This window comes from Phaeovulum molybdatiresistens (genome assembly GCF_023544865.1).
Taxonomy (GTDB): Bacteria; Pseudomonadota; Alphaproteobacteria; order Rhodobacterales; family Rhodobacteraceae; genus Pontitalea.
On sequence record NZ_JAMJFX010000002.1, the window covers coordinates 1 to 111,960 of the forward strand.

The following is a 111,960-nucleotide window of genomic DNA, read 5'->3' on the forward strand; positions in this document are numbered from 1 at the left end:
TCGACACCTATCGGCCGGCACTCATTGAGGTGACGGCGCATACGCAATTGTCTTCGTATCTGATGTTGCGCAGCGGGTTGGATACGATCTGCGTGGACCAGCAGGTCGGGGAAATTTTCGCGCAGCCCTACGTCAGCGGAATTGGTGGGCGCATTCCTCTTGGCGTGGGCGTCTCGGGCGTGGTTCTTCTGGCGATGATGGAAAATCGAAGCCGTGACCGCGCCTGCGATATGCTGACCGGGAAATGGGCCGAATGGGGTATAACGCGCGACAGTATCGAGGCCGAGATCGTGAACTTTCGCGCCACGGGATTCCTGTGTGGCATCCGGCGCAGCCACGGCATAGAAAGCCTGACGCTGACATTGCCCATACTCAACAACAAGTGGAGCGGGCTCGCCGGCGCCCTATCCGTTCTGGCGCCGCTCAACCTTCTGGACGACAAGGCGCAGGCCGAGACGCTTGAGATCATGAAGCAGGCGCTCGCTAACGCGCAGGCTGCAGACGAAAAAATGAAACGTATCTGACAGGTTCGGTGTCGAGCGTACGCATGAATTAAGTCTAAAGGTTTGTCGTGACGGCGTTAAGGTTCTTCTGTCCGACGCTGACCCTTTAGCGCTGATCTCTGCAGTTAGGTCGATGGTAGATCAATTGGCCCCCTGATCATTGGGACCGTGGTGCAGAGCACCCCGCTGGCTGTGATTTGGGCGGCTTTAGGCCGCTAGCTCGGCAAGCTACGTTTGCCGATGGTACTTAGGAGCAACGATGCGTCCAGTGTCGCTTTCCGTGTCAGTGTACTGGAGAAGGTTCGCTGCCAGACCCATCCCCTCCGCCAGAATCCCTCGCAAGAATCTGTTTATGCTCCGGAAGTAGGCCCTCCCTTTCACAAAACCATCATAGATACCAACATCATTTCGGTGGTAGTGTCCCCGTCTGACAGCGCTCAGACTGCTTCGTGTGTTTTTCTGGACACCGACTTCGGGATCGGCGTGGGCAGCTACGGTTGCCAGCAGCCCATCGGTCTCGGCTTCGGTCACATGTAGGACAACGGCGTCGTCCTGATCGGCTCGGTCGCACACGGCGCGCATGGCAAAACCGTAGCCCGGGCAAGCGTCTCCTAGACTCGGTAAATTGAGGGACACCGAGGTGGCGTCACAGCGCTGCCTAAGAGCAAACTGATTTCTGAATGGAGCTGCAAGGATACGGTAAAGCAATGCAACGGCGTTGTTAAATCAGTGGAGCTTGCGGCGCAGATCCTTCGCCCGCCGCGCGCCGTTCCCCTTGCCGCCCCGCCCGCCGCGCCCTAGTCTCCCGCCCAGCAAGGAGTCCGCCATGAGCCAGAAACGCAGCATCTTCGAGGACGTCGAAACCAGCGCCCGCACCGCCCCGCAAGGCGGCATGATCGACGCGCGCCCGCGGGGCGCTCGCCGGGCGATCCGGGCCTGGCTTATGGTGCTGTTCGCGCTGGTCGTGGTGATGATCGCCGTGGGCGGGGCCACGCGGCTGACCGATTCCGGCCTGTCGATCACCGAATGGCGCCCCGTCACCGGCGCGCTGCCCCCGCTGTCACAGGCCGACTGGCAGGTGGAATTCGACAAATACCGCCAGATCCCGCAGTATGAACTGGTCAACAAGGGCATGACGCTGGATGACTTCAAGTTCATCTACTGGTGGGAATGGGGCCACCGTCAGCTGGGCCGGCTGATCGGTCTGGTCTGGGCGGCGGGTTTTGTGGGCTTCTGGGCCAGCGGGCGGATACCGGCGGGCTGGCGCGGTCGGCTTCTGGGCCTTGGCGCGCTTGGCGGGCTGCAGGGCGCGATCGGCTGGTGGATGGTCTCCTCGGGGCTGGACGGGCAGATGACCTCGGTCGCCTCCTACCGGCTGGCCACGCATCTGGGCCTTGCCTTCGTGATCCTGGGGTTGATCGCCTGGTATGCCTTCCAACTGTCACGCCCCGAGGCCGATTTGCTGCAGGCCCGCCGCCTGGCGGAGCCGCGCCTGTTCCGCCTGTCGACCGGGCTGATGCATTTCGCCTTCCTGCAGATCCTGCTGGGCGCGCTGGTCGCGGGTATTGACGCGGGGCGCGACTATATCGGCTGGCCCACGATGGGCGGCGAATGGATCCCCGATGCGATCTGGGACGCGGAACTGGGCTGGCGCAATTTCTTTGAAAACCCCGCGCTGGTGCAGTTCATCCACCGCATGGCGGGCTATCTTCTGCTGATCTTCGGTGTCATCGCCTGGGCGCGCGGTCGCCGCTCGGCCCATGCCGCGACGCGGGTGGCGTTCGGCTGGATGGGGGCGATGCTGCTGGGCCAGGTGGTGCTGGGCATCGTTACGGTGATCCACGCCGCCCCCCTGGAACTGGGCCTGGCCCATCAGCTGGGGGCGGTGATCCTGTTCGTGCTGATCCTGCGGGCGCGCCATCTGGCACGCTATCCGATCGTGCAATCCATCCGGGGGAAAAACTGATGTCCGCCTATGATGATCTGATGGCCTTTCAGCGCGAAACCGAGGCGCTGTCGATGATCGCCGAGCGTCTGGGCTGGGATCAGGAAACCATGATGCCGCGGGGCGCTGCCGCCCAACGGGCCGAGGAAACGGCTGCGCTGGAATCGGTTCTGCACGCGCGGCGCACCGATCCGCGCATCGGGGACTGGCTGGCCCGGGCCGAGGCCCCTGATGCGGTCGGCGCCCGCGCGCTTGACCTGATCGGCCGGTCGTATAACCGCAACGCCCGCATTCCCGCCCGGCTGGCCGCGGAACTCGCGCGGCTGACCTCGCTGGCCCAAGGCATCTGGGCCGAGGCGCGCGCCGCCGAGAAACCGGCCGATTTCCTGCCCACCCTGGCTGATGTGGTGCGGCTGAAACGCGAAGAGGCGGCGGCGCTGTCGGACGGCGGCGATCCCTATGACGCGCTGCTGGATGATTACGAACCCGGCGCCACCGGGCAGGGCATCGCGGCCATGTTCGACCGGATGCGCCCGCGTCTGGTGGCGCTGCGCGCGGCCGTGCTGGGCGCCGATCGCCAGCCCCCCGCGCTGGACCACGTGTTTCCCGAAAACGCCCAGCTGCGTCTGGCGCGGATCTGCGCCACAGCCTTCGGCTATGACTGGACCCGCGGGCGGATGGATATTGCGGTCCATCCGTTCTCCTCGGGCGCGGGGCAGGATGTGCGCATCACCACCCGGATCAGCGAGACCGATCCCTTCAACTGTCTCTATTCGACGATCCATGAGGTGGGCCACGCCTGCTATGAACTGGGCATCGACCCCGACTACCATCTAACGCCGCTGGGGCGCGGGGTGTCGATGGGCGTGCATGAAAGCCAAAGCCGGATCTATGAAAACCAGCTGGGCCGGTCGGCCCCCTTCACCGGCTGGCTTTTTCAGCGCATGACCGAGGCCTTCGGCGATTTCGGCGTGGCCGATGCGGGGCAATTCCATGCGATCGTCAACCGCGTCACCCCGGGCTTCATCCGCACCGAGGCCGATGAGTTGCATTACAACCTGCATATCATGATGCGCTTCGATCTGGAACGCGACCTGATCAACGGCCGCCTCGACGTGGCCGACCTGGAAGAGGCCTGGAACAGCCGCTTCCAGACCGATTTCGGCGTCACCGTCACGCGCCCCTCACAGGGGTTCTTGCAAGATGTGCACTGGTCGGTGGGGCTGTTTGGCTATTTCCCCACCTATACGCTGGGCAACGTCTATGCCGGTTGCCTGAACAAGGCGATGCGCGCGGCGGTGCAGGATATCGACACGCGCCTGGCCCAGGGCGATGCGGCCCCCGCGACCGGCTGGCTGCGCGAAGCGCTGCAACGCCACGGTGGCCTGCGCCCGCCAGCCGAAACCATCACCCAGGCCTGCGGCTTTGCCCCCACCGAGGCCCCTTTGCTGGACTATCTCGAAGACAAGTTCCGCGCGATCTACGGGCTCTGACCGCGCGGGGGCTCTGCCCCCGTCCTGCGGACTCCCCCGAGGTATTTCGGGCAAGATGAAGCCGCATTGTTTCATCTTGCCGAAAATACCTCGGGGGTGAGGCCGTCAGGCCGAGGGGGCAGCGCCCCCTTGTCTCGGCTCCAGCCGCAGCCAGATCCCGGCCTTGGCGCGCACCGTCAGATGCGCGACCGGGATGGCAGGGCGTTCGGGCAGGGCCTGAAGGCGGAAGGCGCGCGCGATCATCGCCAGCAGCAGCGGGCCTTCGACCATCGCAAATCCTGCGCCGGGGCAGATGCGGGGGCCGGCCGAAAAGGGGATGAAGGCGCCGCGTGGGCAGCTGGTCGCGTCCTCCCAGCGGGCGGGGTCAAAGGCGTCGGGCGCGGGCCAGAGCCGTTCATGGCGGTGCAAATGCCAGGGGCTGATCACGATCTGGGCGCCGGGGGCGATGTCCCGGCCGCGGAATGTCTCGGGCCGGGTCGTTTCGCGCAGATACATCGGCACCGGCGGATAAAGCCGCAGCGTTTCGCGAAAGACCGCGCGCGCGATTGGCAGGCGGTTCAGATCGGCCAGGCTGGGGGCGGTGGTGTCGGGCAGGGTGGCGGCCTCGGCGGCGACGCGGTCCTGCCAGTCGGGGTAAAGGGCCAGCATGTAAAGCGCCCAGGCCAGGGCCGAGGCCGAGGTTTCGTGCCCCGCCAGAAAAAAGATCGCGACCTGATCCACCATCTCGGCGGTGTCGAAGGGGATGCCGGTTTCGGGGTCCGGCGTGGTCATGATCTTGGTCGCCAGGTCGTCGGGGGCGGTGCCTTGGGCGATGCTTGCGGCGCGTTCGGCGGTCAGGCGCGTCAGCAGCGCCCGGATGCGCGCCGCACTTTGGCGCGTGGCGCGGTTGTGCAGGCGCGGCATCCAGCGCGGCAGCGGCAGGAAGGCGGCCAGGTTGAGCATCGGCTGGGCGCGCTGATGGGCGCGGAATTCGTGAAAAACTGCGTTCGCCGTGCCATCGGTGATCGGGATCGAGAACAGCGTGCGAAAGATGACATCGGCCGCGACATGGGAGGTTTCGGTTTCGATCTCAACGGGTTGTGGGCCGGTCTTCGTGTGCAGGCGGGCAAGGCTGTCTTGGCCGGCAGCCCAGATCAGCGGTAGCGTGTCGCGCAGGCGGCCGCCCTCGAAGGCGGGGTCGATGATGCGTCTTTGCCGCGCCCAGGTGGCGCCATTGGTCACAAAGATCGACTGGCCCAGCAGCGGCGCCAGCCCTTCGCGCAGGCGGTTCGATTTCGGGAAATCGGGGGGGCGGCGTTTCAGCACCAGATCGACCAGATCGGGGTCGTTGCACAGGTAGGATCGGAAGAAGGGGGTGCGGAATTCCGCCATCCAGGCGCGATAAAGCCGCGCGGGCTGGGCCGAGAGGATATCGGCGCGAAACAGCCGCAGATAGCGCCAGAGGCTGACGCGGTCGGGCCGGGCGGGCGGTTTCGGGGGCAGCGGCGCGGTCATGCAGTGTCGCGGTAGCGGTTGACGGGGGTCTCGATCCGGCTGTGCGAGGGGGCGCGCCCGGCAAAGCGGGCGGCAAGCGTCGTCGGGCCGGCCGTGATGCGGAAATAATCATAGGCGCCCGGTGTGGCGGGCAGGTTGTCGAAGGCGCAGAGATATTGGAAATGCAGCCGGAAGAAGCGCCAGCGCAGCGCCTTCCAGCGCGCGGGCGACAGCGTCTGGCTGAAGGCGGCCGAGATCACCAGCGGCCAGCGCTTGTCCGCAGGCGCCACGCCCGTGACCGCGACCGGATCGCATAGCGCAAAGGCGCAGCCATCGCCCGGGGCGGTGACATCGATCCAGGTCAGCACGGGGCTGGCGGACAAAAGCCGCAGATCGGCGCGCAGCGCCTGTGCGCGGGGCAGGAAGCTGACCATCGGCACCACCTGGCCCAGCGACAGGAAGGACAGCACCGGCGGGGGCTCTGCCCCCGCGCCCCCGGGATATTTGGGCAAAGCCGAAGGGGGCAGCCGGTTTTCGCGGATCAGCCGGGCCAGCACCGAGACGGCCAGATGCGCGCCCGAGGAATGGCCGACGACCAGAACCTCATCCCAGGGGCCGTGCAATGCCGCGTCGATCTCGGTGGCGAACTGGTCAAGGCGCGCGTGCAGCGCGGGCGGGGTGGCGCCGCGATCGCGGGCGGTGAAGGCATAGTCATGCATCAGGTAATAGGCCATAAGCCGGCCATCGAGGCTGCGGAACCAGCGCAGCAGGGCCAGGGATATGGCCAGGGCCGTGGCCAGGCCGAGCGCCAGGCCTGCGGGGCCTGCGATGGGGCCAGCACCGGGCCAGAGGCGTATGACCAGCGCGCCCGCCGCAAGGCCCGCCGTCAGTGCGAGCCCCGCCTGGGCCAGCAGCATCGCAACAGGGTAGAGCGCCGCGATCACCGGCCCCTTGCGCAGCCGCATCAGCCGCATCAACGCGCCCGAGGTCGCATAGATCCATGCGGTGCGGATCAGTTGGCCATAGGTCGCCGCGATCGATTGGCCCATGCTGGCGCGCACGATATCGGACCAGGGCAGGACGGTGATTTCGGCTTCGGTGCTCTGCCCGTCCTGGCTGGACCACACGCGCCAGCCAAATCCCGGCGCGGTGCCGGGGCCCAGGGTCAGATCATAGCCCGACAGGGCCGCCTGCGCCGCCCCCTCGCGGCGGTAAAGTTCGCGGTAGCGGCGGGGGGGAATCGGGTCATAGCCGGGGATGTAGAACACCCGGCGGCGGTTCACCCTGCGCGTCACATCTGCGGCCATCGTACCTCACACCGGGGCGAGGCTAACGGCAAAGCGGGGCAAAGGGTAGGGGGTGTGGCATCAGGCGCGGTTCAGGCCCCAGCGCGTCTCATTCGCCTCGATCGCGGCGATGCGTTCGGCCGATTTCGGATGCGTCAGAAGCCAGGCCGGGATGCCTTCGCCCGCGTTGCGCGTCAGCGCGTCAAGCTTGGCGAACAGCGATTTCTGCGGCCCGGTGCCGATGCCTGCCTTGACCAGCAGCGCCGAGGCATATTCGTCAGCCTCGAATTCGTCGCGCCGCGAAAGGCGCGCGGCCAGCGCGGTGGTCAGCAGATTGGCGATCCAGATGCCGATGAAGGGCAGGAACCGGCCCAGCAGCGTCATCAGCAGCACCCGCAGCGCGTTCTGGCCGGTGAAATCGATCATCCGCCGCCGCGCATGGCCCAACGCGACATGCCCCAGTTCATGGGCCACGACGGCGGCCAGTTCCTCGGGCAGGATCTGGCCTGCGCGGTATTTCTGCACGAAGCCGCGGGTCAGGAACACGCGCCCATCGGGGGCGGCCAGGCCGTTGACCGGATCGACATCGAAGATGAAGACCGGCACCCGCGGCAGGCCCAGCGCCAGTGCAAGGCGTGCCAGCACCGGGCGCAGGCCGGGATCGTCCAGCGGGCGGGATTGGGCATCCAGCTGCCGGCCCAGTTGCCAGGCCGAGAATTTCCACAGCGCAAGGCCGTAGAGGATCAGAAGCAGCAGGGGCAGGAACTTTATCATGGCGTTGATGTGGGGCGGATCGGGGGCCAGGTCAATGGTGGGCGCGGGGCCTTGCGCGCGCGCCGCTGCGCGCGGCACGCCGCAGGCGCGCGCCCAGATAGGCGGCCACGGCCGCCGCGCTCAGGACGCCGATCGCATCGCCCGCCAGCGCGGTCGCGGCCTGCATATTGGCGCCGAAGGCAAGCCCCAGGCCCACATAAAGGCCGACCCAGACCGCCTCACCTGCCGCGGCGGCCAGGCCAAAGCGGGGCGCGTCATAGCCCGCGGCGCCCGCCGCCAGGTTCACCCAGGGGCCCAGCGGCGAAAACAGCCAGCGCGTCAGGAACACCGTTGCGGTGCCGCGTGCCTTCAGCCGGGCAGCCGCCTCGCGCATCAGGCGGCCCTTGCGGCTGGTGGGGGCGGGCAGCCAGCGCCCGGCGCGCCGGCCCAGCCGATAGCCCAGCTGATCGCCCGCGATCGCCCCGCCCCAGGCCGCGCCCGCAACCGTGCCCAGCGCCAGATCGCCCGCGCCGACAAAGGCGCCCGCCGCGATCATCAGGACCGAGGCCGGAACCGGCAGCGCCAGGCACGACAGGAAGGTTGTCAGCCCCACCAGCCAGGGGCCCCACTGCGGCAAAAGCGCAAGCGCGGTTTCGGTCAGGCCGCTGGTCAGGCCCGCGATCATGGCGCCTTGACCAGATCGGGCAGGGCGGCGGCCAGATCGGCCAGCAGCCGGTCTTCGGGAATGGCGCGGGCGCGGGCCAGCTCGGCCAGCGTCAGGCCGCGCGCGCTGCCCGGTTCAAGCCCCAGATGCGCCGCCAGTTCGGCCGGGTCCAGCTGCCAGCTGCGCGCCAGATAGCCCATCGTCATCCAGCCCTCGGGCGGGATGCGGCGATGCGCGGGATCGGACCAGTAGAAGGCCGCCACCGTCAGCCGCACCGCAAAGACCACCACCAGCGCCAGCGCCAGACCAAAGCCCAGGATCGCCAGCCGGTGGCGCCGCCACAGCTGTGCGCCACGCCTCATCCCAGGGCCTTCATCGCGCCGGTGATGCCCTGCAGCGTCAGCGGAAACATCCGGTCATCAAACAGCTGGCGGATGATCGCGGTGGATTGCGCATGGCCCCAACCGCGTTCGGGCACCGGGTTCAGCCAGACATTGTCGGGCCATTGTTCGCGCGCCCGCGTCAGCCACAGCGCGCCCGGTTCCTCGTTCCAGTGTTCATTGGCGCCGCCCGCATGGGTTACCTCATAAGGCGACATGGCAGCATCGCCCACGAAGATGCATTTGTAATCGGGGCCATAGCGGTTCAGCACCTCCCAGGTCGGGATCTGTTCGTCCCAGCGGCGGCGGTTGTCGCGCCAGACGGCCTCATAAAGGCAGTTGTGGAAGTAGTAGTGTTCCAGATGCTTGAATTCGGCCTTGGCGGCGGAAAACAATTCCTCGACCAGCCGGATGTGGCTGTCCATCGACCCGCCGACATCCAGAAACAGCACGACCTTGACGGCATTGTGCCGTTCGGGCCGGGTTTTCACGTCGATAAAGCCCGCATCGGCGCTGGCGCGGATCGTGGCGGGCAGGTCCAGTTCCTCTTGCGCGCCGTGCCGCGCCCATTGGCGCAGCCGCTTCAGCGCGACCTTGATGTTGCGCGTGCCCAGTTCCACGCTGTCGTCGAAATCGCGGAATTCGCGCTTGTCCCAGACCTTGACGGCGCGTTGGTGGCGGCTTTCGGCCTGACCGATGCGCACGCCTTCGGGGTTGTAGCCATAGGCCCCGAAGGGCGAGGTGCCGGCGGTGCCCACCCATTTGTTGCCGCCCTGATGGCGGCCCTTTTGTTCTTCCAGCCGCTGGCGCAGGGTTTCCATCAGCTTGTCAAAGCCGCCCAGCGCCTCGATCTGGGCCTTTTCGGCCTCACTCAGGTGCTTTTCGGCCAGCTTGCGCAGCCAGTCCTCGGGCAGGTCCAGCGCGTCAAGAACGGCCTCGGGGGGGATGGATTCCAATCCGCGGAAGGATTCGGCAAAGGCGCGGTCAAAGCGGTCCAGGTGGCGTTCGTCCTTAACCATCGTGGCGCGGGCGAAATAATAAAACCCGTCCAGATCGTAGGTGCACAGCCCCGCCGCCAGACCTTCCAGAAAGCCAAGGTATTCCCGCAGGCTGACCGGGACGCCGCCGCGGCGCAGGGTGTCGAAGAAGGGCAGGAACATCGCCGCCGCCCCCTACCAGGCGCGGTCGATCATCAGCGTCACGAACAGGCCCGCAAGGCCGAAGGCAATTGCGTGAACGGCGGCATATTGCGCGCGGTCAAAGCCGTTGCCGCCGCGCTTGACCGCGCGGCGATAGCCGATGATGGCGCCCACAAGTGCTGCGATGGTGTAAATCATGCCTGCCCCTTTTGTTAACCCGGCCGGACAGGTCCGCGCGGCCCGGTCCCGGCGCCAAAGCCATAGCGCGCCAGACTGGCCGAGTCGAGCCGCGCCTGACGCGCGGCCTCGGGCGCGCCCAGCCGGTCATGCGCGGTCGCGCGGATCAGATGCAGCGATGCCATCAGCGCCGCGTTCCGCGCGGCCGCAGCGCCCGGCAGGGCCCGATCGGCCAGCCGCAGCGCCGCGCCCGCATCGCCCGCGCGCAGGGCCAGGGCGGCCAGTTGCAGATCGACATGCGCCAGCGCCGCCTGCCCGCCGGGCAGGGCGGCATAGATCCGGCCCGCGGTGACAAAGGCCGCGACGGCGGCGGCGGGGTCACTCTCGGCCAGAAGCCTTCCATGGGCGAAATGCGCAAAGCCTGCGCGCCCGTCGGCCCAGCCCTGCGCCTGTGCCATCGCCACGGCGCGGCGCGCGGCGGCCAGCCTTGCGCCCGTGGCCGCGCGGGGGCTGTTGCCCATTGCCTGGGCGATCGCCTGGGAAAATTCGGGCGGCGTGCCGGGGCGGGCGGCGGCGCGCACCGTCCCCACCGTGCCGCCGCGCGGGTTGATCCGGGCCAGAATGGCGGGCAGGCGCGCCGCCACCGCATCCGCGCCCATCCCCGAGGCCAGTTCGGGCGCGTGGGTGATGCGCAGGATCGCCATGTCAAAGGCGCTGAGAACCCCGGTGAAATTGTCGTCGTTGAAGACCGACCCGGGCAGGTGGAACAGATCGTTCAGCGGGCCCAGCGCCTGGCCGATCTCTTCATGCAGGCAGTCGCGGATTTCCTGCGGCGGGGCATCGGCGGGAATGAACACCGAGGCGCTGCGCCGGACCTGCAGCGCGGTCCAGTCGGTGCGCGGGCTGCCCCGGTGGCGGGTGTAATCGGCCCAGCCGGTGACACCGGGCACCACGAAGCAGGCGGCATTGGGCACCAGCGCCTGCATCCGCGCCTTGGGCAGGAAATCCACGGTGATGCGGTTGGTGGCACTGGCGGTGACGGCGATGTCCAGCCCGGCCTCGGCGCGCAGGCGCGCGATCAGGCGCGACAGCTCGGCCGGGGCGCCGGGGGGCACGGCGCCGGTCAGGACGACGCCCACCGGCCCCTCAAACCGGGTGAGGCGCGGCAGCGGGCGGCCGGTTTCCAGAAAGAAGGTCAGTTCCATGAAATCCGCGGCCAGCTGGCGGTTTGACGCCAGCGTGCCGCCCCGCGCCGCATCTGCCTGCGGGACAAGACCCATCCCCGGCGCGGGAATTTCGTCCGCGGGGCTTTCGGCGCGCGTTATCGCAGGCCCGGGCCCCGGGGCGCAGGCCGCAAGCGCCAGCATGGCTGCGGCCAGAACGCCCACCAATGGCCCAGATCCGTGCCGTCCGTGCGCACGGGCCCGGCGCAGGGCGTGCAAGCAGGTCATGACGGGTGGCGGCAGGGGCATTGGCAATCCAGGGCGGCGGGCAGGGGGGCTAACCCCAGCCTAGACCGCCCCGCGCCTGCGTGCCAGCGCCAAGCGCGCCAGCCCCTTAGCCGCGCGCGCGCCGCCGCCCCGCGCGCCCCGCCCCCGCAGCGGCGGCAGCGGCCTCGGCAAAGTCCGCGCCTTGCTTCATCGCCTCCAGGATGCGGGCGAAGCGGATCCAGTCGCCGCCATTGGGATCATGATCCATCAGCAGATTTGCGGCGCGGATCGCCGCCATCTCGGGCGCGCGCACCGGGTTCATGATGGCACTTGTCATGCCCGCCCCGATCGCCATCGGCAGGAAGGCCGCGTTGACCCCATGCCGATGCGGCAAGCCGAAGCTGATGTTCGACGCACCGCAGGTCGTGTTCACCCCCAGTTCCGCCCGCAGCCGCCCGATCAGCGTGAACACCTGCCGACCCGCGCTGGCCATCGCACCCACCGGCATCACCAGCGGATCCACCACGATGTCATGCGCGGGGATGCCGTAATCGGCGGCGCGCTGCACGATCTTTTTCGCCACGGCAAAGCGCACATCGGGGTCTTCGGAAATCCCGCTGTCATCGTTGGAAATGGCCACCACCGGCACGTTGTATTTGCGCACCAGCGGCAGGACCAGTTCCAGCCGCTCTTCCTCGCCGGTGACGGAATTCAGCAAGGGCCGGCCCTCGCAGGTTTCCAGGCCCACCTTCAGCGCCTCAGGGACGGAACTGTCGATGCACAAGGGCACATCGACCAGCGCCTGCACGCGCGCACACAGATCGCGCATCAGTGGTGGTTCGACAAAGTTGTTGTCGGCATAGCGCGGGTCCTGGGCCATCCTGTTCGAAAAGACCGCCCCCGAATTCACATCCAGCACCATCGCCCCGCAGGCCACCTGTTCCAGCGCATCGCGTTCTACGGTGCTGAAATCGCCCGCCTCCAGCTCGGCGGCCAGCTTCTTGCGGCCCGTGGGGTTGATGCGTTCGCCGATCACGCAAAACGGCTCCTCAAATCCGATCACCACGGTTTTCGTTTTTGATTCCAGAACGGTGCGGGTCATGATCAGCCTTTCGTGTGATCCGCCAACCAGGCGGCCGTGGGCGCGATCCCCCCAAGGGGGAACAGATGGACCGAGCCGATGCCGAAGGCGGGGGTGGCGGCCTTGTGCGCGGCCAGGGTGGTCAGAAAGGCGGTCGGCTCAAAGGGCAGCACCAGCCGCGTCACATCGCGCGCGCGGCGTTGCAGAACGCGGATGCTGGGCCCCACGCCACAGGCCACGGCGAATTTCACCAGCGTCTGCAGCCGCGCGGGCCCCGCCACGCCGATATGGATCGGCAGGTCGATGCCATCGGCCGCCAGCCGATCCGCCCAGGCAATCACCGGGGCGGGGTCAAAGCAGAACTGGGTGATAATCGCCATGCGCGCATCGCTGCGCGCGGCAAAGGCCTGTTTCAGGCGCAGCGCCTCCATCACCATCCGGTCCGAGCCATCGGGGTCGATGTCGCGGTTGCCCTCGGGGTGGCCGGCCACATGCAGCCGGGCAAAGCCGTCAAACAGGCCCGTGTCCAGCAGCTGCATGGCATTGTCGAAATCCCCCACCGGCTGCGCCCGCCCGCCGCCCAGCACCAGCGCCCCGGACACGCCCGCCTCGGTCCGGTAGCGCGCGATCCAGTCGGCCAGTGTCGCCCGGTCGCGGATCAGGCGCGCGGGCAGATGGGGCATCGGCGCAAAGCCTTCGTCGCGCAGCCGCCGCGCGGTGGCGACCATGTCCTGGATCGGGGTGCCGTCGATATGGGCGATATAGACCCGCGCGCCGGCTGGCAGAAGCGGGCGGAAATCCGCGATCCCGGCCGCGGTGCGCGGGGTCACCTCGATCGAGGCGCCGCGCAGGAAGTCCGCCAGGATATCGGGCAGGATATCGGGCACCGCTCCCTCTGACACGGCCGCGCGGCGAAAGTTCAGCAGTGTCATAAGGTGTCCCCCGTATCGGCGCCGCGCAGGTCCCAGCCATCCTGCGCAATCAGCCGCGCCAGCCGCGCCGCGTCGTATTCGGCAACAATCTGCGCCACCTCGGCCGCCGCCGCCGCCGCATCCCCACCGGGCCGGGTGCCCGCGGGCCGCTTGCGCCACTGGGCCAGATAGGCATCGGCGTCGCGCGCCCCCACCTTCATCGCGCAGCGGTCGATCGCTTGTTCGAACCGTTCGGGCAGCGCGATCTTGACCGCGCCCCGCCCCTGGCCCGCGATGACCTGGGCGGGAATGTCGCGCCAGCAGACAATGGTAATTCTGGTGGTAATCCTGGTGGTGCTTTCGGCCATGGTGATTCCCCTCTCCCCACAGATACGCCCGCAAGCGACAGGTCCGATGACGGTTTTCGACATGTTGCGCGGGCTTGGCGACCTTTGGCGCGGACCTGCTTTCGGCTTTGCGAAAATATCTCGGGGGGTGAGCGGCCCCGCCGCGAGGGGGGCAGCGCCCCCCGCCGCCGCCCGCCATGATCGCGCCCGCCGATTTCCCGCCAAGCCCCTCGCATCCCGCCCGCCCGCTCTTGCATCGGCGGGGCGCTGCCACTACCTTGGGGACAACTTGAAATCGGAGGGCGTGCAAGATGGCGCCCAGGCGTCCCCGGTCCGCGGGCGCGTTCCCGAAACCGGTAGAGCGTCCCGCGACCCAACCCGCCGAGTCGGGCGAGCTTTATGCTGCGCTTGATCTTGGCACCAACAGTTGCCGCATGCTGATCGCCCGTCCGAAGGGCAATCAGTTCCATGTGGTCGACAGCTTTTCCAAGGCTGTCCAGCTGGGCCAGGGGCTTGAAGCCTCGGGGCGGCTGTCGCGTGCCTCGATGGCGCGCACGGTGCAGGCGCTGCAGATCTGCCGGCGCAAGATCGAATCCCACGGCGTCAAGCGCATGCGCCTGGTCGCGACCGAGGCCTGCCGCCGCGCCAGCAACGCGCGCGATTTCCTGCGCTTCGTGCGCCGCGAAACCGGCTTGCCGTTAGAAATCATCAAACCCGAGGAAGAGGCGCGGCTGGCCGTGATCTCTTGCGCCTCGCTGGTCAATCCGCGCACCGAACAGCTGCTGGTCGTCGATATCGGCGGCGGGTCGACCGAACTGGTCTGGATCGACCTGTCCGATGTGCCCGCCCCCGAACGCGCCCGCGCGATCATGCGGCTGTCCTCGGGGCTGGATGCCGCGCGCGAAGATCCCGGCTCGGCCCGGGTGGTCGACTGGATTTCGGTGCCGCTGGGGGTGGCCACGCTCAAGGACCAGTTCGCCGATGTCGAGGATGACGCGGCACGCTTCGCGTTGATGAGCTGGTTTTTTGAAGAAAAACTGGCCGATTTCTCGCCCTACAGCGCCGGATCGCCGCGCGAGGGGTTCCAGATCATCGGCACCTCGGGCACGGTCACCACGGTGGCGGCCTGCCACCTGGGCCTGCGTCGCTATGACCGCAACCGCGTCGACGGGCTGCGCATGTCCAGCCTGCAGATCGACGCGGTGATCCGCGATTTTCTGTCGCTGGGCCCTGAAGGCCGGCGCACCGACCCGCGCATCGGGCGCGATCGGCACACGCTTATCATGTCGGGCGCGGCGATCCTGCAGGCCTTGATGCGGGTCTGGCCCACCGACCGGCTGTCGGTCGCCGACCGCGGCCTGCGCGAGGGGCTTTTATATGCACTGATGGCCGCCGATGGCGTGCTGGAAGAACCGGGGACGATCTGATGACCAAGACACCGACGGGTAAAGGCGGGGCCGGCAAGGGCGGGACGGGCGCGCCCAAGAACACCTCGGGCAGGGGGCAGCGCGATCTGCGGGTGCGGGTCAAGACCGCCAAGGGGCGCAAGCTGTCCTCGACGCTGTGGCTGGAACGCCAGCTGAACGACCCCTATGTGCAGCGCGCCCGCAAAGAGGGATACCGCGGCCGCGCAGCCTACAAGATTCTGGAACTGGACGACAAATACCGCTTCCTGGTGCCCGGCGCGCGGGTCGTGGACCTGGGCTGCGCGCCCGGGGGCTGGTGCCAGGTGGCGGTCGCGCGGGTCAATGCGCTTGGCGAGAAATCGGGCAAGAAGGTGGGCACCGTGCTGGGCGTCGACCTGCAAGAGGTGGCCCCGATCGCGGGTGCCGAAATCCACCAGCTCGACTTCCTGGCTGATGGCGCGGATGAACAGGTCAAGCAATGGCTGGGCGGCAAGGCCGATGTGGTGATGTCGGACATGGCCGCAGCCTCGTCCGGCCATCAGGGCACGGATCACCTGCGCATCATCGCGCTGTGCGAAGCCGCCGCCGAATTCGCCTTTGACGTTCTGGAAGAAGGCGGAACCTTCGTGGCCAAGGTGCTGGCGGGTGGCGCCGAGAATGAGCTGCAGGCGATCCTGAAGAAGAACTTCACCAAGGTCGCCAATGTCAAACCCCCGGCCAGCCGGTCCGACAGTTCCGAGAAATTCGTGGTGGCCCAGGGCTTCCGCGGTCGTCGGCACGAAGCCGCGGGCGCAGAACCCGAGGCCTGATAGCGGCCGCGTCAGGCCGGGTCAGGGGGCGCTGCCCCCTCTTTGGCTGCGCCAAATTCACCCCCGAGGTATTTAGGGCAAGATGAATGGGCTTTCGGCTTTGTCGAAATATCCTCCGGGGGTCCGGGGGTGGAAAACCCCCGGGCGGCGCCGTTTAGCCCGCGCGGCGGAAGTCCGAAGGCGTTTTGCCGGTTTTCGCATGGAAGGCGCGGGTGAAATAGGCGGCGCTGGCAAATCCCAGGGTGCGCGCGATATCCTGCACCGGGGCGCGGGTTTCTGTCAGCAGGCGGCGCGCCTCATAAAGCCGGCGGTCCTGCAGCAGATCCGAGGCCGGCCGCCCGCAGGTTTCGCGGCAGACGCGCGACAGATGGGTGGGCGTCACGCCCAGTTCGGCGGCAAAATCCGCCACGCCAAGCCCGGACCGGAAATCGCGTTCCAGCAGGGCCGCATAGCGCGCCACCAGCCGACGGGCGGCATTGGGCCGGGGGGCAGGGGTTTCGGCTTGGGCCAGCGCCACCTGGCGTTCCAGCCAGACACCGAGCAGGCCCAGATGGTGGCGCGCGGCACGGTCCGCGCCGGGGCGGTGGCCATCCAGTTCACGCGTGATCGCATCGATGATCGCCGACAGCTCGGCCTGTGGCCCGGCCTCGCGGATGCGCAGGTGCTGGGCAGAGGGGGGCAGGATCATGTCGCTGCCCCGCCCGAAGAACACCGCCTGGCCATGTGTCTGCGTGCCCGGATCGAAGCCGTGCATCACCCCGGCGGGAATGAAGATCGCATTATGCGCCCCATAGCCGCGCGTGACACCGCCCAGCGTGATTCGGCCCTGGCCGCGGGTGAACCACAGAAGGCACGGCTCGGACAGGGCGCGCATCGCCTCGACCCGCCAGCGTCCGCCCTGGGCCAGCCGCGGGATCGCCACCACGCGCGGCTGCGAGGGGGGCTCGGGCAGAAGCAGCGTCGCGCGACGTTCGGCGGGCGTTGCGGCTCCTTGCGATCCGCCGGGGGCAATGCCGGGGCCGGTTTTGGGGCCGATTTCCGGTCCGCCCGCCTGCGCGGGGGGGGCGGATAGATGCGACAGCGGCGGAGCGGTGAACAGTTTCACGCAGGTAGCCCTTGCAAGCGGTGTTTTCCGCGCGAAGATTAGTCTCGAAGTCCTTTTATTCCAAAGGAAATCTTTGGCCTCGGCGGAAATGGGCCGGCGCGCGGTCAGGGCCGCAGGATCTTGTGCCAGGCGCCCATTCGGCTACGAAACCATGTGCGCTGACGCTTGGCGTATTGGCGCGATGCGGCCTGGGCTGCGAACCGCGCTGCCTCCGGCGACAGCGCGCCATGCAGATGCGCGACCAGTTCGGGCGCCCCGATCGCCTTGGCCCAGGGTGCTGCGGGATCCCACAGGGGCAGCATCGCGCGGACCTCCTCCAGCGCGCCTTCCGCCAGCATGCGGTCGAAGCGGCGGTCGATGCGATCGGCCAGCCAGTCGCGGTCGGCCTCGATCAGCAGCGCGGCGCAGGCCGTCAGGGGCAGCAGGGGCGGCGGGGTCTGCGCCTGCCAACTGGCCAGGCCCTGTCCGGTGGCGGCCAGCACCTCCCAGGCGCGCTGGATGCGGGCGGGGTTCAGCGGATCGATCCGGGTGCGCGTCGCGGGGTCCAGTTCCGCCAACAGTGCCGCGGGGCCTTCGGCAGCCATCCGCCGGTCGGCCAGCGTGCGCAGATCCGCTGGGATGGCGGGGATATTTGCCAGACCTTCCGTCAGCGCCGACAGGTAAAGTCCCGTGCCCCCCACGATGATCGGCCGGATGCCGCCGGTCAAAAGCGCCGCCACCTCGCGCAGCCAGTGGCCCACCGAATAGGCCTGCCCGGGATGCACATGGCCATAAAGCGCATGCGGCGCCGCCGCCTCATCCGCGGCCGAGGGGCGCGCGGTCAAAACCCGCCAGCAGGACCAGACCTGCAGCGCATCGGCATTGATCACCACCCCCCCTTGCGCCCGCGCGATTGCCAGCGCCAGATCGGATTTGCCGCTGGCGGTGGGCCCGGCAATCAGCACCGGGCGGCCCGGGTCGATGTCTTCAAGGATGTCCGTCATCTCGCCCCTGCAAACGCGTGGTTGAACCCGCGCCCCATTTGCGACATTTTGCGCCCCGAAGACAACCACATGACATGAGGGCCAGATGCGCGCAGAAACCGATGGAAAAGTGAAATACAAACGGGTTCTGCTGAAAATCTCGGGCGAGGCCCTGATGGGCGATCAGGGCTTCGGGCTGCACCCGCCGACCGTGGCCCGCATCGCACAAGAGGTGAAATCGGTCCATGACATGGGGGTCGAGATCTGCATGGTGATCGGCGGCGGCAACATCTTCCGCGGCCTGTCCGGCGCCGCCCAGGGGATGGAACGCACCACCGCCGATTACATGGGGATGCTGGCCACCGTGATGAACGCGCTTGGCATGCAGGCCGCGCTGGAAGCGCTTGGCATCCATACCCGCGTGATCAGCGCGATCCCGATGGATCAGGTCTGTGAACCCTACATCCGCCGCCGCGCCGTGCGCCATCTGGAAAAGAAGCGCGTCTGCATCTTCGCGGCCGGCACCGGCAACCCCTATTTCACCACCGACACCGCCGCCACGCTGCGCGCCAATGAAATGGGCTGCGAGGCGATCTTCAAGGGCACCAAGGTGGACGGGGTCTATGACAAGGATCCCAAGAAACACGCCGATGCCAAACGCTATGACATCGTCAGCTATGATGAGGTGCTGCAAAAGCACCTGGGCGTGATGGATGCCTCGGCCATCGCGCTGGCGCGCGACAACAACCTGCCGATCATCGTCTTCAGCCTGGATGAGCCCGGCGGCTTCCGCGGCATCCTGGCGGGTGAAGGCACCTATACCCGCGTCCAGGGCTGACCGGGCGCGCCGCGTCCCGGCCCTGCGCGGGCGGGGCGGTCGGCATGAGTATTTTTGCCAAGAAGAAACCAACAGCTCTTCTTCTTGGCGGAAATACTCCGGGGGTCCGGGGGCAGCGCCCCCGTTTTCCCTACACATGGGCGCAAATCGCCGCTAAACACGTGGAAACGAACTACCGGGGGACCAGATGTCCGACGATCTCGAGATTGACACCGATGGCCTGCAGCGCCGGATGGAAGGCGCGATGACGGCGCTGAAACAGGAATTCGCCTCGCTGCGCACGGGGCGCGCCTCGGCTTCGATGGTCGAGCCGATCATGGTGGATGCCTATGGCTCGATGACGCCGATCAACCAGGTCGGGACCGTCAACGTGCCCGAGCCGCGGATGGTGACCATCAACGTCTGGGACAAGGGCCTGATCGGCAAGGTCGAAAAGGCGATCCGCGAATCCGGCCTGGGGATCAATCCGCAGACCAACGGCCCGATCATCATGCTGCCGATCCCCGAACTGAACGAGGAACGCCGGCGCGAGCTGACCAAGGTCGCCGCGCAATATGCCGAACATGCGCGCGTGGCGATCCGCAATGTGCGCCGCGACGGCATGGATCAGATCAAGAAGGCCAAGGGCAATGGCATGTCCGAGGACGACCAGAAGATGTGGTCCGACGAGGTGCAGGAGCTGACCGACAAGTTCATCGCCCAGGTCGACAAGGCGCTTGAGGGCAAGCAAGCCGAGATCATGCAGGTTTGACCTGCGTCCCAGCGCGAAAGGCGGGCCGATGGCCATGACCGACCCCATGTCCGATCCGGTCAATACCCCGGCGACCGCCTTTGATGCGGCGGCGGGCGGGGGTGTTGATCATGGGGTCGACCATGTCGCCATCATCATGGATGGCAATGGCCGCTGGGCCAAGAACCGCGGCTGGCCGCGGCTTGTCGGCCATCGCCGCGGCGCCGAGCGGGTCAAGCAGATCGTGCGAGCCTGCCCCGATCTGGGGGTGCGCTGGCTGACGGTCTATGCGTTTTCCACCGAGAACTGGAAGCGCTCGACCGAAGAGGTGCTGGGCCTGATGGGCATTTTCGCCCGTTACATCGAGCGCGAGGCTGACGGGCTGTCGGCCGAAGGCGTGCGGATGCGCTTCATCGGCGGGCGTGAGCGTCTGGACCCGCGGCTTCAAAAGCTGATGGCCGGGATCGAGGCGCGCACGGCGGTCAACAGCCGGCTGAACCTGACGGTGGCGATCAATTACGGTGGCCGGGATGAGCTGGCGCGCGCCGCGGCGCGGCTGGCGCGCGATCATGCCGCGGGGCTGATCGGCGCCGATCAGCTGGATGAGGCGGCGCTTGCCGCGCGTCTGGACACCGCCGGCATCCCCGATCCCGATCTGGTGATCCGCACCAGCGGTGAGACGCGGGTGTCGAATTTCCTGCCCTGGCAGGCCGCCTATGCGGAATATGAATTCACCCCCACGCTCTGGCCCGATTTCACGCCCGAGGAACTGGGCGCGATTCTGGCGCGCTTTTGCGGGCGCGATCGTCGCTTTGGCGGGGTCAAGGCATGAGCCGGGCCGCGGCGTCGGATCGCTGGAACGATCTGCCCAAGCGGCTGATCTCGGCGCTGGCGATGCTGGCGGTTGGGGGGGCTGCGATCTGGTGGGGCGGTCTGGTCTTTGCCGAGGTCGCGGTGTTGGTGACGGGGCTGATGATCTGGGAACTGGCGCGGATGACGGCGCCGGACCGGCCGGGCGATGCGCTTGGGCTGGGGCTGCTGGCGGGCACTGTGCTGGCGGTTGTGCTGTGGCTGCATTCGCCCTTTGCGCTGGCGCTGCTGATCGTGCCGCCGGTGCTGGGCCTTTTGCGCCCGCGCCGCGATGCGGCGGTTTTTCTGGTCTATGCGCTGGCGGTGATGCTGGCGGGTTATGGGCTGGTGGCCCTGCGGGCGGGTCATGGGCTGGGTGCGATCACCTGGATCGTTGCGGTGGTGGTCGTGTCGGACATCCTGGGGTATTTCGCCGGGCGTCTGCTGGCCGGGCCCAAGTTTTGGCCGCGCGTCAGCCCGAAAAAGACCTGGTCGGGGACGGTTGCGGGCTGGATCGGCGCGGCGCTGGTGGGGCTGGCCTTCGTGCAGGTCGGCGGCGGCTGGGGGCTGGTGTGGCTGTCGCCTTTCATCGCCTTTGCCGGCCAGATGGGCGATATTGCCGAAAGCGCGATCAAGCGGCGCGCAGGCGTCAAGGACAGTTCCAACCTGATCCCGGGACATGGCGGCGTGCTTGATCGGTTCGACGCGCTGCTGGGCGCGGTGCTGCTGGTGCTGCTGATCGCGCAGGTCATGCCGCTGCCGTTGACGGAAGGCTAGGCGATGCGGCGCGTTTCGGTCTTCGGGGCGACCGGGTCCATCGGGGAAAGCACCTTTGATCTGTTGATGCGGCAGGGCGGGCCGACGGCGTTCCGCACCGTCGCGCTGACCGGCGGGCGCAATGTGGCGCGGCTGGCCGAACAGGCGCGCGCGCTGCGCGCCGAGATTGCCGTTACCGCGCATGAAGATTGCCTGACCGACCTGCGCGCGGCGCTGGCCGGATCGGGGATCGCGGCGGCGGCGGGGGCGCAGGCGCTGATCGAGGCCGCCGACCGCCCCGCCGACTGGGTCATGAGTGCGATCGTCGGCGCCGCGGGCCTTGCGCCGGGGTTTCGCGCGCTGCGCCACGGCGGCACGCTGGCGCTGGCGAACAAGGAATCGCTGGTGACCGCAGGCCCCTTGCTGATGGCCGAGGCCGCGCGCCACGGCGCGCGCATCCTGCCCGTGGACAGCGAACATTCCGCCGTTTTCCAGGCGCTGGTCGGCGAGGATATGGCCGCGGTGGAACGCATCATCATCACCGCCTCGGGCGGGGCGTTCCGCGATTGGCCGCTGGAACGGCTGGCACATGCGACCGTGGCCGAGGCCTCCAGCCACCCGAACTGGGCGATGGGGCAGCGGATCACGATCGACAGCGCATCCATGTTCAACAAGGCGCTGGAAGTCATCGAAACGAAAGAGTTTTTCGGGATCGACCCGGACCGGATCGAGGTGCTGGTGCATCCCGAAAGCCTGGTCCATGCGCTGGTGGGGTTCCGCGATGGCGCGCTGATGGCGCATCTGGGCGCGCCCGACATGCGCCATGCGATCGGCTATGCGCTGAACTGGCCCGACCGGCGCGACCTGCCGGTGGCGCGGCTGGATCTGGCGGCGATCGGTGCGCTGACCTTCCGCGCCCCCGACCTGACCCGCTTTCCCGCCTTGCGGCTGGCGCGCGCGGTGATGGCCACGGGCGGCACCGCGGGCGCGGCCTTCAACGCCGCGAAAGAAGCCGCACTTGATGCCTTCATCGCCGGGCAGATCGGCTTTCTGGACATGGCGCGGGTGGTGGAAGCGGTGCTGGCGGAAATGTCATCGGCCGGGGGTCTTGGAAATGCCGCGATCAGCCTGGATAACGTGATGGCAACCGATGCCGAGGCCCGCGACCGGGTGCAGGCGCGGGTCAGGACGGGAAGGATCTAAGCGTTGGATTTCATGGGCCTGCTGCCGGATTTCGGCAATCTTCTGTATACGGTCGGCGCCTTCGTGCTGGCGTTGTCGGTGATCGTGGCGGTGCATGAATATGGCCATTACATCGTCGGTCGCTGGTCGGGTATCCGGGCCGAGGTGTTTTCGCTTGGCTTCGGGCCCCGGCTGGTCAGCCGGGTCGATCGGCGCGGCACGCGTTGGCAGATCGCGCTGATCCCGCTTGGCGGCTATGTGAAATTCCTGGGCGATGCCAATGCGGCCTCGGCGGGGGCGGATGATGCGGCGATGGCGGGGCTGTCGGCCGAGGATCGGCGCCACACCATGCACGGCGCGCCGCTCTGGGCGCGGGCGGCGACGGTGGCGGCGGGGCCGGTCTTCAATTTCATCCTGTCGATCCTGATCTTTGCGGGCATGATCTTCTGGTCGGGCCTGCCCACGGAACGCCCCGTGGTGGGCGCGGTGGTGGCGCTGCCGGGCGGCAGCCATGATCTGCGCGCGGGCGATGAGATTCGGGCCGTGGCCGATCTGCCGGTGGCCGATTTCGCCGCGCTTGGTACGGTGATCGCCGATCTGCCCCCGGGCGAGACGCTGCCCTGGCGGGTGGCCCGCGACGGGGTCGAGATCGATCTGACCGGCCCGCAGCTTTACCCCGCGCGGGTGGCGGGTGTTGCGGCGCAATCGGCGGCCCATGCGGCGGGTTTGCGCCCGGGCGATGTGATCGTGGCGGCCGATGGCGCGCCGATGCACCGCTTTGCCGATCTGCAGGCGGCGGTGCGCGCGGCCGAGGGCGCGGCGCTGACCCTTACGGTCTGGACGCCGGAGGGTGCGGCCGGTCCGGGGCAGGGCGCGACCACCCGCGATGTGGTGCTGACGCCCAAGGTCACCGATCTGCCGCTGCCCGGTGGCGGGTTCGAAACCGATTACAAGATCGGCGTGGTGGGCAGCTTTGTCTTTGAACCCCAGACCCGGCCCGCCTCGGTCACCGAGGCCTTTGGCGGCGCCGTGGCCGAAACCTGGGGGGTGATCGTGTCCTCGCTGTCGGGGCTGTGGCACATGATCACGGGCGCGATTTCGTCGTGCAACCTGCGCGGCGCGATCGGCATTGCCGAAACCTCGGCGGCGGCGGCGGAATCGGGGGCGGGCAACTTCATCTGGTTCATCGCGGTGCTGTCGGCGGCGATCGGGCTTTTGAACCTGTTTCCGATCCCGGTGCTGGATGGCGGGCATCTGCTGTTCCACGCCTGGGAGGCGGTGGCGGGCAAGCCGCCGTCGGACAAGGTGCTGAACGCGCTGACGGCGCTGGGGCTGGCACTGGTGCTGACGCTGATGGTCTTTGGCCTGTCGAACGACCTGTTCTGTCCCTGACGGCGGCGGGCCGCGCCCCCCATCCCCGGGCCGCATTTTCGCCACAAAGCGGGTGCAAATATCGGGCAGAACACGCGGAGGGGCCCGATGACGCAGATGATCGCTGACAGCTATCGCGGATTGTCCCGGGCCATCGGCCTTGCGCTTGAGGTGTTGTTGATGCCCGCCGCCATTGCCGTGGCGCTGATCGGCGCCGCGATGATCGGCCTGCAGCTGATCGACATGCTGGCCCCCACGCCGCACCGGCTCTGACCCCCGGCTTTTCGCATCCTGTCACAGGCGCTGCGTGCTGCGTGCAACGCGCCGGCACATAGATGCTGTGGCCGGTCATCGGCTTTTGACAAAATCGTGCTTTCCCGTTACTTCAATGGCATCAAGGCAGTCTGAACGAAACAGAGGGGCAGGGAGAGCGCGATGGGCAATCGGCAGATGGGGGCGCAGTTGGCCCGGGCCGTCCTTAGGGTGGTGTCAGTTTTTGCCGTTCTGGCAATCGTTTGGCTGCAGGGCACAGGCGTTGCGCAGGCGCAAAGCTATCGCTTCGACCAGGTCGTGATCGAGGGGAATGAGCGGATCGAACCCGCCACCATCCTCAACTATGCCGGAATCGGGCGCGGTCAGGTGATTTCGGCCGGTGTGCTGAACGATGCCTATCAGCGGCTGCAGGGTTCGGGCCTGTTCGAAGAGGTCGAGCTGATCCCCGCGGGCAACACGCTGCGCATCCGCGTGCAGGAATACCCCACGATCAACATCATCAACTTTGAAGGCAATGCCCGCCTGAAGGATGAGGTGCTGGCCGAACTGGTGCAATCGCAGCCCCGCCGCGTCTATTCGCCCGCCACCGCCGAAGCCGATGCCAACCGCATCGCCGAGGCCTATGCCGAATCCGGCCGTCTGGCCGCCCGCGTCACCCCCAAGGTGATCCGCCGCGACGGCAACCGCGTCGATCTGGCGTTTGAAATCCGCGAAGGCAGCGTGACCGAGGTGGAGCGCGTGTCCTTCACCGGCAACCGCGCCTTTTCCGATCGTCGCCTGCGTCAGGTGATCGAGACGAAACAGGCCGGCGTCTTCCGCCGCATCATCCAGAGCGATACCTATGTCGCGGGCCGGATCGATTTCGACCGCCAGCTGCTGACCGATTTCTACCGCTCGCGCGGGTATATCGATGCGCAGGTGACGGGCGTCGCCTCGGAAATGGCGCGCGAACGCGATGGGTTTTTCGTGACCTTCAACGTCCGCGAAGGCCAGCAGTTCCGCTTCAACAACGTCACCACCGTGTCCGAGGTGACCGGCGTCGATGTGGCCGATTTCGCGCCGCTGGCCAAGATCCGGTCCGGCACGGTCTATTCGCCCTCGGCGGTGGATCTGGCGATCACCCGGATGGAGGGGCTGGCGCTTCGCAAGGGGCTGAACTTTGTCCGGGTGGAACCGCGCATCACCCGCAACGACCGCAACCAGACGCTGGACCTTGAACTGGCGCTGACCCGCGGCCCGCGCGTCTTTGTCGAACGCATCGACATTGAGGGCAACACGACCACGCTGGACCGCGTGATCCGCCGCCAGTTCCGCACCGTTGAAGGCGACCCCTTCAACCCGCGCGAAATCCGCAACGCCTCGGAACGCATCCGCGCGCTTGGCTTTTTCAGCAATGCCGCCGTCGATGCGCGTCAGGGCAGCAGCGCCGAACAGGTCGTGGTCGATGTCAATGTCGAGGAACAGCCCACCGGGTCGCTGTCCTTCGGGGCCAGCTATGGCGTCAGCTCGGGCTTTGGGGTGAACGTGGCGGTGTCGGAAGCGAACTTCCTGGGCCGTGGCCAGTTCGTCAGCGTGCAGATCGGCACGACCAGCGACAACCAGCAATCGTCCTTTACCTTCGTCGAACCCTTCTTCCTGTCGCGCGACCTGCGCTTCCGGTTTAGTGGCTATTACAACACCTCGGAAAACGATAATTCCGATTATTCGACGCGGCTTGCGGGTATTTCGCCTTCAATCGACTTCCCGGTGTCGGAAAACGGTCGGCTGGAGCTGCGCTACAAGCTGTCCAAGGACAAGCTGTATAACGTGGCGGAAGGATCGTCCGAAGCGCTCAAGGCCGAGGAGGGCGATCTGTGGAGCTCGGCGCTTGGCTATACCTACAGCTATGACACGCGCACCTCGGGGCTGAACCCCAATGCAGGCGTCCTGCTGCGGTTTGGTCAGGACTATGTCGGCGCGGGCGGCGATGTCGAGGCGGTGGTCACCAGCGCGCTTGTGTCAGCGCAGACCAAGGTGTTGCAGGAAGAGGTGACGCTGCGCGCGGAACTGGAAGGCGGTGCGGTGCATTCGCTGGGCGACAGCAGCACCCGGGTGATCGACCGCTTCAGCGGCGCGCGCAAGATCCGCGGCTTTGAATACAACGGCCTTGGCCCGCGCGATCTGGGCGCCGTGAACGAGGATGCGCTGGGGGGCAACTATTTCGCCGTGGCGCGCTTTGAGGCGGAATTCCCGCTGGGCCTGCCCGAGGAATACGGCGTCGCGGGCGGCCTGTTCCTGGATGTCGGCTCGGTCTGGGGGCTGGACGATCTTACCAAGGCCAATGCGGCGGATCTGGGTGGCAGCGACGATCTTAGCTGGCGTTCGGTGATCGGCTTCTCGCTGTTCTGGGATACGGCGATCGGGCCGCTGCGCTTCAACTTCTCGAAGGCGCTGGTCAAGGAAGATTACGACCTTGAACAGAACTTCGACCTGACCATCTCGACCCGGTTCTGAGGTCTGGGATGGTTCGGGGCGCGGGTCTGGCGGCGCTGGTGGGGCTGATCGTGGCCCTGCCCATGGCCTTGTCCGCGCAAGAGCCGGGGTCGGTGGCCCGCCCCGCGGCCGAGCCCCGCGTCATCGTGCCCAGCCCGGTTCTGACGCTGGATTGGGACCGGCTTTACGAAGGCTCACTGTGGGGCAAGCGGGTGCGCGCGGAATTTGCCGTCGCCTCGGCCGAGTTGCAGGCAGAAAACAGCCGCATCGCCGAACAGCTGACCACAGAGGAACGCAGCCTGACCGAACGGCGCGCCACATTGGACGCCGAGGTGTTCCGGCGTGAGGCCGATGCCTTTGACGCCCGCGTCACCGAAATCCGCAATGCGCAGGAAGAAAAGGCCCGCGCCATCGGCCGCAAGCTGGAAGAGGAACGCCAGGCCTTCATCCAGGCCGCCATCCCGCAGATCGATGCCGTGCTTCAGGCGCGCGGCGCTGTGGTGATGCTGGATGCGCGCGCGATCATCCGTGGCCTTGCGGCGATCGATGTCACCGCGGACCTGGCCGCGCGGGTGGATGCGGTCATCGGCGCGGGGGACGATCTTGCCGCCGGGGCGGAAGCGGCCCCCGCAGATGCGCCCGAAGCCGAACCCGCGCCCGACCCCGCGCCCCAACCCGCGCCCGTCCCGCCCGCGCAGGATTAAGCCGGGCTTCTTGCCAAGGGGCGGCCAGGTTGCTAGCAAGTCCGCAACGGCGCTTGCGCCAGGACAGACCGGAAGGACCCCCGATGAGCCAACCCGCCCCCTATACCGAGGCCGATCTGGGCCTGATCAAGCGCATCATCCCGCATCGCTATCCGTTCCTGTTCATCGACAAGGTGCGCGATATCGTCCCCTTCAAGGGCGCGGTCGGGATCAAGAACGTCACCTGCAACGAGCCGCATTTCCAAGGCCATTTCCCGGAAATGCCGATCATGCCGGGCGTCACCATCGTCGAGGCGATGGCGCAGACTTCGGCCGTGGTGGTGGGCATCTCGCTTGACGTGATCGACAAGCCTCTTCTGACCTATTTCATGGGGATTGATGCCTGCAAGTTCCGCCGCAAGGTGGTGCCGGGCGACGTGCTGGAGCTGCATGTTTCGGTCAAGCGCGGTGGCGGCAAGATCTGGAAATTCTACGGCGAGGCGATGGTCGAAGGCCAGCTGGCGGCGCAGGCGGAATTCACCGCGATGATGGACCTGCAGGGGTAAGCCATGAGCATCGACCCCTCGGCGCAGGTCCACCCCTCCTCGGTGATCGAGGCGGGCGCGACGATCGGCCCCGGCTGCCGCATCGGCCCGTTCTGCCTGATCGGCCCCGAGGTGGTGTTGGGCGCGCGCGTCGAGGTGAAATCCCATGCCGTGATCACCGGCGCGACCGAGATCGGCGCGGATACGGTGATCTTTCCCTTCGCCTCGGTCGGGGAAATCCCGCAGGACCTGAAATTCGGGGGCGAACGTACGAGGCTGGTGATCGGCCAGCGCAACCGCATCCGCGAACATGTGACCATCAACACCGGCACGGCGGGCGGCGGCGGGATCACCTCGATCGGGGATGATTGCCTGCTGATGGCGGGGGCGCATGTGGCGCATGACTGCCGTGTCGGCAACCACGTGATTCTGGTGAACAATTCCGCCGTGGCCGGGCATTGCGTGATCGAGGATCAGGTGATCATCGGTGGCCTGTCGGGCGTGCATCAATGGGTGCGCATCGGGCGCGGGGCGATCATTGGCGCGTTGTCGATGGTGACGGCTGACGTGATTCCGCATGCGCTGGTCGCGGGGCCGCGCGCGCAGCTGGAGGGGCTGAACCTTGTCGGGCTGAAGCGCCGCGGCGTGGCGCGCGCCGACATCACCGCGCTGCGCGATCTGTATATGGCGCTGTCCGAAGGCAACTTCCGCGACAGCGCGCGCCGCCTGTCCGAGGATGGCGCCGAAAGCGAGATGGCGCGCGAAGTGCTGGATTTCATTCTGGGGCCGTCGGACCGGTCCTTCCTGACCCCGCGATGAGCGGCACGGCCCTGATCGCCGGCACCGGCGCGCTGCCCCGCCTGTTGGCCGCGGCAGCCCCCGGCATGCTGATCTGCGAGATGGAGGGTTTTCCCGCTGACATCCCCGGCGCCACGCCGCTGCGTTTTCGCGTCGAACGACTGGTGCCGTTTCTGGATGGGCTGGTCGATCAGGGCGTGACCCGCGTGGTCTTTGCCGGGGCCATGCGCCGCCCGCGGCTGGAGCCGGAACTGTTCGATCCCCGCACCGCAAGCCTTGTGCCGCGTCTGGTTGGCGCGATGCAGGCGGGCGATGATGCGACGCTGCGCGCGGTGATCGAGTTGTTCGAGGAATGGGGGCTGGCGGTCGTGGGCGCCGATCAGATCGCCCCTGATCTGGTGCCGGGGCCGGGCGTTCTGGCGGGCAACCCGGGGCCCGGGGATGCCAGCGATGCCGACCGCGCGGCGGCGATCGTCGCGGCCCTTGGCGCGGTCGATGTGGGGCAGGGCGCGGTGGTGGCGCAGGGGTTGTGCCTTGCGGTCGAATCCCTGCCCGGCACCGATGCGATGCTGGATTTCGCAGCCCTTCATCAGGGCCTGCGCCCCGATCCCGCGGGTGGGAAGGGCGTGTTCTACAAGGCGCCCAAGCCCGGGCAGGACCGCCGCATCGACCTGCCCGCGATCGGGCCGGAAACGGTGGCGCGTGCCGCCGCCGCGGGTCTTGCGGGCATTGCCTGGCAGGCGGGCGGGGTTCTGCTTCTGGACCGCGCCGCCACCATCGCCGCGGCCAATGACGCGGGTCTGTTCCTCTGGGCGCGCGAGCCATGAGGCTGTTCCTGATCGCCGGCGAGCCTTCGGGCGACAAGCTGGGCGCGGCCCTGATGGCGGGGCTGAAACAGCTGGCCCCTGGCGTCGAATTCCACGGCATCGGCGGCCCCCTGATGGAGGCCGAGGGCCTGACAAGCCGCTTCCCGATGGAGGAACTGTCGGTCATGGGTCTGTGGGAGGTCTTGCCGAAATACCGCCACCTGAAACGCCGGATCGCCGAAACCGCACAGGCGGTCACCGATTTGGCGCCCGATGCGCTGATCACCATCGACAGCCCCGATTTTACCTTGCGCGTCGCGCGGCTGGCGCGGGCGACGCGGCCCGAATTGCGTACGATCCATTACGTCGCGCCCTCGGTCTGGGCCTGGCGACCGGGGCGTGCGGCGAAGATGGCCGAGGTCATCGACCATGTGTTGGCGTTGCTGCCGTTCGAGCCGCCCTATATGCGGGCCGCCGGGATGAGCTGCGATTTCGTGGGCCACCCGGTCGTGGCCGAGCCGCGCGCCACCAGGGCCGAGGCTGATGCCTTCCGCGAAACCCACATGATCGGCCCTGATCAGCCGCTGGTCCTGTGCCTGCCCGGATCGCGCGCGGGCGAGGTCAAGCGCCTGGGCCCCCGCTTTGATGAGGCGTTGATGCGGCTGCGCGACCGCGAACCGGGGCTGCGCGTGGTGCTGCCCACGGTGCGCGGGGTTGCCCCGATGGTGCGGGCCATGGCCGCACGCTGGCCGGTCGCGCCCATCGTGGTGGAAGAGGCCGCCGACAAGCGCGCGGCCTTTGCCGCCGCCGATCTGGCGCTGGCGGCCTCGGGCACGGTCAGCCTGGAACTCGCGGCGAACCGAACGCCGATGGTCATCGCCTATGACATGGCCCCGCTGAGCCGCTTTCTGATCGGGCGGCTGTTGCGGGTGGATACGGTGACGCTGGTCAATCTTGTGTCTGAAACCCGCGCCATCCCCGAGTTTCTGGGCCGCGCCTGCCGGCCCGGTGCGATTTCCCAGGCGCTTCTGAACCTGTTGGAACGGCCCGAGGCGCGGGCCGCGCAACTGGCCGCGATGGAGGTGACGATGCAGCGGCTGGGCGAGGGGGGAGATCCCCCCGGCCTGCGGGCGGCGCGATCGGTCCTGAACGCGCTCTGACCCCTTCGGCTTTGTCCAAATATCCCGGGGGTCCGGGGGCAGCGCCCCCGGCGCTGGAACAGGCGGAGAGGCGGGGGGGGGGGCCCCCCCCCCCCCCCCCGGTGTTTGCCCCAAAGAAAGGGGAACGGCGGCGGAAGGGACCGCCCCGCCCCCTCTTGGTTTCCAAAACTCGGGGGGGGGGGGGGGCCCCCCCCCCCCCCCCGCTGGAACAGGCGGAGAGGCCGGGGGCGCTGCCCCCGAACCCCCGGAGTATTTCAGCCAAGAAGAAGGATCAGCGGCCTTTCCAGATCCAGCCACCGCCCAGGATGCGGCTGCCGCCGGTTTCGTAGAAGACGCAGGCCTGGCCGGGACTGACCCCTTCCTCGGGCGAGAGGAGTTCCACCTCGGCCTCGGTCGCCGAGATCGGGCGCAGGATCGCCTCGCGCGGGGGGCGGGTGGAGCGGACCTTGACGCTGACATGCCATTCCGGCTGGCTTTCGAAGGGCGCATCACCCAGCCAGTTGATCTCTCGCACCGGGATGATGCGGGTTGACAGCGCCTCTTTCGGGCCGACGATCACGCGGCGCGTTTCGGGGTCGAGTTTCACGACGTAAAGCGGATCCCCCAAGCCCCCGATTCCAAGGCCGCGGCGCTGGCCGATGGTGTAGTGGATCACGCCCCGGTGCTGGCCAAGAACATTTCCTTCCAGATCGACGATCTCGCCGGGGTCGGCCGCGCCGGGGCGCAGTTTTTCGATGACCGCGGCGTAGTTGCCGTTGGGGACAAAGCAGATGTCCTGGCTGTCGGGCTTGTCGGCCACGGCCAGCCCGTATTTCGCGGCCAGCGCCCGGGTTTCGGCCTTGGACGCCAGATGGCCGAGGGGGAAGCGCAGGAAAGCCAGCTGTTCGGGTGTGGTCGAGAACAGGAAATAGCTTTGGTCGCGGTTGGCATCGGCGGCGCAGTGCAGTTCGGGGCCATGCATGCCCATCTTGCGCTGGATGTAATGGCCGGTGGCCATGCAGTCGGCCTCAAGGTCCTTCGCGGTTTCCAGAAGGTCCTTGAACTTGACCCGCTCGTTGCAGCGGATGCAGGGCACGGGCGTGGCACCCGCCAGATAGGCATCTGCGAATTCGTCGATCACCGCCTCGCGGAAGGTGTTTTCGTAATCCAGCACATAATGCGGGAAGCCCATGGCCTCGGCCACGCGGCGGGCATCGTGGATGTCCTGGCCCGCGCAGCAGGCGCCTTTTTTCGCCAGTGCCGCGCCGTGATCATAGAGCTGCAGCGTGACGCCGACCACGTCATAGCCTTCCTCGGCCAGCATCGCGGCCACGACCGAACTGTCGACGCCACCCGACATGGCGACGACGACGCGCGTATCTTGCGGGCGCTTGGGCAGGCCCAGCGAGTTGAGCGGCGAGTCCTTGGGCATTGCTAATGGTCCTTTAACCAGACCCGCAGGAATATAGGAAAATGCGAGGCAGTCTCAACCCCGCGTTTCACCGCGCGTTAAGATGACGCGCGCATCCTTGCCCCATCTAGTCGAAGGGGTGTGCCCATGTATCTGAAGAAAGTTGACGGCCCGCGCGCCGTCACGTTGCCCGATGGCACGATTCTGACCCGCGCCGATCTGCCGCCCGCCGAAACCCGGCGCTGGGTGGCCAGCCGCAAGGCGATTGTGGTGCGTGCGGTTACCTACGGTCTGATTCCCCTCAGCGAAGTGCTGGAACGTTATGCGCTTTCGGAGGAGGAATTCTCGATCTGGTCCGAAGCGGTCGAAAAGCACGGTGTTGCGGGGCTGAAAGTGACGGCAATTCAGAAATACAGACAACTTTAGGTTGAAAGCCGTGAAGAACATGCGACAGTAACGGGTAATTAACCAGTTGATGCAAATCTGGCGCTGACCAGAAGATTAATGCGGAGAACCCGAGATGCGTATTTTGTTGGTAGAGGACGATCCCACGACCTCGCGCAGCATCGAATTGATGCTGACGCATGCCAATCTGAATGTCTATTGCACCGATCTTGGGGAGGAAGGCATCGATCTGGCCAAACTCTATGATTACGATCTGATCCTGCTGGATCTGAATCTGCCGGACATGAACGGGCATGAGGTGCTGCGTCAGCTGCGCCTGGCCAAGGTGGACACGCCGATCCTGATCCTGTCGGGGGCGGATGATACCGACAACAAGATCAAGGGGTTCGGCTTTGGCGCCGATGATTACATGACCAAGCCCTTCCACCGTGAGGAGCTGGTGGCGCGGATCCATGCGATCATCCGCCGGTCCAAGGGCCATGCGCAATCGGTGATCCGGACCGGGAAGGTGTCGGTCAACCTGGACGCCAAGACGGTTGAGGTGGATGGCCGCCCGGTGCATCTGACCGGCAAGGAATATCAGATGCTGGAACTGCTCAGCCTGCGCAAGGGCACGACGCTGACCAAGGAAATGTTCCTTAATCACCTATATGGTGGGATGGATGAACCGGAATTGAAGATCATCGACGTCTTCATCTGCAAGCTGCGCAAGAAGCTGGCCGAGGTGACGGGCGGCGAAAACTACATCGAGACCGTCTGGGGCCGCGGCTATGTGCTGCGCGACCCGAACCCTGACCAGATGGACCGGCGCCTCGCCATTGGTGCCTGAGGCTCTGGACGGCCCTCGCGCCTGCCCCTATCACTTCGGGGCAGCGGAAGGGGGATGTGATGGATCAGATGCGCCCGGTGCAAGATCTGGATGAAGGCGCGGCGGCGGCAGAATTGCCGGGGCTGATTGCCGCGATCGAGGCGGCGAACGCGGCCTATCACACGCTGGACGCGCCAGAGATTTCGGATGCAGATTATGATGCGCTGAAACGTCGGCTGATCGAGATCGAGACGCGTTTCCCGGCGCTTGCGCGGGCCGACAGCCCAAGCCGCAAGGTCGGCGCGGCCGTGGCCGAAGGTTTTGGCAAGGTGACGCATGACGTGCGCATGCTAAGCCTTGAGAACGCCTTTTCCGATGACGACCTTCTGGATTTCGACCAGCGCGTGAAATCCTACCTCGGCCTCGGGCCAGAGACGGTCGTGGACTACACCGCCGAGCCCAAGATCGACGGCCTGTCCCTGTCGCTGCGCTATGAAGGCGGACGGCTGGTGCAGGCGGCGACGCGCGGCGATGGTGAGGTGGGCGAAAATGTCACCGAGAATGCGCGCACCATCGCCGATATTCCACAGATCCTTGCCGGGGCGCCCGACCTGCTGGAGGTTCGCGGCGAAGTTTACATGAGCCATGCCGATTTTTCGGCGCTGAACGCGCGCCAAGCGGCGCGGGGCGAAAAGACCTTTGCCAATCCGCGCAATGCTGCCGCCGGTTCTTTGCGGCAACTGGATGCGCGCGTCACCGCCGGGCGGCCGCTGCGATTTTTCGCCTATGGCTGGGGGGCGCTGTCGCAACCGCTCGCTGACAGCCAGATCGGCGCGATCGAACGGCTGGCGGCGCTTGGGTTTCAGACCAATCCGCTGACCATTGCCTGCGCGGGGCCGGGCGCGGTTCTGGAACACTACCGCCGGATCGAGGCGCAGCGGGCCACGCTGGGCTATGACATTGACGGCGTGGTCTGCAAGGTGAACGATCTGGCGCTGCAGCGCCGGCTTGGGTTCCGCTCGACAACGCCGCGGTGGGCGATCGCGCATAAATTCCCCGCCGAACTGGCCTGGACGCGGCTGGAACGGATCGAGATCCAGGTTGGCCGCACCGGCGCGCTTAGCCCGGTGGCGCGTCTGGCCCCGGTCACCGTTGGCGGGGTGGTGGTGTCGAATGCGACGCTGCACAACGAAGATTACATCGCCGGGCGCGATTCGCGCGGCCAGCAGATCCGCGACGGCAAGGACATCCGCGAAGGTGACTGGGTGCAGGTTTATCGGGCCGGCGACGTCATTCCAAAGGTCGCGGATGTTGATCTTTCACGTCGCAACAATGACGCGCAACCTTATGTTTTCCCGAACAAATGCCCCGAATGCGGCTCCGACGCGATCCGCGAGGAGGGCGATGCCGTCCGCCGCTGCACCGGCGGCCTGATCTGCCCGGCGCAAGCGGTTGAAAAGCTGAAACATTTCGTCTCTCGCGCGGCCTTCGACATCGAGGGCCTGGGCGCCAAGCAGGTCGAGGCGTTTTACCGTGATGGCTGGATCCGGGAACCGGCGGACATCTTCTCGCTGCGCGCGCGGTATGGACAGGGCCTGCAACAGTTGAAGAACCGCGAGGGCTGGGGTGAGAAGTCTGCCCAGAACCTCTTTGAAGCGATTGATCAGAAACGAAAAATACCGTTATCGCGTTTGATCTTCGCGCTTGGCATCCGCCATGTCGGCGAAACCGGCGCGGCGCTTTTGGCCAATCACTACACCAGCTGGGCGGCCTTCGAACAGGCCATGACCCACGCAACCATCGGCACCGGCCCCGAATGGGAAGAATTGATGGCGATCGACGGCGTTGGCGCGACGCTGGCGACATCGGTCGTCAGCACCTTCCATCAGGGGGCCGAACGCGCCTCGATCGACCGGCTGGTGGCCGAACTGGAGGTTCTGGATGCCCAGCGGCGCGTGGCGGCCGACAGCCCGGTGGCGGGGCTGACGGTGGTGTTCACCGGCACGCTGGAACGGATGACCCGGGCCGAGGCCAAGGCCCGGGCCGAGGCGCTGGGGGCGAAGGTCGCGGGCTCGGTTTCCGCGCGCACCGATCTGCTGATCGCGGGGCCCGGGGCCGGGTCCAAGGCGAAGAAGGCCGCGGATCTGGGTGTGCGCGTCATTGACGAAGACGAATGGATGCAGATCGCGGGGGGCGCATGAGCGGCGGCGCCGTAGCGCCGACGGGCCGCCCGCCGGTCCTGTTTCCGCTGTTCGCGGGGCTGGAAACGCTGCCCGGTGTGGGCGAGAAAAGCGCGCGCGCCTTTGCCCAGCTGGGCGCCGAACGTCCGCGTGACTTGTTGTTTTTGCTGCCACATTCGGTCATCGACCGCCAGCCCGTCGCCTCGATCCGCGAGGCGCTGCCCGGTGCGGTGGTGACGGTCGCGGTGACCGTCGGGCCCCATCTGCCCGCCCGGCGCAAGGGCGGTCCGACCCGGGTGATGGTGCGTGATGCGACCAGCGATTTCCAGCTGGTGTTTTTCCACGCCCGGGGCGAGGCGCTGCAAAAGCAGCTGCCCACGGGGGAACAGCGGATCGTGTCGGGCAAGCTGGAAATCTTTGATGGCCTGGCCCAGATCGTGCATCCCGATCACATCCTGCGCCCCGAGGAGGCGGCCAGTCTGCCGCGCTTCGAACCGGTCTATCCGCTTAGCGCAGGGCTGACGCAGCGGGTGGTGGCCAAGGCGGTGGCGGGCGCGCTGACGCGGCTGCCCGATCTGCCCGAATGGATCGACCCCAGCCTGAAGGCGCGCGAGGGCTGGCCCGATTGGGATGCGGCGGTGCGCGCGGTTCATGCCCCCGAAGGCCCCGCCGATCTGGCGCCCACCGCGCCGGCACGCGCGCGGCTGGCCTATGATGAGCTGTTCGCCCATCAGCTGACCCTGGCCCTGGCCCGCCAGACGCTGCGCCGGGGCAAGGGCCGGTCCAGCAAGGCAACTGGAACATTGTCCGGCAAGGTCTTGCAATCACTGCCTTATGAGCCGACCGGCGCGCAGCGCCGCGCGAGTGCCGAGATTGCGGCAGATATGGCGACCGACCGGCGGATGAACCGGCTGTTGCAGGGCGACGTGGGCGCGGGCAAGACGCTGGTGGCCTTTCTGGCGCTGCTGGTCGCGGTTGAGGCGGGCGGTCAGGGCGTGATGATGGCCCCGACCGAGATCCTGGCGCGTCAGCATCTGGACAGTCTGGCCCCGCTGGCGGCGGCGGCGGGCGTGCGGCTGGCGCTTTTGACCGGGCGCGACAAGGGGGCGGAACGGGCGGCGAAACTGGCGGATCTGGCCGCGGGGCGGATACAGGTTCTGGTCGGCACCCATGCGGTGTTCCAGAAGGACGTGCAGTTTCACGACCTGCGCCTTGCGGTGGTGGATGAACAGCACCGTTTTGGCGTGGCGCAGCGGATGGAACTGGGGGCCAAGGGGCAGGCGGCGGATGTGCTGGTGATGACCGCCACGCCCATCCCGCGCTCGCTCAGCCTGGCGCAATATGGCGACATGGATGTCAGCCTGCTGGATGAAAAGCCCCCGGGACGCAAGCCGGTGCGCACCGCGCTGGTATCCGACACGCGGCTGGAGGAGGTGGTGGACCACCTGCGCCGCGCCGTGGCCGAGGGGCGGCAGGCCTATTGGGTCTGCCCGCTGGTCGAGGAAAGCGAGCTGGTCGATCTGATCTCGGCCGAGGATCGTTTCCGCAGCCTGCGCGCGGCCTTGGGCGAAGGGGTCGTGGGGCTGGTGCATGGCCAGATGCCGCCGGCTGACAAGGATGCCGCGATGGCCGATTTCGTCGCGGGCCGGACCCGGGTTCTGGTGGCGACCACGGTGATCGAGGTGGGGGTGAACGTGCCCAATGCCTCGATCATGGTGATTGAACGGGCGGAAACCTTTGGCCTGGCGCAGCTGCATCAGCTGCGCGGCCGGGTGGGGCGCGGGGCGGCAGAGTCGACCTGTCTGCTGATGTACAAGCCCCCGTTAAGCGATACGGGCGAGCGTCGGTTGCAGATCCTGCGCGACACCGAAGACGGATTTCGCATCGCCGAGGAGGATCTGGCGATGCGCGGGGCAGGCGATCTGATCGGCACGGCGCAATCTGGCCTGCCGCGGTTCCGCATCGCCGATCTGGAACGTCAGGCGGGGTTGATGGCCGTGGCGCAAAGCGATGCGCGGGCGCTTTTGGCCGTGGATCCCGGCCTGCAGGGGCCGCGCGGGGCCGCCGTGCGTTGCCTGCTGTGGCTGATGGAGCAGGACCGCGCGATTCGCCTGATCTCGGTCGGTTAACGATTTGTTCTCATAAGTTCTTAAAAAGTTCTTTACAGGCGCGGGAAAAAATGAGAACAAAATAGCAACAACAGATCAGAGGAGACCATGATGGCCACCGAAATCCGTTCCGCCCTGTCGCGCAGTGCCGATACCCTGGTGCTGGATGCGCTTGGCGCGCTGTCGCTGATTGTGATGCTGGTCGTGGGCTTGCACCTGCCCAGCTTTTTCTGACCCGTTCCGACCCGTTTGCCTCGCGCTTTCGGTCCTGCCTGGGCCGCCTGTCCCCCAGAAAGCGCAGACTGTCCGCCGCCATCCTTGCGATGCGCGGCGGCTCTTTTTTTTGGGGGGGAGGTCAGGCCAGCGAGGCCAGTGCCGCAAGCGTGGCGTCGGGCGCCAACAGGATCGAGGCGTGGCGGTTGGCATAGTCGCGCGCGGGGCGCAGCGCCTCATAGCCGTCAAAGGGCGGCTGGGGGGTGGGGCCTGCCTCTTTCAGCATCGTGGCCAATTCATCGCGCAGCCGGGCCACCTGCTCGGGCGTGCAGCCCACGACCGCCGCGCCAAAGATCGCGGCCGAGGCCTGACCCAGCGCGCAGGCCCGCACCTCTTGCGCGTAATCGGCGATGCGGCCGCCCTCCAGCACCAGATCGACGGTCACCACCGACCCGCACAGCGGCGCGCGCTTGGTGGCGCTGTGCGTGGGCGCGGGCAGGCGGCCCAGATGCGGAACATCCGCCGCCAGTGCCAGGATGCGCTGCGAATATAGCTTGATGAGGTCGCCGTCGCTCATGTCTTTTCCCCGGTGCATGCCCGCGTTAGATAATCCCGATGACCGCACAAGGAAAGACGTGATGACCTTTGATCCCGCCACGCTGAAATTCGACGCCCAGGGCCTGATCCCGGCGATCGCGCAGGATGCCGTTTCGGGCGAGGTGCTGATGATGGCCTGGATGAATGCCGAAAGCATCGCGCGCACACTGGCCACGGGCCGCGTCACCTATTGGTCGCGCTCGCGTCAAGCGTTCTGGGCCAAGGGCGAAAGTTCCGGCCATGTGCAGACGCTGCGCGAGATGCGCATCGACTGCGACCGCGATTGCCTGCTGCTGTTGGTGCATCAGGAAGGCCCGGCGTGCCACACCAACCGCCGGTCGTGCTTTTACACCGCCCTGCGCGCCGGCGAAGAGGTCGAGATCCTGAAACCCCTTTAAGGCGCCGTCACCGGCAGGCCGACCATCCGCCGGATGTCTTGCGGCGTGGCGCCTTCGGCGCGATAGGCGGCAATCGCCCGCGCATCGTCGCGCTTGGCCAGTCGCTTGCCATTCTCATCCCGAATAAGCCTGTGGTGGTGGTAGGTTGGCGTTGGAAGGTGAAGTAGCTTCTGAAGCACGACGTGGATCTGTGTCGCCTCGAACAGATCGGCGCCGCGCACCACATGCGTCACCCCCTGCGCGGCATCATCCAGCACCACCGACAGATGATAGGATGTCCCCATGTCACGCCGCGCCAGCACGACATCGCCGACGCGGGTGATCAGCGCCGCGGGCGTCACACGGACAAGCCCCGCGTGATCCGGCCCGGTTTCCAGGAATTCAACCGGTTCCGTGGCGGCCCGGGCCATGTCCAGCCGTAGCGGCGCATCGGGTAGCGGTTGCCCCGGTCGGCGTCGGCCCGTTTGCCGGCAGGTGCCGGGATAGACGATGCCATCGGGACCAAGCGTGACACCTTCCTGCGGGGCGGCGGCGGCGGCCTCTATATCGCGGCGGCTGCAGGAACAGGCATAGATCAGATCGCGTTTCCAAAGATCGTCAAGGGCTTGGCGATAGATGTTCAGGCGATCGGACTGGCGCATCACGGGCTCTTCCCAGCGCAGCCCCAACCAGTGCAGATCGTCATAAATCTGCGCTTCCCACTGCGCGCGGGCGCGGCTTTGGTCGATATCCTCGATCCGCAGCAGAAACCGGCCGCCCGCTGCCCGGGCCATGTCATGGGCCAGCATCGCACTATAGGCATGGCCCAGATGCAGCGGCCCCGTGGGCGAAGGCGCGAACCGCGTGATCACCTTAGCCTTGTTCCGCAAGCCATTGGGAAAAAGACTCTTTCGCACGGTCGGTGTAGGCCTTGTAACGATCCTTCCGGCCCCGGCGTCCGCCCTTGGCATCAATCGGCGGGAACAGGCCGAAGTTCACATTCATCGGCTGGAAGGTCTTGGCCTCGGCGCCGCCGGTGATGTGGTGGACCAGGCTGCCCATCGCGGTTTCGGGCGGCGGCGGCGCCAAATCGCGCCCCTGAATCGCGGCGGCGGCCATGCGGCCCGCCAGCAGGCCCATCGCGGCGCTTTCGACATAGCCTTCCACCCCGGTGATCTGTCCGGCAAAGCGGATGTTGGGCCGTGATTTCAGCCGCGTCCGGTCATCCAGAAGCCGGGGCGAGTTGATGAAGGTGTTGCGATGAATGCCGCCCAGACGCGCGAATGACGCGTTTTCAAGCCCCGGAATCATCCGGAAAACATGGGTTTGCGCGCCATACTTCATCTTGGTCTGGAAGCCTACGATATTATACAGCGTGCCCAATGCATTGTCGCGGCGCAACTGGACCACGGCATAGGGCTTGTTGGCCGGATCATGCGCATTGGTCAGCCCCACCGGCTTCATCGGACCGTGGCGCAGGGTTTCACGCCCGCGTTCGGCCATCACCTCGATCGGCAGGCAACCATCGAAATAGCCAGCAGTCTCACCCTCATGAAACTCGGTCTTTTCGGCGGCCAGAAGCGCATCGATGAACGCCTCATACTGATCGCGCGTCATCGGGCAGTTGATATAGGCGCGCTGTTCTTCCTCGGTCTCGCCCTTGTCATAGCGGCTCTGGCGCCAGGCGATGTCCATGTCGATCGTCTCTGCATAGACGATCGGCGCGATCGCATCGAAAAACGCCAGGCTTTCGGCCCCGGTTTCGGCCCGGATGCTTTCGGCCAACGCCCCCGAGGTCAGCGGCCCGGTTGCAATGATCCAGTGGCCGTCGGCGGGAAGATCCGTAACCTCTTCATGTGAAAAAGAAATCCCGGGATGGGCGCGCAAGGCCGCCGTCACCGCTTCGGAAAAGGCGTCGCGGTCAACGGCCAGCGCGCCACCCGCCGGCAGCCGGTGCGCCTGCGCCATGCGCATCAGCAAGCCATCCGCCGCGCGCATTTCCCAGTGCAAAAGACCCACGGCGTTCCGCTCATCATCGTCCGATCGGAACGAATTCGAGCAGACCATTTCCGCGTAATTTCCCGTGCGATGCGCAAAGGTTTCCACCTTCGGGCGCATCTCGTGCAGAACGACGCGCACGCCCGCCTCGGCCGCCTGCCAGGCAGCCTCGGACCCGGCCATGCCGCCGCCGATGATATGAAGCGTTTCCATGCCGGTTAGATAGCGCCCCGGTCCGATCTGCGCAATCAGATCAGCGCGATCCTTTCACGCCGTTCCGGGTCGGGGAAGGGACGGTATAGCCCCACCTCGGCGCGGGCGATCATGCCGTGCATCTGGTCATAGCGATGGGCCGCCGCATCATCCACCCGCCCGATCGCGGTAAAGGCCGCATCGAGCGCCGTCATGCTGTCCACCTCCAGCTCCAGCAGAAAGTCGGCCTGACCATCCGCCGCCAGCCCCAGCTTGCGCCGCAGCAACCGCCAGCCCCGGATCAACCCGCGATCCTGCAGCAGGCCCATCCAAGCCTCTACCGCCGCGGAAAACGCCAGTGCCTTGGCGTCCGATTTCAGCTCGATCATGCAGTGATACAGGTTCATGGTCACCTCCGCCCGGCAGCAGACCATGCCCGCATTGAAAAAGCCTTAATCCCCTTCGGCTTTGCCCAAATATCCCGGGGGGTGAGGGCGAAGCCCGAGGGGGGCAGCGCCCCCCTCTGCCAGATATGAAGCTGCCGCCCTCAGGCCTCTTCGTCGCCCTGATCGGCGATCCGGGCGACCGAAACCACCTCTTCGCCGGCGCCCGTGTCGAACACCTTCACCCCGCCCGCCGACCGCGAGCGGAAGGAAATCTGATCGACGGGGCAGCGAATCGACTGGCCGGTCGATGTCGCCAGCATCACCTGATCCGACAGCTCGACCGGGAACGAGGCAATCAACGCCCCGCCACGCATCGTCTTTTCAAAGGCGGTCACACCCTGGCCGCCACGCCCGCGCACCGGGTAATCGTGGCTGGACGAAATCTTGCCCTGGCCCTTGACGGTGATGGTCAGGATCAGGTCTTCGGCGGCCGACATCTCGGCATAGCGTTCGGTGGACAGCGCGCCCGCCTCGGCCACGGTTTCCTCGTCATCGGTTTCGACGGGCTCATCCTCGGTCGCGCCCATCACCGCGCGTTTCATCCGGATGAAGGCCACGCGTTCCTCGGGTGTTGCCTCGAAATGGCGGATCACCGACATCGACACGACCGAATCCCCCGATGCCAGCCGCACGCCGCGCACGCCGGTCGAATCGCGGCCCTTGAAGACGCGCACCTCGGTCACGGGGAAGCGGATCGCGCGGCCATTGGCGGTGACCAGCATCACATCGTCATCCTCGGTGCACATGCGGGTGTTCACCAGCGTCACGCCCTCGGGCAGTTTCATCGCGATCTTGCCGTTGCGTTTGACATTGGCGAAATCCGACAGCGCGTTGCGGCGCACATCGCCATCCGAGGTGGCAAAGAACACCTGGTAGTTGTCCCATTCGCTTTCGGGCGCATCCACCGGCATCAGCGCCGCGATCGACACGCCGGTCGGGATCGGCAGGATGTTCACGATCGCCTTGCCCTTGGCGGTGCGCGACCCCAGCGGCAGGCGCCAGCACTTCAGGCTATATACCATGCCGTCGGTGGTGAAGAACAGCAATTGCGTGTGGGTATTGGCCACGAACAGCGTGGTGACGACGTCGTCTTCCTTGGTTGCCATCGAGGACAAGCCCTTGCCGCCGCGGCGCTGCGCGCGGAATTCGGCCAAGGGCGTTCGCTTGATATAGCCGCCCGAGGTGATGGTGACGACCATATCCTCGCGCTCGATCAGGTCTTCGTCGTCCAGATCGCCGGCCCAGTCCACGATTTCGGTGCGCCGCGGCACGGCATAGGCGGCCCGCACCTCGCGCAGCTCATCCGCGATGATCGCCATGATCCGTTCGCGCGAGGCCAGGATCGCCAGATATTCGCGGATCTTCGCGGCCAGTTCCTGCAGTTCGTCGGTGACTTCCTGCACCCCCATCGCGGTCAGGCGCTGCAACCGCAGGTCCAGGATCGCCCGCGCCTGAATTTCCGACAGGTTGTAGGTGCCATCGTCATTGATTGGATGCAGCGGGTCGTCGATCAGGCGGATGTAATCGGCAATCTCATGGGCGGGCCAGCGCCGGGTCATCAGCCGGTCGCGCGCCTCGGCCGGGTCCTTTGAGGACCGGATCGTCGCCACAACCTCGTCCACGTTCGACACCGCGACCGCCAGACCGCACAGGATATGGCTGCGTTCACGCGCCTTGCGCAGTTCATAGGCCGTACGGCGCGCCACAACTTCTTCGCGGAAGGTGATGAAATGATGCAGAAAATCCCGCAGCGTCAGCTGTTCCGGGCGGCCCCCGTTCAGCGCCAGCATGTTGCACCCGAACGAGGTTTGCAGCGGCGTGAAACGATAGAGCTGGTTCAGCACCACATCGGGCGTCGCGTCGCGCTTCAGCTCGATCACCACCCGCACGCCGACCCGGTCGGATTCGTCGGCGATGTTGGAAATGCCTTCCAGCTTCTTGTCGCGGACCAGTTCGGCCATCTTTTCGATCATCGTGGCCTTGTTCACCTGATAGGGGATTTCGTCCACGATGATGGCATAGCGATCCTTGCGGATTTCCTCGACCCGGGTCTTCGCGCGGATGATGACGCTGCCGCGCCCTTCCAGATAGGCCTTGCGCGCGCCGCCGCGCCCCATGATCTGCGCGCCGGTCGGGAAATCGGGGCCGGGGATGTACTCCATCAGCCCTTCCGAGGTCAGATCCGGCGTCTCGATCAGCGCCAGCGTCGCGTCGATCACCTCGCCCAGGTTGTGCGGCGGGATGTTGGTGGCCATACCCACCGCGATGCCGCCCGCGCCATTGACCAGCATGTTGGGGAAGCGCGCGGGCAGAACCGTGGGTTCGCGGTCCTTGCCGTCGTAATTGTCCTGGAAATCGACAGTGTCTTTTTCGATATCGGCCAGCAGCGCCGAGGCGGGCTTGTCCATCCGCACTTCGGTGTAGCGCATCGCGGCCGCGCTATCGCCATCCATCGAGCCGAAGTTGCCCTGGCCGTCCAGCAGCGGCAGGCTCATGGAAAAGCCCTGCGCCATCCGCACCAGCGCGTCATAGATCGCGGCATCGCCGTGCGGGTGATACTTACCCATCACATCGCCCACGGGGCGGGCCGATTTGCGATAGGGCTTTTCATGAGTGTTGCCGGTTTCGTGCATCGCATAGAGGATGCGCCGGTGCACCGGCTTCAGACCGTCGCGCAGATCGGGGATCGCGCGGCTGACGATCACGCTCATGGCGTAATCGAGATAGGCGGTCTTCATCTCTTGCGCGATGGAAACGGTCGGCCCTTCGTAATGCGGGCGCTTGGGCCCGTCTTCCATCAGGTCCGGCGTATCTGGCGTATCGGTCACGGCTGGCTCGCCCTTCTAGATATTGTTGGCCCGATGTATAGCCGATCCATGCCTTGGGGTGCAATGCGCGAACGCGGCCCCGGGGCTTTGCAAGTGGCTCAGGCCCGGCCGCGTGCGCGGACAAAGGCCGCGATCCACAGCGCGGCAAAGGCAAAAGAGGCGATGGCATTCAGATTGGGCATCGTCACGCCCCACATCTGCCAGGCGATTTCATCGCAGCGGATCAGCGGCGCGGCCTGGATCTGCGCCAGCAGATCCTGCGCCGAAAGGGTGCCGATCGGCCCCGAGGTGCAGCTGTCGGGCCCCTCGAACAGGCCCCGTTCCACCCCCGAATGATAAACCCCGATGGCGCCGGTCAGCGCCGCAGCCCCGGCGCCTGCCAGCGCGCCCGCGCGAAAGACCGCGCCCGGCAGCCGCAGCACCATCAGCACCGCGCCCAGCAGGGCCGCAAACAGATGCGGCCAGCGCTGTGTGATGCACAGATCGCAAGGGGCGACGCCGAAATACTGAAACACCAGCGCCGCGATCAGCACCGCGGCCGATCCCGCCGCGGCCAGCCCCGCCATCACGCGCGCGGGCAGGTCGCACAGGCGATCAAAGATGGCGCGCGGCATAGAAACCTCCGATCAGCAGGATGACGAAAAGGGTGAACAACAGGCCCAGACGCCGCTCGATGAAATCGCGGATCGGCGCGCCGAATTTCCACAACAGCCACGCCACCAAAAAGAACCGCAGCGCGCGTGCCACCACCGACACGGCCATAAACAGCGGCAGCGACAGCGCGGTTGCGCCCGAAAAGATGGTGATGACCTTGTAGGGAAAGGGCGTCACACCCGCCACCAGCACCGCCCAGCCGCCATAGGCGTTGAACCGCGCGGCCAGCTCGTCAAAGCTTTGGGCCTTGCCGTAGAAATCCAGCACCGGCTGGCCGATCGTCTCCATGAAGCCATGCCCGATCGCATAGCCCAGCAGCCCCCCCAGAACCGAGGCCACCGTGCAGACCATCGCGATGTGAAAGGCGCGCCAGGGCATCGCCAGGATCATCGGGATCATCAGCACATCGGGCGGGATCGGAAAGATCGAGCTTTCGACAAAGGACACCGCCGCCAGCGCCCAGATCGCGTTGCGGTGACCCGCCAGCCCCATCGTCCAGTCATACAGCCGCCGGATCATCTGCGCCCCATTCTTGTGCCGCCTGTTCCTCGCCCGCGCGGGGCGCCGCGTCAAGGCGCGCGCGCAAGGGGCAGGGGCCGCGCGCGCGGATTTGATCTGTTGCGGGGAACCGGGGCGGGGTATTCAAGGTTACGGGATCGGGCAACGCCGGGGGGCAGGGCGATGAAATGGCAGGGCCGGCGGGGCAGCCGCAACATCGAGGACCGGCGCGGCATGGGCCGCGTGGGCGGGGCCGCGGGTCTGGGCGGGGTCGGGCTGATCGCGGTTCTGGTCCTGGGCCTGGTGTTCGATGTCGATGTCACGCCGCTGTTGCAGGGCACCGGCGGCCCGCAGGTGCAATCCGAGCTGAGCCCCGAGGATCAGGCGATGGGCGATTTCGTCTCGGTCACGCTGGCCGATACCGAAGAGGTCTGGGCCCAGATCTTTGCCGCCGACCTGGGGCGCGACTATCTGCCCGCGACGCTGGTGCTGTTTTCCGGGGTCACGCAATCGCCCTGTGGCGGGGCATCGGGGGCGACAGGGCCGTTCTATTGTCCCGCCGACCGCAAGGTCTATCTGGACACGCAGTTCTTCGACACGCTGGCCCATCAACTGGGTGCGCGGGGCGATTTCGCCGCCGCCTATGTCGTCGCGCATGAGGTCGCCCATCATGTCCAGAACGAACTGGGCATTCTGGACCAGGTCAATGCCGCGCGCGCCCGCGCCAGCACGGCACAGTCGAACACGCTGTCGGTGCGGGTGGAACTGCAGGCCGATTGCCTGGCCGGGGTCTGGGCGCGCCATGCCGCGGAAAGTTTCGGCTCGGTTGAGCCCGGCGACGTGGCCGAGGCCATGAATGCCGCCGCGCGCATCGGCGATGACACGCTGCAGCGCAATGCCGGGCGCGTGCCGATGCCCGACAGTTTCACCCACGGCACATCGGACCAGCGCCAATCCTGGTTCGACCGCGGCTTTCAGTCGGGCGACGTCGCGGTTTGCGACAGTTTTGCCGCCCGCGATCTGTAACCAGCATCTTGCCACCGCCCGCGCGCCGCGCTAAGTCACACGCGCTGGCCCGAGTGGCGGAATGGTAGACGCAGGGGATTCAAAATCCCCCGCCGCAAGGCTTGTCGGTTCGAGTCCGACCTCGGGTACCAGCGAATCCTCATCCTTTGAAAAATCTGCTGTCAGGGCCGTAGCGCCCCTGCTGTGTTTTCGTGCATTACGCAACGGCAGCGGGCAGCACGCCGGGTCAGATTGGTAAATGTCTTAAAAAAGTCTTGATCCTGCGGCAGAACCCGACCAGATAGGCAAAAATTGGTAATTGGTGCGCCGCGCGATGTTTTGCGGGCGGTTTTGAATGCGAGTGTGACCTTGACGACGGGAACGAGCGGGAACGACACGCTGATCGGCACGGCCGGCGCGGATACGATCACAGGCTTGACGGGCAACGACAGCATTCGCGGCGAGGCCGGGGATGATCTGATCATTGCCGGGCCTGACAGCCTTCTGTCGGTGCTGCGCATGCTGGACTGGTCGAAACAGGGCAGCAACGGCACCTCGATCGCGGGGGATTTCACGCAAAACACCGGCGGCGTGAATGTGAAGGTCGATTACACCGACCTTGGCCCCGGCACCGGCTTTACCGTCGATACGGTCAACACCGGCTATGTCGAGGATGGCGAAGGCATCCCCGAAAAGTCGATGGCGATCCTGACGGGCACCGGCACCTATTATTCTTACACGTCCAGCGTGAAGCTGGATTTCTCGGCCGTTTCTGGCAGTGGCTATGCCAATGCGGTGGAAAACGTGCTGTTCCGGCTGCAGGACGTGGACCGGGACTACTGGATCGACAAGATCACCGTTCTGGCCTGGAACGGCGATACGGCGGTGCCGGTTACGCTGACGGCGTCGGGGTCGGATGTCGTGTCGGGCAATACCGTGACCGCCGCCGGGGATGCCGATTTCCTTGGCGAGGCCGAGGGATCGGTTCTGGTCTCGGTCCCCGGGCCGGTCACGCGGATCGAGATCCTGTATGACAACGTTGGATCCTCGGACAGTTCACAGCTGATCGGCATTTCCAACGTCGTTTTCGATGCGATTCCCACCGACAATGACACGGTCTATGGCGGCACCGGCAATGACACGATCCTTGGCGGGGCGGGCAATGACCTGCTGTTCGGCGAAGATGGCGATGATGTCCTGTCGGGCGGTGAGGGCCGCGATACGCTGAACGGCGGGCTGGGCAATGACACGCTGGCGGGCGGGGCCGGGGCGGATTCGCTGGTTGGCAGCAGCGGCCTTGATTTCGCCGATTACAGCGCCTCGGCAGCAGGCGTGATCGTGGACCTTGACGCGGGCACCGGCGCGGGGGTGGGCAGCGATGCCGACGGCGACACCCTGTCGGGCGTGGACGGGATCTATGGCTCGGCCTTCGATGATGTGCTTCTGGGCTATGACGGGGAATCGACCAGCGGGTCGGACATCTACACCAACGTCTTCTACGGCGGCGCGGGCAACGATTACCTGGATGGCCGCGGCGGCGGCGATTCGCTGTTTGGTGAGGATGGCGACGACACCATCCTGGGCGGCGCGGGCAATGATACGATCGACGGCGGCGCAGGCCTGGACGTGGTCTTTGGTGGCACCGGGTCCGACCAGATCACCGTCACCACGGGCGAGTCGGTGGGCGAATTCGTCGATGGCGGAGAAGATGCCGATGGCTCGGACATAGATGAGCTGATCGTCAATGGCGGCGCCAAAATCGTCTACGATCCGGAAAATTCCGAAAACGGCACGATCTACTGGCATGGCAGCAGCGCCACCACCACCTTCGCCAATATCGAAAAGGTCACCGTCGTGCCCTGCTTTACCCCCGGCGCGATGATCGAAACCATCGCGGGCCGTGTCGCGGTGCAGGATCTGCGCGTGGGCGACCGGGTGCTGACGCGCGACAACGGCTATCAGACGATCCGGTGGATCGGCCGGCGCGACCTGACCGCGGCGGATCTGGCCGCCAACCCGCAGCTGCAGCCGGTGCGCATCGCGCGCGGCGCGCTGGGTGATGGCTTGCCCGAAGCCGATCTGGTCGTATCGCCGCAGCACCGCATGCTGATCACCGGGCGTCGGGCCGAGCTGCTGTTCGGCGAGGCCGAGGTTCTGGTGGCCGCCGTGCATCTGGTCGGCAGGCCCGGGATCACGCGGGCGACGGTGCCTGCGGTCAGCTACATCCACCTGCTGTGCGACGCGCATGAGATCATCCTGGCCGATGGCGCCTGGACCGAAAGCTATCAGCCTGGTGCTGCCTCGATCGGGGGGCTGGACGGGGCGCAACGCGATGAGCTGTTTGCGATCTTCCCCGAATTGCGCGATGGTCCGGCGGACCGGCTGTGGGATGGCGCGCGCCTGGCGCTGAAGGCGCATGAGGCCCGCGCACTGTTCGCCGCCTGACCGCTGACCGCCTGACCGTCCGACTGCCTGATTGCGCGGGGCAGCAGCCCGGCCCGCTGTGGCGCGGCGGACTCAGTGCTTGGGCGAAATCAGGGGGCTATTGTGCTTTTCATTGACCGGGCGGGGCGCTGTCCGGCATTCCTTGACCATCGGTACAAAACAAGAAACGAGCAGTACGATGGCACAATCGGTTTATCACAGCGCCGCGGGCGGGTGCGATTTCCTGGGCTTGCGCAAGGGGCGCGCGGGCGGAATGGAAATTGTCTATGACGATGGCGTGGCGCGGCGGCTGGTCTGGCGCGTCTGTGGGGCCGCGAATGAACGCCAGCTGGGCGATGCCTTGGCGCGCGCGGTTAACCAGACCCGCGTGATCCCCGCGCTTTACACCGAACTGCGCAAGCGCGCGATCACGATTGACGCGGTAGCAAGCTGAAATTCAATAAAAAACGGCCGGGGAAACCCCGGCCGAGGAAGAGGTACCGTCAGGGGACTGCCGGAACCTGTCTGAATGTCTAGGCGGTCCAGAACGGCCGAGCGACCTCATGCGCGGCGCGGTCGGCATCGATTCCGATATCGCGCAGCAGATGCGCATCCAGCCGCGCCAGCGCCGCACGGCTGCGCTTGCGGTCCGACCAATCCCGGATCCGCTGCAGAAACGCGCGCAGGCCGGGACGGGCAGGGCGGCGATGCGGAAGGGTCAGGCTGGACATGGCGGGCCTTTTGTGTTGCTACAATCCCGAAAGGGTGGTTAGCCTGTCGATACAAAGTGCAGCCAATCGGGTCCAGAGAAACATTGTGACTGATACAACATGGCTTCCCGATCTGGCGGCGCGGTCGGGTCCGAAATATCTGGCGCTGGTGCGGGCCTTGCGCGATGCGGTGCGCGCGGGCGAACTGGCGGTGGGGGCGCAGCTGCCCACGGTGCGCGATCTGGCCTGGCGGCTGGGGGTGACGCCGGGCACGGTGGCGCGCGCCTATCAGATCGCCACCCAGGAAGGCCTGCTGGAAGCCGCCGTTGGCCGGGGCACCTTTGTTGCCGCGCAACGTCGCCGCCTTGGCCCGACCGAGCCGCTGTATTCCCTGCCGCGCACCGACCCCGAGGCGATCGGCGTGGTCGATCTGCGTTCACCCCAGCTGCCCGATGTGGGGCAGGCGGCGGCGCTGGCGCGCGCGATGGCCGCGGCGGCGCAGGACATCGGCTGGCAATATCTGGAATATCCCGGCCTGCGGCGTGACCATTATTGCCGCCAGGCCGCTCTGGAATGGTTTTCCTGCTGTCGTCTGGGCCCGGTCAGCGCCGATGATCTGGTGCTGACCCATGGCGGGCAGAACGGCATCAACATCGTGCTGCAATGCTGCCTGCGTGGCGACCGGCCGGTGGTTCTGGCCGAGGAACTGGCCTATCCCGGCTTTCGTCATGCCGCGCGCCTGAACCGGGCCGAGGTGGTTCCGATCGCGCTGGATCACGAAGGTCTGGTGCCCGAGGCGCTGGACGCGGCCTGCCGGCGCCACCCCGCGCAGCTGGTCTGTGTCACGACCGAGGCGCAGAACCCCACCGCCGTGCGCATGTCCGAGGCGCGCCGCCGCGCCATCGTCGAGGTCGCGCGCATCCACGATCTGCAGATCCTGGAAGATGACTGCTATACCGCCCCCAGTTCCGGCCTGCCGCTTCTGCGCGAACTGGCGCCCGAACGGGTCTGGCATGTGTCCAGCCTGTCCAAGACGATTTCCGCCGGGATGCGCTTTGGCGTTGTCGTCTGCCCCGCGGGCATGGGCGAGGCTGGGCGGCTGGCAGCCCAGCACAGCTATTTCGGTCTGGCGCGTCCGGTGACCGACATCATCACGCGGCTGCTGACCTCGGGCGAGGCGATGGCGCTGCGTCAGACCGCGCAAGACGTGATGGCGCGGCGGCTGGATATCGCGCTGGCGGCGCTTTCGGGGCAGGATGTGTCCTGGCTGCCAGGGCTGTCGTTCCTGTGGCTGCGCCTGCCACTGGGCTGGCGCGCGTCAACCTTCGCGCGCATGGCCGAGGCGGAAGGCGTGCTGTTGCGATCCTCGGACGAATATGTGCTGGTGGATGGACATGCGCCCAATGCGGTGCGTATCGCCATGGCGGGCGGGGTGCAGGAACAGGTCTTTGCCGGCGCGATGGCGCGGCTGGCGCGGCTTCTGGACAATCCGCCCGGCGATCTGCCGGTCTGAATGGGGGGGAAGCCGGATGGCCGAGGATGGATCGGAACTTTTCCTGACGCATTATGTGGCCGGGGCCTGGCGCGCGCCCTTTGGCACGGTTTTGATCGAAAGCGCCGATCCCTGCCACCCGCTGGTGGCGGCGGGGCCGGATGATGTCGCGCGGGTGCGCGCGGCGGCGCAGGCAGCCGCGCCGATCTGGGCGGCGCTTGGGCCCGCGGCGCGCCGCGCGGCCCTGCCTGGTGACTTTGCCGATCTGGCCGGGCCGGGATCTGCCGGATCGAAGGGGGGGCAGCTTTGGCTGCTGCCTTGGGCGGGCGCAGGGTCCACCGCCGCACAGACCGCCGCCGCACAGACCATCGCCGCACTGGCCGGGCTGCTGGTCGCGGGCGATCTGGTCGTGCTGATGCCCGACCCCGCCGATCCGATGCCCGCCTACCGCCTGATGCAGACCCTGCATGCGGCCGGGCTGCAGGGTCGCGCCCCGCCCGCCGGTGTTCTTTCCCTGCTGGCCGCAACCGACGCCGCCGAAGTGGCGGCGGCGCTGGGGGCAAGGCTTGCGACTGGCGGCTGAATGCCAGCCCGAAACCGCGCCCCGGTTGTTGCGCCCCGCTTGCCGCAACGCGCCCCCTTTCCCTTGGCCGTGGCTTGTGCGAACGTGACCACAACGCGCCGGGGGAAACGAGCGCGCGCGAGGGAGTATGTGATCCAATGGCAACGGGTTCGCGATTGAGCCGGTTCACCCGGTCCGAAGCCTTCAACGGCTATGCGCTGGTCGCGCCCACCGCGCTTTATGCGGTGCTGATGCTGGCCGCGCCGCTGGCGACGATCCTGGCGTTTTCCTTCTTCAAGGACGGCTATCTGACGATCATCCGCGAAGTCACCTTTGAAAACTACATCGCCACCTGGACTGACCCGATCTTTCGCGCGATCCTTTTGCGCTCGCTTCTGGTGTCGGGGCTGGTGACGTTGGTCACGGTGGTTCTGGCCTTTCCCATCGCCTATTATGTGTCCTTCCATGTCCGCGCGTCGAACAAGGCGCGCTGGCTTTTTCTGATCACGATCCCGTTCTGGACCAGCTATCTGATCCGGGTGTTCCTGTGGAAGGTGATCCTGGGCTATAACGGCGTGGTCAATTCGGGGCTGGACCTGCTGGGGATCATCGATCAGCCGCTGCAGATGCTGAACACCGTGGGCGCGATCGCGGTGACGCTGGCCCATGCCTATGCGCCCTTCGCGATCCTGCCGATCTTTGTCAGCCTGGAAAAGATCGACCGCTCGCTGCTGGAAGCGGGGCAGGATCTGGGCGAAAGCAAGCTGATGACCTTCTGGCGGGTGACGCTGCCGCTGGCGATGCCGGGCGTGGTGGCGGCGGTGCTGATCGTCTTCATCCCGACGATCGGCGATTATGTGACCCCGGAACTGATCGGCGGGGGCAAGCTGCCGATGGTGGCCAACATGATCCAGGCGCAGATGCTGCCGTTGGACAACAAGCCGATGGGATCGGCCATCGCGGTGTCGGCCATGTCGGTGGTGGCGGTGATTTCGGTCCTGTTCCTGTTCCTCAACCGCCGTTTCCTGAGGGTGCAGAAATGAAGCTTCCGCCCCTGCGCCTTTATGCGCTGGCCTATCTGCTGTTCCTTTATGCGCCGATCCTGCTGTTGCCGATCTTCGCCTTCAACGATGGCACGATCATCGCCTTTCCGCTGAAGGGCTTCACGACCGAATGGTTCGCGCAGATGTTCGCCAACCCCACGCTGGGGCGGGCGCTGAAGAATTCGCTGATCATCGCGCTGGGCACGGCGGTTCTGTCGACCACGCTGGGCATTTTTGCCGCGCGCGCGGGCACGCGGTTTGCCTTTCCGGGCAAGGGCGGGATCATGGGGCTGATCATGCTGCCGCTGGTGCTGCCTGAAATCATCGTGGCGGTGTCGCTGCTGGTGGTGTTTTTGGGTATCGGCGTTCCGCTGTCGGTGTTCACGGTGATGCTGGGCCATGTGCTGATCGCCACGCCCTATGCGATCGCCATCCTGAACACGGCGTTTTCCTCGCTCGACCGCAGCCTGGAAGAGGCCGCCTATGACCTGGGCGAGACGAAATGGGCCACCTTCCGGCTGATCACCCTGCCGCTGGTGATGCCAGGGATCATTTCGTCCTTCCTCATTTCCTTCACGATCAGCCTTGATGAATTCATCATCGCCTTCTTCCTTGCAGGGAATGAACCGACGCTGCCCACCTATATCTTCTCGCAGCTGCGGTTCCCCAAGCAGATCCCGATGATCATGGCGCTGGGCACCGTGCTGGTGCTGGCCTCGATCGTGCTTCTTGCCATTGCAGAATATTTCCGCCGCCGCGGCATCGCGCGCACCGGCGGCAAGGATACCGGAGGCTTCCTGTGAACGACCGCGCCCCCATGATCGAGTTTCGCGACGTCCATAAATATTATGGCGATTACCACGCGCTGCGCGGCATCAATGCTACCATCCGCGCGGGCGAGTTCTTTTCGCTGCTGGGCCCTTCGGGCTGCGGCAAGACCACGCTGTTGCGCACCATCGCGGGGTTTGAGGATATCTCCTCGGGCGTGGTGCTGATCGACGGCAAGGACATGGCCGGGGTGGCGGCGAACAAACGGCCCACCAACATGGTGTTTCAGTCCTACGCGATCTTCCCGCATTTAAGCGTGGAACAGAACGTGGGCTTCGGCCTGCGCCGCGACCCGCGCAGCCAGGCCGAGAAAGACCGGGCCGTGGCCCATGCGCTGGAAATGGTGGGGCTGAAGGGCTATGGCAATCGCGCGGCCCATGCGCTTTCGGGCGGGCAACGCCAGCGGGTGGCGCTGGCCCGCGCGCTGATCCTGAAACCCAAGGTGCTGTTGCTGGATGAACCGCTGTCTGCGCTCGACAAGAAGATCCGCGAACAGATGCAGGTTGAGCTGATCAAGCTGCAGCGCGAGGTGGGCATCACCTTCGTCCTGGTCACCCACGACCAGGAAGAGGCGCTGGTGATGTCCGACCGCATCGCCGTGATGTTCGAGGGCCAGATCGCCCAGCTGGCCGATCCCGAAACGCTCTACCGCCGCCCGAATTCGCGCCAGGTGGCCGATTTCATCGGGGTGATGAACTTCCTGCCCGCCCGTGTGCTGGGCGAGACGGGCAGCCATTTGCAGGTCGAGGTGCCCGGCCTCGGCCAGGTGCAGATCGAGGCGGCCCAGGCCTCGGCCGCACCGGCGGGGGGCGAGGCCTCGGTGGGCTTCCGCCCGGAAACGTTGACGATCCTGTATGAAGGCCAGACCGCGACCGACCGCGAAACCCCCGGCACGATCGACGAGGTCGTCTATTACGGCGACATGACCTATTACGACGTGAAACTGGACGGCGTCGATCGCCCGGTGCGGATTTCGATGCGCAACGTCTTTGGCCGTCCGGTGCTGGATGTCGGTACCCGCACCCGCGTCGCCTGGTCCCCGGGCGCGCTGGTGCTGTTCCGGTAACGAAAAAGGGGGGCGCTGCCCCCCTCGAGCCTGCGGCTCTCACCCCCCGGAGTATTTGCACCAAGAAGAAGCAGCGCGCCTTGTTTCTTCTTGGTCGAAATACTCCGGGGGTCCGGGGGCAGAGCCCCCGGCCTTGGATCACTCGACCTTGGACATGCGCTTGCGTTCGTGCGGGTCCAGGTAGCGTTTGCGCAGGCGGATGATCTTGGGCGTCACCTCGACCAGTTCGTCATCGTCGATATAGGCGATGGCTTCTTCCAGGCTCATGCGCACCGGGGGCGTCAGGCGCACGGCCTCATCCGTGCCCGAGGCGCGGACGTTGGTCAGCTTCTTGCCCTTCAGCGGGTTCACCTCAAGGTCATTGTCGCGCGAATGCTCGCCAATGATCATGCCGGTATAGACCTGTTCCTGCGCGCCGATGAACAGCTTGCCGCGTTCTTCCAGGTTCCACAGCGCGTAGGCCACCGAGACGCCGTTTTCCATCGAGATCAGAACGCCCTGGCGGCGGCCCTGGATCGGGCCCTTGTAGGGTGCCCAGTCGTGGAAGATGCGGTTCAGAACGCCATTGCCGCGGGTGTCGGTCATGAATTCGCCCTGATAGCCGATCAGCCCGCGCGAGGGCACATGGGCCACGATCCGCGTCTTGCCGTGGCCTGCGGGGCGCATTTCCACCAGATCGCCCTTGCGCGGGCCGGTCAGTTTCTCGATCACCGCGCCGGAATATTCGTCATCGACATCGACGATCACTTCCTCGATCGGTTCCAGCCGTTCGCCGCCCTCCTCGCGGAAGATCACTCGGGGGCGGGAAATCGACAGCTCGAACCCCTCGCGGCGCATGTTTTCGATCAGCACGCCCATCTGCAATTCGCCGCGCCCCGAGACCACGAAGGCATCGCCCGAGGGCGTATCCTCAACCCGGATCGCCACGTTCGATTCGGCCTCTTTCAACAGGCGTTCGCGGATCACGCGCGATTGCACCTTGCTGCCGTCACGGCCCGCAAGGGGGCTGTCGTTGATGCCGAAGGTGACCGAGATCGTCGGCGGGTCGATGGGCTGCGAGGGGATGGCGGCATCGACATCCAGCGCGCAGAGCGTGTCGGCCACGGTGGCCTTGCTCATCCCCGCGATGGACACGATGTCGCCCGCGACCGCCTCGTCGATCGGTTGCTGCGACAGGCCGCGGAAGGCCAGGATCTTGGTGCAGCGGAACTGTTCGATCCGCTCGCCGGTGCGCGACAGCGCCTTGAGCGTGTCGCCGACCTTCAGCCGACCCGATTCCACCCGCCCCGTCAGGATGCGCCCGATGAACGGGTCCGCGCCCAGCGTGGTGGCCAGCATCGAGAAGGGCTCGGCCTCGCGCGCGATCTGTTTCGGGGGTTGCACATGGCGCACGATCAGATCGAACAGCGCGGTGAAATCCTTGCGCGGGCCATCCAGGGCCTCATCCGCCCAGCCGCCGATGCCGCTGGCATAGACATGGGGGAAGTCCAGCTGTTCATCGCTGGCGCCAAGGTTGGCGAAAAGGTCGAAGACCTCATTGAGCGCGCGGTCGGGTTCGGCCGCGGGTTTGTCGACCTTGTTCAGCACGACGATGGGTTTTAGCCCCAGCGCCAGCGCCTTCGAGGTGACGAATTTCGTCTGCGGCATCGGTCCCTCGGCCGCATCCACCAACAGGCAGACGCCGTCCACCATGGACAGGATGCGTTCCACCTCGCCGCCGAAATCGGCGTGGCCGGGGGTGTCGACGATGTTGATCCGCGTGCCTTTCCATTCGACGCTGGTCGCCTTGGCCAGGATGGTGATGCCGCGTTCGCGTTCGATGTCGTTGCTGTCCATCACCCGTTCGGCGACGGCCTGATTTTCCCGGAAGGCCCCGGATTGTTTCAGAAGCTGGTCGACCAGCGTGGTCTTGCCGTGGTCAACGTGTGCGATGATCGCAATATTGCGAAGGTCCATAAGTGTCCGCCATTGTATGCTGCGCCGCCGCGCATAGTCGAAAACGCCCGCAAAGACCAGACTAATGCGTGGCTGAACGGGAAAAGACGTTGATGACGACGATTCCGGCGATGATCAGCGCGATGCCCAGCAGCGCCGCGCCATCCAGCACCTGACCAAAGAACAGCCGTCCCGCGCCCGCGATCAGGATAATGCCGATCCCCGACCACAGCGCATAGGTGACGCCCAGCGGCAGGTCGCGCAGCACCAGTGCAAAGAACCAGAAGGCCGCGCCGAACCCCACAAAGACCCCGACCGAGGGCCAGAACCGCGTGAACTGCTGGCTGGCCTGCAGGCAGGCCGACCCGAAGGTTTCAAACAGGACGGCGATCAGCAAAAGCAGATAGGTCTTGGCCATGTCACGTCGCGATGTAGCGGTCGCGCCGGTGGTTGATGGCAATCACCATGTTCAGCACCAGCGCCCCCAGAAAGGACCAGGCCACAGTCTGCACATCGCGCAGACCAAGGGCCAGCAAAAACACCCCAACATCGAACAGCAGCTGGGTCCAGCCGGCGCGAAAACCGGTTTTGTCCTGCAGGTAGAGCGCGACGATCCCCACGCCGCCCAAGCTTGCCCCGTGGCGGAACAGCGCCAGCAGCGCCGCCCCCGAGACAAAGCCGAACAGCACCGCGCCCGCGCCCGGATGCAGCTGATCAAAGCTGACAAGGCGCGGCAGGATCATCGTGCCCGCCGACATCAGCGCCACCGCGGCAAAGGTCTTGGCCACGAAGGCCCCGCCCATGCGCCGGTAGCCGATCCAGTAGAAGGGCAGGTTTATCACGAAGAAGACCGCGCCAAAGCTCCAGCCGGTGGTGTAGGAAATCAGCACCGCCAACCCCGCCGTCTGGCCGGTGACCAGCCCCAGATGCGTCAGGATCACGATGCCGAAGGCGGCCATCGTCGCGCCATAGGCGATGCCCTGGGCATCCTCCAGCAGGCTGTGTCTGTTTGCACCATCCCCGGCCATGGTTCCCACCCTCGACTTGCCAGGCCCCTGTCAATCATTTCATCCCCCCCGGTGCAAGGGGCATGCCCGGGACTTGCGCGCTGGCGGGGATGTGACTTTCGCCCCGGCCTCGCGCGGGCTAAGACGGGGCATGAGCAAATTTCCGATCCTTGTCGCCCTTGGTCTTGCCCTTGTCCTGTCGCTCGTCAGCCCGCCGGTTTTGGCGCAGGGGCTGCCGGGGATGGGCCGGGGGATGGTGTCCGCGGGCGGGCGGGTGATGATCGACCGGGCGGCGGGGGCCGCGGAACGCCGGGCGATTCTGGCCCGGATCAAGGCGGCCGAGGCGGGGATCGCCAAGGCCTTCGGCGCGCGCCGGTCCGCCCCCCAGTGGCAGGTCTGCACCACGCCCGCCTGCGACCGCGCCAATGGCATGACCAGCCGCGCCATGAGCTATGGGGCGTTGCTGGTCACGATTTCGTCCAAGGCGGTGGCGGATGACAAGACCTATCTGCACGAACATGTCCATGCCGAACTGGCCAGCGCGCTGCCGTTTGCGATTGGCGCGGCATCGCGGTTGCCCAACTGGTTTGATGAGGGGCTGGCCACGGTGATTTCCCGATCCGCCGGCTATCCGGCCAAGCGGCGCGCCGATTGCGCCGGGGTGGCGCAGATGCCGCTGCCGAAGACGCGGGCGGATTTCGTGCGCCTGTCGCGGGCATCGGGGGCGGGGCCGGTTTACATGCGGTCGGCCTGTGCGGTGCTGGATTGGCTGGACAAGGGCCGCAGCCCGGCCGATGCGCGTGCCCGGTTGGCGCGGGGCGGGCGGCTGCCATAGGGGTCTAGACCCCGAACCAACCCCGTGCCCGGGCCGCGATCCAATCCCACAGGGCCGGGGCGCCACGCGCGATCCGCGCGCCCACCCGCTGTTCCAGCTGTGGCCAGGTCACATCATATTCCGCCCATGTGCCCCCGCCCGAGGCGATGTTGTGGATCACCGGCTGCACCCGGTCCAACGCCTTGGCAAAGACCGCATCGGGGGTTTCGGCGGCCTCAAACTCTTGCCAGAGCGCGCGAAGTTCGTCGCGCAAATCATCGGGAAGGATGCCGAAAATGCGATCCGCGGCGGCGGCCTCGGCGGCCTGCACGGCGGCCGAGCCATGCGCCGTGCCATTGGCCGAATGGATCGGCACGTCGCCCACGTCGATTTCCACCAGATCATGCAGCAGCAGCATGCGGACCACCCGGTCGATGTTGACCCCAGGCCCGGCGTGATCGGCCAGAACCAGAGCATAAAGCGCCAGGTGCCAGGAATGTTCGCCGGAATTTTCCCGCCGCGATCCATCGGTCAGCAGGGTCGCGCGCTGCACCTGCTTGAGCTTGTCCGCCTCGATCAGAAAGCGGAACTGCGCGTCCAGCCGCGTGCTCACCCGGCCTGACCGATCTTGTCGCGGCGCCGGGCGGCCAGCCGGTCTTCGATGAAGCGCCGCGCCCGCGCCTCGGATATGCGCAGCCGGCACGAGGTCATGAACGCCTCTTCCAGCGAGGGGGACGAGGTGCCGATGACCTTGCCCACCTCCATGTAGAAACGGTCGTCGTCCAGTTCGTCCATCGCAGCCATCACATCGGCGGCCAGCCGGTCGGCCAGATCGTCGATCAGCGCCATGTCAGCGCGACCCTTCCGTCAGGCGGCGTTTGACATAGGCCTGCACGGTGTCGATCATCGGCTTCATATGCGCCTCATCATCCTTGAAGAAATGGTCCGCGCCCTCGACCTCTTCATGGGTGATGGTGATGCCCTTCTGCTCGCGCAGCTTGGCCACCAGCGTTGCCGTGTCCTTGGGCGGGGCCACGCGGTCGGCGGTGCCGTTGATGACCAGCCCCGAAGACGGGCAGGGCGCCAGGAAGCTGAAATCATACATGTTCGCCGGCGGCGCGACCGAGATGAAGCCGGTGATTTCCGGCCGCCGCATCAGAAGCTGCATGCCGATCCAGGCGCCGAAGGAAAAGCCCGCAACCCAGCAATGCTTGGAGTTGGGGTTCATCGCCTGCAGATAGTCCAGCGCCGAGGCGGCATCCGACAGCTCGCCAATGCCCTGGTCATATTCGCCCTGGCTGCGGCCCACGCCGCGGAAGTTGAAGCGCAGCACCGTGAAGCCCAGCCGGTGGAAGGCATAGTGCAGGTTATAGACGACGCGGTTGTTCATCGTGCCGCCGAACTGCGGATCGGGGTGCAGCACGATGGCGATCGGCGCATCGGGGGCGGCCTGCGGGTGGTAGCGGCCTTCAAGGCGACCTTCGGGTCCGGGGAAAATGACTTCGGGCATGGATCTTGCCTGGTTCCTGTCGATCTGTCGCAGGTGGACGGGCGGGTCTAAACTTGACGTAATCGCTCGGACACCATAGGACGGGGCCATCTCCGGCGGGATGCCGGACATTCGGGTGCAAGTGAGTTAAGGGGCGAAGGGCGCGGCGTCAATGGCCGTGTCCGCTTTTGCTTTTCAGGGCCGGCGGAGGGTTGGATGAAGCTTTCGACCAAGGGACGCTACGCGATGGTGGCGCTGGTGGATCTGGCGATCGCGGGCGCGGGGCAGATGACCTCGTTGTCCGAAATCTCGCGCCGGCAGGATATTTCCCTGCCTTATCTGGAACAGCTGTTCGTGCGGCTGCGGCGCGCCGGGCTGGTGGCCAGTGTGCGCGGCCCGGGCGGTGGCTATCGGCTTGCGCGCCCGCCCGAGGAGATCCGGATTTCCGAGATTTTCGAGGCGGTGGATGAAACCGTCAGCGCGCTGCATGTGGGCGCGGGCGCCTCGGGCGGGGTGTCGGGCAGCCGGGCGCAGTCCTTGTCGAACCGGCTGTGGGAAAGCCTGAGCGCGCAGGTCTTTGTCTTTCTGCACCAGACCACGCTGGCCGATGTGGCGCGCAATGGGCTGAAGCCCTGTCCGGCGGTGCCTTCGTTGTTTTCGGTGGTCGACGAATGAGCGCGGCGGGCATCATCCCAGGGCGGCGCGCGGGTGGGGGCGGCGGGACGCTCCGCGGGGAGTATTTGGGCCAAGAAGAAGCCGCAGGCGCGTGGATGGGCGGCTGATGGCGGGGCGGCTTTATCTGGACTGGAATGCCACCACGCCGCTGCGGCCGCAGGCGCGCGCGGCGATGATTGCGGCGATGGATGTGGTGGGCAATCCGTCCTCGGTCCATGCCGAGGGGCGGGCGGCGCGGGCGCTGATGGAAAAGGCGCGCGCGCAGGTCGCCGCGGCGCTGGGGGCCGAGGGGCAGGATGTGATCTTCACCTCGGGCGCGACCGAGGCGGCGGCGCTGGCCTGTGCGGGGCGGGGGCTGCATTGTGGCGCGGTGGAACATGATGCGGTTCTGGCCTGGTGCGCGGCGGATCTGGCGGTGGACCGGCAGGGGCGGGTGGCGGTGACCGATCCGGGCCGCACCGCGCTGCAACTGGCCAATTCCGAGACCGGCGTGATCCAGAGCCTGCCCGAGGGGCTGGCGGTGTCGGATCTGACGCAGGCCTTTGGCAAGGTTCCGCTGGCGTTCAACTGGCTGGGGGTGACGGCGGGGCTGATTTCGGCGCATAAGCTGGGCGGGCCCAAGGGCGTAGGTGCGCTGGTGGTGCGGCGCGGCACGGATGTGGCGGCACAGCTGCGCGGCGGCGGGCAGGAAATGGGCCGGCGCGCGGGCACCGAAAACCTGATCGGCATCGCGGGCTTTGGCGCCGCGGCCGAGGCGGCGGCGCAGGATCTGGCGCAGGGCGTCTGGGCCGAGGTGGTTGAAATTAGAAAAATTCTAAAAATGGCTCTGGAAGACGCCGCCGAAGATGTTATCTTTCCGGGGTGGGAGATATCGGGAGATGGGCCTGGGCTTTTGCCCAACACATTGTCGGTGCTGACCCCGGGCTGGAAGGGCGAGACGCAGGTGATGCGGCTGGATCTTGCCGGTTTTGCGGTGTCGGCGGGCTCGGCCTGTTCGTCGGGCAAGGTACGGGCAAGCCGTGTACTGGTGGCGATGGGGTATGATGAAGCGCAGGCGGGTTCGGCGATCCGCGTGTCGATCGGACCGGGGGTGGGGCGCGAGGATGTCTTGCGCTTTGCCGATGCCTATGGGGCCGCGCTGAGGCGGCACCGGGCGCGGATGGTCTGAACGCGGGTTCCGCAGGAAGGATGAACGGAAGTGACGCAGGTGGATCAGGAACTGGAAGTCCGTGAGGGCGTGGACCGCGAAACGGTCGAGACTGTCCAGAACATGGGCAGCTACAAATACGGTTGGGAAACCGAGATCGAGATGGAATACGCCCCCAAGGGCGTGAACGAGGATATCGTTCGGCTGATCTCGGAGAAGAACGGCGAGCCGGAATGGATGACCGAATGGCGGCTGCAGGCGTTCCGGCGCTGGCAGACGATGGAAGAGCCGCGTTGGGCGATGCTTAACTATCCCGCGATCGACTACCAGGATCAGTATTACTACGCCAAGCCGAAAAGCATGGCCGAAAAGCCCAAAAGCCTGGATGAGGTCGATCCCAAGCTGCTGGCCACCTATGAAAAGCTGGGCATTCCGCTGAAGGAACAGATGATCCTGGCTGGGATCGAGGGGGCCGAGGGGATCGCGGCCGATGCGCGCAAGGTCGCGGTGGATGCGGTCTTTGACTCGGTGTCGCTGGGCACGACCTTCAAGGACGAACTGGCCAAGGCGGGCGTGATCTTCTGTTCTATTTCCGAGGCGATCAAGGAACATCCCGAACTGGTGAAGAAATATCTGGGCAGCGTCGTGCCGCAGACCGACAATTTCTTTGCCACGCTGAATTCGGCTGTGTTTTCCGACGGGTCCTTTGTCTACATCCCGCCGGGTGTGCGCTGCCCGATGGAGCTGTCGACCTATTTCCGGATCAATGCCGAAAACACCGGACAGTTCGAACGCACGCTGATCATCGCCGACAAGGGCAGCTATGTCAGCTACCTGGAAGGCTGCACCGCGCCCAAGCGCGAGACCCATCAGCTGCATGCCGCAGTGGTGGAAATCGTCATCCTTGAGGATGCCGAGGTGAAATATTCCACCGTCCAGAACTGGTATCCGGGCGATGAGGAAGGCCGCGGCGGCATCTACAACTTTGTCACCAAGCGCGCCGATTGCCGGGGCGACCGGGCCAAGGTGATGTGGACGCAGGTGGAAACCGGATCGGCGATCACCTGGAAATACCCCAGCTGCATCCTGCGCGGCGAGGGCAGCCAGGGCGAGTTCTATTCGATCGCCATCGCCAACAACTGCCAGCAGGCCGATACCGGGACCAAGATGATCCATCTTGGCAAGAACACCCGGTCGCGCATTGTTTCCAAAGGGATTTCTGCAGGACGCGCGCAGAACACCTATCGCGGTCTGGTGACGATGCATCCCAAGGCCAAGAACAGCCGCAACTACACCCAGTGCGACAGCCTGCTGATCGGCGATCAATGCGGCGCGCATACGGTGCCCTATATCGAGGTCAAGAACAACTCGAGCCGGGTCGAGCATGAGGCGACGACATCCAAGGTGGATGACGATCAGCTGTTCTATTGCCGCGCCCGCGGCATGGATGAGGAAGAGGCGGTGGCGCTGGTGGTCAACGGCTTCTGCCGCGAAGTGCTGCAGGCGCTGCCGATGGAATTCGCCATGGAGGCGCAAAGCCTTGTCGCGATCAGCCTTGAAGGCTCGGTCGGGTAACGGATACGGGATAGAGAAATGTTGGAAATCAAGAACCTGCACGTCAAACTTGAAGACGAAGACAAGCAGATCCTGAAAGGGGTCAACCTGACGGTGGAACCGGGCAAGGTGCATGCGATCATGGGGCCGAACGGGTCGGGCAAATCGACGCTGTCCTATGTTCTGTCGGGCCGCGACGGCTATGAGGTGACCGAGGGCAGCGCGACGCTGGAAGGCGCCGACCTGCTGGAGATGGAGCCCGAGGAACGTGCCGCGGCGGGCCTGTTCCTGGCGTTTCAGTATCCGGTGGAAATTCCGGGCGTGGGCAACATGACCTTCCTGCGCACCGCGGTGAACGCGCAGCGCAAGGCACGCGGGCAGGACGAACTGTCGGCGGGCGAGTTCCTGAAGGTGGTGCGCGAAAAGGCCAAGACGCTGAAGATCGACGCCGAGATGCTGAAGCGGCCGGTGAACGTGGGCTTCTCGGGCGGGGAAAAGAAGCGCAACGAGATCCTGCAAATGGCGATGCTGGAACCGAAGATGTGCATCCTGGATGAAACCGATTCCGGGCTGGACGTTGACGCGATGAAGCTGGTGGCCGATGGCGTGAACGCGCTGCGCGATGCGGGGCGGTCCTTCCTGGTTATCACGCATTATCAACGGCTTCTGGATCACATCAAACCCGATGTGGTGCATATCATGGCCGATGGCCGCATCATCCGCACCGGCGGGCCGGAACTGGCGCTGGAGGTCGAACAGAACGGCTATGCCGACATCCTGGCGGAGGCGCAGTGATGGCGGCACCCCAGGCAAAGGCCAGCGCGCGGCTGGACGCGCTGCAAACGGGGCCGGGCTTTGGCGCGGCGCGGGCGGATGCGCTGGCGCGGTTGCGGGCGATGGGCCTGCCGGACCGGCGCGACGAATATTGGCGCTATACCGATCCGGCGACGCTGAACGTTCAGGCGGCGCCCGCCGCCCCGGTCTTTGATGCCAGCGATGAGGCGCCGCTGTTCGATGCGCTGGACCGGGTGAAGCTGGTCTTTGTCGATGGCGTCTTTGACCCGGCGGCATCCGATGATCCGGCGCTGGCCGGGGTTGAAATCCTGCGGTTGGCGGATGCGCCGGATATTTCCTGGGCCAATGGGCTCTATGGCACGCTGGAAACCGCGGGTCAGACCCCGGTGGCGCGCCCCTTTGCGGCGTTGAACACGGCGGCGGCCACCGATGGCATCCTGATCCGCGCCACGGCCCGCGCGGCCAAGCCTGTTCATCTGATTTATATCCATGAATCAGAGACTTCGGATCCGATCCTTCACCATCTGGTGAAGGTCGAACCGGGCGCGGAACTGACGTTGCTGGAAACCGGCCCGGCCGGCGCGCGCTTCAACAAGGTGCTTGAGGTCGATGTGGCAACGGGCGGACGCTTTCACCACGTGCAGGTCCAGGGGCGCGATCATCAGCGCCGGGCGGTGACGCATCTGTTCACGCGCGTCGCGGAAGAAGCGCTGTTCAAAAGCTTTACGCTGACCGCCAATGGCGTGCTGACGCGCAATGAATGCGTGATCGACATCGCGGGCGACGATGCCGTGGCCCATGTCGCGGGCGCAGCCCTTGGCGATGGCGCGACCGGCGCGTTCCACCATGACGACACCGTCTTCATCACCCACGGGGCCGAGCGTGGCGAAAGCCGGCAGGTGTTCAAGAAGGTTCTGAAACACGGCGCGGTGGGCACCTTCCAGGGCAAGATCCTGGTCAAGCCCGGCGCGCAGAAGACCGACGGCTATCAGATCAGCCAGTCGTTGCTGCTGGATGATGACAGCCAGTTCCTGGCCAAGCCTGAACTGGAAATCTATGCCGATGACGTGAAGTGCAGCCACGGATCGACCACAGGCGCGCTGGATGAAACGGCGCTGTTCTACCTGCGTTCGCGCGGGGTGCCGCAGGAAGAGGCGGTGGCGCTGCTGGTGCTGTCCTTCCTGGCCGATGCCATCGCCGAGATCGAGGATGAGGACATCCAGGCCGAGATCGTCGCGCGGCTGGAAGCCTGGCTGTCCCGGCATCGCGGCTAGGCGGGCATGTCGGCGACCGATGACATCCTGCGCAGCTATCGCGCCCCGCGCGCGGTGATGCGCAGTCTTCTGGCGCGGGGCCGGTCGGAACCGTGGGCGCTGTCGATCCTGCTGGCGGCGCTGGCGGTGATCTTTGTCGCGCAATGGCCGCGGCTGTCGCGCATCGCCCATCTGGACCCGGATCAGCCCCTGACGGGGCTGATGCTGGGCACGGGGCTGGCGGCGCTGGCGGCGTTGCCGGCATTCTACCTGCTGGCGGGGGCCAGCCATGTCATCGCGCGCGCGCTTGGCGGGCGGGGCAGCTTTTACGGCGCGCGGCTGGCGCTGTTCTGGGCGCTGCTGGCGGCCTCGCCGCTGATGCTGTTGCAGGGGCTGGTGGCGGGGTTCATCGGCGCGGGCGCGCAGCTGACCTTTGTCAGCGCGGCGGTGGGCCTGGTCTTTGCCGCGATCTGGCTTGCGGCGCTGCGCGTGGCGGAATTCGAACATCCCGGCGGAGGTGCCTGATGGAGCTGCGGTTTTCGGTTCTGCTGGATCTGATCCGCCAGTCGGTTCTGGACCCGAACGGGGCGGTGGCGCGGCTGCTGGGGCTGGGCGTGCCGATGCAGGGGCGCATTCTGGGACTGGCCATCGTCATGGTGCTGTCGGCAGCGTTGGCAACGCTGTCGCAGATGGCGCTGGCGCTGGCGACGGGCGGGCAGATCCGGGTTTCGGCGGCATCGCCGGTTGTTCTGGCGCTGATGCAGGGTGCGCTGCTGGTTTACGGCGCCTGGGCGATCGCCTTCTTTGGCCAGCGCATGGGCGGGCGCGGCACATTCGCCGATGCGCTTTTGCTGGTGGTCTGGATGGAATTCGTCCTGATCGTCGGGCAGATGGTGCAATTCGTGCTGATGTTCCTGTTCCCGATGGTCGGCATGGTGCTGACGATGGTGTTGCTGGGGCTGATGGGCTGGCTGTTGGTCCGCTTCACTGCGGCGCTGCATGGCTTTACCAATCTCGCGCTGGTCGCGCTGGCGGTGGTCGGGATCTTCATCGGCAGCGCGCTTGTATTCGGCATCGTCATGATGTCGTTCGGAATTTTCCCCGTCCCCGCATAGCGCGGGACTACAGGAGCCTGTCATGTATGACGTTGCCAAGATCCGCGCCGATTTCCCGATCCTTAGCCGCACGGTGAATGGCAAGCCGCTGGTCTATCTGGACAATGGCGCATCGGCGCAAAAGCCCGCTTGCGTCATCGAGGCGGTGACGCGCGGTTACGCGGAAGAATATGCCAATGTTCACCGTGGCTTGCACTATCTTTCGAACCTGGCCACCGAAAAGTATGAGGCCGTGCGCGGCATCATCGCGCGCTTTCTGAACGCGCCCTCGGCCGAGGAGATCGTCTTCACCTCGGGCACGACCGAGGCGATCAACCTGGTGTCCTATGGCTGGGCCGCGCCGCGGCTGCAGGCGGGCGATGAAATCGTGCTGTCGCTGCTGGAACATCACGCCAATATCGTGCCCTGGCATTTCCTGCGCGAACGGCAGGGCGTGGTGCTGAAATGGGTCGAACCCGAAGCTGACGGGTCGCTGGACCCGGCGAAGGTGCTGGCCGCGATCGGCCCGCGCACGCGGCTTGTGTCGGTCACGCATATGTCGAACGTGCTGGGCACGCTGGTCGATGTCGCGGCGATCTGCAAAGGCGCGCGGGCGGCGGGCGTTCCGGTTCTGGTCGATGGCTCGCAGGCGGCGGTTCACATGCCGGTGGATGTGGCCGCGATCGGCTGTGATTTCTATGCGATCACCGGACATAAGCTTTATGGGCCAAGCGGTTCCGGCGCGATCTTCATCCGGCAGGAGAGGATGGAGGAGATGCGCCCCTTCCTGGGCGGCGGCGACATGATCGACACGGTCACGCGCGACAGCGTCACCTATGCCCGCCCGCCGATGCGGTTTGAGGCCGGCACCCCCGGCATCGTGCAGCAGATCGGGCTGGGCGTGGCGCTGGACTATCTGATGGGCGTCGGCATGGACAAGATCGCCGCGCATGAGGCGGACCTGCGTGATTACGCGCTGGAACGGTTCAAGGGGCTGAACTGGCTGAAGGTTCAGGGCGCGGCCCCGCATCGCGGCGCGATCTTTTCGCTGACGCTGGCGGGGGCGGCCCATGCGCATGACATCTCGACCGTGCTGGACAAGCGCGGCATCGCGGTGCGCGCGGGCACGCATTGCGCCATGCCCCTGATGCAGCATCTGGGCCTGTCGGCGACGGCGCGGGCCTCTTTCGCGATGTATAATACCCGCGAAGAGGTCGATGCGCTGATTTCGGCGCTGGAACTGTGTCACGATCTGTTTGGCTGATCCCGACGCGGCCAGGCATCGGCGCCATGGGGCCCAAGATCCGTCCGGACCCCATTGCAGCCCCGCGCAAAGCTGGCTATAGAGACCACGTGCTGCACCCGTAGCTCAGCTGGATAGAGTGTCGCCCTCCGAAGGCGAAGGTCACAGGTTCGAATCCTGTCGGGTGCGCCAATTTCCCCTTCCGATCCGATGGATAGCGCAGTTGCGGGGCCGGTTCTGCCGTCTTGATGTCCGGTGGCCAAATGAAAAAGCGCCGCGAAAGCGGCGCTTTGGTGGCCTCTGCCAGGGCGGGGTCAGCCGCCCCAGGTGCGGATCGGGCCGCAATCCATATGCACGAAATTTGAGCGCGAATATTTGCCGACGCCGCCCGCCTTGCAGGCCGCAGCCGCCTGATACATCTGCCCGACCGAACGCGACTTCAGCCGCAGATCGGCGGCCTGGCCCTTCATGTGCAGCGAATTCTTGGCCACCCCGCCCGAGCGCGAGCGCAGCATCGAATTGGTCTTGGGCGAGCGATAGCCCGACAGCATCATGTAGGGTTCGCTTACATCCATCAGTCGATGCGCCGCGGCGGCGATGTCGATGGTGCGCGGGTCAATGCGTGTCACCTCATTCGTGCGCCAGTCGCGCATGAAGTGGTTGATCTCGGCCAGGGCTTCCTTGATGTAGTCGCCCTCGATCCAATAGACGGTGTCCAGGCTTTCGCCGGTGCGGCCCGAATACATCCGGATGCGCCGGATGTCGCCTGCGCCTTTCAGAAAGCCGAATGCGTTGGATGTCGTGGGGGCTGCCGTGATCATGGTCGCCGCAAAGGCGCCAAGAAGCCCGCGCCGGGAGATCGTCGTCATGCTCATTTCGTTCGCCTGTCCTGCCAGTTCCTGCCGCCCGGTTCGGCGGCTCTGCCGGGTTACCCCCGCCAGATGCGAAGTTTATGGCACAGTGTGATTCTCAGACCAACCTCTGATTTGCGCTGTTCCCACGAAGACCAGCCTGATCGGCGGTATTTTGCTGAAATCCGGCCATCTGTTGCGCCGCAGCATCGAAATCTGGCGGCTGTGGCGCAATCGGGCGCCAGCCGTGGGGTCGGTCTGGACAGCGCGCGCGAATTCAAGGAAGCTGAAATTTAAGGGAAATCGGCAGTTTGGGGTGATCATGGGCCAGGTTGGGCGGCTTCGGACGTGGGTTGCGGCGGCGGCGGTGCTGGCGGCGGCGGGCGGGGCGGTCAGTTCCGCGGCGCAGGAACTGCCGGTCTTTGCGCAGGCCCTGGCCGAGCGGGCCCTGGCCGATCCCGCGCTGCAGGCATTCTACGCCGCGCGCGGCCATGCGCCGATCTGGACCGGGGCCGAGGATTCGGCCCGCCGCGCGGCGTTCTTTGCCGCGCTGGATCAGGCGGTGCATCACGGCCTGCCCGTGGCCCGCTATGACGCGGCCGGGTTGCGCGCGCGCTTTGCCACGATCCGGTCCGAACGCGAACGCGGGATGCTGGAGGCGGCGATGTCGGGCGCCTTCCTGGCCTATGCGCGTGACATGCAGTCGGGCGTGCTGGACCCCACGACAATCGACAGCGGCATCGTGCGTGACATCGCGCGCCCCGATCCGCTGGATCTGCTGAGCCGGTTCGCGGCCGCGGAGCCCGAGGCGTTTTTCCGCGCGCTGGTGCCCGCGGCGCCGCAATATGCGCAATTGATGAAGGCGCGGCTGGATCTGGCGGCGGTCATCGCGCGCGGCGGCTGGGGCGCGCCGGTGCCGGGCAAGACCCTGCGTCCGGGCGACAGCGGGCCGGCGGTGATCGCGCTGCGCGACCGGCTGGTGGCGATAGGCTATCTGCCGCGGTCCGCCGTGGCCAGTTTCGATGGCTCGATCCAGAAGGCGGTGCAGCAGTTTCAGATCGACCACGGGCTGACATCCGATGGCGTCGCCGGTGAGGGCACCCTGGCCGAGATCAACCGCCCGCCGCATGATCGGCTGAAGGCGGTGACCGTGGCGCTGGAACGGATGCGCTGGATGAACGGGATGGACCTTGGCGACCGGCACATCTGGGTCAACATCACCGATTTCTCGGTCCGGGTGGTGGATGACGGTAAGGTCAGCTTTGAATCGGTGACCGTCGTGGGCGAAACCAAACACGACCGGCGCACCCCGGAATTTTCCGACCAGATGGAATTTATGGTGGTCAATCCCACCTGGAACGTGCCGCGATCCATCACGGTCAAGGAATATCTGCCGATGATGAAGCGCAACCCCAATGCGGCGGGGCATATCAACATCATCGACAGCCGTGGCCGGGTTGTGCCGCGGTCTGCGATCAACTTTGCCGCCTATACCGAGCGCAGCTTTCCCTTCCAGATGAAGCAACCGCCTTCGGATGGTAATGCGCTGGGGCTGGTGAAGTTCATGTTCCCCAACAAGTACAACATCTATCTGCATGATACGCCGTCGAAATCCTTGTTTGACCGTGAGGTGCGGGCGTTCTCGCATGGCTGTGTGCGGGTGGGGCAGCCCTTCGATCTGGCCTATGTGCTTCTGGGCGCGCAAAGCCCCGATCCGCAGGGGGAATTCCGCCGTCATCTGAACACGGGGCGCGAAACCACGGTGATGCTGGACCGCCCGGTTCCGGTGCATCTGGTCTATTACACCGCCTGGCCCACGCCGCGCGGGCGGATCGAATACCGGCGCGACATCTATGGGCGGGACGGCGCGCTTTTCGACGCGCTGGCCCGGGCCGGGGTGGAATTGCCGGGCGCGGACAGCTAAATCGGAAGGGCGGGCGCAGCAGGCGCCCCCAGCCTGGAAGGCCCGACATGGCGCATACAGTTGCACAGATTGCCAAGGCCCTTGGGGCCAGGGCGGAAGGCGACCTCTCGATCCGGATCGAGGGCGCCGCGGAACCGGCGGCGGCGGGCCCGGCGCAGCTGGCGCTGGCGATGGACCCGAAATATGCCGAAGGTCTGGCGCAGGGATCGGCGCGCGCCGCGATGCTGTGGGACGGCGCGGATTGGCAGGCGTTGGGGCTGCAGGCGGCGATCTTCGTGGCGCGCCCGCGTCTGGCGATGGCGGGGCTGAGCCGGGTCTTTGATCCCGGCCCCGAAATCGCGCCGGGGACGCATCCGTCCGCCATCATCGACGCTTCGGCCCAGATCGGGGAAGGCGCGGCGATCGGCCCCTTCGTGGTGATCGGGCGCGGGGTGGTGATCGGGCCGCGCGTGCGCATCGCCGCCCATGTCAGCATTGCCGAAGGTGCGGTGATCGGCGCCGATGCCCTGATCTTGCAGGGCGCGCGGATCGGCGCGCGGGTCAGCATCGGGGATCGGTTCATCTGCCACCCCGGCGCGGTGGTGGGGGCGGACGGCTTTTCCTTTGTCACGCCGGAAAAATCCGGGGTCGAGGAAATCCGCCAGACGCTTGGCACACGCGACGAAATCCGCGCCCAAAGCTGGACGCGCATCCATTCGTTGGGCACGGTCCAGATCGGCGACGATGTGGAACTGGGCGCCAATGCCACGATCGACCGGGGCACCGTGCGCGCCACGGTGATCGGACACGGGACCAAGCTGGATAACCTGGTGCATGTGGGCCACAACGTGCAGGTCGGGCGCGATTGTCTTTTGTGCGGGCAGGTGGGGATCGCCGGGTCGTCGCGCATCGGCGACCGGGTGGTGCTGGCGGGGCAATGCGGGGTGTCGGACAATATCTTCGTGGGCGATGACGTGATCGCGGGCGGCGCGACCAAGATCTTTTCCAACGCGCCCGCGGGGCGGGTTCTGCTGGGATCGCCGGCGCTGAAGATGGAAACCCATGTCGAGGCGTGGAAAAACATCCGCCGGCTGGGCCGGTTGTTCGCGCAGGTGGCCGAGCTTCGGGAAACCGTTACAAAGATGAGCCAGAAGAACGGGACGGAGCAATAACACATGAGCCTGACCGTGTCCGAACAGATCATTGCCATCCTGGCCCGCGAAGCGGTGCTGGACCCCCATGAAGTGCGCCCCGAGATGACGATCGAGGATCTGGGCCTCGACAGTCTGGGCCTGGTCGAGACGATCTTTGCGATCGAGGAGACCTTTGACATTTCCGTGCCCTTCAACGCCAACGACCCCGCGCAGGGGGATTTCGACATTTCCTCGGTGGGGGCGATCGTGGCGGCGGTGGAACGGCTGATCGCCGCGCGGGGGGCCGCGCTTGCCTGAGGGGCTGCGCCGGGTCGTCATTACAGGCGCGGGCACGGTCAACGCGCTGGGGCGCGACGTGCCCGAAACGCTGGCCGCCATGGCCGAGGGGCGCTGTGGCATCGGCGATCTGGATATCGAGGATGCCGATCGGCTAAGCGTGCGCATCGGCGGCCAGGTCAAGGGCTGGGTGCCCGAAAACCTGTTCGATGCCAAGGCCCTGGCCTTTTATGACCGGGTCACGCAATTCGCGCTGGTCGCCGCGCGTGAGGCGGTGGCACAAGCGGGGCTGAATTTCGCGGGCGATCTGGGCTTGCGGTCGGGCGTGGTCATGGGCTCGGCCGGGGGCGGGGTCGGCACCTGGAACGACTCGTTCCGCGCGGTCTATGCGATGGGCAAGAACCGCGTGCATCCCTTTGTCGTGCCGCGGCTGATGAACAATGCCGCCGCCAGCCATATCGCGATGGAATTCGGGCTGATGGGGCCGGCGTTCTCGGTTTCGACCGCCTGCGCCAGTTCGAACCATGCGATGGGGCTGGCGTTTCAGATGGTGCGGTCGGGGGCGGCGCCGGTGATGCTGACCGGCGGGGCCGAGGCGATGCTGTGTTTCGGCGGCATCAAGGCTTGGGAGGGCTTGCGCGTGATGTCGCGCGACGGCTGCCGCCCATTCTGCGCCAGCCGCAACGGCATGGTCCAGGGCGAGGGCGCCGGGGTCTTTGTGCTGGAAGATTACGACCACGCCCGCGCCCGTGGGGCCGATATCCTGGCCGAGGTTTCGGGCTTTGCGATGACCTCGGATGCGGGCGATATCGTCATGCCGTCGATGCAGGGGGCGGCGCGGGCGATCACCGGGGCGTTGCAGGATGCGGGCTTTGACCCGGCAACCGTGGCCTATGTCAACGCGCATGGCACCGGCACCGCGGCCAATGACCGGACCGAGACGGCGGCGATCCGCGCGGCCTTTGGCGCCGCGGCCGAGGGGGTGGCGCTGTCGTCAACCAAGGCGATGCATGGCCATTGCATCGGCGGCACCGGCGCGGTCGAGCTGCTGGCCTGCCTGATGGCGCTGCGCGACGGGATCGTGGCGCCGACCATCGGCTATCAGCGCCCCGACCCCGAATGTGATCTGGATGTGGTGCCCAATACCGCGCGCGAGATGCGAGTGGATCGGGCGCTGTCCAATGCCTTCGCCTTTGGCGGGCTGAACGCGGTGCTGGCCTTGCAGCGGATCTGACCGGCGAACGGCAGGGGCCGCAATGGAAAACGCCGCCCGTTCGGGGCGGCGTTTCAATCTGTCATCGGGCGCGTCTGTGTCGCGGATCAGTTCGCCAGCTTGGCGTTCGATTCGGCCATCGCCGTATAGGCCGCGGTAAAGCCCTTCAGCGACATGTCGAGGTTCACCTTCTGATCGGGCGCCGCCATCGGCACCAGCGTCACGACGACCTTGTTGCCCCGGCGCAGCGCGGCCAGTTCATCGGCGGTAAAGCCCGCCTGCACGAAACAGCCCACACGGGCGCAGAAGCGGAACGGGTAGACCTTGGCCTCGGCGCTGTCGACCTTCAGCACCAGATTCTGGCTAAGATCGGTTTCCAGCGGCGTCATGATCGTGGCGCCGGCAGCGGCCTGCTGGCCTTCGGGCAGGTTCTGGATCGAGATATCGGCGACGGAATTGCCCTGGTCATCCTTCAGAAGCTGATAGATCTGGCAGGGGTCCTTGCCGTCCTCGGTGCGGATGCACTGCACGGTCCAGGCGTCAAAGGTCTGGGCGACATAGGGTTTGCCGATGTCACTGGTTTCGGCCTCGGCCTCGGCCGTGGCAGGGGCTTCGGTTGCGGCCTCGGCTGCCGGGGGCTCTGCGGCCGGGGTGTCGGCTGCGGGGGCTTCAGCAGGGCTTTCGGCGGGGGTGGTTGCATCCTGCGCCAGTGCCGCCGAACCAAGGCCCAGGGCCAGCACGAGGGCGAGGGGTGTTTTCAGATCTGCCATTTTTCCCTTCCATCCTGAACAGGTAGCGCCGCCCCCTTAGCACGGGGCCGGGGTGAAGTCAGGGGCGAAAAGCGGATAGGTGTGGGGGCAAGCGGCGGATTTCGGCCAAGATTGCGTGAGCCGCGCCGATCCGATCCGCCGCAGGCGGGGGGGCGAAAAAAGAAAAGGGTTCCGCTACGGAACCCTTTTCATCGTTCTCCCTGTCGGACTGGCCGACTTCGTAATTGCGCAAACGCTAATCGCGAAGTTGTTACAGGTCAACAGGCAAATATGATGCATCCAAAGGCATGAATTTGCGCAAAAAAGCCGCACCCCGAAAGGTGCGGCCAGTCCGACAGGGAGGAAGTCGCCAGATGCCGTCGCAACACCATCCAGGACAGATGCAGACTGGCACAGGGTGGTTAAATAAGTATTCTTTGCGCGAACATTTGGGGAAAAGAGGTTTCGCATGACCGGGGTTCTGACCGAAACGGGCATTTTCGTGGGCGGCGGCGGCGAAGGCCATGCAACCGCGCAAGAGCTTTTGCTGAAATATGCCAATCGTCACGGTTTGATCGCGGGGGCCACCGGCACCGGCAAGACGGTCACGCTGCAGATCCTGGCCGAGGCCTTTTCCAGCGCCGGGGTGCCGGTCTTTCTGTCGGATGTGAAGGGCGATCTGGCGGGGCTTGCGATGCCGGGCAGCGCCGAGGGCAAGCTGCATGCCGCCTTTGCCCAGCGCGCGGCGACCATCGGCTATGATCTGGCCTACCGCGACTTTCCGGTAACCTTCTGGGATCTGTTCGGGGACCAGGGCCATCCGGTGCGCACGACGGTGTCGGAAATGGGGCCGCTGCTTTTGTCGCGGCTGATGGGCCTGTCCGAGGCGCAGGAAGGTGTGCTGAACATCGCCTTCCATCTGGCCGATGAAGAGGGGCTGGCGCTGCTGGATCTGAAGGATCTGCGGTCAATGCTGGTGCATGTGGGGCAGAATGCCGCGCAGATCGGGCTGCGCTATGGCAACGTCTCGGCCGCGTCGGTGGGGGCGATCCAGCGCCAGTTGCTGGTGCTGGAAACGCAGGGCGGCGACCGGTTCTTTGGCGAACCCGCGCTGGAGCTGGCCGATATGATGGCGCAGGCCCCCGACGGGCGCGGCCGGATCAACATTCTGGCGGCGGACCGGCTTATGTCCTCGCCCCGGCTTTATGCGACCTTCCTGCTGTGGCTGCTGTCAGAACTGTTTGAGGAACTGCCCGAGGTGGGCGACCCCGACAAGCCGCGATTCGTCTTCTTCTTCGATGAGGCGCATCTGCTGTTCGACGATGCGCCCAAGGCGCTGGTCGACAAGGTCGAACAGGTGGCCCGGCTGATCCGGTCCAAGGGGGTGGGGGTGTATTTCATCACCCAGAACCCCGCCGACGTGCCTGATGGCGTGCTGGGCCAGCTGGGCAACCGGGTGCAGCATGCCCTGCGCGCCTTTACCGCCAAGGACCAGAAGGATCTGGCCCGCGCCGCGCAGAACTATCGCCCCAACCCCGCCTTCGACACCCAGACCGCGATCAAGGAGGTCGGCACCGGCGAGGCGGTGACATCCTTCCTGCAGGCCAAGGGCGCGCCGGGCATGGTGGAACGCACGCTGGTCCGCCCGCCGCAATCGCGCCTGGGGGTCCTGAGCGATGCCGAACGGCGCGCGGTCATCGCGGCCTCGGCCCTGGGGGTGAAATACGACCGCGTGATCGATCGCGATTCGGCCCATGAAATCCTGACCCGGCGCGCCGACGAGGCCGCGCGCGAAGCCGCCCGCGCCGAGGCCGAGGCTGCGACCGAGGCCGAAAGCGCCGCCCGGGCCGAGCGCGAATTCCGCAACGCGCGGCGCTATGACAGCGACACCGGCAAGACCCCGGCCAAGCCGCGCAGTCGGTCGCGCAGCTCCGATTCGGTTCTGGAAACCTTTGGCAAAAGCCTGGCCCGGCAACTGGGCACGAAATCGGGGCAGGCGTTGGTGCGCGGGGTGCTGGGCACGCTGTTCCGGTCGCGCTAGGCGGGGTCAAACCCGCAGCGGCACCGGGGTGTGGGCGGGTTCGGGCGACTGTTGCGGCCTGCGCGGCAGCAGCCGTGCCTCGGCCATCACGGCGATCAGAACGTCGATGTGGCGCATCACGCAATAGTCCGCCGACCCCGCGCGCCGGCTGGCCTCAAGCCGTGATTCTTCGGCCAGAAGCCCCGCCAGCGCCGCGTCCGGCCCGGGCAGCGCACCCGATGCCAGGATGCGCTTCAGATCACGGCTGCGGCTGTAATCGGCCAGCCCGAAACGCGCGGCACGCACCAGCAGACGCGGGCGTTTCAGCTGTGAAACAAGGGCGGAAAGGTCGGTCATGGCAGTTCCCCGGTTGTGTGACGGGGGTCACGAAAGCACAACCTATGCGGGTGTTGCGCTATTCCAAAGATCAGCGTTCGGCGCTTTCGAGAAAATTTAGGATTTTTAAACAATTCTCTGGATCGTTCGCGTTCTTTAACGAACAGGTAAGGAAACCAACCCACGGTTGAGCGGCACGGACTCTTGCGGCAACACGGATTTGTCGCCTGTATCTGGGGGAAAGAATGAAGACGACTGCACAAGGTCCCGCGGGGTTGCCCGCGTGGCTGCCGGACTATGCACGCCTGTATCTGCGCCATGTGGAAGAGGGTGTCTCGATTCGCCAACTGGCGCGGGCTGAGGGCTGCCATGCCTCGACCGTCCTGCGCCGGGTGCGCCGGATCGAGGCGCGCCGCGACGATCCGCTGGTCGATGAGGCGCTTGATGGTCTGGGCCGCAATCGTCCCGCTTGCCCCCCACGCGCAACCGGATCAGCAGAGGAAGACCCGATGAGCGCACCGCTTCGTTCCGATCCGATCCCCGAAGCCCAACTGATGGCCGAAGCCCGCCGCATCCTGCGTCGGCTTGGCGAAATGGGCGCGCTGCTGGTGGTCGCCCCCGACATGGACAAGGCCGTGGTGCTGAAGGGCACGGTGCGCACCGCCGTTCTGGACCGTTCGGTGGCGCAGGCCTTCGCGCTGAAGGACTGGATCCAGGTTGCCCATTCCGGCCGCGTGGTCAGCTATGAAATCAGCCCGGTCGGTCGCGCCGCGCTGAAGCGGATGCTGGAGGACACGGTCCCCGGTTTTGCCGACGCCCAGGGCGCCTTTGCCGGGGACGAGCCCGCCCCGCATGCCGCCCAGCACCGGATCTGGGCCGAACGGGACCTGCCCGACCCCGACGACAACCGCCCCCGCCGGATGCGCGCAAACCTGGCCGAAAGCCCGCTGGGCGTTCTGGCACGGCGGCGGGACAAAGAGGGCGAACCCTTCCTGACCCCCGATCTGGTCGCCGCCGGCGAGCGGCTGCGCGAGGATTTCGAACTGGCCCAGCTGGGCCCGCGCGTGGCGCAGAACTGGGAACGCTTTCTGACGGGGGGCGGGGATCGCGGCCAGTACCGCACGGGCCACGGCGGCGGCGGGTCGGAACGCGCGCGCGAACGCGTCGCCGCCGCGCTGCGTGATCTTGGGCCGGGGCTGGGCGACATGGTGCTGCGCTGCTGCTGTTTTCTGGAAGGGCTGGAAACGGCGGAAAAGCGGCTGGGCTGGTCGGCGCGCTCGGGCAAGATCGTGCTGCGCATCGCATTAATCCGGCTCAAGCGCCATTATGACGAAACCTATGGCGGCGCGGCGCCGCTGATCGGGTAGGGCCGCCGGCGAAGGGGCAGGGGGCGCTGCCCCCTCTTGGCGCTCTGCGCCAATTCACCCCCGAGGTATTTTTGGCAAGATGAAAGCCCCCTTCGGCTTTGACCAAATATCCCGGGGGGTGAGGCGCGGCACGCGCCGAGGGGGGCAGCGCCCCCCTTTTGCGTCGCATCCCTTGGACAAGTCCGCCCGAACGCGTTACATCTGCCCCAGCAGCTGCAGGAGTGCCCCATGAGTCCGCGCGACCTAAAGATCCCCGGCCAGCGTCATCCGGAAAAGGCGCATCGTCCCGACCAGGAACAGCCCAAGAAACCGGCTTGGATCCGGGTCAAGGCCCCGACCTCGCAGGGCTACAAGGACACGCGCGAGATCCTGAAGACCAACAAGCTGGTGACCGTCTGTGAAGAGGCGGGCTGCCCCAATGTCGGCGAATGCTGGAGCGCGGGCCACGCCACCATGATGATCATGGGCGAGATCTGCACCCGGGGTTGTTCATTCTGCAACATCGCCACCGGCAAGCCCGATGCGCTGGACGCCTTCGAGCCGGGGCGTGTGGCCCATGCGGTGCAGACGCTGGGGCTGAAGCATGTGGTGATCACCTCGGTCGATCGCGATGATCTGGACGATGGCGGCGCTGAACATTTCGCCCAGACGATCCGCGCGATCCGCCACCGCAGCCCCGACACCACGATCGAGATCCTGACCCCCGATTTCCTGAAATGCGCCCCCGAGGCGCTGGAGAAGGTGGTCGCGGCGCGGCCCGATGTCTTCAACCACAATCTGGAAACCGTGCCGGGCCTTTATCCCACCGTGCGCCCCGGCGCGCGCTATTTCCACAGCCTGCGCCTGTTGCAGCGCGTGAAAGAGCTGGATCCGGCGATGTTCACCAAATCGGGCATCATGGTGGGCCTGGGCGAGGATCGTCAGGGCGTCTTGCAGGTGATGGATGACATGCGCGCCGCCGATGTCGATTTCCTGACCATTGGCCAGTATCTGCAGCCAACCCCCAAGCATCACCGCGTGGACCGCTTTGTCACCCCCGAGGAATTCAAGGATTATGAGCGTGCGGCCTATGGCAAGGGCTTTTTGATGGTCTCGGCCACGCCGCTGACGCGGTCATCCTATCACGCGGGCGAGGATTTCGCGCGGCTGCGGGCGGCGCGTCTGGAAAAGCTGGGCCGGGGCTGAGGCCACGCAGGCGGCGGTTGAGCGGGCCAAATGGGGCTTACTCAACCGGCGGCACGCGTTTCAGATAGGCGGCCACGGCGCGCCGGTCTTCGGGCGGCAGCTGGGCGTAGTTCGACACGACATGGGCCATATGGCCGCCGACGCTGTCGTAATCTGGGGTGAAGCCGGTTTCCAGATAGGCGGCGATGTCAGCCTCGGTCCAGGTCAGTTTCGCCGGGGTGATGTTGGGAATCGTGCCGGTGCCCGAAGGATCGGGCCCGCCTGCCAGCCAGCGGCTGCGGTCCAGCCCGCCCAGCGCATTGCGCGGGGTGTGGCATTCGCCGCAATGGCCCAGCGCCTCGGCCAGATAGCGGCCGCGGGTTTCTTCCGGGTCAAGATCGCCGGTGATCACCCAATCCTCATTCAGGAACAACGCCTTCCAGCCGCCAAGGGCTGTGCGGATGTTGAAGGGAAAGCCGATGTCATGCGGCGCGCTTGGGGTGGAATCGGCGGGCAGGGCCATCAGGAAGGCATGCAGGTCGGCCACGTCCTGCGCGGTCATCTTGGCATAGGCGCCATAGGGCAGGGCGGGGTAAAGATGCTGGCCCGCGCGCCCCGTGCCCTTGATCAGCGCATTGGCCAGATCGGCCACGGTCCAGCCCGCGATTCCCTGGTCCGAGGGCGAGATATTGGGCGCAAGGAAGGTTCCGAAGGGCGAGGCAAAGCGCTGCCCGCCTGCCATCACCCGCTGCGCCGCATCGCGCGCGCCCGGCGCCATGTGGCACGATCCGCAGCCTGCGGCCAGAAACACCGTCTCGCCGCGCGCGGCATCGCCGGAAAGCCCGGCCAGATCGGTCGTATCCACCCGTTGCGGGCGCGTCACGACCAGCGCCGCGCCCAGGGCTGCGGCACCGGCCAGGGCCAGGATCATCAGGCTGCGGCGCATCGGCTTTCTCCGTCTTGGACCATGGTTGGGGACAGTGTGCGGCCTTGGGCCGCCTGATGCAACCTTGCGCGGGCTTGGCTCAGGGGGGCGGTGTCAGGGGCGGGGCGCGCGGGGCAGTTTTTCGACGCGCGCCCAATCGGGCCACAGGCCCAGCCAGTCCAGCGCCACCACCGCCAGTGCCGCGGCCACCGCGATGGCCGCGATCTTCACCATCCGTGGCGAGGGCGGGTGGCGCGCCCATTTCGCCATGCGCAACAGCCAGGTCAGGTTCATTCGGTGAACCGGACCTTGCCGATGAAGGGCAGGTTGCGGTTGCGCTGGGCAAAGTCGATGCCATAGCCGACCAAGAATTCGTCGGGAATTTCAAATCCCGTCCAGGTGGCGCGCACATCGGCCTCGCGCCGCGACGGTTTATCCAAAAGCGCGCAGCATTCGATCCGGCGCGGATTGCGCGCGCGCAACAGCCCCATCACATGCTTCAGCGTGTGGCCGGTATCGACGATATCCTCGACCACCAGCACATCGCGCCCCTCAATCGGGGCGCGCAAGTCCTTGAGGATGCGCACCTCTCGGCTGGAGGTCATCGCATCGCCATAGCTTGACGCCTCAAGAAAATCGACCTCGACGGGCAGGTCGATTTCACGCACCAGATCGGCGATGAAGACGAACGACCCCCGCAGCAGACCCACCACCACCAGCTTGTCGGTGCCGGCAAAGGCCGCGGTGATGTCATGGGCCAGCGCCTCGACGCGGGCGGCGATCTTCTTGGCCGAAATCATCTGATCGATCACATAGGCGCGCTGCGTCATCTTGGCATTTTCCTGTGGGGGCCTTGATTTCCGCCCCCTTCTTACCGCAAAGAAGCCCCGCAAGTCACGGCGGAAACGGATCACGCGATGCCCAGCCATTCCGAACAGCGGGTGATGCCCTACAGCGCGCAGCAGATGTATGATCTGGTTGCCGATGTCGGGCGCTATCCGGAATTCCTGCCCTGGAATTCGGCCGCGCGGATCCGGTCACGCGCGCTGCAGGTTGACGGGTCCGAGGTGCTGGAGGCCGATCTGGTGATTTCCTTCAAGGTCTTCCGCGAACGGTTCGGCAGCCGGGTCACGCTGTGGCCCGAACGGTCGCGGATCGACACGGAATATCTGGACGGGCCCTTCAAATACCTGCGCAGCTGGTGGCAATTCGCCGATCGCCCGGGTGGCGGCTGTCAGGTGGAGTTCTTTGTCGATTTCGAATTCCGCAACGCCCTTTTGCAAAAGGTGATCGGCGTGGTCTTTGATGAGGCAATGCGCCGGATCGTGCGCGCCTTTGAGGATCGGGCAAAGGCGCTTTACGGCTGAAGCGCGCGGGAAAGCAGCGCCAGCGCATGATCGCGCGCGGCGTGGCGCACCCGGTCGCGCCCCAGCGCGCCGAAGTCGATGGTTTCGGTGAAGGTTGGCGCGCCCTTGTGGGCAAGGCCAAAGCAGACGCGCCCCTCGGGCTTGAATTCGGACCCGCCGGGGCCGGCGATACCTGTGATCGCCACCGCCAGATCGGCCAGCGAATGGGTGATCGCACCTTCGGCCATTTCGCGCGCGACGGGTTCCGACACCGCGCCATGGGCGGCCAGCGTGTCCGCCTGCACGCCCAGCATGTCCTGTTTTGCGGCGTTGGAATAGGTGACAAAGCCCCGGTCCACCACCGCCGACGACCCCGCCACATCGGTCAGCGCCACCGCGACCATGCCGCCGGTGCAGCTTTCGGCGGTGGCGATGCGCAGGCCGCGCGCCTTGGCGGCGGTCAGGATCGCAGCCGGGGTCATTGCATGATAATCCCGTGCGCGACGCCCGCCGCGACCATCGTGGCAAGCCCCGCAAAGACCCCGGCCCACAGGTCATCCAGCATCACGCCCGCCGCATCGCCGCGCCGGTCGGCCCGGCCCACAAGCCAGGGTTTCCAGATGTCGAACAGCCGGAAGAAGACAAAGGCCGCGACCCAGCCGGGATAGGCGACCACGGCCCAATCCTCCAGGCCCCGCGCCCAGAAGGCGGCGGCGGGGAACAGCAGCGCCAGCCACTGGCCTGCGACCTCATCAATCACGATCTCGGATGGGTCCTCGCCGGGGCGGCCGTGCAGTTCCCGGCCCACCGACCAGAAACCCAGCGCGGTCACCGCGGCCGTGGCCGCGACCAGCGCCCAGAAGCCGATGTAGCGGTCGATCGCGACGCCCAGCACCAGCGCCGCCGCCGATCCCCAGGTGCCCGGCGCGGGCCGCATCAGCCCAACGCCGAAAAAGGTGTTGATGGCCCGGATCATGCGCGCACCAATGTTGCCGTTGCGATGGCCGCGATACCTTCTTCGCGGCCCGTGAACCCCAGCCGTTCCGAGGTGGTCGCCTTGACCGACACCCGATCCGGCGCCACATCCATGATGCGGGCCAGTTCTGCCGCCATTTTAAGGGCATGCGGGCCGATCTTCGGACGTTCACAGATCAGCGTCACATCGACATTGCCGATGCGATAGCCCCTTTCGGCGGCCAGCTTCGCGGCATGGGCCAGAAAGATCTCGGATGCCGCGCCCTTCCATTGTGGGTCCGAGGGCGGGAAATGCCGCCCGATATCACCCGCCGCCAGCGCGCCATAGATCGCATCGGTCAGCGCATGCATCCCCACATCCGCATCGGAATGGCCCAGAAGACCCTTGGAATGGGGGATTTTCACCCCGCACAGGATGACGTGATCGCCCTCGCAAAAGGCATGCACGTCATAGCCATTGCCCAGCCTTACATCCATTTCGGCCCCCAGAATGCGCTCGGCCCGGGCAAAATCCTCGGGCCAGGTGATTTTCAGATTGTCCTCTGCGCCGGGGACGATGTCCACCGCAAGTCCCGCCCGGCGCGCGATTTCGACATCATCGGCAGCGTCGCCCGGATGGGCGCGATAGGCGGCCAGGATCTTGTCAAAGTGAAAGCCCTGCGGGGTCTGCGCGCGATAAAGCCCGTCGCGGTCGGCGGTGCCGGTCACCCGGCCCTCCGAACCCCGCCAAAGCGCATCCGTCACCGCCAGGGCGGGCGCGGCCGCGGGCGCATGATCCAGCGCCGCCAGCACCGCCATGATCACCGTGCGCGGCACAAGCGGGCGCGCGCCGTCATGGATCAGAACCTTGGAAATTCCGGCCCCATCAAGGGCTTCCAGCGCGTTCCTTACGCTTTGCGACCGGGTCTGCCCGCCTGCCACCAGCGTCACCGTGCCGCCGAATTCCTCCAGCCCCCGGATCATTTCCTCCGGGTGCAGCACCACGATGATGCGGCCCAGCCCCGCAAAGGCCGCGACCGTGCGCGCCAGCACGCTTTGCCCGCACAAGGGACGCCATTGCTTGGCCAGCCCGCCGCCCGCGCGGCTGCCGCGCCCGGCGGCGACAATGATCACAGCCGTTGTCATGCACCCTCCACAAATCTGCGCCAATGGCTTAGGCGATACCTGCCCGCGGTGCAATCGAGGCTTTTGTCGCATTTCGGGGCAGGTAAGTGATTATTTTTTGTGCAACTGCTGTTTTTTGCCGCCAAAAACGCCCAGATTGTTTGAGACGCCCCCGCATCGCGTTTAGCTGGGGCCGGAAAGGATACATCGTGACCGCTGCCGCATCCCCCATCCGCCTTGGCGATCTTGCCCTGACCCCGCCGGTGTTTCTGGCGCCGATGGCGGGCATCACCGATCTGCCGTTCCGGCGCATGGTGGCGCGGTTCGGCGCGGGGCTGGTGGTGTCGGAAATGGTCGCCTCGGGCGAGATGCTGACCGCGAAACCATCCGTCCGGGCCAAGGCGCGGGTCGAACTGGGGCTGGACCTGCCCAGTTCGGTGCAGCTTGCGGGCCGCGAGGCGCGCCCGATGGCCGAGGCCGCGAAGATCGTGGCCGACATGGGCGCGCGGATCATTGACATCAACATGGGCTGCCCGGCGAAAAAGGTGACGGGGGGCTATTCCGGCTCGGCCCTGATGCGCGACCCCGACCATGCCCTGCGCCTGATTGAGGCGGTGACGGCGGCGGTGGACCTGCCGGTCACGCTCAAGATGCGGCTGGGCTGGGATGACGACAGCCGCAACGCGCCTGACATCGCGCAAAGGGCGCAGGCGGCGGGCGTGCGGATGGTGGTGATCCATGGCCGCACACGGATGCAGTTCTACAAGGGCCAGGCAGATTGGTCGGCGATCGCGGCGGTCAAGGATGCGGTGACGATCCCGGTGATTGCCAATGGCGACATTGTCGACGCGAATAGCGCGCGCGCGGCGCGGGCGGCCTCGGGGGCGGATGGGGTGATGGTCGGGCGCGGGGCGCAGGGCGCGCCCTGGCGGCTGGCCCAGATCGCCCATGCGCTGCATGGCGCACCGGCCCCGTCCATCCCGGAGGGCGACGCGCTTTCCGACTTTATTTCAGAACATTACGAGGCGATGCTAAGCTTTTATGGCAGCGCCGTTGGCCTGCGTTTGGCGCGAAAGCATCTGGGTTGGTATGCCGATCAGGTCGGGGCGCCGCTGCGCGCCGAGATGATGGTGTCACAGACCCCCGAAGCGACGCTGGCGCTGATCCGCGCGGCCTTTGGCGAAAGGATCGCCGCATGACCCTGCCTGCCCCCGGCATCATCTGGGCCTCGCTTCCCACGCCGGCGCTGCTGATCGACGGTGCCGACCGTGTGGCCGAGGTGAACCCGGCGGCAGAGCTGTTCCTGAACCTGTCGGCGCGCGCGCTGAAGGGGCAAAGCCTGTTTGAAAGGCTGGCGATCTCGGCCCCGCTGGAAGAGGTCTTTGCCCGCGTGCGCGCCAATCGCGCGGCGCTGTTTGTCAATGATGTCGATGTGACCACCGGCGAACGCGCGCCGGTGCAGTGCAACCTGCAGGCCGCGCCTTTGGGCGAAGACCCGCAGATGGTTCTGTTCCTGATCACCCCGCGGGAAATCGCCGACCGGCTGGGCCGGGCCAGCATGGTCCGGTCCGCCGCGCGCTCGGCCATCGGCATGGCCGAGATGCTGGCGCATGAAATCAAGAACCCGCTGGCGGGCATCGCGGGGGCGGCGCAGCTTCTGGCGATGGGCCTGTCGGGCGAGGACCGCGAGCTGACCGATCTGATCGTGGATGAGACGCGCCGCATCGTGAAGCTGCTGGAACAGGTCGAACAATTCGGCGATGTCCGCCCGCCCGACCGGCGCGCGGTCAATATCCATGACGTGCTGGACCGGGCGCGCAAATCCGCCCAGGTGGGCTTTGGCGCGGGCATGAAGATCGTCGAGGATTACGACCCGTCACTGCCGCCGACGCTGGGCGATGCCGATCAGCTGACGCAGGTGTTCCTGAACCTGCTGAAGAACGCGACCGAGGCCGCGCAGGGAAGCGGCAAGATCGGCGGCACCATCCGCATCCGCACCTTTTACGACCACGCCCTGCGCCTGCGCGGCGCCGATGGCCGCGGCCAGCCGGTGCCATTGCAGGTGGAAATCATCGACGACGGCCCGGGCATCCCGCCCGATCTGGCCGGCGCGATCTTTGAGCCCTTCGTTTCGGGGCGCGAAAACGGCACGGGGCTGGGCCTGGCGCTCGTGTCCAAGATCATATCCGAGCATGACGGTTGGATCAGCGTGGAATCCGTGCCCGGGCGCACCGTCTTCCGCATTTCCCTGCCCGTCGCCCCCCGCAGCCAGAAGGAGTGACCCGTGGACGGAACCGTTCTTGTCGCCGATGACGACCGCACCATCCGCACCGTGCTGACCCAGGCGCTGACGCGGGCAGGCTGCAAGGTTCACGCGACCGCCAGCCTGACAACGCTGATGCGCTGGGTCGAAGAGGGCAAGGGCGATCTGGTGATTTCCGATGTGGTCATGCCCGATGGCAACGGCCTTGAGGCGCTGCCCCGCATCGGCAAGGAACGCCCCGGCCTGCCGGTGATCGTGATCTCGGCGCAGAACACGATCATGACCGCGATCCAGGCCGCCGAGGCCGAGGCCTTTGATTACCTGCCCAAGCCCTTCGATCTGCCCGATCTGATGAAACGCGCGGCCCGCGCGCTGGAAACCAAACGCCGCCGCGCGCCTGCGCCGCGCCCGGCCGATCCCGCGGCTGCGGCGGCGCCCGAGGCATCCGATCTGCCGCTGGTGGGGCGCACGGCGGCGATGCAGGCGCTTTATCGTTTGGTGGCGCGGGTGATGAATGCCGATCTGGCGGTGCTGATCCAGGGCGAAAGCGGCACCGGAAAATCGCTGATCGCCCGCGCGATCCATGATTTTTCCGACCGGCGCACGCTGCCCTTCGTGGTGGCGCAGGCGGGGGATCTGCGGGGCGCTGACGGGGCCTCGGCGCTGCTGGCGCGGGTGCGGGGCGGCAGTCTGGTGTTTGATGAGGTGGCCGATTACGACGATGAGACCCAGGCCCGCATCGTGCGCCTGCTGGATGCGCTGCCAGATCCCGCGCCGCGGATCATGGCGACCACCCAGCACGATCTGGCAACCCTGATGGAGGCCGGGCGCTTCCGGCGCGATCTGTTCTACCGGCTGGGCGGGATCACGCTGGCCGTGCCGCCGCTGCGCGACCGGGTCGAGGATATCCCGCTGCTGGCCGATCACTTCCTGGCGCGGGCCGAACGCGAGGGCCTGGGCGCACGCAGCCTGGCGCCCGAGGCACAGGCGCTGATCCGCGGCTTTTCCTGGCCCGGCAACGTGCGCCAGCTGGAAAACACCCTGCGTCGTCTGGCCGTGACCGCGGTGGGCGATGAAATCACCCGCGCCGAGGTCGAGGCCGCGCTGCACAGCCAGCCAAGCCCCGATCCCGCCCGCAGCCCCCTGCCGGAAGGCGACCGGCTGTCCGGGTCGATCGCGCGCCACCTGCGGCGCTATTTCGACCTGCATGGCGCAAATCTGCCACCGCCGGGGCTTTATGACCGCATCCTGCGCGAGATGGAGGCCCCGCTGCTGGAAATCGCGCTGGAGGCAACCGCCGGAAATCAGGCCAAATGTGCCGATCTACTGGGGATCAACCGCAATACCTTGCGCAAGAAGATCACCGATCTGGATATTCAGGTGACACGGCGCCGCAAGCTGATGTAAAACGGCAACAGTCAGGCGTTGCCTTTTTGCCTGCCGGATTCGGCGGCCCGATGGGCCGGCCGCGCCGGTGCGGGGCGGCGCTTGCGTGAACCGGGGGACATCCGTGCAAGGCACGCTACATCGCACCGCATGGGATCGGCTAAGCCGCCTGCGCCGTCAGCGCCGGGTGCAGAATGCCGCGACGATCGGATTGGTGGTGCTGGGGCCGGTGCTGGCCTTCGCCACCTTTGTCGTGCTGGGGCCGATGGGGCAGGGTGCGGCCTCCAACGCGCTGCGGCTGATCCTGCTGGCGGATTTCGTCTATTTCCTGCTGCTGGCGGGGCTGATCGGGCTGCGGCTGATGCAGATGCTGGCGGCGCGGCGGGCGCGTTCAGCCGGGTCGCGGCTGCATCTGCGGCTGACGGCGGTGTTTGCGGGGATCGCGCTGGTGCCCACGGTGCTGGTGGCGATCTTCGCGGGGCTGACGGTGAATGTGGGCCTTGAGGGCTGGTTTTCCGACCGGGTCCGGCAGGTGGTGGGCACCTCGCTGGCCGCGGCCGAGGCCTATCAGGACGAACACCGCCGCGATCTGGTGCAAGATACCCAGGCGCTGGCGGCCTTTCTGAACCTGCGCCGGCAGGCCGCGACGTTTCTGGACGATGGCGATCTGCGCGAATTGCTGACCGCGGGGCAGGCGGGCATCCAGCGCGGCCTGCGCGAGGCCTACGTGATCGACGGCGCAGGCGACATCCGCGCGCGCGGCGAACGCAGCTATCTGTTCAATTTCGAAAAGCCCGCCCCCGACCACTTGGCCGGGGCCGAGACGGCCACCGCGCCGGTGTTGATCGAGGATTGGCCCAATGGTGAATTCCGCGCGCTGGTGCGGCTGGATGCCTTCGTGGACCGCTATCTTTATGTCAGCCGCGCGGTGGATGGGCAGATCCTGTCGCTGCTGGATGACACCCGCGAAACCGTCGGCCTTTATCAGCAGCTTGAGGCGACGCGCGGCAAGGTTCTGTTCGAATTTGGCCTGCTTTACGTGGGCTTTGCCCTGATCCTGATCTTTGCGGCGGTCTGGATGGGGCTGTGGTTTGCCGAACGGCTGTCGCGCCCGATCGGGCGGCTGGCGCTGGCGGCCGAACGGGTCGGCGCGGGCGATCTGGACGCACAGGTCATCGAGGGTGAAGGCGATGATGAAATCGCCACGCTGGGCCAGTCGTTCAACCGCATGACGCGCCAGCTGAAAGGCCAGCGGATGGAACTGATCGCCAGCCACCGCGAGACCGAGGAACGCCGCCGTCTGTTCGATTCGGTGCTGTCCTCGGTGACTTCGGGGGTGATCGGGCTGGATGCGGGGGGGCGGGTCGATTTCCTCAACCGCTCTGCGATGCGGCTGCTGGATCTGGAACCCGGGCGCGACCACGACCGTCCCCTGACCGAGGCGGTGCCGGAATTTTCGAGTCTTTTCCAGCGCCTGCAGGACGGTCTGGGCGAGGTCGCCCAGGAAGAGGTGCGCGTGTCGCGCGCCGGGCGGCTGGAAAGCCTTTTGGTGCGCATGGCCGTGCGCCGACGCCAGGATGGCGCGCCCGAAGGCTATGTGGTGGCCTTTGACGATGTCACCGAACTGGTCAGCGCGCAGCGCATGGCCGCCTGGGGCGATGTCGCGCGCCGCATCGCGCATGAGATCAAGAATCCGCTGACCCCGATCCAGCTGTCGGCGGAACGGCTCAAGCGCAAGTTCTCGCCCCTGGTCGGGGACGAGGCCGAGGCGCTGGAACAGCTGACCGGCGTGATCGTGCGCCAGACCAATGACCTGCGCCGCATCGTCGATGAATTCTCGCGCTTTGCGCGCATGCCCGAACCCGACCGGCGCGATCACGATCTGGCGCGGCTGATGCGCGATGCGGTGACGCTGCAGGACGGTGCCTTGCATGGCGCGCGGCTGTCGGCCGATCTGCCCGATGGGCCGGTGATCGTGGAACTGGATGCCACGATGATCGGCCAGGCGGTCACCAACCTTCTGAAGAACGCGGGCGAAGCCATTGAAAGCCTGATGGAAAAAGGCGCGCCCGAAGGCTTTGCCCCCGAGGTGCGCGTGACCATGCAGGCCAGCCCCGACCAGGTGCTGATCCGCATCGCCGACAACGGCGTGGGCCTGCCCGAGGATCGCACGCGGCTGTTCGAACCCTATGTGACGACGCGCGCCAAGGGCACCGGTCTGGGCCTGCCGATCGTCAAGAAGATCATCGAGGAACATGGCGGCACGCTGACGCTGAGCGATGCGCCCGCCTTCACCGAGGGCGCCCATCGCGGCGCGCTTGCCGAAATCCGCCTGCCGCGTGCGCGCGCGGGCGTCAAAGCCATCAAGGAAAGGGCCGCGGGCAGTGCGGCAGGGATCTGACATGAGTGACATTCTGATCGTCGACGACGAAAAGGACATCCGCGAACTGATCGCTGACATCCTGAAGGACGAAGGCTTTGCCACCCGCATGGCGGCCAATTCCGACGACTGCATGGAGGCGATCAACGCCGAACCACCGGCGCTGATGATCCTGGATATCTGGCTGAAGGACAGCCGGATGGACGGGATCGACATTCTCAAGGCGGTCAAGCGCAACAACCCCGACATCCCGATCATCATCATCTCGGGGCATGGCAACATCGAAATCGCGGTCGCCGCGATCAAGCAGGGCGCCTATGATTTCATCGAAAAGCCCTTCAACATCGACCAGCTGATGGTGGTGATCACCCGCGCGATGGAAACCGCGCGGCTGCGCCGGGAAAATTCCAGCTTGCGCCGGCGTGATCATGGCCCGGCCGAGATGCTGGGCGCCTCGGTGGCGTTTCGCAAGCTCAAGGATCAGCTGGACAAGGTGACCCGGTCCAACGGGCGGGTGATGCTGTCGGGCGAGCCGGGATCGGGCAAGGAAATGGCCGCGCGCTACATCCACCAGCATTCGACCCGCGCCACCGGGCCTTTCGTCACCGTCACCTCGGCCTCGATCGCGCCCGAGCGGATGGAAGAGGTGCTCTTTGGCCGCGAATCCACCGATCGGGGCGTGGAAAAGGGGCTTCTGGAACAGGCCCACGGCGGCGTGATCTATTTCGACGAGGTGGCCGACATGCCGCCGGGCACGCAAAGCAAGATCCTGCGGGTGCTGACCGAACAGCAGTTCATGCGCGTGGGCGGGGCCGACAAGGTGCGGGTGGACCTGCGGGTGATCAGCTCGACCACGCGCGATCTGGCCACCGAAATCGGCGCCGGGCGGTTCCGTCAGGAACTTTATGACCGGCTGAACGTGGTGCCGATCGCGGTGCCCGCATTGGCCGAACGGCGTGAAGATGTGCCGCTGCTGGCCGCGCATTTCATCGAAAGCTTCAACCGCAGCCAGGGCCTGCCCCTGCGCCCGCTGTCCGAGGATGCGGCGGCGATGCTGCAGACGATGGACTGGCCCGGCAACATCCGCCAGCTGCGCAACGTGATCGAGCGCATCCTGATCCTGGGCGAGGGCACCGACCCGATCGAGGCGCGCGAACTGCCCGGCCAGGATGCCCCCGCCGCCGAGGGCCGCCTGGTTCTGGGCGGTGCGCTGGCCACCCTGCCGCTGCGCGAGGCGCGCGAATTGTTTGAACGCGAATATCTGCTGACCCAGATCAACCGTTTTGGCGGCAACATCTCGCGCACGGCGAATTTCGTGGGCATGGAACGCTCGGCCTTGCACCGCAAGCTGAAGTCGCTGGGGGTCGGCACCGGGGCCAAGGGCAACGGCAATGGTGGCCCCGGCGAAGAGGATGACGTGGGCTGATCCCGGGGGCGGGTGCGGGCCATCCGCCCGGACCCGTCGATTGACCCGACACCGGGCAGGCCCTAAGAAGGGGCCTGACTGGCGGTGCGGGGTTCTTCCATGAAGGTCATCATCTGTGGCGCGGGGCAGGTGGGCTGGCAGATCGCGCGCCACCTGGCGGGGGAACGCAACGATGTTACCATCGTCGATGTTAACCCCGAACTGGTGCGCCGGGCGTCAGACACGCTGGATGTGCAGGGGGTGGCGGGCTTTGCCTCGCATCCCGATGTGCTGGAACGCGCGGGCGCGCGCGATTGCGACCTGATCATCGCTGCCACCTTTTCCGATGAGGTCAACATGGTCACCTGCCAGGTGGCCCATTCGGTCTTTGGCATCACCCGCAAGATCGCGCGGCTGCGGGCGCAATCCTACATGGAATCGCTTTATACCGACCTGTTCCGCCGCGACCATCTGCCGATCGACGTCGTCATCAGCCCCGAACGCGAGGTGGCCGAGGCCGCGTTGCAGCGCCTGGCCGCGCCCTCGACCTTTGACACCGAAAGCTTTTTTGGCGGCATGGTGCAGCTGCTGGGCATCGCGCTGGAGGAGGACTGTCCGGTCCTGAACACGCCCCTGCGCCAGCTGACCGATCTGTTTTCCACCCTGCGCGCGATCGTGGCCGGGGTGCGCCGCGAAGGGCGGCTGTTCGCGCCCGAACCGGGCGATCAGCTGTTCGCGGGCGATCAGATCTATGTCTTTTCCCATGTCGATGATGTGACCCGCACGCTGGAAATCTTTGGCAAGATGACCAAGAAGCAGGAACGCATCGTCATCATCGGCGGTGGCAATGTGGGCCTTGCGGTGGCGCGCGCGCTGGAAACCCGGCTGGACCGGATCCGCGCCAAGGTGATCGAGAAGGACCGCGCCCAGGCCGAACGCGCCGCCGATGCGCTGGAACGCACCATCGTGCTGAACGGCGACGGCATGAGCGCGGAACTGCTGGAAGAGGCCAACATCAGCCGCGCCGATGCGGTGCTGGTCGTGACCGATGACGACAAGACCAACATTCTGGCCGCGGTGCGCGCCAAGCAGGCGGGGTGTCGCATGGCGATCAGCCTGGTCAATGACCCGACCCTGGTGCCGCTGATGGCGCCCCTGGACATCGACGCCTACATCAACCCGCGCGCCACCACCGTCAGCTCGATCCTGCGCCACATCCGTCATGGCCGGGTGCGCGCGATCTATTCCATCGGCGATGCCGAGGCCGAGGTGATCGAGGCGGTGGTGATGGGCACCTCGCCGATTTCGGGGCGGATGGTGCGCGACATCGCCTTTCCCGAAGGGGTGCTGGTCGGCGCCATCCGCAAGGGCGAGCGCATCGTCAAACCCACCGGCGAGACCAAGATCGAAGAGGGCGATTCGATCCTGCTGTTCGCGCTCAGCGCCGATGTCCCGGAGGTGGAGCAGCTGCTGCAGGTCTCCATCGATTTCTTCTGATGCTGCGGCGCTTGCACGATCTGCCGCTGATCGTGATCCTGCTAGGGATCGGGGGGGCGGCGATGTATGTGCCGGCGGCCCATGCGCTGGCGCTGCGCCAGCATGACATTGCCCGCCCGTTCTTTTATTCCGGCACGCTGATCCTGGTGCTGGTGGCGCTGCTGGCGCTGGCGACCGCCGGCAACCCCAAGGGCCCCGAGGGGCGCAGCCACCTGCTGGCGATGCTGGCCACGTTTTCGGTGCTGCCGCTGGCGCTTGCGGTGCCCTTCAATGAGGCGGTGCCCGATACCGGCCTGTTCAATGCCTGGTGGGAAATGGTCTCGTCGCTGACCACGACGGGGGCCACGCTTTATGATCCGGGGCGGCTGGCGCCCAGCCTGCATCTGTGGCGGGCGCTGGTGGGCTGGCTGGGCGGGTTCTTCATGCTGGTGATGGCGATTGCAGTGCTGGCGCCCCTGCGGCTGGGCGGGTTCGAGGTGTTCTTTTCGGGCGGGCCGTCGGGGCGGCCGGTGCGGGTGGCCAGCACCGCCGAGGGCGGCGCGGATGCGGGTGAACGCATCCTGCATTACGCTGTCCGCACCTTTCCCTTTTACGTCGGGCTGACGGGGCTGTTGTGGGTGCTGCTGCTGATCGCGGGCGATCCGGCGCTGGTGGCGCTGTGCCATGCGATGTCGACGCTGGCGACCTCGGGCATTTCCCCCATCGGGGGCAGCACCGGGGCGCCGTCGGGGATGCTGGGCGAAGGGCTGATCTTCCTGTTCCTGCTGCCGGCGCTGTCGCGCAGGCTCTGGCCCGGCGCGGGTGAGTTGCGCGCCGCCCCCCGCGCGCTGGAGGACCCCGAGCTGCGCCTGGCCGCGGTCATCGTGCTGGCGGTGCCGCTGGTGCTGTTCCTGCGCCACTGGATCGCGGCGCTGGATGTGCCCACCACGCCCAGCCCGGGCGCGATGTTCGGGTCGATCTGGGGCGGGCTGTTCACGGCGCTGTCCTTCCTGACCACGACCGGCTTTGAATCGCAGGCCTGGAACCTGGCGCGCAGCTGGTCGGGCCTGGGCACGCCGGGGCTGTTGCTGTCGGGGCTTGCCATGGTTGGGGGGGGCGTGGCCACCACGGCCGGGGGCGTGCGGCTGTTGCGGGTCTATGCGCTGATCCGGCATGGCGAGCGGGAACTGGACAAGCTGGTCCATCCGTCGTCCATCGCGGGCGGGGGCGGCATGGCGCGCCGCCTGCGCCGCGAGGGCGCCTATATCGCCTGGATCTTCTTCATGCTGTTCGCGCTGTCGATTGCGGTGGTGATGCTGGCGGTGTCGATGGCGGGGCTGGACTTTGAACCCGCCACGGTCCTGTCGATCGCGGCGCTGTCCAACACCGGCCCGCTGGCGCAGGTCGCGGCGGCCACCCCCCTGTCCTGGGCGATGCTGGACCCGGCGGTCAAGGCGATCCTGGCCGCCGCAATGGTGCTGGGTCGGCTGGAAACGCTGGCCATCATCGCGCTGTTCAACCCCGAATTCTGGCGCAACTAGGCCACCGTGCGCGCCCTGCATCGGGGGCGATTGAATTTGGGGGTGGAAAGTCCCATGCTCTTAAGCATACTTGGGGCGTGGCGCCGCAGGGCGACTGCCACGGGATGCGCGACAAGAACAGAAGAAAAAGGCATAAGAACAATGGCTGCCGACAAACAGAATCTGCAAGATGCATTTCTGAACCACGTTCGCAAGACGAAGGTTCCGGTTACAATTTTCCTGATCAACGGGGTCAAGCTGCAGGGCGTGATCACCTGGTTCGACAATTTCTGCGTCCTGCTGCGCCGTGACGGCCAATCGCAGCTGGTCTACAAACATGCGATTTCCACCATCATGCCCGGCCAACCGATTTCCTTGTATGAGGGCGAAGACTGAGCGATCCGGTTTCCTCACGCGCAAGGCCCACGCGGGCCTATGTGCTGCATCCCGACCTGAAGGCCGCGCAGGCCCGCAGGCTGCCTGAACATGGCCTGGCCGAGGCCGTGTCGCTGGCCGCCGCGCTGCCCGACCTTGAGGTGGTCGGCGCCGAAGTCGTGCGCCTGGCCAAGCCGCATCCGGGCCATCTGTTCGGCACTGGCAAGCTGGACGAACTGAAGGCCCGCCTGACCGAGGCCGAGGTGGATCTGGTGCTGGTCGACGGTCCGGTGACGCCGGTGCAGCAGCGCAACCTGGAAAAGGAATGGGACGTCAAGCTTCTGGACCGGACTGGCCTGATCCTGGAAATCTTTGCCGACCGCGCGCGCACCCGCGAAGGGGTGCTGCAGGTGGAACTGGCCGCGCTTAGCTATCAGCGCACGCGGCTGGTGCGGGCCTGGACGCACCTGGAACGCCAGCGCGGCGGGCTTGGCTTTGTCGGCGGCCCGGGCGAGACGCAGATCGAGGCGGACCGCCGCGCCATCGACGAACAGATGATCCGCCTGCGCCGACAATTGGGCAAGGTGGTGAAAACGCGTGAATTGCACCGTGCCGCGCGCCGCAAGGTGCCGTTCCCGGTGGTGGCGCTGGTGGGCTATACCAACGCGGGCAAATCCACGTTGTTCAACCGCATGACCGGCGCCGATGTGATGGCCAAGGACATGCTGTTTGCGACGCTGGACCCGACGATGCGCGGCCTGATCCTGCCGTCCGGACGCAAGGTGATCCTGTCGGACACGGTGGGCTTCATTTCCGACCTGCCGACCGAACTGGTCGCGGCCTTCCGCGCCACCCTGGAAGAGGTGCTGGAGGCCGATCTGATCCTGCATGTGCGCGACATTTCCCACCCCGAAACCGAGGAACAGGCCGCCGATGTGGGCGACATCCTGGAATCGCTGGGCGTGGATGAGGACGTGGCCCTGATCGAGGTCTGGAACAAGATCGACGCGCTGTCGCCCGACACGCGCGCCGCGATCCTGGCCACCGATGCCCGGCGCGGCGATGTGCAGGCCGTGTCCGCCCTGTCGGGCGAGGGGCTGCCCGCGCTGCTGGAGGCGATCGAGGCGCGGCTGGCCGAGGAAAAGACCGAGGCCAATCTGGTCCTGTCCTTCGCCGAGGGCCGCCGCCGCGCCTGGCTGCATGACCGCGACCTTGTCCTGTCCGAGACAGAGACCGAAACCGGCTGGCGCATCACCGTGCGCTGGACGGCACGACAAGAGAGTGCATGGCGCGAATTGTGATCGCGCCTGGCCTCTGGGCCTTTGCGGCGCTGCTGTTGTGGCTGCACCTGCTGGCCGGCATTCCCGGCGATTATCTGGGGCAGGGCTATCCGCTTTATCCTGGGCTGAAGGTCAGCGCGGCATCGCTGGGACTTGAAGCGGGCCTGAACACGGCGCCGGTGTTCGTGGCGGCCGTGCTGGGCCGCTGGCTGCGGCTTTGGGTGCTGCCGCTGGTGGCGGCCGCGTGGCTCGCCGCGTTGGACAGCACCATCCAGCCCTTCACGATCGACTTCGGCACCACCTGGCTGCGAGGCGAGGCGCTTTTGGAACTGGCTTTCGACCCGCTGCACACCCCGCTGGCACTGGCCGCGCTGATGGCGGCCAGCCTTTGGGCGTTCACTCGGCCCCGACAGCCTGCGGCACCAGCCGCGTGATCCCCGCCGCGGCCGCGCGGGCCAGATCCGGGTCCAGCGACATCGGCACATATTCGCCCCGCCGCCACAGTTCGGACAGATCGTCATAATGGCGCGACAGCGGGTGGCCCGACTGGCCCGTGGCAATGACGAACACCGAACTGTCGGGGTCGGCGAAATCGTAGACCCCGCGATAGCCCGCGGCATGGACATTGGTGAAGGGGTCAGGGTCGCGGCCCGAGGTCTTGCCACGCTGCAAGGTGAAATCCCCGCCCGAGGTCGACTGGCGGATGTTCACCACCCAGTTCAGCACCGGCACCTGGCCCAGCACGGCATGGTCGTGGCGGGCCTGATGCGCATCGCCCCAGCGCCAGCTTTCGACCGCCGCGCCGTAGCGCGCGGTCAGATCCAGCAGCGCCTCATCCAGCGCCAGGCGGGCGATGTCGGTGCAGGTCTCAATGGGCGCGGATTGCATCACGTCGCACCAACGCGCGGCGCCGTCCGTGTTGCGGAAGACGCGCTCGATGAACAACGGCTCGACATGGGTGAATTCGGCGGCCAGCGGGCCCAGTTCGTCGCGGATCAGCCGGGCCTGCAGCGCGCGCATCCATGCGGCGTAGATCAGCGGCTCGGGCAGGTGTTCGTTCATCTCGCCATCCCAGGCCGCCAGCAGTTCCAGCGCGCGCTGGCGTTGCCGTTCGGGCGTGCCGTCGGGCGCAGGGCTGCCGGTAAACCAAAGATCGGCACCGACCAGCGGCAACAGGCCCCGCGCCGCCGCGCTGACGGTATCCAGCTGCGCCGCGATAAAGCTTTCGCGGCTGTGCACCTCACGCTCACCCATCAGGCGGGTGGCGCGCTGCACACGCTGGCTGTCGCCCCAGTCGAAGGACACATGGTCGGGGAAGGGGCGGTCTATGGTCTTGTTGTTGGTGTTGATCACGATCCCGCCCGGCGGGTTCAGGAACCGCGGGTTCTGGTCAAAGTCCATGCGGCCCTGCCAGCGGTTCGCGGGTTCCCATCCCGGGGCGGGCATGCGGCCCTGGGTGGCGTGCGCCGGGTCGCGTTTCGGGATCGCGCCGACGGTGACCATCGCCACGCTGTCCTGATCGGCCAGCGTCAGGTTCTGCGCCGGCGCGATGAAGCGCGGCGCGGCCTCCAGCGCATCGGCCACATTGCCCGCGCGCATCAGGGCCATGCCCGCGCTCATGGATGTGTCGCCTTCCCACAGCGCCGTCCAGGACAGGGCCGCGACATGGCCCGGCGGGGTGACGGTGCCCAGGTTGAAATGCCCCCCCGGCAGCACCGGGCCATTGTCGGTCCAGCGCAGGGTGACGGTGACGGGGGCCGTATCCTTGACCTGGATGATCGCGCGACGGGTTTCAAACGATTTCCAGCCCTGCGGCGTGCGATAGCGTTCGGGATCGGCGGGGTTCAGTTCCTCGATGAACAGATCCTGATCGTCGATATAGGCCGAGGTCACCCCCCAGCCCAGCCGCGCATTGCGCCCCGTCAGCACCAGCGGAATGCCCGGGATCGTGCCGCCGATCACCCCGCCCGAGGCCAGTTCCAGCCGCGCCAGATACCAGATCGAGGGCGCCGACAGCCCCAGATGCGGATCATTGGCCAGAAGCGACCCGCCCGCCGCCGACCGCCCCGGTGCGGCGGCAAAGGCATTCGACGCCCCGCCCAGGCCACGCGGGGCAAAGGGCGACAGCGCCGGATCGGGACGGGCCGCGGCGGTCTGCACATGGGCCGGCACGCCGGGAAAGATCTGCGCGTAATCGGGCAGGGCGGCCACGCCCGGCCCCGGCACCAGCGGCATCAGATCGCGCGCCCAGTCCTGACCCAGAACCGAAACGCGGGCGCGCAGCACCTCATCCTGGATCTGGCTGGACAGCTGCACTGACAGCAGCTTCAGGATCGCCAGCGAATCCGCCGGGGTCCAATAGGCGATTTCCGCGTTGAACAGGAAGAATTCCGGCGCTCCGCGCCCGCGCGCGCCGGCGTTGATCAGCTCGATCCACTGGTTGACGCCGCGGGCATAGGCGGCAAGGGCGGCTTGCGTTGCCTCATCCTGAGCGGGCACCGCGCGGCTGGCCAGGCCGTAAAGGTCCAGCCGGCGCATCAGTTCATCCGTGCGCAGCGTGCGTTCGCCAAACACCTCGGACAGGCGGCCCTGCGCGGTGCGCCGCAGCACCGTCATCTGCCACAGCCGGTCCTGCGCATGGGCAAGGCCCAGGGCGAAGAACACATCCTCATCGCGCGCGCCAAAGATATGGGGCACGTTTTCCGTGGTGCGGACAATTTCCACCGGCGCCGAAAGGCCCGTAACGGCATGGGTTTCATCATAATCTGGCAGGGATCGGGCGGCGAAATACCAGATGCCGATCCCCGCCAGCATTGCGACAAGCAGCGCGCCCGAAACGATGCGGACCAGCCAGCGGAACACCGTGAACATCGTGCCTTGCCCCCATCCAGTCTGAACCTGCCGCCCGGCGGTTGACGGCGGGGGCGCAGGCGTTACTAAGTCAGGCAGGGAAAATGTTCAACGCGCCTTCGGCGCGACAGCGGAGGATGGACAATGGCGAAAGTGGCGTTTCTGGGGCTTGGGGTGATGGGCTTTCCGATGGCGGGGCATCTGGCCGCCAAGGGGCATGAGGTGACCGTCTACAACCGCACCGCCGCCAAGGCCGAGGCCTGGGTGAAACGCCACGGCGGACAATGGGCGGCCACACCCGCCGATGCCGCGCGCGATTGCGATTTCGTGATGGCCTGCGTGGGCAATGACGATGACCTGCGCGCGGTCTGTCTGGGCGATCAGGGGGCTTTCTCGGGCATGAAGCCCGGCGCGATCTTTGTCGATCACACCACGGTATCGGCCAAGGTCACGCGCGAAATGGCCGCGGCGGCGGACGAGCGCGGTCTGGCCTTTGTCGACGCGCCGGTGTCGGGCGGGCAGGCGGGGGCCGAGAATGGCCAGCTGTCGGTGATGTGCGGGGGCGATGCGACGGCCTATGGCGCGGCCGAGCCGGTGATGGCCGCCTATGCCAAGATCTGCCGCAGGCTGGGTGACAGCGGCGCGGGGCAGGTGACCAAGATGTGCAACCAAATCGCCATCGCCGGTCTGGTGCAGGGCCTGTCCGAGGCGCTGCATTTCGCCGAGAAGGCGGGTCTGTCGATCTCGGATGTGGTCGAGGTGATCAGCCAGGGCGCGGCCGGCAGCTGGCAGATGCAGAACCGCTATCAGACGATGGAGGCGGACCGCTTTGACTTTGGCTTTGCAGTGGACTTGATGCGCAAGGATCTGGGGATCTGCCTGGCCACGGCGAATGAAACCGGGGCCAGCCTGCCGGTGACCGCGCTGGTCGATCAGTTCTACAAGGATGTGCAGAAGATGGGCGGCGGGCGCTGGGATACGTCCTCGCTGATCGCGCGGCTGCGCAAGCTGGGCTGAGGCGGCGGGCCGGACAGGCCGGGGGCGCTGCCCCCGGACCCCCGAGGTATTTGCGGCAAGATGAAAGGGCCATCCTGCAGGGTCGTGCGGTAGGGCGGGCTGGGCGGCTTGTGATTGCGCTTGGCCCCGGTCCATGCGATTTGGTCGCGGCGTGAGGGGCTGCAACAGGGGGCTGCGTGATGGAACATGAGGCCTGCAAGGCGTTTCTGGGCCGCGACGGCATCCGCTGGCAGGGCGTGGCAGAGCAGATTGCCCCCGGCGGGCGGGTGATTGCCCATCTGCGCGATCCGCTGGGTGGCGATCAGGTCGCCATCAGTGATTTGGCGCGTGAGATCGCCCTGGTCGAGGCGCCCCGCAAGACGCCGCCGCTGTTCATTTCCTATTACACCACCAACACCCCCTATGAGGCGCTGGCCGATCAGTTGCGCCGGTCTCTTGACCGCTTTGGCCTGCCCCATCGCATCGAGCCGATCGAGTCGCGGGGCAGCTGGGTGGCGAATACCGGGCTCAAGTCCAGGTTCATATCTGAGGTCTGGCACAGCCACGACGGGCCGGTCTGCTGGATCGATGCGGATGCCGAAATCCTGCGCCCGCCGGGCATTGTCTTTGACAACCCTTTCGACTTTGCCGTGGTGCGGCGGCATGGCTGGTATGATTTGGCAGGGTTCGTCTATCTGGGCAAGACCGAGGCCGCGGGCGCGCTGGTGCGCGACTGGGCCGCGCTTTGCGCCCAGAACCCGCATGTCTGGGACCAGGTCCTGCTGACGCTTGCCTGGTATCGCACGGCGGGCAAGATGGCGATGTCGAGCCTGTGGCTGAATGACGGGATCTTCCGGTTTCCGCGACCCTGGATCCGGGATCTGCGGGATCGGCTGTTCTTCTACCCGCGAGGCAAGAAGATCCGCCCGCTGATCGACCAGAAACAGGCCTCGCGTCAGCTTAAAAGCTTTGTGGATGCGTCGAAACGCAATGAGAATGAACGCGGATCGGATGACATATCGCAGGCCTTCCGCGACGCCTTGCAGCGCTATCGGTTCGATCTGGATCTGTCGGTGGATGCGCTGTTTGAGTGATGGCTTCCGGCCGGCGACCGCGGCAGGGACGCCGCATGCAAGGGGACAGGTTCACGGTATGAGGAAAAAACCCGGACGGCTTCGCCGCTTTCTGTCGTGGAACCAGCATCGCAAGCGCTGGGGCGCGCGGCGGCATGCGGTGGCATCGGCCGATCTGGCGGCGCTGAAGGCCAGGATCATCGACGCCGGCGCGCCGGTTCAGACCCGGGGGGCCAGCAAGGCGCTGGACCAGCATCTGCAGAATTTGCGGCGCGAATTCTCGGGGCAGTCCGAGATCCTGTTCTACCATGCCGAATTGATCGTTCTGATCCGGCGCGGCCATGATGTGGCCGCGACCTACCGGAAGTTCCGCCAGTTATGGCTGGAGGAGGGCGCGTTTCTGCGCGCGCATCTGAACCTGCGGTGGTTGATCTCGGCCACGGACACCTTTGCCGAACATGATGATGACGCGTCCGTGCGCGCGGTGGCGATGATGGCCTCGGTTCTGGTCAATTCGGTCAAGATGTTTGAAAGCGAACGATATCTGACCCATGCGTCCGATGCCACCGTGGATCAGGACCGGGTGGCGCATCTGCAGGACCGGCTGGTCCCCCTGTTCGAGGGGCTGTCGTGTTTTACCGTCGGAACCGATGATACGTTGCGCAACATGGTCTGGCGGATGGAGCCCTTCACGGCGATCGAGCCGGTCGGCCCGATCCTGCGGGACATATGGTCCCGTCTGCAGACCGAGGATACGGTCTTCGCGCGGTTCCGCGCGCTGCATCGCCGTGACAAGACCCGTTGGTGGGAAACGTCCTAGCCCAGTGGTCCAAGGTCCGGAACAGGGAAATCGCCGGTTTCAAGGCTGATCTGGCGCCGCCGGGCATGCGCGCCATGCCGGATCGCGCGCAGCCCCATGCGCAGTTGGGCCATGATGCGGCGCATCCGGAATCGCAACGATCGGGTCTGGGGCGCCGGTGCGCCTGCATCGATCTGCGACTTTGTGCTGACCGCGACCGCGATACCGTAGGCGGCGGCGCGGTCAAGTTGCACCGCGCAGGCGGGCTCGACCTGAAAACTGGTCAGGTCATGGGCCTGGCAGATCATCGCATCGGCCAGGGCGGCCTGGGTCTGGGCGCGGTTCAACAGCTTGCGGGCGCCCGTGGGCCACAGGACATAGGCCGCCGCCCCGCTGCGATCCTGATAGAGCCGCAGCAGGCGATGCCGGCCGTTCAGCGCCTGTCCGGTCGTCGCGACGATCTTCTTGCGCTTGCGCACCTCCAGCGTCAGGTGATCGACCCCGGACAAGGTTTCGCAGGCCTTCAGCACATCCGGCGTCGCGCGAGACAACAGGGCGTCATCTTCCAGGACCAGCGCCGGTCCATCCCCCGCCGCGACCTGGCGCCAGGTCGCCACATGGCTAAGAAAACAGGCTTTTTCCGTATCCTTCAACGGTCGTTCCCAGCTGTCCCAAAAGCGCGCGTCCCCCGATCCGGCCAGCCGGTCGGGGGTGATGGCCTCAACGCGCCGGAACGACAGTCCCAGCGCATCCATCTGGCGCGCCATGAAGGCCATCCGGCCTGTCGCCGTGGCGATATTGATGATCAGACAGTCCATGACGTGGCCCCCTCAATGGCGCGCCCGGCGCCGTGGCAGGCGCCGGCGGGCCGGATGGGCGGGGCATCAGAACGGGATTTCGTCATCCATGTCCGAGCGACGACCGCCGCCGCCGCCCTGTTGCCCGCCACCGCCATAGCCGCCCTGACCGCCGCCATAGCCACCTTGCGGATCCTCATAGCCGCCACCACCACCCTGGCCATAGCCGCCGCCCTGACCGCCGCCATCGCGCCCGTCAAGCAGCGTCAGCTCGCCGCGATAGGGGCGCAGCACGATTTCGGTGGTGTAGCGGTCGGCACCGGACTGATCCTGCCATTTGCGGGTTTCAAGCTGGCCCTCGATATAGACCTTGGACCCCTTGCGCAGATATTGTTCGGCGATGCGGGCCAGCGGTTCGGAAAAGATCGCGACCGAATGCCATTCGGTGCGTTCCTTGCGCTCGCCCGTGGCCTTGTCGCGCCAGTTTTCCGAGGTCGCGATGCGCAGGTTGCAGACCTTGCCGCCATTGGGGAAGGAACGCACCTCGGGGTCGCGGCCCAGATTGCCGACCAGAATCACCTTGTTCACCGAACCCGCCATGCATTCCTCCGCAACGGTCATGTGCCCTGGCGGACCGGCTGTGCCGAATCCGCCCCAAGCGTTCGGTATAGAGCACCTGTCCGGGGTAAAAAAGGGCCCCGGGCCGGTGCTTCCCACGGCGCGCGGATCGGGGTATAGTGCGGCCCGTTCCGTAGCGGTTTCGGACGGTAAAGGTATCGGACGGGGGGCGAGATGCGCAAAGTGTCGGGCGTGGTGCTTCTGGGGCTGGTCATCGGGCTGGCGCCTGTGGTCGGTTCGGGTGTGGCGCGGGCCGAAGGGCTGTCGCTGACGGGGGCGTCGTCGAAATCGCGTCAGACGCTGTTTCGCAACCAGACCCGGCTTCTGGATACGCGGCTGGCGTCGCAATATTCCGCCTCGGACCGGCTGAAGCCGAAAGCTGCGCGGGCCGGGACCGATACGGTCGCGATCCCGGGCTATGCGGGGCGCTATCGCGGGGAATATCTGTCGATAGCGCGCGCGGCGGCGATCAAGCATGGCATCCCCGAGGATCTGTTCCTGCGCCTGGTACAGCAGGAATCGGGCTGGAATGCCGGGGCGCGGTCGCACAAGGGGGCGATGGGGCTGGCGCAGCTGATGCCGGGCACGGCGGCCAAGCTGGGGGTGGATGCGAACGATCCGCGCCAGAACCTGGAAGGCGGCGCGCGCTATCTGCGGATGATGTATGACCGCTTCGGCGATTGGCGTCTGGCGCTGGCGGCCTATAACGCGGGCCCCGAGGCGGTGGCCAAGCACGGCGGCATCCCGCCTTACCGCGAGACGACGAATTACGTCCGCGTGATCCTGGGCGGCTGACCGTGTTGATGCGGCGCGCGAAGGTCGCGCGCCATCATCTTGAAATCCTTACGGAATGATGCGGGTATATTTCGTGCCCGCAAGGCTGGCGCCGGCGATCAGGCCCGCTTGACCAAAGACCAGCGCGATCACGGGGGCCAGGGCCGTGGTGGTGGCCGCGCCGATCGCGCCGCCGCGGTCGGGCAAGGCGTAGCGCGCATCCGCGCCCAGTTCCCAACCATCGGCCCGGCGGAAATCGGCCAGCGCCTCGGGCGTCATGAAGAACAGCGCATGGGCATATTGCTGCGCGCCGATCTGGAACCCGACCGAGGCCGAGGCCGCGGAATAGTAATCCACCGTCACATTGTTGATGCGCAGCGCGCCTTGCCCATAGGCGGCCCCAAAGCCAAAGCTCGCCTCGGTCATCAGCGGCATATACAGCACACCGGTGGCCTTGCTCATCAGTTCCTGCGTGCCGGGATAGCGCTGCAGCAGATAGTCGCGGGTGGCATCCACCCGCGCATCCAGCCGCGCCGCGCCCTGATTGCCGATGCCATTGCCACAGGCCGCAAGCCCAAGACCCGCGCCGCCCATCGCCAGAAGGCTTCGTCTGGAAATCTGTGTCATGTTGCTGCTCCGCTCAATCATCGGGCCTTGTTGCGGCCCGTTACACACTATCTATAGGGCAGAAAAAGGGTTCTGTCACTTGGTCTTGACCCGGCCCGGCCAAAGCCCGCCGGCCTAGCCCGCCCGCAGGGCGCGCGCGGCATCCGGGGCGAAATAGGTCAGAACCCCGTCGCAGCCCGCGCGTTTGAAGGCCAGCAGGCTTTCCATCATCACCTGCGGCCCGTTCACCCAGCCATTGCGCGCCGCCCCCGCGATCATCGCGTATTCGCCGGAAACCTGATAGGCAAAGGTCGGCACGCCAAAGGCGTCCTTCACGCGCCGGCAGATGTCCAGATAGGGCATGCCGGGTTTGACCATCACCATATCCGCCCCTTCGGACAGATCGCGCGCGACCAGACGCAGGGCCTCGTCGGCATTGGCGGGGTTCATCTGATAGGTCTTCTTGTCACCCTTCAGCGCGCCCGACGCGCCCACCGCATCGCGGAACGGGCCATAGAAGGCGCTGGCATATTTCGCGGCATAGCTGAGGATCGTCACATCGGTGTGGCCGGCCGCCTCCAGCGCGGCGCGCATCGCGCCGATACGGCCATCCATCATGTCGGACGGGCCCAGGATATCGGCCCCCGCATCGGCCTGGGCCAGCGCCATTTTCACAAGGCATTCAACGGTTTCGTCGTTCAGGATCACGCCATCCTTCACCAGCCCGTCATGGCCGTTGGCGTTATAGGGGTCCAGCGCGATATCGGTCATGATCGCGACCTCGGGCACGCGGGCCTTGATCGCGCGGATCACCCGGTTGGACAGGTTGTCGGGGTTCCAGGCCTCTTCGCAGGTCTCGGTCTTCAGCGCGGGATCGGTATAGGGAAAGAGGCAGATCGCCGGGATGCCCAGTTCTGCCGCCTCTTCGGCGGCGCGCAGCGCGCCATCAAGTGTGCGCCGCACGACGCCCGGCATCGAGGAAACCTCAATATCCGCGCCGGGCACATCGGTGATGAAAATCGGCCAGATCAGATCCTTGACGCTTAGCCGATGTTCCTGGGCCAGATCGCGCAGCGCAGGCGTGCGGCGCATCCGGCGCAGGCGGGTCTGGGGGAAGGGGGGCAGGATCGGGTGCATGGCTTCGCTCCGCTGGGATCTGGCGTTCGGGGTGGCTTGGTCTTGGGTCGCATGGATCGGCGCGCGGCTCAAGGGGGGCAATGGGGTGGGGATTGTCGCGCGAAGGCAGTTTCGCGGGCCGCACAATCGGTCTAATCTGGCGCCAGAGCAGCAAGGAACCCCGCCCGTGAGCGTGACCGAAACGATCTTCAACCTGATCGACATGCGATCTTTTCGAAGCCTGTGGTATTGGATCGCGCTGGCCGCGTGCTGGTCGATGGCCTCGCATTGGGTGCTGGGGGTGCCCTTCGACATGGTGCTGCGCGTGCGCCGCAGACGCGCCGATGCGGGCGCGGGGGATGAGGCCGGGGCGCAGCTGGTGGATATGACGCGGCTGCATGTCGCGCGGCTGTTGCGCTTTGGGCGTCAGGGCGGGATCGCGCTGGCGATGGTGGCGGGGTTTGCGCTGACCTCGCTGGGGCTGTTGGGGTTTCAGTATCGGGTCGAATTCGCGCAAGCCATCTTTCTGATCCTGGCGCCGATGACCCTGGTCGCGGTGCTGAGCCTGCGCGCCGCCCACCGCCTTGAGGCCCCGCTGGCCGCAGGCACCCTGCCGCCCGCGGCGCTGGCGCGCGCGCTGATCCGCCATCGGCTGATGGTGCAGGGGGTGGGAATGCTGGCGATTACGGTCACCGCCTTCTGGGGAATGCTGCAAAACCTGCGCATTGCCAGCTTTCAATAGCCCGCACGTCCGACGACGGGTTGACTTCGGCTTGCAGGCGGATACCTCGGGGCGATGATGGATCACGTTCTTCTTTCCGGCGCCCCCGAGGGCTTTGATGCGAAACTGGTGGCGCGCGAACTGGCCCGCGGTCGCCCGGTCATTCACGTCGCACGCGACGACCGCCGGCTAGAGGCGATGCGCGCCGCGCTGGCCTTCTTTGCGCCTGAGGCCGTGGTGCTGAGCTTTCCGGCCTGGGACTGCCTGCCCTATGATCGCGTCTCGCCCAACCCCGACATTTCGGCCACGCGGATGGCCACGCTGGCGGCGCTGCAGGCGGGGGTGCCGGGGCCTTTCGTCCTGTTGACCACGCTGTCGTCGGCGATGCAGCGGGTGCCGGCGCGATCGGTTCTGGCGGCGTCCAGTTTCACCGCCAAAGTCGGCGGGCGCATCGATGAGGCGGGGCTGAAGAATTTCCTGGTGCGGATGGGGTTCAGCCCGGCCTCGACCGTGTCCGAACCCGGCGATTACGCGGTGCGCGGCGGGATCATCGACATTTTCCCGCCGGGCGAAGGCGGGCCGGTGCGGCTGGATCTGTTCGGCGATGTGCTGGACGGCGCGCGCCGGTTCGATCCGGTCAGCCAGCGCACCACGGAAAAGCTGACGGCGGTGGAACTGGCCCCGGTGTCCGAGGTGATCCTGGATGAGGCCTCGATCACCCGGTTCCGGCAGAACTACCGCGTGGAATTCGGCGCGGGCGGGGCGGAAGACCCGCTGTATGAAGCCGTCAGCGCGGGCCGCAAACATGCGGGCATGGAACATTGGCTGGGCTTTTTCCACGACCGGCTGGAAACGATCTTCGACTATCTGCCCGCGGCATCCGTGATGCTGGATGACCAGATCGAGCCGCAGCGTCAGGCGCGCTGGGACAGCATTGCGGATCAATATGATACCCGGCGCGAGGCGATGACGCGCCGCGACCGGGTCGATACGGTCTATAAACCCGCGCCACCCGATCTTTTGTATCTGGATCAGGCGGGTTGGGCCGGGGCGCTGGCCGCGCGTCGGGTGGTGCGCCTGCAGGTGCTGCGCGCGCCGCCGGGCCCGGGGGTTCTGGATGCTGGCGGGCGGATCGGGCGGTCCTTCTCGCCCGAACGTCAACAGGAAAACCTAAGCCTTTTTGGGGCCTTGAAAGACCATGTTCAAGCGCGACTTCAACAGGGCGATGTGGTCATCGCGTCCTGGTCGGAAGGTGCGCGTGAACGGCTGAAGGGCCTTTTGGAGGATGAGGGGCTTTCGGGCGCCACCCCGATCAGCGATGCGCGCGCCATCAAGGGCCTTGGCCTTGCGATCTGGCCGCTGGATCAGGGCTTTGAAGCCGAGGGCCTGACCGTCATTTCCGAACAGGATGTGCTGGGCGACCGGCTGATCCGCAGCCCGCGCAAGAAGCGCAAGGCCGACAACTTCCTGACCGAGGCGCAAAGCCTGTCGCCCGGCGATCTGGTGGTTCATGTCGATCACGGGGTCGGGCGTTACAAGGGGTTGGAAACCATCACCGCCCTTGGTGCGCCGCATGATTGCGTGGCGCTGGAATATGCGGGCGGCGACCGGTTGTTTCTGCCGGTAGAAAACATCGAATTGCTCAGCCGTTACGGCCATGAAGAGGGGCTTCTGGACAAGCTGGGCGGCGGGGCCTGGCAGGCCAAGAAGGCGCGGCTGAAGGAACGCATCCGCCAGATCGCCGACCGTCTGATGCGGATCGCGGCCGAACGCCACCTGCGCGCCGCCCCGATCCTGGAAGCCCCGCATCACGAATGGGAATCCTTCGCCGCCCGCTTCCCCTATACCGAGACCGACGACCAGATGGCCGCGATCGAGGATGTGGTGGCCGATCTGGCCGCCGGCAACCCGATGGACCGGCTGATCGTGGGCGATGTGGGCTTTGGCAAGACCGAGGTGGCGATGCGCGCGGCCTTTGTCGCGGCGCAATCCGGCGTGCAGGTGGCGGTGATCGCGCCGACCACGCTGCTGGCGCGCCAGCACTACAAGACCTTTGCCGAGCGTTTCCGCGGCACCGCGATCACCGTGCGTCCGCTGTCGCGCTTTGTGTCCGCCAAAGAGGCCACGAAGACGCGTGAGGGGCTGGCCGATGGCTCGGTCGATATTGTCATCGGCACCCATGCGGTGCTGGCCAAGGGGGTGCGGTTCCACAACCTCGGCCTGCTGATTATTGACGAGGAACAGCACTTCGGCGTTTCCCACAAGGAACGGCTGAAGGAGATGCGCAGCGAAATCCACGTGCTGACGCTGACCGCAACCCCGATCCCGCGCACCTTGCAGCTAAGCCTGACGGGCGTGCGCGACCTGTCGATCATCGGCACGCCGCCGGTCGACCGTCTGGCGATCCGCACCTATGTGTCGGAATTCGACGCGGTCACGATCCGCGAAGCGCTGTTGCGCGAACATTACCGCGGCGGGCAAAGCTTCTACGTGGTGCCGCGCATCACCGATCTGGCGGAAATCGAGGACTTCCTGCGCGCCCATGTCCCCGAGGTCAGTTTTATCGTGGCGCATGGGCAGATGGCGGCGGGGGAACTCGACGACCGGATGAACGCCTTTTACGATGGCAAATATGATGTGTTGCTGGCCACGACCATCGTGGAATCGGGTCTGGATATTCCGACCGCCAACACCATGATCATCCACCGCGCCGATATGTTCGGGCTAAGCCAGCTGTATCAGATCCGCGGCCGGGTGGGCCGGGCCAAGACCCGGGCCTATTGCTATCTGACCACCAAGCCGCGCCTGCCGCTGACGCCGCAAGCGACGAAACGGCTGCGGCTTCTGGGCAGTCTTGACAGCCTGGGCGCGGGGTTCACCCTGGCCAGCCAGGACCTGGACTTGCGCGGCGCGGGCAACCTGCTGGGCGAGGAACAATCGGGCCATATCAAGGAAGTGGGGTATGAGCTTTATCAGGCGATGCTGGAAGAAACGATCGCCAAGCTGAAATCGGGCGAGCTGACCGAAACCGCGGGTGAGGGCGAATGGTCGCCGCAGATCAACCTGGGCGTGCCGGTCTTGATCCCCGAGGCCTATATCCCCGATCTGGACGTGCGGCTGGGCCTGTATCGCCGGCTGTCGGGCCTGACGACCAAGGTCGAGCTGGAAGGCTTTGCCGCCGAGCTGATCGACCGTTTCGGCCCCCTGCCGAAAGAGGTGAACACGCTGTTGCTGGTGGTGCGGATCAAGGCCATGTGCAAGCGCGCCCATATCGCGCGGATGGATGCGGGGCCGAAAGGGGCGACCGTGCAGTTCCAGCTGGACAAGTTCCCCAACCCCGCCGGTTTGGTGGAATATCTGACCGCGCAGCGCGACACGGCGAAGATCCAGGGCAACAAGGTCGTGGTGCGGCGCGACTGGGGCACCGATGCCGAGCGGATCAAGGGCGCCTTTGCCATCGCGCGCGATCTGGCGGAAAAGGTGGTGGCGGGCAAGAAGGCCGGGGCGCGCTGATCGCCCCGCGCGCCCGTGGCGGGGGCGGATGCCTCCGGCGGGAGTATTTGGGCCAAGAAGAAGGGGGCGCCGTCAGGTGGCCTCGATCGTGCGCCGCATCAGGGCCCAGGCCAGACCCGAACAGATCAGCGCGCCCAGAACCAGCGGCATCGCCGTGCCGGAAAAGGCCAGCCCGATCGGCGCAGCCAGCGCCACCGCCAGCACCGTCGAGACCGCCGAGACGACCGAGGCCGCCATGCCCGCGATATGGCCCATCTGCTGCATCGCCAGCGCGTTCAGATTACCAAACGTCACGCCCGCCATAAAAAACAGCGATACGCACCAGACAAACACGGCCGCGAAGGCGGGGGCGCCCGTGGGCAGGCCCAGGATCAGGCCCACCAGCATCAGCCCGGCCGCGATCACCTGCATCCGGTAGGCCGCGATCACGATCCGCCGCATCCCCAGCCGCACCACGAAGCGCGCGTTCAGCACCGTGCCCGTGCCCGACAGCAGCGCCATCAGCGCGAACCATTGCGCAAAGGCCGGCCCCTGGCCGTAGGCGGCAAACAACTGCGGGGCTGCCGACAGCAGCGCGAACATCTGCCCGTAGCCCAGCGTCATCACCAGCGTGTAAAGCCGCACCTCAGGGTGGAGGAGCACTTCGCGCAGGGCCGACCACAGCGGGGCGGGCCGCAGCGGGCGGCGCATCGGGCGGGGCAGGGTTTCCGGCTGGCGGAGGTTCAGCCAGGTCATGCCCAGGGCAGCAAAGATCACGAAGGCCCAGAAGATTCCCCGCCAGCCGGTGACCCCCATGATCAGCTGGCCCAGCGAGGGCGCGATCGCGGGCACCAGGATGAAGATCATCATCACGATCGAGGTGACGCGCGCCATCTCGCGGCCCTTGTAAAGGTCACGCACCAGCGCCAGCGACACGATCCGTGGGCCCGCCGCGCCCAGGCCCTGGACGAAGCGCGCGGCCAGCAGGCTGTCCAGTGTCTGGGCATGAACCGCCCAGATCGCCGCGCCGATATAGATGGTGAATGCCGCCGTGATCGTTGCCTTGCGCCCCACCGCATCCGAAATCGGCCCCGCCAGAAAGGTGCCAAGGCCCATGCCCAGCATGAAGGCGGTCAGGATCAGCTGCGCGCGGTTGATCGCATCGGGCGAAAGCTCGGCCCCGATCTGGGGCAGGGCGGGCAGCATCGCATCGATGGAAAAGGCGATGGTGGCAAACAGCATCGCCAGCATCGCGGTGAATTCGGGCAGCGACAGGCGGCGCGGGTCGGTCATGCGCCTGGCCCGGCCAGCTCGTCGATGACCTGCAGCCACAGATCCGTGGGCTGGGCGCCTTCGACGACATGGGTGTCGGCGATGATGAAGGTCGGCACCGCGCGGATGCCGCGTTCGCGGGCATGGGTTTCGCGCGCGGCGATGGTGTCGCGGTCGGCGTCACTGGCCAGAAGCCGCGCGACGACGGCGCGGTCCATCCCGACCTCGGCCCCCAGATCGGCCAGCGTTTCGGCATCGCCAATGTCGCGCCCCTCGCGCCAATAGGCGCGCATCAGCGCGCTGATCATCGCGCTTTGGCGGCCTTCAAGCCCGGCCCAATGGATCATCCGATGGGCATCCGTGGTGTTGGGCATCCGCGTCACGCGGGCCAGATCCAGGGTGATCCCGGCCTCGGCCGCGGCATCAAGCACCTGGACATAGGCGCGCGCGGCGGCCTCACGGCCAAACTTCGCCTCAAGATAGGCGGCGCGATCCATGCCCTGCGGTGGCATCGTCGGGTTCAGCTGAAACGGGTGCCAGGCGATGGCAAAGGGATGATCGGGCCGGGCCTCCAGCGCGCGGTCCAGCCGGGCCTTGCCGATCAGGCACCAGGGGCAGACGGGGTCTGCAAAAATATCAAGCGCGATCATCTTGGTCCTTTCGACACATCAGCCCCGATGGCGATCACAGCGCGGCAAACCGCTCGCGCAGCGCGCGGCGGTTCAGCTTGCCATTGGGGTTTTTCGGAAGTTCTGCCACGGGGCGGAACAGGCGCGGCTGCTTGTAGCGCGCCAGACAGGTTTCGGCATGGGCCTGCAGGGCCTCGGGCGTGGCGGGGCCGGTGTAGCAGGCGGCGATGACGCTGGCATCGGCCTTCACGCGGATCTCGATCGCAGCCACTTCGCCCGCATCGGGGTGGCGGGCGATCGCGGCCTCGACCTCCAGCGGGGAGACGCGGTAGCCGCCGGCATTCATCATGTCATCGTCGCGGCCCAGGTAGCGGATCGCGCCATCGGGGTCCATCGACACGGTGTCGCCGGTCAGGAACCAATCGCCCGCAAAGCGCGCATTCGTTTCCGCATCCTGCCCGTAATACCCCAGGAACAGCCCCGGATCGGTGCGATGCACCGCCAGCACGCCGGGCTGGCCACGCGCCACCGGCACGCCATCGCCCCCCAGCACCGCCACATGGCGTCCAGGCTGGGGATAGCCGGCGCAGCCTGCGGGCGCGGGCCGGGCCGGGCTGCCCGAGATGAAGGTGGAACATTCCGACATGCCCAGCGCCTCGTGGATCGGGGTGCCGGTCGCGGCGGTCCAGGCCGCGCGGATGCTGTCGGGCAGGGCCTCGCCCGCGGACAGGCCGTGGCGCAACCGGGGCAGGGGCAGATGGCGGTGACCCTTCAGGATCTGCCGAAAGACACCCGGTGCGGCGGCAAACAGCGTCGCATCGAACCGGCGCAGCAACAGCGCCAGCTGATCGACCGCAACCCCGGGCCCCGGGATCAGTGCGGTGGCGCCAACCGACCAGGGGTCCATCAGCCCGGTGCCAAGGGTATAGGTCCAGTTGAAAGCGCCCGCATGCAACAGCCGGTCGGCCTCGGTCAGGCCATACCAGCCCTGATGCATCATCCGCCGCGCCCGGATCGCGCGATGGGCATGCATCACCGCGCGCGGTCGCCCCGATGTGCCCGAGGTAAAGACCATATAGGCCAGCCGGTCCGGATCACCCATGGCATAGTCCGCCGGTGCCAGCGCCTCAAATCCGCGCAGGGCTGATGCATCAATGACGCGCGCGGGATGATCGGGCAGGGCGATCCCCGCGCCTGCAATCACCGCCGCGGGCGCGATTTCGGCCGCAAGGGCGGTGATCTCGGGCCCGGTCAGTTGTGATGATGTCGGCACCGGCACCAGCCCCACCGCGATCGCCCCCAGAAAGGCCACCGGAAATTCCGGCACATTGCCCAGCCGCAGCAACACCCGGTCGCCCGGCACCAATCCGGCGGCCAGAAGCCCGCTGCCCGCGCCGCGCACCGCCGCCTCCAGCCGGGCATAGGACCAGCGTTCCGCCCCCGTGGGCCGCAGGATCTGCATGGCGGATTTCTCGGCCAGATCGGGTGCGCGCGCCAGCACCTCGGCCGCCAGATTGAAGGGCGCGGGGCAGGGGGGGGCAGGGGTGGGATCGGCATGAACGGAAAGCATGCTTACTGCTACGCCCGGGCCC

Annotated in this window: 109 protein-coding genes, 2 tRNA genes and 1 pseudogene; 67 read left to right on the forward strand and 45 right to left on the reverse strand. The window is 66.5% G+C overall.

Translation table 11 applies throughout. The features are described from left to right. From MXB90_RS02350 to MXB90_RS02360, 3 genes are all read left to right on the forward strand, one after another. On the forward strand, positions 1-524 hold a 524-nt coding region (locus MXB90_RS02350; protein WP_250040593.1), incomplete at its 5' end, for an IclR family transcriptional regulator. A gap of 805 nt (positions 525-1,329) precedes the next feature. Further along, on the forward strand, positions 1,330-2,469 hold the full coding sequence (gene ctaA, locus MXB90_RS02355; protein ID WP_250040596.1) for a heme A synthase: 1,140 nt from the start codon (positions 1,330-1,332) through the stop codon (positions 2,467-2,469). Further along, complete coding sequence (locus MXB90_RS02360; RefSeq protein WP_250040600.1) at positions 2,469-3,941, forward strand: carboxypeptidase M32; 1,473 nt, start codon at positions 2,469-2,471, stop codon at positions 3,939-3,941. The genes ctaA and MXB90_RS02360 overlap by 1 nt, the downstream gene beginning before the upstream one ends. A gap of 105 nt (positions 3,942-4,046) precedes the next feature. Here MXB90_RS02360 and MXB90_RS02365 read toward each other — a convergent pair whose 3' ends face one another. The 11 genes from MXB90_RS02365 to MXB90_RS02415 all read right to left on the reverse strand — a co-directional run bounded on the left by MXB90_RS02365 (position 4,047) and on the right by MXB90_RS02415 (position 13,603). After that, positions 4,047-5,435 (reverse strand): cytochrome P450, encoded by a 1,389-nt coding sequence (locus tag MXB90_RS02365; protein ID WP_250040603.1) that lies wholly within the window; start codon positions 5,433-5,435, stop codon positions 4,047-4,049. Then, the gene (locus MXB90_RS02370; protein WP_250040605.1) at positions 5,432-6,721 is read right to left on the reverse strand and encodes an alpha/beta hydrolase family protein; all 1,290 of its coding nucleotides are present in this window, start codon (positions 6,719-6,721) and stop codon (positions 5,432-5,434) included. The genes MXB90_RS02365 and MXB90_RS02370 overlap by 4 nt, the downstream gene beginning before the upstream one ends. A 60-nt stretch (positions 6,722-6,781) precedes the next feature. Further along, complete coding sequence (locus MXB90_RS02375; RefSeq protein WP_250040607.1) at positions 6,782-7,474, reverse strand: M48 family metallopeptidase; 693 nt, start codon at positions 7,472-7,474, stop codon at positions 6,782-6,784. Between the two features lie 31 nt (positions 7,475-7,505). Then, a complete protein-coding gene (locus MXB90_RS02380; protein WP_250040609.1) occupies positions 7,506-8,138 on the reverse strand; it encodes a DedA family protein in 633 nt (210 codons plus the stop codon). Continuing rightward, positions 8,135-8,479: a hypothetical protein gene (locus tag MXB90_RS02385; protein WP_250040612.1), complete on the reverse strand. Its 345-nt coding sequence runs from the start codon at positions 8,477-8,479 to the stop codon at positions 8,135-8,137. The genes MXB90_RS02380 and MXB90_RS02385 overlap by 4 nt, the downstream gene beginning before the upstream one ends. Then, positions 8,476-9,657 (reverse strand): vWA domain-containing protein, encoded by a 1,182-nt coding sequence (locus MXB90_RS02390; protein ID WP_250040614.1) that lies wholly within the window; start codon positions 9,655-9,657, stop codon positions 8,476-8,478. Before MXB90_RS02390 ends, MXB90_RS02385 begins: the two co-directional genes overlap by 4 nt. Positions 9,658-9,669: 12 nt before the next feature. After that, on the reverse strand, positions 9,670-9,834 hold the full coding sequence (locus MXB90_RS02395; RefSeq protein WP_250040616.1) for a hypothetical protein: 165 nt from the start codon (positions 9,832-9,834) through the stop codon (positions 9,670-9,672). A 14-nt stretch (positions 9,835-9,848) separates the two neighbouring features. Further along, positions 9,849-11,201, reverse strand: a complete 1,353-nt coding sequence (locus MXB90_RS02400) for a DUF2927 domain-containing protein (RefSeq protein WP_250041090.1) — start codon at positions 11,199-11,201, stop codon at positions 9,849-9,851. Positions 11,202-11,370: 169 nt separating this feature from the next. Continuing rightward, positions 11,371-12,345, reverse strand: a complete 975-nt coding sequence (locus MXB90_RS02405) for a methyltetrahydrofolate cobalamin methyltransferase (protein WP_250040618.1) — start codon at positions 12,343-12,345, stop codon at positions 11,371-11,373. A 2-nt stretch (positions 12,346-12,347) separates the two neighbouring features. Continuing rightward, the gene (locus MXB90_RS02410; RefSeq protein WP_250040620.1) at positions 12,348-13,256 is read right to left on the reverse strand and encodes a methylenetetrahydrofolate reductase; all 909 of its coding nucleotides are present in this window, start codon (positions 13,254-13,256) and stop codon (positions 12,348-12,350) included. Then, positions 13,253-13,603, reverse strand: coding sequence for a virulence factor (locus tag MXB90_RS02415; protein ID WP_250040623.1), 351 nt, complete (start codon positions 13,601-13,603; stop codon positions 13,253-13,255). Before MXB90_RS02415 ends, MXB90_RS02410 begins: the two co-directional genes overlap by 4 nt. Before the next feature lie 290 nt (positions 13,604-13,893). On the opposite strand from MXB90_RS02415, the gene MXB90_RS02420 reads away from it, so the two are divergent. Next, positions 13,894-15,009, forward strand: a complete 1,116-nt coding sequence (locus MXB90_RS02420; RefSeq protein WP_250040626.1) for a Ppx/GppA phosphatase family protein — start codon at positions 13,894-13,896, stop codon at positions 15,007-15,009. Further along, a complete protein-coding gene (locus MXB90_RS02425; protein WP_250040628.1) occupies positions 15,009-15,797 on the forward strand; it encodes an RlmE family RNA methyltransferase in 789 nt (262 codons plus the stop codon). The genes MXB90_RS02420 and MXB90_RS02425 overlap by 1 nt, the downstream gene beginning before the upstream one ends. 154 nt (positions 15,798-15,951) lie before the next feature. On the opposite strand, the gene MXB90_RS02430 is transcribed toward MXB90_RS02425, so the two are convergent. After that, positions 15,952-16,902, reverse strand: a complete 951-nt coding sequence (locus tag MXB90_RS02430; RefSeq protein WP_250040630.1) for a helix-turn-helix domain-containing protein — start codon at positions 16,900-16,902, stop codon at positions 15,952-15,954. A gap of 104 nt (positions 16,903-17,006) precedes the next feature. Beyond that, a complete protein-coding gene (gene miaA / locus MXB90_RS02435) occupies positions 17,007-17,885 on the reverse strand; it encodes a tRNA (adenosine(37)-N6)-dimethylallyltransferase MiaA (protein WP_250040632.1) in 879 nt (292 codons plus the stop codon). 85 nt (positions 17,886-17,970) lie between these two features. Between miaA and pyrH the strand changes: the two genes are divergently transcribed. The 13 genes from pyrH to lpxB all read left to right on the forward strand — a co-directional run bounded on the left by pyrH (position 17,971) and on the right by lpxB (position 30,327). Further along, the gene (gene pyrH / locus MXB90_RS02440; RefSeq protein ID WP_250040635.1) at positions 17,971-18,702 is read left to right on the forward strand and encodes a UMP kinase; all 732 of its coding nucleotides are present in this window, start codon (positions 17,971-17,973) and stop codon (positions 18,700-18,702) included. A 187-nt stretch (positions 18,703-18,889) separates the two neighbouring features. Beyond that, on the forward strand, positions 18,890-19,453 hold the full coding sequence (frr, locus tag MXB90_RS02445) for a ribosome recycling factor (protein ID WP_250040638.1): 564 nt from the start codon (positions 18,890-18,892) through the stop codon (positions 19,451-19,453). Positions 19,454-19,487: 34 nt separating this feature from the next. Continuing rightward, the gene (gene uppS, locus MXB90_RS02450) at positions 19,488-20,264 is read left to right on the forward strand and encodes a polyprenyl diphosphate synthase (protein ID WP_462982199.1); all 777 of its coding nucleotides are present in this window, start codon (positions 19,488-19,490) and stop codon (positions 20,262-20,264) included. Next, a complete protein-coding gene (locus MXB90_RS02455; RefSeq protein WP_250040649.1) occupies positions 20,261-21,058 on the forward strand; it encodes a phosphatidate cytidylyltransferase in 798 nt (265 codons plus the stop codon). Before uppS ends, MXB90_RS02455 begins: the two co-directional genes overlap by 4 nt. Positions 21,059-21,061: 3 nt before the next feature. Then, positions 21,062-22,240 (forward strand): 1-deoxy-D-xylulose-5-phosphate reductoisomerase, encoded by a 1,179-nt coding sequence (gene dxr / locus MXB90_RS02460; protein WP_250040651.1) that lies wholly within the window; start codon positions 21,062-21,064, stop codon positions 22,238-22,240. Between the two features lie 3 nt (positions 22,241-22,243). After that, complete coding sequence (gene rseP, locus MXB90_RS02465) at positions 22,244-23,611, forward strand: RIP metalloprotease RseP (protein ID WP_250040653.1); 1,368 nt, start codon at positions 22,244-22,246, stop codon at positions 23,609-23,611. Positions 23,612-23,698: 87 nt separating this feature from the next. Then, positions 23,699-23,863 carry a hypothetical protein gene (locus MXB90_RS02470; RefSeq protein ID WP_250040656.1) on the forward strand — a complete coding sequence of 55 codons (165 nt, stop codon included), beginning with the start codon at positions 23,699-23,701 and terminating at the stop codon, positions 23,861-23,863. Positions 23,864-24,025: 162 nt separating this feature from the next. Then, on the forward strand, positions 24,026-26,356 hold the full coding sequence (gene bamA, locus MXB90_RS02475) for an outer membrane protein assembly factor BamA (RefSeq protein ID WP_250040658.1): 2,331 nt from the start codon (positions 24,026-24,028) through the stop codon (positions 26,354-26,356). A gap of 8 nt (positions 26,357-26,364) precedes the next feature. Continuing rightward, positions 26,365-27,039: an OmpH family outer membrane protein gene (locus MXB90_RS02480; protein ID WP_250040659.1), complete on the forward strand. Its 675-nt coding sequence runs from the start codon at positions 26,365-26,367 to the stop codon at positions 27,037-27,039. Between the two features lie 83 nt (positions 27,040-27,122). Beyond that, complete coding sequence (gene fabZ, locus MXB90_RS02485) at positions 27,123-27,584, forward strand: 3-hydroxyacyl-ACP dehydratase FabZ (RefSeq protein ID WP_250040661.1); 462 nt, start codon at positions 27,123-27,125, stop codon at positions 27,582-27,584. A gap of 3 nt (positions 27,585-27,587) precedes the next feature. After that, positions 27,588-28,382, forward strand: a complete 795-nt coding sequence (gene lpxA, locus MXB90_RS02490; RefSeq protein WP_250040664.1) for an acyl-ACP--UDP-N-acetylglucosamine O-acyltransferase — start codon at positions 27,588-27,590, stop codon at positions 28,380-28,382. Beyond that, positions 28,379-29,188, forward strand: coding sequence for a UDP-2,3-diacylglucosamine diphosphatase LpxI domain-containing protein (lpxI, locus tag MXB90_RS02495; RefSeq protein ID WP_250040666.1), 810 nt, complete (start codon positions 28,379-28,381; stop codon positions 29,186-29,188). Before lpxA ends, lpxI begins: the two co-directional genes overlap by 4 nt. Further along, complete coding sequence (gene lpxB / locus MXB90_RS02500; protein ID WP_250040668.1) at positions 29,185-30,327, forward strand: lipid-A-disaccharide synthase; 1,143 nt, start codon at positions 29,185-29,187, stop codon at positions 30,325-30,327. Before lpxI ends, lpxB begins: the two co-directional genes overlap by 4 nt. 271 nt (positions 30,328-30,598) lie before the next feature. On the opposite strand, the gene mnmA is transcribed toward lpxB, so the two are convergent. Then, positions 30,599-31,738, reverse strand: coding sequence for a tRNA 2-thiouridine(34) synthase MnmA (gene mnmA, locus MXB90_RS02505; protein ID WP_250040671.1), 1,140 nt, complete (start codon positions 31,736-31,738; stop codon positions 30,599-30,601). Positions 31,739-31,864: 126 nt separating this feature from the next. Between mnmA and sciP the strand changes: the two genes are divergently transcribed. The 5 genes from sciP to MXB90_RS17725 all read left to right on the forward strand — a co-directional run bounded on the left by sciP (position 31,865) and on the right by MXB90_RS17725 (position 37,452). Continuing rightward, a complete protein-coding gene (gene sciP, locus MXB90_RS02510) occupies positions 31,865-32,143 on the forward strand; it encodes a CtrA inhibitor SciP (RefSeq protein WP_250040674.1) in 279 nt (92 codons plus the stop codon). Between the two features lie 94 nt (positions 32,144-32,237). Beyond that, positions 32,238-32,951, forward strand: a complete 714-nt coding sequence (ctrA, locus tag MXB90_RS02515) for a response regulator transcription factor CtrA (protein ID WP_250040677.1) — start codon at positions 32,238-32,240, stop codon at positions 32,949-32,951. 59 nt (positions 32,952-33,010) lie between these two features. Beyond that, positions 33,011-35,131, forward strand: coding sequence for an NAD-dependent DNA ligase LigA (ligA, locus tag MXB90_RS02520; protein ID WP_250040686.1), 2,121 nt, complete (start codon positions 33,011-33,013; stop codon positions 35,129-35,131). Then, a complete protein-coding gene (gene recG / locus MXB90_RS02525) occupies positions 35,128-37,239 on the forward strand; it encodes an ATP-dependent DNA helicase RecG (RefSeq protein WP_250040688.1) in 2,112 nt (703 codons plus the stop codon). Before ligA ends, recG begins: the two co-directional genes overlap by 4 nt. A 90-nt stretch (positions 37,240-37,329) precedes the next feature. Next, the gene (locus MXB90_RS17725) at positions 37,330-37,452 is read left to right on the forward strand and encodes a hypothetical protein (RefSeq protein ID WP_284040714.1); all 123 of its coding nucleotides are present in this window, start codon (positions 37,330-37,332) and stop codon (positions 37,450-37,452) included. A 121-nt stretch (positions 37,453-37,573) separates the two neighbouring features. Here the strand turns inward: MXB90_RS17725 and MXB90_RS02530 are convergent, their stop codons facing one another. Further along, positions 37,574-38,008 (reverse strand): iron-sulfur cluster assembly scaffold protein, encoded by a 435-nt coding sequence (locus MXB90_RS02530; RefSeq protein WP_250040690.1) that lies wholly within the window; start codon positions 38,006-38,008, stop codon positions 37,574-37,576. A 61-nt stretch (positions 38,009-38,069) separates the two neighbouring features. Here MXB90_RS02530 and hisI point away from each other — a divergent pair, with 61 nt between their 5' ends. Next, a complete protein-coding gene (gene hisI / locus MXB90_RS02535; RefSeq protein ID WP_250040697.1) occupies positions 38,070-38,426 on the forward strand; it encodes a phosphoribosyl-AMP cyclohydrolase in 357 nt (118 codons plus the stop codon). Here hisI and gluQRS read toward each other — a convergent pair. From gluQRS to MXB90_RS02565, 6 genes are all read right to left on the reverse strand, one after another. After that, positions 38,423-39,277 (reverse strand): tRNA glutamyl-Q(34) synthetase GluQRS, encoded by an 855-nt coding sequence (gluQRS, locus tag MXB90_RS02540; RefSeq protein ID WP_250040699.1) that lies wholly within the window; start codon positions 39,275-39,277, stop codon positions 38,423-38,425. The genes hisI and gluQRS overlap by 4 nt on opposite strands. A gap of 1 nt (position 39,278) precedes the next feature. Then, a complete protein-coding gene (gene trmFO / locus MXB90_RS02545; RefSeq protein ID WP_250040702.1) occupies positions 39,279-40,616 on the reverse strand; it encodes a methylenetetrahydrofolate--tRNA-(uracil(54)-C(5))-methyltransferase (FADH(2)-oxidizing) TrmFO in 1,338 nt (445 codons plus the stop codon). A gap of 35 nt (positions 40,617-40,651) precedes the next feature. Further along, positions 40,652-41,002 (reverse strand): DUF6614 family protein, encoded by a 351-nt coding sequence (locus MXB90_RS02550; RefSeq protein WP_250040704.1) that lies wholly within the window; start codon positions 41,000-41,002, stop codon positions 40,652-40,654. A 140-nt stretch (positions 41,003-41,142) separates the two neighbouring features. Beyond that, complete coding sequence (gyrA, locus tag MXB90_RS02555) at positions 41,143-43,869, reverse strand: DNA gyrase subunit A (RefSeq protein WP_462982200.1); 2,727 nt, start codon at positions 43,867-43,869, stop codon at positions 41,143-41,145. A gap of 98 nt (positions 43,870-43,967) precedes the next feature. Beyond that, the gene (locus MXB90_RS02560; RefSeq protein ID WP_250040707.1) at positions 43,968-44,483 is read right to left on the reverse strand and encodes a disulfide bond formation protein B; all 516 of its coding nucleotides are present in this window, start codon (positions 44,481-44,483) and stop codon (positions 43,968-43,970) included. Beyond that, entirely contained in the window at positions 44,464-45,042 is a 579-nt protein-coding gene (locus MXB90_RS02565) for a YqaA family protein (RefSeq protein ID WP_250040708.1), read from the reverse strand. Before MXB90_RS02565 ends, MXB90_RS02560 begins: the two co-directional genes overlap by 20 nt. A gap of 162 nt (positions 45,043-45,204) precedes the next feature. Here MXB90_RS02565 and ypfJ point away from each other — a divergent pair, with 162 nt between their 5' ends. The 4 genes from ypfJ to MXB90_RS02585 all read left to right on the forward strand — a co-directional run bounded on the left by ypfJ (position 45,205) and on the right by MXB90_RS02585 (position 48,904). Continuing rightward, complete coding sequence (gene ypfJ / locus MXB90_RS02570) at positions 45,205-46,047, forward strand: KPN_02809 family neutral zinc metallopeptidase (RefSeq protein ID WP_250040711.1); 843 nt, start codon at positions 45,205-45,207, stop codon at positions 46,045-46,047. Between the two features lie 47 nt (positions 46,048-46,094). After that, positions 46,095-46,178, forward strand: a tRNA-Leu gene (locus MXB90_RS02575). 217 nt (positions 46,179-46,395) lie between these two features. Further along, complete coding sequence (locus tag MXB90_RS02580; RefSeq protein WP_250040712.1) at positions 46,396-48,471, forward strand: Hint domain-containing protein; 2,076 nt, start codon at positions 46,396-46,398, stop codon at positions 48,469-48,471. A gap of 178 nt (positions 48,472-48,649) precedes the next feature. Further along, positions 48,650-48,904, forward strand: a complete 255-nt coding sequence (locus MXB90_RS02585; protein ID WP_250040713.1) for a hypothetical protein — start codon at positions 48,650-48,652, stop codon at positions 48,902-48,904. A 79-nt stretch (positions 48,905-48,983) separates the two neighbouring features. Here MXB90_RS02585 and MXB90_RS02590 read toward each other — a convergent pair whose 3' ends face one another. Further along, entirely contained in the window at positions 48,984-49,181 is a 198-nt protein-coding gene (locus MXB90_RS02590) for a DUF1127 domain-containing protein (protein WP_250040714.1), read from the reverse strand. Between the two features lie 85 nt (positions 49,182-49,266). Between MXB90_RS02590 and MXB90_RS02595 the strand changes: the two genes are divergently transcribed. The 5 genes from MXB90_RS02595 to MXB90_RS02615 all read left to right on the forward strand — a co-directional run bounded on the left by MXB90_RS02595 (position 49,267) and on the right by MXB90_RS02615 (position 54,151). Beyond that, positions 49,267-50,673, forward strand: a complete 1,407-nt coding sequence (locus MXB90_RS02595; protein WP_250040715.1) for an aminotransferase-like domain-containing protein — start codon at positions 49,267-49,269, stop codon at positions 50,671-50,673. A gap of 16 nt (positions 50,674-50,689) precedes the next feature. Then, entirely contained in the window at positions 50,690-51,235 is a 546-nt protein-coding gene (locus MXB90_RS02600) for a hypothetical protein (protein WP_250040716.1), read from the forward strand. 137 nt (positions 51,236-51,372) lie between these two features. After that, entirely contained in the window at positions 51,373-52,257 is an 885-nt protein-coding gene (locus tag MXB90_RS02605; RefSeq protein WP_250040717.1) for an ABC transporter permease, read from the forward strand. Further along, a complete protein-coding gene (locus MXB90_RS02610; protein ID WP_250040719.1) occupies positions 52,254-53,060 on the forward strand; it encodes an ABC transporter permease in 807 nt (268 codons plus the stop codon). Before MXB90_RS02605 ends, MXB90_RS02610 begins: the two co-directional genes overlap by 4 nt. A 14-nt stretch (positions 53,061-53,074) precedes the next feature. Continuing rightward, positions 53,075-54,151, forward strand: a complete 1,077-nt coding sequence (locus MXB90_RS02615) for an ABC transporter ATP-binding protein (RefSeq protein ID WP_250040721.1) — start codon at positions 53,075-53,077, stop codon at positions 54,149-54,151. 138 nt (positions 54,152-54,289) lie between these two features. Here the strand turns inward: MXB90_RS02615 and typA are convergent, their stop codons facing one another. The 3 genes from typA to MXB90_RS02630 all read right to left on the reverse strand — a co-directional run bounded on the left by typA (position 54,290) and on the right by MXB90_RS02630 (position 57,114). After that, positions 54,290-56,107: a translational GTPase TypA gene (typA, locus tag MXB90_RS02620; protein ID WP_250040732.1), complete on the reverse strand. Its 1,818-nt coding sequence runs from the start codon at positions 56,105-56,107 to the stop codon at positions 54,290-54,292. A gap of 61 nt (positions 56,108-56,168) precedes the next feature. Next, positions 56,169-56,504 carry a DMT family transporter gene (locus tag MXB90_RS02625; RefSeq protein WP_250040735.1) on the reverse strand — a complete coding sequence of 112 codons (336 nt, stop codon included), beginning with the start codon at positions 56,502-56,504 and terminating at the stop codon, positions 56,169-56,171. Between the two features lies 1 nt (position 56,505). Then, positions 56,506-57,114: a YitT family protein gene (locus MXB90_RS02630; protein WP_250040737.1), complete on the reverse strand. Its 609-nt coding sequence runs from the start codon at positions 57,112-57,114 to the stop codon at positions 56,506-56,508. 130 nt (positions 57,115-57,244) lie between these two features. Here MXB90_RS02630 and MXB90_RS02635 point away from each other — a divergent pair, with 130 nt between their 5' ends. Further along, on the forward strand, positions 57,245-57,928 hold the full coding sequence (locus tag MXB90_RS02635; RefSeq protein ID WP_250040740.1) for a hypothetical protein: 684 nt from the start codon (positions 57,245-57,247) through the stop codon (positions 57,926-57,928). A 4-nt stretch (positions 57,929-57,932) separates the two neighbouring features. Here the strand turns inward: MXB90_RS02635 and MXB90_RS02640 are convergent, their stop codons facing one another. From MXB90_RS02640 to MXB90_RS02650, 3 genes are read right to left on the reverse strand one after another with little or no spacing between them, the layout of a single operon-like run. After that, entirely contained in the window at positions 57,933-58,520 is a 588-nt protein-coding gene (locus tag MXB90_RS02640) for an HD domain-containing protein (RefSeq protein ID WP_250040742.1), read from the reverse strand. Beyond that, positions 58,517-58,756, reverse strand: a complete 240-nt coding sequence (locus MXB90_RS02645; protein ID WP_250040745.1) for a hypothetical protein — start codon at positions 58,754-58,756, stop codon at positions 58,517-58,519. The genes MXB90_RS02640 and MXB90_RS02645 overlap by 4 nt, the downstream gene beginning before the upstream one ends. A 1-nt stretch (position 58,757) precedes the next feature. Continuing rightward, complete coding sequence (locus MXB90_RS02650; RefSeq protein ID WP_250040747.1) at positions 58,758-59,417, reverse strand: alpha/beta hydrolase; 660 nt, start codon at positions 59,415-59,417, stop codon at positions 58,758-58,760. Positions 59,418-59,612: 195 nt separating this feature from the next. On the opposite strand from MXB90_RS02650, the gene iscR reads away from it, so the two are divergent. From iscR to MXB90_RS02695, 9 genes are all read left to right on the forward strand, one after another. Further along, positions 59,613-60,071, forward strand: a complete 459-nt coding sequence (gene iscR, locus MXB90_RS02655) for a Fe-S cluster assembly transcriptional regulator IscR (protein WP_250040749.1) — start codon at positions 59,613-59,615, stop codon at positions 60,069-60,071. 106 nt (positions 60,072-60,177) lie between these two features. Continuing rightward, a complete protein-coding gene (locus tag MXB90_RS02660; protein ID WP_250041105.1) occupies positions 60,178-61,239 on the forward strand; it encodes a cysteine desulfurase family protein in 1,062 nt (353 codons plus the stop codon). A gap of 39 nt (positions 61,240-61,278) precedes the next feature. Continuing rightward, positions 61,279-62,793 (forward strand): Fe-S cluster assembly protein SufB, encoded by a 1,515-nt coding sequence (sufB, locus tag MXB90_RS02665; protein WP_462982204.1) that lies wholly within the window; start codon positions 61,279-61,281, stop codon positions 62,791-62,793. An 18-nt stretch (positions 62,794-62,811) separates the two neighbouring features. Next, the gene (sufC, locus tag MXB90_RS02670) at positions 62,812-63,567 is read left to right on the forward strand and encodes a Fe-S cluster assembly ATPase SufC (protein ID WP_250040753.1); all 756 of its coding nucleotides are present in this window, start codon (positions 62,812-62,814) and stop codon (positions 63,565-63,567) included. Further along, positions 63,567-64,841 (forward strand): SufB/SufD family protein, encoded by a 1,275-nt coding sequence (locus MXB90_RS02675; protein ID WP_250040756.1) that lies wholly within the window; start codon positions 63,567-63,569, stop codon positions 64,839-64,841. Before sufC ends, MXB90_RS02675 begins: the two co-directional genes overlap by 1 nt. 6 nt (positions 64,842-64,847) lie before the next feature. Further along, positions 64,848-65,345, forward strand: a complete 498-nt coding sequence (locus MXB90_RS02680) for a YIP1 family protein (RefSeq protein WP_250040758.1) — start codon at positions 64,848-64,850, stop codon at positions 65,343-65,345. Further along, on the forward strand, positions 65,345-65,935 hold the full coding sequence (locus tag MXB90_RS02685) for a YIP1 family protein (RefSeq protein ID WP_250040761.1): 591 nt from the start codon (positions 65,345-65,347) through the stop codon (positions 65,933-65,935). The genes MXB90_RS02680 and MXB90_RS02685 overlap by 1 nt, the downstream gene beginning before the upstream one ends. A gap of 22 nt (positions 65,936-65,957) precedes the next feature. Next, positions 65,958-67,178, forward strand: coding sequence for a cysteine desulfurase (locus tag MXB90_RS02690; RefSeq protein ID WP_250040762.1), 1,221 nt, complete (start codon positions 65,958-65,960; stop codon positions 67,176-67,178). A gap of 94 nt (positions 67,179-67,272) precedes the next feature. Beyond that, positions 67,273-67,349: transfer RNA gene (locus tag MXB90_RS02695), tRNA-Arg, on the forward strand. A 122-nt stretch (positions 67,350-67,471) separates the two neighbouring features. Here MXB90_RS02695 and MXB90_RS02700 read toward each other — a convergent pair. Then, positions 67,472-68,032, reverse strand: coding sequence for a YcbK family protein (locus tag MXB90_RS02700; protein WP_250040763.1), 561 nt, complete (start codon positions 68,030-68,032; stop codon positions 67,472-67,474). A gap of 298 nt (positions 68,033-68,330) precedes the next feature. Between MXB90_RS02700 and MXB90_RS02705 the strand changes: the two genes are divergently transcribed. Genes MXB90_RS02705 through MXB90_RS02720 form a run of 4 tightly spaced genes read left to right on the forward strand, consistent with a single transcriptional unit; the run spans position 68,331 to position 72,575 of the window. Next, positions 68,331-69,932, forward strand: coding sequence for a L,D-transpeptidase family protein (locus tag MXB90_RS02705; RefSeq protein ID WP_250040764.1), 1,602 nt, complete (start codon positions 68,331-68,333; stop codon positions 69,930-69,932). Positions 69,933-69,979: 47 nt separating this feature from the next. Beyond that, entirely contained in the window at positions 69,980-71,083 is a 1,104-nt protein-coding gene (locus tag MXB90_RS02710) for a UDP-3-O-(3-hydroxymyristoyl)glucosamine N-acyltransferase (RefSeq protein WP_250040765.1), read from the forward strand. Between the two features lie 3 nt (positions 71,084-71,086). Further along, complete coding sequence (locus MXB90_RS02715; protein ID WP_250040766.1) at positions 71,087-71,362, forward strand: acyl carrier protein; 276 nt, start codon at positions 71,087-71,089, stop codon at positions 71,360-71,362. Positions 71,363-71,366: 4 nt separating this feature from the next. After that, a complete protein-coding gene (locus MXB90_RS02720) occupies positions 71,367-72,575 on the forward strand; it encodes a beta-ketoacyl-[acyl-carrier-protein] synthase family protein (protein ID WP_250041108.1) in 1,209 nt (402 codons plus the stop codon). An 86-nt stretch (positions 72,576-72,661) separates the two neighbouring features. Here the strand turns inward: MXB90_RS02720 and MXB90_RS02725 are convergent, their stop codons facing one another. Then, positions 72,662-73,324 carry an invasion associated locus B family protein gene (locus tag MXB90_RS02725; RefSeq protein ID WP_250040768.1) on the reverse strand — a complete coding sequence of 221 codons (663 nt, stop codon included), beginning with the start codon at positions 73,322-73,324 and terminating at the stop codon, positions 72,662-72,664. A 448-nt stretch (positions 73,325-73,772) separates the two neighbouring features. Between MXB90_RS02725 and MXB90_RS02730 the strand changes: the two genes are divergently transcribed. Next, a complete protein-coding gene (locus MXB90_RS02730) occupies positions 73,773-75,344 on the forward strand; it encodes a helicase HerA-like domain-containing protein (RefSeq protein ID WP_250040771.1) in 1,572 nt (523 codons plus the stop codon). Between the two features lie 6 nt (positions 75,345-75,350). On the opposite strand, the gene MXB90_RS02735 is transcribed toward MXB90_RS02730, so the two are convergent. After that, positions 75,351-75,680 carry a DUF6477 family protein gene (locus MXB90_RS02735; protein WP_250040773.1) on the reverse strand — a complete coding sequence of 110 codons (330 nt, stop codon included), beginning with the start codon at positions 75,678-75,680 and terminating at the stop codon, positions 75,351-75,353. A 224-nt stretch (positions 75,681-75,904) separates the two neighbouring features. Between MXB90_RS02735 and MXB90_RS02740 the strand changes: the two genes are divergently transcribed. Both MXB90_RS02740 and lipA read left to right on the forward strand, forming a co-directional pair. Next, a complete protein-coding gene (locus MXB90_RS02740) occupies positions 75,905-77,026 on the forward strand; it encodes a DUF6456 domain-containing protein (RefSeq protein WP_250040775.1) in 1,122 nt (373 codons plus the stop codon). Positions 77,027-77,254: 228 nt separating this feature from the next. Beyond that, positions 77,255-78,211, forward strand: coding sequence for a lipoyl synthase (lipA, locus tag MXB90_RS02745; protein WP_250040777.1), 957 nt, complete (start codon positions 77,255-77,257; stop codon positions 78,209-78,211). A gap of 37 nt (positions 78,212-78,248) precedes the next feature. Here lipA and MXB90_RS02750 read toward each other — a convergent pair whose 3' ends face one another. From MXB90_RS02750 to hpt, 3 genes are all read right to left on the reverse strand, one after another. Next, positions 78,249-79,136, reverse strand: a complete 888-nt coding sequence (locus MXB90_RS02750) for a cytochrome c (protein ID WP_250040779.1) — start codon at positions 79,134-79,136, stop codon at positions 78,249-78,251. Positions 79,137-79,229: 93 nt separating this feature from the next. Beyond that, a complete protein-coding gene (locus tag MXB90_RS02755; protein WP_250040781.1) occupies positions 79,230-79,409 on the reverse strand; it encodes a hypothetical protein in 180 nt (59 codons plus the stop codon). After that, a complete protein-coding gene (hpt, locus tag MXB90_RS02760) occupies positions 79,406-79,945 on the reverse strand; it encodes a hypoxanthine phosphoribosyltransferase (RefSeq protein ID WP_250040783.1) in 540 nt (179 codons plus the stop codon). Before hpt ends, MXB90_RS02755 begins: the two co-directional genes overlap by 4 nt. Positions 79,946-80,032: 87 nt before the next feature. On the opposite strand from hpt, the gene MXB90_RS02765 reads away from it, so the two are divergent. After that, positions 80,033-80,482, forward strand: coding sequence for a type II toxin-antitoxin system RatA family toxin (locus MXB90_RS02765; RefSeq protein ID WP_250040786.1), 450 nt, complete (start codon positions 80,033-80,035; stop codon positions 80,480-80,482). Here the strand turns inward: MXB90_RS02765 and MXB90_RS02770 are convergent. The 3 genes from MXB90_RS02770 to MXB90_RS02780 are packed head-to-tail and all read right to left on the reverse strand — an operon-like array spanning position 80,473 to position 82,561. Next, positions 80,473-80,943 carry a CinA family protein gene (locus MXB90_RS02770; protein WP_250040788.1) on the reverse strand — a complete coding sequence of 157 codons (471 nt, stop codon included), beginning with the start codon at positions 80,941-80,943 and terminating at the stop codon, positions 80,473-80,475. The two genes, MXB90_RS02765 and MXB90_RS02770, sit on opposite strands and share 10 nt — an antisense overlap. After that, positions 80,940-81,437, reverse strand: coding sequence for a phosphatidylglycerophosphatase A family protein (locus tag MXB90_RS02775; protein WP_250040790.1), 498 nt, complete (start codon positions 81,435-81,437; stop codon positions 80,940-80,942). Before MXB90_RS02775 ends, MXB90_RS02770 begins: the two co-directional genes overlap by 4 nt. Beyond that, positions 81,434-82,561 (reverse strand): bifunctional 2-C-methyl-D-erythritol 4-phosphate cytidylyltransferase/2-C-methyl-D-erythritol 2,4-cyclodiphosphate synthase, encoded by a 1,128-nt coding sequence (locus MXB90_RS02780; RefSeq protein ID WP_250040793.1) that lies wholly within the window; start codon positions 82,559-82,561, stop codon positions 81,434-81,436. Before MXB90_RS02780 ends, MXB90_RS02775 begins: the two co-directional genes overlap by 4 nt. Positions 82,562-82,818: 257 nt before the next feature. Here MXB90_RS02780 and dusB point away from each other — a divergent pair, with 257 nt between their 5' ends. The 10 genes from dusB to MXB90_RS02830 all read left to right on the forward strand — a co-directional run bounded on the left by dusB (position 82,819) and on the right by MXB90_RS02830 (position 95,059). Further along, positions 82,819-83,739, forward strand: coding sequence for a tRNA dihydrouridine synthase DusB (gene dusB, locus MXB90_RS02785; RefSeq protein WP_250041109.1), 921 nt, complete (start codon positions 82,819-82,821; stop codon positions 83,737-83,739). Then, complete coding sequence (locus MXB90_RS02790; RefSeq protein ID WP_250040796.1) at positions 83,736-84,821, forward strand: two-component system sensor histidine kinase NtrB; 1,086 nt, start codon at positions 83,736-83,738, stop codon at positions 84,819-84,821. The genes dusB and MXB90_RS02790 overlap by 4 nt, the downstream gene beginning before the upstream one ends. A 3-nt stretch (positions 84,822-84,824) precedes the next feature. After that, positions 84,825-86,210: a response regulator gene (locus MXB90_RS02795; RefSeq protein WP_250040798.1), complete on the forward strand. Its 1,386-nt coding sequence runs from the start codon at positions 84,825-84,827 to the stop codon at positions 86,208-86,210. A gap of 103 nt (positions 86,211-86,313) precedes the next feature. After that, complete coding sequence (locus MXB90_RS02800; RefSeq protein WP_250040800.1) at positions 86,314-88,590, forward strand: sensor histidine kinase NtrY-like; 2,277 nt, start codon at positions 86,314-86,316, stop codon at positions 88,588-88,590. Position 88,591: 1 nt separating this feature from the next. Continuing rightward, the gene (ntrX, locus tag MXB90_RS02805) at positions 88,592-89,995 is read left to right on the forward strand and encodes a nitrogen assimilation response regulator NtrX (RefSeq protein WP_250040802.1); all 1,404 of its coding nucleotides are present in this window, start codon (positions 88,592-88,594) and stop codon (positions 89,993-89,995) included. 84 nt (positions 89,996-90,079) lie between these two features. Continuing rightward, entirely contained in the window at positions 90,080-91,471 is a 1,392-nt protein-coding gene (gene trkA / locus MXB90_RS02810) for a Trk system potassium transporter TrkA (protein ID WP_349665893.1), read from the forward strand. Continuing rightward, positions 91,471-92,991 carry a TrkH family potassium uptake protein gene (locus MXB90_RS02815; protein ID WP_250040806.1) on the forward strand — a complete coding sequence of 507 codons (1,521 nt, stop codon included), beginning with the start codon at positions 91,471-91,473 and terminating at the stop codon, positions 92,989-92,991. Before trkA ends, MXB90_RS02815 begins: the two co-directional genes overlap by 1 nt. Positions 92,992-93,132: 141 nt before the next feature. Next, positions 93,133-93,366 (forward strand): RNA chaperone Hfq, encoded by a 234-nt coding sequence (gene hfq, locus MXB90_RS02820; protein ID WP_107323454.1) that lies wholly within the window; start codon positions 93,133-93,135, stop codon positions 93,364-93,366. Further along, entirely contained in the window at positions 93,363-94,646 is a 1,284-nt protein-coding gene (gene hflX, locus MXB90_RS02825; RefSeq protein ID WP_250041111.1) for a GTPase HflX, read from the forward strand. The genes hfq and hflX overlap by 4 nt, the downstream gene beginning before the upstream one ends. Next, positions 94,631-95,059, forward strand: coding sequence for a hypothetical protein (locus tag MXB90_RS02830; protein ID WP_250040808.1), 429 nt, complete (start codon positions 94,631-94,633; stop codon positions 95,057-95,059). The genes hflX and MXB90_RS02830 overlap by 16 nt, the downstream gene beginning before the upstream one ends. Here the strand turns inward: MXB90_RS02830 and MXB90_RS02835 are convergent. Further along, complete coding sequence (locus MXB90_RS02835; RefSeq protein WP_250040810.1) at positions 95,022-97,496, reverse strand: penicillin acylase family protein; 2,475 nt, start codon at positions 97,494-97,496, stop codon at positions 95,022-95,024. The two genes, MXB90_RS02830 and MXB90_RS02835, sit on opposite strands and share 38 nt — an antisense overlap. 84 nt (positions 97,497-97,580) lie before the next feature. On the opposite strand from MXB90_RS02835, the pseudogene MXB90_RS02840 reads away from it, so the two are divergent. The 3 genes and pseudogenes from MXB90_RS02840 to MXB90_RS02850 form a co-directional block, all read left to right on the forward strand. Continuing rightward, a pseudogene (locus tag MXB90_RS02840) lies at positions 97,581-98,492 on the forward strand (NAD(P)-dependent oxidoreductase); the annotation flags it as partial. 179 nt (positions 98,493-98,671) lie between these two features. After that, positions 98,672-99,565, forward strand: a complete 894-nt coding sequence (locus tag MXB90_RS02845; protein WP_250040815.1) for a hypothetical protein — start codon at positions 98,672-98,674, stop codon at positions 99,563-99,565. Positions 99,566-99,623: 58 nt separating this feature from the next. Next, the gene (locus MXB90_RS02850; protein WP_250040817.1) at positions 99,624-100,364 is read left to right on the forward strand and encodes a hypothetical protein; all 741 of its coding nucleotides are present in this window, start codon (positions 99,624-99,626) and stop codon (positions 100,362-100,364) included. On the opposite strand, the gene MXB90_RS02855 is transcribed toward MXB90_RS02850, so the two are convergent. Further along, positions 100,361-101,161, reverse strand: coding sequence for a glycosyltransferase family 25 protein (locus MXB90_RS02855; protein WP_250040819.1), 801 nt, complete (start codon positions 101,159-101,161; stop codon positions 100,361-100,363). The two genes, MXB90_RS02850 and MXB90_RS02855, sit on opposite strands and share 4 nt — an antisense overlap. Positions 101,162-101,227: 66 nt before the next feature. Beyond that, complete coding sequence (ssb, locus tag MXB90_RS02860) at positions 101,228-101,740, reverse strand: single-stranded DNA-binding protein (RefSeq protein ID WP_250041113.1); 513 nt, start codon at positions 101,738-101,740, stop codon at positions 101,228-101,230. Between the two features lie 192 nt (positions 101,741-101,932). Between ssb and MXB90_RS02865 the strand changes: the two genes are divergently transcribed. Continuing rightward, the gene (locus MXB90_RS02865) at positions 101,933-102,553 is read left to right on the forward strand and encodes a lytic transglycosylase domain-containing protein (protein ID WP_250040820.1); all 621 of its coding nucleotides are present in this window, start codon (positions 101,933-101,935) and stop codon (positions 102,551-102,553) included. Positions 102,554-102,601: 48 nt separating this feature from the next. On the opposite strand, the gene MXB90_RS02870 is transcribed toward MXB90_RS02865, so the two are convergent. Continuing rightward, complete coding sequence (locus MXB90_RS02870; protein WP_250040821.1) at positions 102,602-103,159, reverse strand: lipid-binding SYLF domain-containing protein; 558 nt, start codon at positions 103,157-103,159, stop codon at positions 102,602-102,604. 114 nt (positions 103,160-103,273) lie between these two features. After that, positions 103,274-104,275 (reverse strand): porphobilinogen synthase, encoded by a 1,002-nt coding sequence (hemB, locus tag MXB90_RS02875; RefSeq protein ID WP_250040822.1) that lies wholly within the window; start codon positions 104,273-104,275, stop codon positions 103,274-103,276. Between the two features lie 166 nt (positions 104,276-104,441). Here hemB and MXB90_RS02880 point away from each other — a divergent pair, with 166 nt between their 5' ends. Both MXB90_RS02880 and mfd read left to right on the forward strand, forming a co-directional pair. Continuing rightward, on the forward strand, positions 104,442-104,996 hold the full coding sequence (locus MXB90_RS02880; RefSeq protein WP_250040823.1) for a component of SufBCD complex: 555 nt from the start codon (positions 104,442-104,444) through the stop codon (positions 104,994-104,996). Positions 104,997-105,053: 57 nt separating this feature from the next. After that, positions 105,054-108,488, forward strand: coding sequence for a transcription-repair coupling factor (mfd, locus tag MXB90_RS02885; protein ID WP_250040824.1), 3,435 nt, complete (start codon positions 105,054-105,056; stop codon positions 108,486-108,488). Between the two features lie 72 nt (positions 108,489-108,560). Here mfd and MXB90_RS02890 read toward each other — a convergent pair whose 3' ends face one another. Genes MXB90_RS02890 through MXB90_RS02900 form a run of 3 tightly spaced genes read right to left on the reverse strand, consistent with a single transcriptional unit; the run spans position 108,561 to position 111,938 of the window. Beyond that, positions 108,561-109,760: an MFS transporter gene (locus tag MXB90_RS02890; protein ID WP_250040826.1), complete on the reverse strand. Its 1,200-nt coding sequence runs from the start codon at positions 109,758-109,760 to the stop codon at positions 108,561-108,563. Continuing rightward, complete coding sequence (locus MXB90_RS02895) at positions 109,757-110,389, reverse strand: DsbA family oxidoreductase (RefSeq protein WP_250040828.1); 633 nt, start codon at positions 110,387-110,389, stop codon at positions 109,757-109,759. Before MXB90_RS02895 ends, MXB90_RS02890 begins: the two co-directional genes overlap by 4 nt. 34 nt (positions 110,390-110,423) lie before the next feature. Then, positions 110,424-111,938, reverse strand: a complete 1,515-nt coding sequence (locus MXB90_RS02900) for a class I adenylate-forming enzyme family protein (RefSeq protein ID WP_250040831.1) — start codon at positions 111,936-111,938, stop codon at positions 110,424-110,426. Positions 111,939-111,960 lie beyond the last annotated feature (22 nt).

Bases quoted from the DNA above. Each gene is read 5' to 3' on its own strand.
- ctaA (WP_250040596.1), top strand. From the start codon at position 1,330: ATGAGCCAGAAACGCAGCATCTTCGAGGACGTCGAAACCAGCGCCCGC.
- MXB90_RS02360 (WP_250040600.1), top strand. From the start codon at position 2,469: ATGTCCGCCTATGATGATCTGATGGCCTTTCAGCGCGAAACCGAGGCG.
- MXB90_RS02365 (WP_250040603.1), bottom strand. From the start codon at position 5,435: ATGACCGCGCCGCTGCCCCCGAAACCGCCCGCCCGGCCCGACCGCGTC.
- MXB90_RS02370 (WP_250040605.1), bottom strand. From the start codon at position 6,721: ATGGCCGCAGATGTGACGCGCAGGGTGAACCGCCGCCGGGTGTTCTAC.
- MXB90_RS02375 (WP_250040607.1), bottom strand. From the start codon at position 7,474: ATGATAAAGTTCCTGCCCCTGCTGCTTCTGATCCTCTACGGCCTTGCG.
- MXB90_RS02380 (WP_250040609.1), bottom strand. From the start codon at position 8,138: ATGATCGCGGGCCTGACCAGCGGCCTGACCGAAACCGCGCTTGCGCTT.
- MXB90_RS02385 (WP_250040612.1), bottom strand. From the start codon at position 8,479: ATGAGGCGTGGCGCACAGCTGTGGCGGCGCCACCGGCTGGCGATCCTG.
- MXB90_RS02390 (WP_250040614.1), bottom strand. From the start codon at position 9,657: ATGTTCCTGCCCTTCTTCGACACCCTGCGCCGCGGCGGCGTCCCGGTC.
- MXB90_RS02395 (WP_250040616.1), bottom strand. From the start codon at position 9,834: ATGATTTACACCATCGCAGCACTTGTGGGCGCCATCATCGGCTATCGC.
- MXB90_RS02405 (WP_250040618.1), bottom strand. From the start codon at position 12,345: ATGACCCGCACCGTTCTGGAATCAAAAACGAAAACCGTGGTGATCGGA.
- MXB90_RS02410 (WP_250040620.1), bottom strand. From the start codon at position 13,256: ATGACACTGCTGAACTTTCGCCGCGCGGCCGTGTCAGAGGGAGCGGTG.
- MXB90_RS02415 (WP_250040623.1), bottom strand. From the start codon at position 13,603: ATGGCCGAAAGCACCACCAGGATTACCACCAGAATTACCATTGTCTGC.
- MXB90_RS02420 (WP_250040626.1), top strand. From the start codon at position 13,894: ATGGCGCCCAGGCGTCCCCGGTCCGCGGGCGCGTTCCCGAAACCGGTA.
- MXB90_RS02425 (WP_250040628.1), top strand. From the start codon at position 15,009: ATGACCAAGACACCGACGGGTAAAGGCGGGGCCGGCAAGGGCGGGACG.
- miaA (WP_250040632.1), bottom strand. From the start codon at position 17,885: ATGACGGACATCCTTGAAGACATCGACCCGGGCCGCCCGGTGCTGATT.
- pyrH (WP_250040635.1), top strand. From the start codon at position 17,971: ATGCGCGCAGAAACCGATGGAAAAGTGAAATACAAACGGGTTCTGCTG.
- frr (WP_250040638.1), top strand. From the start codon at position 18,890: ATGTCCGACGATCTCGAGATTGACACCGATGGCCTGCAGCGCCGGATG.
- uppS (WP_462982199.1), top strand. From the start codon at position 19,488: ATGACCGACCCCATGTCCGATCCGGTCAATACCCCGGCGACCGCCTTT.
- MXB90_RS02455 (WP_250040649.1), top strand. From the start codon at position 20,261: ATGAGCCGGGCCGCGGCGTCGGATCGCTGGAACGATCTGCCCAAGCGG.
- dxr (WP_250040651.1), top strand. From the start codon at position 21,062: ATGCGGCGCGTTTCGGTCTTCGGGGCGACCGGGTCCATCGGGGAAAGC.
- MXB90_RS02470 (WP_250040656.1), top strand. From the start codon at position 23,699: ATGACGCAGATGATCGCTGACAGCTATCGCGGATTGTCCCGGGCCATC.
- bamA (WP_250040658.1), top strand. From the start codon at position 24,026: ATGGGCAATCGGCAGATGGGGGCGCAGTTGGCCCGGGCCGTCCTTAGG.
- MXB90_RS02480 (WP_250040659.1), top strand. From the start codon at position 26,365: ATGGTTCGGGGCGCGGGTCTGGCGGCGCTGGTGGGGCTGATCGTGGCC.
- fabZ (WP_250040661.1), top strand. From the start codon at position 27,123: ATGAGCCAACCCGCCCCCTATACCGAGGCCGATCTGGGCCTGATCAAG.
- lpxA (WP_250040664.1), top strand. From the start codon at position 27,588: ATGAGCATCGACCCCTCGGCGCAGGTCCACCCCTCCTCGGTGATCGAG.
- lpxI (WP_250040666.1), top strand. From the start codon at position 28,379: ATGAGCGGCACGGCCCTGATCGCCGGCACCGGCGCGCTGCCCCGCCTG.
- lpxB (WP_250040668.1), top strand. From the start codon at position 29,185: ATGAGGCTGTTCCTGATCGCCGGCGAGCCTTCGGGCGACAAGCTGGGC.
- mnmA (WP_250040671.1), bottom strand. From the start codon at position 31,738: ATGCCCAAGGACTCGCCGCTCAACTCGCTGGGCCTGCCCAAGCGCCCG.
- sciP (WP_250040674.1), top strand. From the start codon at position 31,865: ATGTATCTGAAGAAAGTTGACGGCCCGCGCGCCGTCACGTTGCCCGAT.
- ctrA (WP_250040677.1), top strand. From the start codon at position 32,238: ATGCGTATTTTGTTGGTAGAGGACGATCCCACGACCTCGCGCAGCATC.
- ligA (WP_250040686.1), top strand. From the start codon at position 33,011: ATGGATCAGATGCGCCCGGTGCAAGATCTGGATGAAGGCGCGGCGGCG.
- recG (WP_250040688.1), top strand. From the start codon at position 35,128: ATGAGCGGCGGCGCCGTAGCGCCGACGGGCCGCCCGCCGGTCCTGTTT.
- MXB90_RS17725 (WP_284040714.1), top strand. From the start codon at position 37,330: ATGGCCACCGAAATCCGTTCCGCCCTGTCGCGCAGTGCCGATACCCTG.
- MXB90_RS02530 (WP_250040690.1), bottom strand. From the start codon at position 38,008: ATGAGCGACGGCGACCTCATCAAGCTATATTCGCAGCGCATCCTGGCA.
- hisI (WP_250040697.1), top strand. From the start codon at position 38,070: ATGACCTTTGATCCCGCCACGCTGAAATTCGACGCCCAGGGCCTGATC.
- trmFO (WP_250040702.1), bottom strand. From the start codon at position 40,616: ATGGAAACGCTTCATATCATCGGCGGCGGCATGGCCGGGTCCGAGGCT.
- MXB90_RS02550 (WP_250040704.1), bottom strand. From the start codon at position 41,002: ATGAACCTGTATCACTGCATGATCGAGCTGAAATCGGACGCCAAGGCA.
- MXB90_RS02560 (WP_250040707.1), bottom strand. From the start codon at position 44,483: ATGCCGCGCGCCATCTTTGATCGCCTGTGCGACCTGCCCGCGCGCGTG.
- MXB90_RS02565 (WP_250040708.1), bottom strand. From the start codon at position 45,042: ATGATCCGGCGGCTGTATGACTGGACGATGGGGCTGGCGGGTCACCGC.
- ypfJ (WP_250040711.1), top strand. From the start codon at position 45,205: ATGAAATGGCAGGGCCGGCGGGGCAGCCGCAACATCGAGGACCGGCGC.
- MXB90_RS02585 (WP_250040713.1), top strand. From the start codon at position 48,650: ATGGCACAATCGGTTTATCACAGCGCCGCGGGCGGGTGCGATTTCCTG.
- MXB90_RS02590 (WP_250040714.1), bottom strand. From the start codon at position 49,181: ATGTCCAGCCTGACCCTTCCGCATCGCCGCCCTGCCCGTCCCGGCCTG.
- MXB90_RS02600 (WP_250040716.1), top strand. From the start codon at position 50,690: ATGGCCGAGGATGGATCGGAACTTTTCCTGACGCATTATGTGGCCGGG.
- MXB90_RS02605 (WP_250040717.1), top strand. From the start codon at position 51,373: ATGGCAACGGGTTCGCGATTGAGCCGGTTCACCCGGTCCGAAGCCTTC.
- MXB90_RS02610 (WP_250040719.1), top strand. From the start codon at position 52,254: ATGAAGCTTCCGCCCCTGCGCCTTTATGCGCTGGCCTATCTGCTGTTC.
- MXB90_RS02615 (WP_250040721.1), top strand. From the start codon at position 53,075: ATGATCGAGTTTCGCGACGTCCATAAATATTATGGCGATTACCACGCG.
- typA (WP_250040732.1), bottom strand. From the start codon at position 56,107: ATGGACCTTCGCAATATTGCGATCATCGCACACGTTGACCACGGCAAG.
- MXB90_RS02625 (WP_250040735.1), bottom strand. From the start codon at position 56,504: ATGGCCAAGACCTATCTGCTTTTGCTGATCGCCGTCCTGTTTGAAACC.
- MXB90_RS02630 (WP_250040737.1), bottom strand. From the start codon at position 57,114: ATGGCCGGGGATGGTGCAAACAGACACAGCCTGCTGGAGGATGCCCAG.
- MXB90_RS02635 (WP_250040740.1), top strand. From the start codon at position 57,245: ATGAGCAAATTTCCGATCCTTGTCGCCCTTGGTCTTGCCCTTGTCCTG.
- MXB90_RS02645 (WP_250040745.1), bottom strand. From the start codon at position 58,756: ATGGCGCTGATCGACGATCTGGCCGACCGGCTGGCCGCCGATGTGATG.
- MXB90_RS02650 (WP_250040747.1), bottom strand. From the start codon at position 59,417: ATGCCCGAAGTCATTTTCCCCGGACCCGAAGGTCGCCTTGAAGGCCGC.
- iscR (WP_250040749.1), top strand. From the start codon at position 59,613: ATGAAGCTTTCGACCAAGGGACGCTACGCGATGGTGGCGCTGGTGGAT.
- MXB90_RS02660 (WP_250041105.1), top strand. From the start codon at position 60,178: ATGGCGGGGCGGCTTTATCTGGACTGGAATGCCACCACGCCGCTGCGG.
- sufC (WP_250040753.1), top strand. From the start codon at position 62,812: ATGTTGGAAATCAAGAACCTGCACGTCAAACTTGAAGACGAAGACAAG.
- MXB90_RS02675 (WP_250040756.1), top strand. From the start codon at position 63,567: ATGGCGGCACCCCAGGCAAAGGCCAGCGCGCGGCTGGACGCGCTGCAA.
- MXB90_RS02680 (WP_250040758.1), top strand. From the start codon at position 64,848: ATGTCGGCGACCGATGACATCCTGCGCAGCTATCGCGCCCCGCGCGCG.
- MXB90_RS02685 (WP_250040761.1), top strand. From the start codon at position 65,345: ATGGAGCTGCGGTTTTCGGTTCTGCTGGATCTGATCCGCCAGTCGGTT.
- MXB90_RS02690 (WP_250040762.1), top strand. From the start codon at position 65,958: ATGTATGACGTTGCCAAGATCCGCGCCGATTTCCCGATCCTTAGCCGC.
- MXB90_RS02700 (WP_250040763.1), bottom strand. From the start codon at position 68,032: ATGAGCATGACGACGATCTCCCGGCGCGGGCTTCTTGGCGCCTTTGCG.
- MXB90_RS02705 (WP_250040764.1), top strand. From the start codon at position 68,331: ATGGGCCAGGTTGGGCGGCTTCGGACGTGGGTTGCGGCGGCGGCGGTG.
- MXB90_RS02710 (WP_250040765.1), top strand. From the start codon at position 69,980: ATGGCGCATACAGTTGCACAGATTGCCAAGGCCCTTGGGGCCAGGGCG.
- MXB90_RS02715 (WP_250040766.1), top strand. From the start codon at position 71,087: ATGAGCCTGACCGTGTCCGAACAGATCATTGCCATCCTGGCCCGCGAA.
- MXB90_RS02725 (WP_250040768.1), bottom strand. From the start codon at position 73,324: ATGGCAGATCTGAAAACACCCCTCGCCCTCGTGCTGGCCCTGGGCCTT.
- MXB90_RS02730 (WP_250040771.1), top strand. From the start codon at position 73,773: ATGACCGGGGTTCTGACCGAAACGGGCATTTTCGTGGGCGGCGGCGGC.
- MXB90_RS02735 (WP_250040773.1), bottom strand. From the start codon at position 75,680: ATGACCGACCTTTCCGCCCTTGTTTCACAGCTGAAACGCCCGCGTCTG.
- MXB90_RS02740 (WP_250040775.1), top strand. From the start codon at position 75,905: ATGAAGACGACTGCACAAGGTCCCGCGGGGTTGCCCGCGTGGCTGCCG.
- lipA (WP_250040777.1), top strand. From the start codon at position 77,255: ATGAGTCCGCGCGACCTAAAGATCCCCGGCCAGCGTCATCCGGAAAAG.
- MXB90_RS02750 (WP_250040779.1), bottom strand. From the start codon at position 79,136: ATGCGCCGCAGCCTGATGATCCTGGCCCTGGCCGGTGCCGCAGCCCTG.
- MXB90_RS02755 (WP_250040781.1), bottom strand. From the start codon at position 79,409: ATGAACCTGACCTGGCTGTTGCGCATGGCGAAATGGGCGCGCCACCCG.
- hpt (WP_250040783.1), bottom strand. From the start codon at position 79,945: ATGACGCAGCGCGCCTATGTGATCGATCAGATGATTTCGGCCAAGAAG.
- MXB90_RS02765 (WP_250040786.1), top strand. From the start codon at position 80,033: ATGCCCAGCCATTCCGAACAGCGGGTGATGCCCTACAGCGCGCAGCAG.
- MXB90_RS02770 (WP_250040788.1), bottom strand. From the start codon at position 80,943: ATGACCCCGGCTGCGATCCTGACCGCCGCCAAGGCGCGCGGCCTGCGC.
- MXB90_RS02775 (WP_250040790.1), bottom strand. From the start codon at position 81,437: ATGATCCGGGCCATCAACACCTTTTTCGGCGTTGGGCTGATGCGGCCC.
- MXB90_RS02780 (WP_250040793.1), bottom strand. From the start codon at position 82,561: ATGACAACGGCTGTGATCATTGTCGCCGCCGGGCGCGGCAGCCGCGCG.
- dusB (WP_250041109.1), top strand. From the start codon at position 82,819: ATGGCGGGCATCACCGATCTGCCGTTCCGGCGCATGGTGGCGCGGTTC.
- MXB90_RS02790 (WP_250040796.1), top strand. From the start codon at position 83,736: ATGACCCTGCCTGCCCCCGGCATCATCTGGGCCTCGCTTCCCACGCCG.
- ntrX (WP_250040802.1), top strand. From the start codon at position 88,592: ATGAGTGACATTCTGATCGTCGACGACGAAAAGGACATCCGCGAACTG.
- MXB90_RS02815 (WP_250040806.1), top strand. From the start codon at position 91,471: ATGCTGCGGCGCTTGCACGATCTGCCGCTGATCGTGATCCTGCTAGGG.
- hfq (WP_107323454.1), top strand. From the start codon at position 93,133: ATGGCTGCCGACAAACAGAATCTGCAAGATGCATTTCTGAACCACGTT.
- MXB90_RS02830 (WP_250040808.1), top strand. From the start codon at position 94,631: ATGGCGCGAATTGTGATCGCGCCTGGCCTCTGGGCCTTTGCGGCGCTG.
- MXB90_RS02835 (WP_250040810.1), bottom strand. From the start codon at position 97,496: ATGTTCACGGTGTTCCGCTGGCTGGTCCGCATCGTTTCGGGCGCGCTG.
- MXB90_RS02845 (WP_250040815.1), top strand. From the start codon at position 98,672: ATGGAACATGAGGCCTGCAAGGCGTTTCTGGGCCGCGACGGCATCCGC.
- MXB90_RS02850 (WP_250040817.1), top strand. From the start codon at position 99,624: ATGAGGAAAAAACCCGGACGGCTTCGCCGCTTTCTGTCGTGGAACCAG.
- MXB90_RS02855 (WP_250040819.1), bottom strand. From the start codon at position 101,161: ATGGACTGTCTGATCATCAATATCGCCACGGCGACAGGCCGGATGGCC.
- ssb (WP_250041113.1), bottom strand. From the start codon at position 101,740: ATGGCGGGTTCGGTGAACAAGGTGATTCTGGTCGGCAATCTGGGCCGC.
- MXB90_RS02865 (WP_250040820.1), top strand. From the start codon at position 101,933: ATGCGCAAAGTGTCGGGCGTGGTGCTTCTGGGGCTGGTCATCGGGCTG.
- MXB90_RS02870 (WP_250040821.1), bottom strand. From the start codon at position 103,159: ATGACACAGATTTCCAGACGAAGCCTTCTGGCGATGGGCGGCGCGGGT.
- hemB (WP_250040822.1), bottom strand. From the start codon at position 104,275: ATGCACCCGATCCTGCCCCCCTTCCCCCAGACCCGCCTGCGCCGGATG.
- mfd (WP_250040824.1), top strand. From the start codon at position 105,054: ATGGATCACGTTCTTCTTTCCGGCGCCCCCGAGGGCTTTGATGCGAAA.
- MXB90_RS02890 (WP_250040826.1), bottom strand. From the start codon at position 109,760: ATGACCGACCCGCGCCGCCTGTCGCTGCCCGAATTCACCGCGATGCTG.
- MXB90_RS02895 (WP_250040828.1), bottom strand. From the start codon at position 110,389: ATGATCGCGCTTGATATTTTTGCAGACCCCGTCTGCCCCTGGTGCCTG.
- MXB90_RS02900 (WP_250040831.1), bottom strand. From the start codon at position 111,938: ATGCTTTCCGTTCATGCCGATCCCACCCCTGCCCCCCCCTGCCCCGCG.